Here is a 111,276-nt window from a genome sequence, read left to right on the forward strand (position 1 = left end):
CGGCGCGCCGTTGCGCGGATGCGTGGCGAACTTCTATCGCGTTGGCGAACGTCTGCCTGCGCCGGACACGCCGCAACGCGACGAAGATCCGCTTCAGAACTGCCCCGCCGAAATCGGCGAGCGTTTCCGCACGCGCGCGGCGCCGGAGACCTTCCCCGCCGCCTTCCGCGATCGCGGGATCGAGGGATGGGCCCTGGTGCGGTTCGATCTCGCGACCTGGGGCCAGGTCGGCAATGTCGAGGTCATCGACGCCCAACCCGCCGCCGCCTTCGGCGACAGTGGCCGTCGCACGGTCCAGACGGGCCGCGCCGAACCATCCAACAGTCACGGCGTCCGCTGCGTCGTTCCGGTCCGCTACGTCCTGCCCACAAATCCCGTCGATGGCGAACCGATCCAAAGCGACAGGTCGGCCGACATCGCCACCGACTGAACCCGCGCCTTCCCAAGGCCCCTATCCCCCCGTAAGTCAGGCGCATGACTATGCTGGGGAATCGCCTGCTGACCCGCCGCCGCGCCTTGATCGCGGGCGGCGCGGCCGTGGCGGCGGGGGCCGTGGGGCTTCGGGCCTGCGGGCGGGTCGAGGCGCCGGTGGACGAGCAGGGTCGCGTGCGCCTGCGTTTCGCCACCGACTGGCGCGCCCAGGCCGAACAGGGCGGCTTCTATCAGGCCCTGGCCAGCGGGGCCTATGAGAAGCGCGGGCTGAACGTCCAGATCGTCCAGGGCGGTCCCGGCGTGAACGTGCCGCAACTGCTGGCGTCCGGCGCCGTCGAACTGGGCATGGGTTCCAACAGCTTCATCCCGATGAACCTGGTCGCGGCCGGCGCCCCGGTGAAGGCCGTCGCCGCCTTCTTCCAGAAGGACCCCCAGGTCCTGATGGCCCATCCCGATCCGGCGCTTGAAACCATAGCCGACCTGACCGGCCGGCCCTTCCTGCTGGCCGACACGGCGATCAACACCTTCTGGGTCTGGCTGAAGGCCCGCTACGGCTTCACCGACGAGCAGCTGCGCCCCTTCGCCTACGACCCCGCCGCCTTCATCTCCAATACGCGGGCGGTGCAGCAGGGCTATCTGACCAGCGATCCCTACGCCATCGAACAGGCGGCCGATTTCGACCCGCGCGTCTTCCTGATGGCCGACGAGGGCTATCCCTCCTACGCCGCCATGGTGCTGGCGCCGAACGCCTTCGCCCGCGACAATGCGGCCGCCCTGCGCAGCTTCATCGCCGCCTCGGCCGAGGGGTGGCGCGACTATATCCGGGGCGACGCCTCGGCCGCCGACGCCCTGATCCGCAAGGACAACCCCGACATGACGCAAGCCGTGCTGGACCAGGCCCGCGAGAAGCTGCGCGACAACGCCATCGTCGATGGGGGCGACGCCGCCCTCTACGGCCTGGGCGCCCTGACCGAGGAGCGCTGGCAGGCCTTCTTCGACGTGACCTCCCAGGCCGGCGTCTATGAGGCGGACCTGAACTGGCGCGACGCCTTCACCGACAACTATCTGCCCGGTCGCGGCTGACACGCCTTCGTCGTCGCAACCGACCGTGGCGTTAGCGCGGGATTAAGTGGTCGAACCCTAGTGTGCGGGCTGCAATTCCTTACCGGAGAGCCGCCTTGCGCCGCGCCCTCGTCCTTTCGACCCTCCTGACCGCCGCCAGCCTCGCGGCCAGCGGCGCCGCCGCCCAGCAGGCGCCGACCAATACCGCCGGCCTGCGCTACCTGTCGTGGCCGGGCAAGCCGCCGGTCGCCGCCCGATCCGCACAGAGCCCCGCCCCGAGGCCCGCTGTCACGCAGCCAGAGGCCCCGCAACCGACCGTCGTCGCCGCCAACCGCACCATCCCCGGCGCTATCCCCTTGGCCCGCCTAGCGCCCGCGCCCTCCGCCGCCACGCCACGCAGCAACGGCCTGACGCCCGCCAGCGCCTGGATGGGCCAGCCCGCCCCCGCTCCCGTGCAGTCCGCCCCCGTGCAGTCCGCCCCTGCCCCCTACACCCCCGCGCCTCAGCCGCAGGCGCCCGAGCCTCAACCTCAACCTCAAGCCGAGGTCGCGCCCGCGCCCGCCCCGCAACAGACAGCCCAGGCGGCGCCCGAACCCCAGCCAGAACCCCAGCCGCAACCGGCCGAAGCCGCCGCCGTCGTCGATCCCATGGCCCCGCGCCGCGACGCTCCCATCTATCGCCTGCAACGGCCCCAGGCCGGCGTCCCCCTCGATGGCGCCGCCGTCGCCGCCTCGCAGCAGGCGGCCCAGGCGCCCCCTTACAGCGACCAAAGCGCCCGCTACTATTCCGTCCACCGCCAGGCCGGCCGTCACCCCGACGCCATCCAGGCCCCGCAGCAGACCTATCTGGACGCCCTGCCGGTCGAGATGACCCAGACGCCGCGCTCGAACGACCTGGCCCAGCCGGACGGTCCCCCGGCCCTGATCCGCAACGCCAACGGCTCCTTGCGCGCCGTGCCCCAGACCGAAGCCGACGACCTGCCATGAACGATCAAGTCGTGATCGAACCTGCCGTGATCCCCGGCTCGCGCCTGCCGCAGCTGATCGCCCTCGCCGGTGAGGAATCCAGCGAGAAACGCCGCCTGCTGCTGCGCGAACTGACCGACCACTTCTTCGGCGTTCCCGACCACAACGCCAACGAGACCGACCTCTACGGCTCGGTCCTGGCCAAGCTGTCCGACGAGATGGAGGTCGCGGTCCGCGCCGAACTGGCCGCCCGTTTCGCCGAGGCGCCCAACGCCCCCCACAACCTGATCCGTCGCTTCGCCGACGACGAGCTGGAGGTCGCCGAACAGGTGCTGCGCGCCTCCAGCGTCCTGACCGACGAAGACCTGATCCACGTCGTGCGCAGGCGCGGCCAGGGTCACCTGCGCGCCGTGTCGGAGCGGGCCACCGTGTCCGAGGCCGTGTCCGACATCATCGTGGAACGCGGCGACGACGACACCCTGGACGCCCTGTTGCGCAACGACGGCGCCCGCCTGTCGCGCGCGGCGTCCGAGACCGCCGTCGAACGCGCCAAGGCCAATCCGGCCCTGCACGCCGCCACGGTCGAGCGTCAGAGCCTGCCTGCCGACCTGCTGAACGAGATGTATTTCGTCGTCGAGGCCCGGCTGCGTCACCAGATTCTGGAACAGAACGCCCGCATGGATCCCGACCTGCTGGAGGCGGCCCTGGCCGCCGGCCGCACGCGGGTCGCCACCGACGACGGCGCCCTGCCCGCCGACTATGCCGAGAACCTGGCCTATGTGGACGAGTTGAAGGCCGCCGGACAGCTGACGCCCCAGGTGCTGATCCGCTTCCTGCGCTCGAACGGCCGCACGCCCTTCCTGATCGCCCTGTCGAAACTGGCCGACATCGACTTCCACACCGCGCGCGGCATCGTCGAGCGCAAGGACCTGGACGCCCTCTCGGTGGTCTGCAAGGCCGCCGATATGGACCGCGCCGTCTACCTGACCTACGCCGTCGCCGTCCTGGGCTCGGAAGACAATCCGATGGGCAAGGCCGCCGCCTACGGCCGCATGTACGGCGAACTGACCCGCGACGCCGCCCTTCGCACCCTGCGCTTCTGGCGCATGCGGCGCACGGCGCAGGCGGCCTGACGCAGCACAGACCTCTCCCTCCCCCTGCGGGGGAGGGTGGCTGAGGCGCAGCCGAAGCCGGGTGGGGACGGCAAGGCGACGTCCCACCATCCTTCTTGTTTCAGGCCAGTGCGTCCCTGCCGGGCCGCCCCCACCCGGTCGCTACGCGACCACCCTCCCCCGCAGGGGGAGGGAGAGGATCGTGCCCCCAAAGCAAAAACGCCCGCCTCCTTTCGGAAGCGGGCGTTTTCACACCGAATATATCCGGCTTATTTCTTGGCGCGCGCCGTCGTGGCGGCGCGGGCGGGCTTGCGGCCGCCCTGGCCCAGGCCCATCGACTTGGCCAGTTCCGAACGCGCCTTGGCGTAGTTCGGAGCGACCATCGGATAGTCTTTCGGCAGACCCCATTTGGCGCGGTAATCTTCGGGGCTCATGTCGTATTTGGTGCGCAGGTGACGCTTCAACGACTTGAACTTGCGGCCGTCTTCCAGACAGATCAGGAAATCGGGCGCGATCGACTTGCGGATCGGCACCGCCGGCTCCTTGGGCTCGGGCTCAGCTTCGACCGGACCATTGGAAACGCCCGACAGGGCGGCGTGAATATTGGCGATAAGCGACGGCAGAGCGTCTGCCGAGACGGAGTTGTTGCCGACATAGGCCGACACGATGTCCGCAGTCATCTCAAGCAGTTCGGGCTTATCTTCCATTATCGACATCGCTTTCATGATCTATTGAGTTCGACCGATTCTCGGCTCGAACTGTCCCTATAGCGTCATAGGGTTGTTCTCGCTCGAAAGCAAACACGCGACGAATCGCGACGACGCGCACGTGCATATACGTATCTGTAGTGGTTAAGATCAGCGGCCGAAGTCTTCGGCCAGCACCATCATCGCCGCGCGTTCGGGCGCCGAATATTCGTCGACAGCATCATCCTCGCCGTCGCGTATGGCGCGCAGCAAGGACGGCGTCAAAGCCGACGACAAAGACCAGTTCCAGTATCTCAACACCGTCTGCGCCCGGTCGACCGCCAGCATCTCATAGGTGATCTGCACCCGCTCCCAGTCGGGATGGATCTTGCCGTCCGCCAGGGTCTCGGGCCGACGCATCGAGCGCCACAGGTTCGTCAGGTCCACGCGCGACATCCCCGTCGCCTTGCACAGGATCGCCAGCGGCTCCCCGCCCGGATCGCCCAGCAGCTTGGCCCCCGTCAGCGGCTTGACCCCCGCCAGGAAGGCGATCTCGGACGCCGTCTCGCGCGTCAGCCCGTCGCGCGCGGCGACCATGACGGCCTGTTCTAGACTGTCGAAAGGGCTTTTTTCAATGGCGGCGCGGTTGCGCTGGCGACGCTCGATGAACTGCAGCGCCTTGCGCGCCACCGGATCGGCCCAGCCCTCTTCGGCGGCCAGGGGGAAGACGTCCTCGGACGCCTCCTGCATGACTTCGCGCGACACGGCGAACCGCTGCAGGATGGTGCGGCGATCCTCGGGCACGCACCACCAGAACATGACATAGGCGCCCGACGGCCTCAGCTCCGGCCGTTTCAGCAACGGGCCACACAGACCCGGCGACTGACGGCTCAGGCCCACCACCGTCTCGATCCCGACCTGGGACAGGCGCGCGGTCTTGTTGCGCAGGACCGCCTCGATCACCTCCATCTCGCCGAACGAGAACAGGGTCTCGGTCACGATCTCGGACAGGCCCCGACGCGCCGCGATCAGCAGCCGATGTTCGAAACTGGCGTCGCGCGCACAGCCGACGATGTCGGCATCGCTCAACGACGCGCACTGTTCGATCAGCAGGCCGGCGATCTCCGGCTCGTCGCGCAACAGGATGCGCGCCACGCTATTGGGCAGTTCGGCCAGCGGCGCCAGGCGCGAGGCGACCCGCCGCCGCTCCTCGCGCGACGCCAGACGCAGCATCTCGACCAGCAGATCGCCGGTGACCGCTCGCTCGAAGGCGTTGATCCGACTGGCGGGAAGCGACACGACATCGGCCAGCCGCTTCAGCAGCGCACGGCGTGCGCGCAGCGGCGTCTCCGGCGTCGCCTCTTCCCCCATCATGGCTGACAGTTCGCCCATTCGCCGACTTTAGCGAGCAGCGGTTAACCGGGCGTGAGCCGCCTAAAGTCCCTCGAACAGGGCCGTCGACAGATAGCGTTCGGCAAAGGACGGGATGATGACCACGATGGTCTTGCCCGCATTCTCGTCCAGCGCTGCAAGCCTGAAGGCGGCGGTCAGGGCCGCGCCCGAGCTGATGCCGACGGGGATGCCTTCGACGCGGGCGGCCTTGCGCGCCATGTCGAAACTATCGTCGTTCGAGACCTGTTCGACCCCATCCACCACCGACGGATCGTAGATGGCGGGCGTGAAGCCGGCGCCGATGCCCTGGATCTTGTGCGGGCCGGGCGCGCCGCCGGACAGCACCGGCGAGGCCTCCGGCTCGACCGCGATCATTTTTACAGAAGACTTGCGCGCCTTCAGCGCCTGGCCCACGCCCGAGATGGTGCCGCCGGTGCCGACGCCGGCGATGACGATGTCCACCGCCCCGTCCGTGTCGTTCCAGATTTCCTCGGCCGTCGTGGCCCGGTGGATGGCGGGGTTGGCCAGGTTCTCGAACTGCGACGGGCTGACCGAGTTCGGGGTCGTCTCCAGCAGCTCCTGAGCCCGCGCGATGGCGCCCTTCATGCCCTTTTCGGCCGGCGTCAGCTCAAGCTGGGCGCCCAGCAGGGCCAGCATCTTGCGCCGTTCGATGGACATGCTCTCGGGCATGCACAGGATCAGCTTCAGCCCCTTGGCCGCCGCCACGAAGGCCAGGGCGATGCCGGTGTTGCCGCTGGTCGGCTCGACCAGGACCGTATCCTTGTTGATCTTGCCCGCGTCCTGCAACGCCTCGACCATGGCCACGCCGATCCGGTCCTTGACCGAGGCGATGGGGTTGAAGAACTCCAGCTTGGCCAGCACCGTGGCCTTGGCCCCGTATTCCGCCGACAGACGCGGCAGCCGCACGATGGGCGTGTCGCCGATGGTGTCGATGATCGAGTCATAGACCTTGCCCCGGCCCTTCTTCAGGTGGCGGGACGCGTCGTAGCTGAAGTCGGTCATGGGGAAAGTCTCCTCGATTGCAGGCGCCCAAAAGATAAGGCCTCGCCGCACCGCGCAAGGGGGCGAACGCGATCATTTCTGCGCGAGCCTTTCAGAGCGGCTATGTAGGCCTATATGACGCCGTCGCGCGAACCGAGATTATCTCCCTTGCCCCACACCCGCCCGCCTTCCGACACCGGCCTGACGCCAGAGATCGCCGAACTGGTCGCGGAGGTGTACGCCGACACGGCCGCAGAGACCCAGATCCGCATGGACGATCCGGTCGCGCCCAAGGTCGAGGAGACCCCGGCCCCCGAGACCCGATCCACCGCCGACGAACTGCGCTATCGCCTCAAGCAGCAGTCGCTGCTGGCGCGGTTCGGCGAGGTGGCCCTGCGCGAGCGGGATCGCCAGGCCCTGCTCGACGCCGCCTGCGAGGTTTGCGCCGACGGACTTGAGACTCCGCTGTCCAAGGTGCTGATCCACAACGAGACCCGCGACCGCCTGGTCTTGGTCGCCGGCGTGGGCTGGAGCGGCGAGGTCGAGGGCCGCGCCTCGCTGGGCGTCGAGCTGGATTCCCCGGCCGGCTACGCCTTCCAGACCGGCAAGCCCCTGATCTCCAACCATCTGGACATCGAAGACCGGTTCAAAACGCCCAAACTGCTGGCCGACCACGGGGTGCGGCGCGCCATAAACGTGCTGATCCGGCCCGAACTGGACGGCGACCCCTGGGGCGTGCTTGAGGTCGACAGCCCCGACGAGGGTCAGTTCGACGCCCGCGACGCCCTGTTCCTGGACGCCTTCGCGGCCGTCGTCGGCGCCGCCATCGCCCGCCAGCAGACCGAGCAGCGGCTGCTGGCCGCCATCGAACACCAGGCCCTGCTGACTCGCGAGGTCAGCCACCGCGTCAAGAACAGCCTGTCCCTGGTCTCCAGCCTGCTGTCGATGCAGGCGCGGGGCGCCGCGTCCGACGACGTGCGCACCGCCCTGGCCACGGCCGGCGCGCGCATTCAGGCCATCAGCCAGGTACACGACCAGCTGTGGCGCGGCGCCGACGTCCAGACCGTGATCCTGTCCGACTTCCTGTGCCTGCTGTGCGCAGCCATCGACACCGGCAGCGATCGTCACGTCATCACCTGCGAGGCCTCCGATGCGCCGCTGGGCGCCGACATCGCCATTCCGCTGGGCCTGATCGTCAACGAACTGGTCACCAACGCCATCAAATACGCCTATGGCCCCGACGGCGGCGGCATCGCCGTGACCGGCCGGATCGCGGACGGTCGCCTGACCGTGACGGTGGCGGACCAGGGCAAGGGCTTCGACCTGATCGCCGCCCGCAGCGACCGCAGCCTGGGCATGCGCGTGATCGACAGCCTGGTGCGCCAGATCGGCGGGACCATCGAGAACACAACTCAAGGCGTCGGCGCCGTCCTGGTGGTCGAGGCGCCTGCGCTCTAGCGCTCCAGCACAGCGCGCGCGGGATCGAAACCGACCACCTCGCGGATCACGATCATGCTCTTGAAGCCGCGCACGCCCTTTTCGGGGATCAGTTCGCGGATGCCGAAGGCCTCGTAGTCCTGCATCGACCGCACGGCGACGGTCAGCAGATAGTCGGTCTCGCCCGTCACGTCCCAGGCGCCCTGCACCTCGGGACTGGCCTTCATGGCGCGCTGAAAGTCGTCCATTACCTTGCGGTCCTGGGTGTTCATCTCGACCTGGACATGCAGGACGATGCGCGGTTCGACCCGGGCGGGATCGATCACGGCGACGTCGGCGGCGATGACCCCTTCCGCCCGTAGACGACGCAGGCGGCGCAGCACGGCGGATTCCGACAGGCCCACCGCCTCGGCCGTCACCCGCGCCGGTTCCAGATTGTTGCGCCGGACCCGGGCCAGCAGCCGATGGTCGAAATCGTCGAGGGTGACGAAATTCGTCATTGCATGGCCTTTCGTGACGATTTCAGGCGCATTCAAGCGGAAAATCGCCGGGAAGCGCAAGCGGGATTCGGCTACTCATCGGCCATGACTTCCGTGGCCCTGAAATCGCGCCTGACCTCGCCCTTCGCGATGCGCGTCATCCCCTATCTGGCGCTGTTCGCGGGCATGGTGACTCTGGCGGGCGGCACCTCCTTCGCCAAGACCCTGTTCCCGATCATCGGGGCGGAGGGGACGTCGGCCTATCGCGTCGGGATTTCGGCCCTGGTGCTGGTCGCGGTGTTCCGGCCCTGGCGGTTCCGTCTGGCCCGCGCGGACCTGGGCGCCATCGCCCTGTACGGCGTCGTTCTGGGGGCGATGAACCTCAGCTTCTACATGTCGCTACGCACCATCCCGCTGGGCCTGGCCATCGCCATCGAGTTCATGGGGCCGCTGACCCTGGCCCTGATCCATTCGAGGAAACCCATCCATTTCGTCTGCATCGGCTTTGCCGTCGTGGGCCTGGGCCTGCTGCTGCCGCTCAAGGCCGGAGCGGGGGCGCTCGATCCGGTCGGCATGGCCTTGGCCGCCTTCGCCGGCCTGTGCTGGGCGCTGTACATCGTGTTCGGCAAGCGGCTGTCGCACATCCATGCCGGCCAGTCGGTGGCCTTGGGCATGAGCGTGGCGGCCCTGGTCGTCGTGCCGTTCGGCGTGGCCCATGCGGGCGCGGCCCTCTTGAACCCGGCGATCATCCTGGCCGGCGTGGCGGTCGCGATCTTCTCCAGCGCCCTGCCCTATTCGCTGGAGATGGTCGCCCTGCGCAGCATCCCCAAACGCACCTTCGGCGTGGTGCTCAGCGCCGAGCCGGCGGTCGGCGCCCTGGCCGGCCTGCTGATCCTGCACGAACACCTGACTGGCCAGCAATGGCTCGCCATCGCCGCCATCGTCGTGGCCTCGGTCGGCGCCATCGCGACGACACGCGAACCGAAGGTGGGGCCGGAGCCGGTTTAGGCCCGTCACTCACGCTCCTCACACCGTCATCCTAGGGCTTGTCCCTAGGATCCAGACTCCCGGTATTCCAAGGTCATGCACCCTGCGGACGCACCGGGAGTCTGGATCCTCGCCACAAGGGCGAGGATGACGGGAGTGACAGAGGCGCGGCCCCCGTCAGAACTCTTCCCAGTCCTGGGCCGGCGCCGACGCAGCCGCCCCGCCTCCGGCATAGGCGCGGATGCGGGCCCGTTCGCGGGCCAGGGGAACCGGGCCGCCCCCCTGCGACAGGTCGTGGACCCGCGTCTGCGCCGGCGCCTCGCCCGTGTCGAACCGCTCGACCAGCTGGGCCAGTTGCTCGGTCTCGGTCTTCAGGCTCATGGCGGCGGCCGTGGTTTCCTCGACCATCGCCGCATTCTGTTGCGTCACCTGATCCATCTGATTGACGGCGCTGTTGACTTGGCTCAGCCCCGTGGCCTGTTCCTGGGCCGAGGCGGCGATTTCGGAGATCAGGGCGTCCATCTCCGCCACCTTGACCGCGATGGCCGACAGGGCCGATCCCGTCTCGTTGACCAGGTTCACCCCTTGCGCCACCTCCTGACCCGAGGTGGTGATCAGGGTCTTGATCTGTTTCGCGGCCTCGGCCGACCGCTGGGCCAGCGCCCGCACCTCTGACGCGACCACCGCGAAACCGCGCCCCGCCTCGCCGGCCCGCGCCGCCTCGACCCCGGCGTTCAGGGCCAGCAGATTGGTCTGGAAGGCGATCTCGTCGATCACGCCGATGATGTCGCTGATCTGGGTCGAACTGCGTTTGATGCCGTCCATCGCCGCAATGGCCTGACGCACCACCTCGCCCGAGCGGTCGGCCTCGGCCCGTGCGCCCACGGCGGCCGATGAGGCCTGTCTGGCGCCGTCCGCGCTGCGTTTCACCGTGGCGGTGATCTGGTCCAGCGCCGCCGCCGTCTCTTCCAGGCTGGCGGCCTGCTGTTCGGTGCGGCGCGACAGGTCGTCGGACGCGCTGGAGATTTCGCTGACCCCGCCTCTCAGGCCCGCGACGGCCTGCAACGCCTGACCCAGGGTCTGACGCAGGCTTTCGACCGCCGCGTTATAGTCGTCGCGCACCCGGATGTGGGCGCCCTGCACCGGCGCATCGATCCGCGCCGTCAGGTCGCCCGCCGACAGCCGCGCCAGGGCGCCGGCCAGGGCCTCGACCAGCAGGTTCTGCGCCTGTTCCGCCGCCAGCCTTTCGGCCTCGCGTCGTGCGGTCTCCTGCTCTTCGGCGGTGATGTCCACGGCCAGTTTGATGACCTTGGTCGGGCGTCCGTCTGGGCCGAAGACCGGGTTGTAGGAGGCCTGCAGCCAGACCTCGCGCCCGCCCTTGGCCAGACGCCGGAACTTGCGCGCCAGAAACTGGCCCGCGTTCAGATCACGCCAGAAGGCCGCATAGTCAGGCGAAGCCACCCTTTCCGGGTCCACGAACAGACGGTGATGGACGCCGCGGATTTCCTCCAGGCTGTAGCCCATCGTTTCCAGGAAGTTCTGGTTGGCGCCGATGATGGTGCCGTCGAGATTGAACTCGATCACCGCCTGAGACCGGCCGATGGCCTCCATCTTCCCTTCCAGATCAGCCAGACGCCCTTCACTCGTTGCCTGCATACGACGCTTGGTGAACATCCTGGCCTCCCCTGACCTTGTGGATGATGATCGCTGAGTGTCGTGCCTAATGATTGCTAAACCGTTGCTCGCAAGGGTTGTTAAGCATAAGGTGAAATACGTATCAGAGACACTTCGGGTTGCCGATTGGGATGCGGCGATGCGGCGGCTTCACCCCCCGTTAACCATGATGGCGCATCTCTGGCCCCCTGTTCCTGGGGTCTGTTTTTGCACAATCTCGTCGCCGCCGTCGAAGCGATCGATCCGCTGGTCGTGACCGGCAAGGTCGCGGGCGTGTCGGGCCTGCTGATCGAGTCGCGCGGCGGCCTGTCGCGCCTCGCCGTCGGCGCCCGCGCCGAGATCAGCCGACGCGGCCATTCCCCCCTGCCGGCCGAGGTCGTCGGTTTCCGCGATTCCAAGGCCCTGCTGATGCCCTTCGGCCCGGTCGAGGGCGTGGCCCCCGGCGCCGACATCCGCATCATCGACCAGGCCGCCAGCGTGCGCCCCACCACCGCCTGGCTGGGCCGGATCATCGACGCCTTCGGCCAGCCCATCGACGGCAAGGGTCCGCTGCCGCAAGGCCCTGCCCCCTACCCCTTGCGCGCCCCGCCGCCGCCCGCCCATTCGCGCGGTCGCGTGGGCGAGCGTCTGGACCTGGGCGTGCGGGCCATGGACGTCTTCACCACCACCTGCCGGGGCCAGCGCCTGGGCATCTTCGCCGGGTCGGGCGTGGGCAAGTCGGTGCTGCTGTCCATGCTGGCCAAACAGGCGACCTGCGACGCCGTCGTGGTCGGCCTGATCGGCGAACGGGGCCGGGAGGTGCGCGAGTTCGTGGAAGAGACCCTGGGCGAAGAGGGGCTGAAACGCGCCGTCGTCGTGGTCGCCACCTCGGACGAGCCGGCCCTGAAACGCCGTCAGTCGGCCTATATGACCATGGCTATCGCCGAATATCTGCGCGACCAGGACCTGGAGGTGCTGTGCCTGATGGACAGCGTCACCCGCTTCGCGATGGCCCAGCGCGAGATCGGTCTCGCCGCCGGCGAACCCCCGACCACAAAGGGCTACACGCCCACCGTCTTCACCGAACTGCCCAAGCTGCTGGAGCGCGCCGGCCCTGGCCCCGTGCGTCCCGACGGCACGACAGCGGCGCCCATCACCGCCCTGTTCACCGTGCTGGTGGACGGCGGCGACCATGACGAGCCCATCGCGGACGCCGTGCGCGGTATCCTGGACGGCCACATCGTCATGGACCGCAAGATCGCCGAGCGCGGGCGCTTCCCCGCCATCGACGTGCTGAAATCCGTCAGCCGCACCATGCCCGCCTGCCAGACCCCGCCCGAGCGCGAGCTGAACAAGCGCGCCCGCCAGTGCCTGTCGGCCTATGCGAACATGGAAGAGCTGATCAAGATCGGCGCCTATCGCACCGGCGCCGACCCCATCGTGGACCGCGCCATCGCGCTGAACCCCGCGCTGGAAGATTTCCTGGGACAGGACAAGGACGACCACACCCGTCTTTCCGATTCCTTTACCCGGCTGGAGCACATCCTCAATCAAGGCATGATCAGGGAGTAATGATTTAGATGACCGCTTGGGCCCAATCCCTGATCCGCATTTCCAACTACGAGGTCGAGACGCTGCAGAAGCGCCTGGCCGAGATCACCGAACGCCGCGCCACCGCTGAAATGCGTCTCGCCGTGCTGGACGCCGAGGCTGAAGCCGAACGCGACCGCGCCCGCATGGACGCCGAGGCCGGCATGATGTTGGGCGCCTATCTGAACGGCTGGAAATCCCGCAAGTCCAAGGCCGAGGGCGACCTGACCGTGCTGGACGCCGAGGAAGCCGGCGCCCGCGACGCCCTGACCGGCGCCTTCGAAGAGCTGAAGAAGTTCGAACACGTCGCCGAGACCACCCGCCTGAACCAGCTGGTCGCCATCGCCAAACGCGAAACCGCCGCCTTCGACGAACTGGGCCTGCGGAAACGTGCGGTCTGACGACCGACATTCTCCCTCCCCCTGCGGGGGAGGGTGGTCGCGAAGCGACCGGGTGGGGGCGGCCAGGCAGGGTCGCAACTGCCTGATGCAAGACAAGTCCGTGGGATGTCGCCCTGCCCTCCCCACCCGGCTTCGGCTGCGCCTCAGCCACCCTCCCCGGAGCGGGGAGGGAGAGGCATGACGCCGACCCGCCGCACCCTCCTCGCCTCGTCTCTGGCCCTGCCCCTCGCCGCCTGCGACCGCTTCGCCTCCGCCGAAGCCACCCCGCCCAACGTTCCCCCGCTGAAATCCATCGCCCCCGCCCCCTTCGGCACGGCGATCAAGGCGATGCAGATCGACGACCCCGACTGGGTCGCCCTTGCCCGCGCCAACGTCTCCCAGCTCACGCCCGAGTGGGAAATGAAGATGGAATACATCCTCGCCAACGGCCTGGACCGCCCCAACTTCGACCGCACCGACCGCATCGCCGCCTTCGCCCAGGCTGAGGGCATGGCGATGCACGGCCACACCCTGATCTGGTATTCGCAAGGCCAGGAAGCGTTCGCCGGCATGGACGACGCCGCCTTCGACCGCGCCTTCGACGGCTATATCGCTGCGGTCGCCGGTCGCTATCGCGGCAAGGTCCGCAGCTGGGACGTGGTCAACGAACCGATCCTGGACGACGGCTCGGCCATGCGCGACTGCCACTGGTCACAGCGCTACGGCCACGACGGCTATATCCTGCGCGCCTTCGAAAAGGCCCGGATCGCCGATCCCGAGGCTGTCCTGTTCCTGAACGAATACAATCAGGAAAGCGTCCCGGCCAAGGGCGTGCAGTTCCTGAAACTGGTCGAGCGCCTGCTGAAGGCCGGCTGCCCGCTGCAGGGGCTGGGCCTGCAATCCCACCTGTGGATCGACATTCCCGAGGGCGTCATCGCCGCTTATCTGCGCGAGGTCGCCCAGTTCGGTCTGCCGATCCATGTGTCCGAGCTGGACTGCACCCTGCGCACCGAAAACCGGCTGGATATGCGCAAGGCAGCCGACCGCCTCGCCGCGCAAGCCGCGCGCGTCACTGAACTGGCCTCGGCCTTCGCCGCCTTGCCCAAGGCCCAGCAGTTCGCCTTCACCGCCTGGGGCCTGCGCGACACCGACAGCTGGTATCGCCAGGGCGAAAAGGACGATGGCCGGGACAAGCCCCTGCCCTTCGACAGCTTCGGCCGCCCCAACCCGATGGCGGCGGCCCTGGCGGCGGGGTTCCAGCGGTAGGGCCTCTCTCCCTCCCTCTGCGGGGGAGGGGCGTCGCGCAGCGACGGGGTGGGGGCGGCAGGGCGAAGTCGCACGGATCTGTCGAAGTCAGCGCTCGGTCACCCGGTCCTTCCCACCCGGGTTCGGCTCCGCCTTCGCCCCCCTCCCCATGAAGGAGAGGGAGAAACGCAAAACGCCCGCCGTTTCCGGCGGGCGTTTCGAAATCGGCGGATCGAGACCGATCAGGCGGCGACGGTGACGACGCTCTCCGACGGGTCGCGCAGCACATAGCCGCGGCCCCAGACGGTTTCGATATAGTGTTTGCCGTCGGCGGCGGTGGCCAGCTTCTTGCGCAGCTTGCAGATGAAGACGTCGATGATCTTCAGCTCGGGCTCGTCCATGCCGCCGTACAGGTGGTTCAGGAACATTTCCTTGGTCAGGGTCGTGCCCTTGCGGAGGCTCAGCAGCTCCAGCATCTGGTATTCCTTGCCCGTCAGGTGGACGCGGTGACCGTTCACCTCGACCGTCTTGGCGTCCAGGTTCACGGCGATCTCGCCGGTGTGGATGATCGCCTGGGCGTGACCCTTGGAGCGACGGACCACGGCGTGGGTGCGCGCGATCAGCTCGTCCTTGTGGAAGGGCTTGGTCATGTAGTCGTCGGCGCCGCCGCCGAAGGTCTTGACCTTGGTTTCGATCTCGTGGCTGCCCGACAGGATCATGACCGGGGTGTTGACCTTGCCGACGCGCAGCTGGCGCAGGACTTCCAGGCCGCTCATGTCCGGCAGGTTCAGGTCAAGCAGAATGAGGTCGTAGTCATAGATCTTGCCCAGATCGATGCCTTCTTCGCCCAGGTCCGTCGTATAGACGTTGAAGCCTTCCGACTTCAGCATCAGTTCGATGCTTTGGGCGGTTGCGTGATCGTCTTCAATCAACAGGACGCGCATACGTGCCCCTCCAGGCAAAAGCTTTGCGGTAACCACCCTGACGAACGTCCGGGTAACCTTGTTCGCAAGTTAAGACGTGAAAACCTTAAGAAGGGTTAACGCCATCCGATTGAGTCGAATCTAGGGTGATTTGCGAATCGCCGTCGAGGGGTTGGAGTCAACGATTCGAAATTTATTAACCATGTTGCATCGGCCGACGTCGCCCCGCCTCGCCGCTTCATCCCCTCTATCCGCCGACATCCAACATAGGATCGCCTGCACAACCCCAAGGCGGGCAAGGCGTCACGTCCGGTTTTGACGTGCAGTAGGACTTTATTCCTATCTCAAGGTCGGCGGCCCTCTATGCTGTCGTCATCGATTTCGAGAGCGGGAGGGTTTCGCCATGGAGGACTACAGGGTGCCGGTCAGCGAGGAGGACCGGGTCAAGGCGGGGCTGGCCATCCATCTGGTCGCGGCGCGCACGGGCGCGCAGCCGTCGCAGATGATCGGCGGGGGCCGGATGCACCCGCGCGCCGCCCGGCCGCGCTGGCTGGCCATGTATCTGTCGCACGTCGCCTTCGGCTGGACGCTGGAGCGGGTCAGCCACGTCTTCGGCGTCAATCGCGCCAGCGTCGGGACCGCCTGCCGCTGGGTCGAGGATGAGCGCGAGCGGCGTCCCGTCGACGACCTGCTGAACGAGTTGGAGACCTGTATCCAGGGCCTGTACCAGACCCCGCGCCTGGACCTGGTCCAATGAGCCGGCTGCTGGAACGCGCGCGTGGCCTGATGGCGCGGCCCGGCGCCTGGCTGGCGGCCGACAGCCCGGGGAGTGGGGGCGTCTATGCGCTGCGCCTGTCGGCGGATCGCCGCAGCCGCATCAGCCTGACCCTGACGGAGGTCGAGTTCCGCGCCCTGGTCGATCAGCCGGGCCTGCGCGCCCGACCGGGCGGCGGCTGGATCGCCCGAACCACGGCGGACGAAACCGCGCCCCCTCGCCCCGGCCGCCCCGGCTTCGTCGCGGGCGAGCGCGACCTGATCCAGGCCGACGGTCGGCTGGTGCGCCACCGCGCCAACCTGGGCGAAAGCCCCATCGCCTGGCTGGCGCGGCGCAAGGACGCCTCGGGCCGGCCCTGGCTGACCCCGGCCGAGGCCGCCGCGGGCGAGCGGCTGCGTCGCGAGGCCGAACAGGCGATGAAGGGGCCGTCCCTGACCATGCGCTGGGACGCCCTGCCCCACAGCGGATCGGGAACCGCCGCCCGGATGGAGCCGACCGACCGCGCCCTGTCGGCCGCCCGCCGGGTCGAGGGCGCGCTCTGCGCCGTCGGCCCGCGCCTGCGCCCCATTCTGACCCGTATCTGCATCCACGGCGACAGCCTGCAACTGGCCGAAACCGGCCTGGGCCTGCGCCGCCGCCAGGGCAAGACGGTCCTGAAACAGGCGCTGCAGGCCCTGGCCGACCATTACGGGATCGGCTGATTTGAGACAGAGTGCACAGATTGCACCCTGTTTTTATCGCGGGCTCAGGATGCCGGCGGCAAGGCCGTTAAGCCAGGGCCGCCTCGCGGATGCGGCCGACCATGCTGTTCAAACCATTGGCGCGTTGACGTGTCAGGGCCGACGGCAGGCCCAGCCGGTCCAGCGCCGCGCGGGCGTCGAAGGCCAGGATCTCGGCCGGGGTGCGGCCGGAATAGAGCTTCAGCAGCAGGGCGACATTGCCCTTGGACAGGGCGCTGTCGCTGTCGGCGGCGAACCACAGTCGCCCGTCCGCCGACGTCGTCGCCAGCCAGACCTGGGCCGCGCAGCCCGGCACCTTGTTGGCTTCCAGCCGGTCGGCCTCGTCCAGCGGCGCCAGCCCCTTGCCCAGTTCGATGACATATTCGATCCGCTGTTCCCAATCGCCCAGCAGGTCGAAATCCTCGGCCAGTTCGGCCAGGGTCTGGTCAATGCTGTCGGTCGGAGGGGTGCGCGCGCTCATGGCCCGCCAGATAGGCCGCCGGGCCGTTAACGACAACCGGCCGTTTTGTCCCCCGATATTCATGGTGAACGCCGCCATGGGGTTCGCCTTACGGGGGAGCGGCCTCGCTCCGACTCAAGGCGGAGACTAGTCTGGACGCAGACAGAACAACGGCCCGACCGCTTGAAAACCGACGCCCACGCCAGATTACAGGACGACCGACGCCCCCACGATCAAGGTGGCGCGCCGCTGGTCGCCCTGTGGCACGCGATCTGGGCCGTGGCGGTCGCACTGACCGCCCTGGCGGCCCAGATGCTGGACGGGTTGAAGGACGCGCCGCTAGCAGCCCTGCTGATCATGACCTTCCCCGGCATCTTCGGCGTGGTGCTGATGGTGCGCGACACAGCGGGCCTGCGGTTCGCGACCATGGCCGGCTGGCTGCTGGCCGCGACAGCGTCAGCGGGGCTGACGGGCGGCGTCACCGGGGCCTTGCCGGGGCTGATCCTGATGCCCCTGGCCGCCGGCATCGCCCTGGATCATGGCAGGACAGGCGCCGACCGACTGACGCGGCTGGGCGCCTTCGCCGTCGCCTTGCCGCTGCTGTCGGGCCTGATCTCGACCTGGCTGAACGGGCCGGAGGCGCAAGGCCCGCTGCTGGCCGCCGTCTCGGGCCTCTTGGCCATGGGCGCGATCATCGCCGCCATGCGCCTGACCTGGAGCGAGCGTCAAAGCCGCCTGGCCGACGCGGAAGGACAGGCCGCCCGCATCGCCGCCCTGCTGGAAGACCAGCCGGCCCTGACCCTGCTGCTCGATCCGTCCGGTCGCGCCGTGGCGACCTGGGGCAATCCGCCGCCCGCCCTGTCGGTGCTGGCGCTCAGCGAGCAGGGGCTGATCTCGGCCGTCCATGCGCCGGACCGCCCGGCCGTGTCCGCGGCGCTGGCCCGCGCCCTGTCGGGCCAGCAGGTCGAGGTCCAGTTCACCCCGCGCATCGCCCTGGATCGCCGTGTCGTCATGATCCTGGGGCCGTTCCACAACGACGGCGACCACCCCCGCCTGATCGCCCAGGCCTTCGACGGCACGGCCCAGTTCGCCCGCGAACTCGGCCTTGAGACCGCCCGCGTCGAGGCCGAGGCCCAGTCCGCCGGCAAGACCCGCTTCCTGGCGAACATGAGCCACGAGCTGCGCACCCCCCTGAACGCCGTCATCGGCTTTGCGGACATCATGCGCCAGAAGCTGTTCGGCCCCCTGCCCGACCGCTACGCCGGATACGCCGACGCCATCCACCAGGCGGGCGGCCACCTGCTCGACCTGATCAACGACGTGCTGGACCTGTCCAAGATCGAGGCCGAACGCTACCAGCTGGTCATGGAGGCCTTCGACGCCCGCGACGCCGTGTCCGCCGCCGTCGCCCTGGTCCGGCTCCAGGCCGACGACAAGGGCGTGGACTTGGCCGCCGTCCTGCCGTCCGAGCCGGTGAAGGTGCGCGCCGACGCCCGCGCCCTGAAGCAGATGGCGCTGAACCTGCTGTCCAATGCGGTCAAGTTCACCCCCGCCGGCGGCTCGGTCACCATCACCCTGGACGCGGACGGCCCGGACCTGGACCTCGCCGTATCCGACACCGGCGTCGGCATCGCGCCGCAAGACCTCAAACGCCTGGGCCGCCCCTTCGAACAGGCCGGCGGCGCGGATCAAAAGGCGCAAGGGACGGGCCTGGGGCTGTCCCTGGTCCGCTCCCTGACCGAACTGCACGGCGGCCGCATGACCATCGACAGCACCCTGGGCGAAGGCGCGGCGGTGATGATCCGGTTGCCGGTGATGGTGGTGGAGGAGGTGAGCGAGACGGTCGCCGAGGCGACGCCGGTCACGGTCGAGGCTTGATGAGATTGGCCGGCTGGCCTGCTAACGAGGAAAGCCGTCGTTGACCCCATCCATGATCTGTCAGATCATGGAACATGGTTCGACTTTCGCCCCTGCTCGCGCTGCTGTGCATTGGTTGCGTGGCCGACCAGCCCGAAAGCTTGCAGACGGTGGCCGCTTTCGAGGTTCCGCTACCAACGGCAACCGATAAGTCCGACTTTCTGGCGTTGATGCGCAAGGAAGCTGAGGCGCAGGGCTATCACCTCGATGCTGCATCCGACGACCAACTGAGAGCCATGTCGCGCGTGTCACCGCTGACTCTCAACGCCTCGATCTGGCGCGGAAACGATGAAGAAAACATGGTCTCTGCAATGGACGGAGCTGACCATATCGGGCGCGTTTGGATCAGCTTTTCGAAGGGTGAGAATCTCCAACGCTCATCAGAGTTACAAAGCGCATTGATCCCAAAGATACGACAGCGCTGGCCCGACACGGCGGCGCTACCGATCATGCCTAGCGGAGTCATACCGCTGGCCAGAGATCTCGTCCGAACGCCACTTGGATACGAAGTGAAGGCTTCGGAAGCATCGAAATATCAGGCTGAACGGCAGCGGTGATTGACCGCGGCGGGAGATAAACCGACCGCCTAAACCTGCCCCATCGCCAGGAATGCCCGACCCGCCGCAAAATCACCGGCCTCGAAGGTCGAACGGGCGATGCTGCCATCGCGGAACAGGAATTCCACGGTGAAGACCTCGCGCGGGTCCAGCGCCGACAGGGCGTCGGCGGCGGCGGCGGGGAACAGCCAGGCCTGACCGGCCGGGCGGCCTTCGGACAGCAGCATGGCGTCGGCGCTGGTCACGCCGGCGGCCCAGAAGGCGCGGCGCTGGGCGACCGGCGGCAGGTCGTGCGCCAGCCACGGACGCGGCGCCACCGTGTGGTCGCGCATCACCACCCGCACCCCGGTCGGACGCGACCGCCCCTGCCACGACACCACGGCCGCCAGTTGATCGGGCCGGTCCATGCCGCCCACGACCCCGAACCGCACCGGCGAGGCGCCGGTCACGGTCGCCTGCATCAGCCGCCAGGTCGGGCGGGCGTAGGCGGCGCGGTCGGCGCTCCAGCCCCTGCGGTCGCCGGGAAACTCCATCTTGGTCACGCGCGACCAGCCGGAAAAGGCGGTCTGGACCCGGCCGCTGACCGTCTTCAGATCAGCGGAGCCGCAGGGCGTCGATCCCGCCCGCGCCCGCGCCCGCTGCGCCGTCTCGGCCAGCTGGCGATCATTGGCGCCCGCCCGCAGGGCCGCGCCCCGCGCCTGATAGGCGGCGGCGGTCAGGGCGGCGGTCAGTTGCGGCTCGAACAGGCCGCAGCGGTCGTTGGCGGCCAGCACGAAGCTGCGCTCATAGAAGCGGTCCTGCGGCGCGGCGAACGCGGCGACGGGCGTCGCGGCGATAAGCAGCGCCGATATCAGGGCTTGGGTCCGCCGGGGGGAAAGGCCTATCCTCATATCCCGACCCTAGCCCGCCAGGGTTGGGGTTCCGTGTTCGAGCAGGGTTAGCGAATTGCTTCTTTCCAGCGACCTGTGGGTCAGCGCCCTGATCCGCCGCGCCCAGATCGAGGGCGCCTACGCCACCGTGGTCAAGAAGGGCGACGACCGCGCCGGCTCGGTCATCGTCAAGGCCTATGATGCGTCGACCCGCACCGCCCGGCTCTACACCGAGGCCTTCGGAACCGACGGCGACCGCCTGTGGATCCAGCCGGTGACCTCCGACAGCGAAAGCGAGCTGGACGCCTACATCGCCCGCCAGCGCGGCTACGACCCCGACCTGTGGGTGGTCGAGATCGAGGACAAGCAGGGCCGGCACTTCATCACGGAGAAGGTGCAGGACTGAGGACCGGCCCAAACTGTCCGAAAATTCACGTGCCAATCGACAGTCGTCGCCCCAACATCCTGACGGGGAGCCTCGGGAGGACGACATGGGACAACAACACAGGATCGGAGCGGCCCTGTTGGCGTCATCGCTCCTGGGCGGCGCGACCATCGCCCAGACGGCGGCGCCCATCGTCGCCCGCGACGTGATCGGCGACTGGTCGCTTCGGATGACGCCTATCGAAGGGCAGGGTCGCAACGTCACCTTCAAGTCACGGGACGGCGGCCCGCTCGTCCAGCCGCTGACGATCACGGCGCAATCGGGCGGGCGTTTGGGCTGCGTCGTCGATGAGGTCCCTGCCCAATGCCGCATAAGAAACGGCGCGCTGAACGTCGTTTCGGCCTCTGACGGCATGAGGATGATCTTCACCCTGACGGACCGGACGCGCCAGGGGTTCGCGGGCAAGGTCGACTTGAGGGTGCGATTTCTGCCCCTCGGCGGCCCCATCGGAACGGTCGATATGGTGCGCCGTTAGCCGCCTTTAGGCGAACGTCGGCAGTCGGTTCTTTTTGCGCCTCACGGCCACAACAGACCGGCGCGCCTCTCGGACCTAACGAAGCCCAGAAGCACGATAAGGGCCGTCGTGCGCGCCTTTTCAGGCAGCTGAGCATCTGTGATCTCGTCGGCGATCCAGAAAGACAGGCAACCGCGAAAGGCGATCGCCAGCTGTTCGGGCACACGCTCGACGGCCGCCTTGGCCAAGGCGGGATCGACGCCGTCGCCGTCGCCGAATGCAGCGGCCCACAAGGCGCGGGACTGAGCGCTGACTTCGCTCGGGCTGGCGCCAGGGAAGCCCAGCGACCGGATGATCGCCCGGTTGATCTGGGGCTCCTCAAGCATGACGGCGACAGCGATCGAGACGGCGGCGAGCACACGGTCGATCATATCGCCGGAAGGCGCAGTCGCTAGAAAGCGCTCGCTCATCAGATCGATGCGGCGCGCCGACAGCGCCTGCGCGATGGCCGCCTTGCTTCCGAAATGATTGAAAGGCGTGGCGAAGCTCACGCCCGCCTCGGCCGCCAGATCGCGCATTGAGAACGAAGCGTCGCCATCGGCGCGAAGGAGGCGTTCGGCTGCGTCAAGCACCCCCTCGCGCGTGATTGTTCGCTTCTGCTCTCGGAGGGACATCTCGACCATGAGGACCAAGGTGATCCAGACCGCTTCTTGCGTCAACAATCTATATCATGATATAATTTATTCATCCCATCCGACGATTTCGAGAACCGCAATGACCGCATCGACAAAGACGTTTCTGATCACCGGGGTCAGCTCCGGTCTGGGGCAGGCCTTCGCCACTGCAGCCTTGCAGGCCGGTCACGTGGTGATCGGCACCGTGCGCAACGCACAGGCCGCGTCGGCGCATGAGGCGCTGGCGCCGGGCCGGGCTCACGCGCTGATGCTCGATGTCACCGATTTCGACGCCGTGGCTGCTCAAGTCCCTGACGCCGAGCGTCGGTTCGGCGCGGTCGATGTTCTCGTCAACAACGCCGGCTACGGCCAGGAAGGCGTGGTGGAGGAGTCGTCGATCGACGATCTGCGCCGCCAGTTCGACGCCAATGTCTTCGGCGCAGTGGCGATGATCAAAGCCGTGCTGCCCGGCATGCGCGAGCGTGGCTCCGGCCGCATCATCAACGTCACCTCAATGGGCGGCTTCATCACCATGCCCGGCATCGCCTACTATTGCGGAAGCAAGTTTGCGCTGGAGGGGATTTCCGAGGCCTTGGGCAAGGAGGTCAAGCCGCTCGGCATCCATGTGACCGCCTTGGCGCCCGGGCAATTCCGCACCGACTGGGCCGGACGTTCGATGGACCGTGCGCCGCGCAGCATCCCCGCCTACGACGCCATCATGGACCCGATCCGCGCTGCGCGACAGGCCAAGAGCGGCCACCAGCCGGGCGACCCAACCAAGGCCGCCCAGGCGTTGCTGAAGCTCGTCGATTCCGACGCGCCGCCCACGCGGCTCTTCCTTGGCGAGGACGCGCTGGCTGTGGTCGAGCAGAAGCTGGACCAGATGCGATCAGAGATCGCCACTTGGGAAGCGCTCTCCAAATCCACGAACTTCGACTAGGCGCAAATTACCAAGTTCGGGCGGCGCGACCGGCCGCCCCTACCCCTTGTTTTCATCGAACGCCGCCCTTGCGGCCTCGATGCGGTCGATGTTCTTCTCGGCCCAGGTCCAGACGCCGCAGAAGGCTTCGGCCAGGGTGACGCCCAGGTCGGTCAGGCGGTATTCGACCCTGGGCGGGATGACCGGGTGGACGGTGCGGATCACCAGGCCGTCGCGCTCCATCTGACGCAGGGTCTGGGTCAGCATCTTCTGGCTGATGCCGCCGACCAGGTCGCCGACGCGGGTGAAGCGCTGCTCGCCGTGTTCGGCCAGGACCTCCAGGATCAGCATGGTCCACTTGTCCGCCACCCGGCCGATCACGTCGTTGACCAGGGCCTCGACGCGCGGGTCGGCGGTCTCGCCGGTTTCGGGATGAGAAATTTTTGCGGGCGGAACGGCCGTCATGTCCAAATCTTTCGCCTGGGTAAGTATGGCAGTTCCTGGTGCCTACTTTCTAATGGAGAGCGTAAGCCATAGTTCATCGCCATCGCTAACGCACCCCTGAAAGGCGCCCGAATGAACATCACCGGCAACACCATTCTGATCACCGGCGGCGGCACCGGCATCGGCCGGGCCCTGGCCGAAACCCTGCATGCGCGCGGCAATCAAATCATCATCACCGGCCGCCGCGAGGCCGTGCTGAAGGAAACGGCCGCCGCCAATCCCGGCATGGCCTGGGCGACGCTGGATGTGGATGACGCCGCCGCCATCGCCGCCTTCGGCGTCCAGGTGGTCAAGGATCACCCCGGCCTGAACGCCGTCATCCTGAACGCCGGCATCATGAAGCTGGAGGACATAAAGGCCCAGCCCTTCGACCTGGCGACCGCCGAGGCGACCATCACCACCAACCTGCTGGGGCCGATCCGCCTGACCGCCGCGCTTCTGCCGCACCTGACGAAGCAAGCCGAGGCGACGATCATGACGGTGACCTCGGGCCTGGCCTTCATCCCGCTGACGGCGACACCGACCTACAATGCGACCAAGGCGGCGATCCATTCCTGGACCCAGTCGCTGCGTCACCAGTTGCGCGACACCGGCGTCGAGGTGCTGGAACTGGCGCCGCCCGGCGTGGCCACCGACCTGATGCCGGGCCATGCCGACAACCCCGCCTACATGCCCCTCGCCGAGTTCACCGCCGAGGTGATCGGCCTGATCGAACGCGGCGAGACCCCGCGCGGCGAGATCCTGGTCGAACGGGTCAAGCCCCTGCGCTTCGCCGAGGCGAACGGCTATGAGGCCGTGTTCGAGCAGTTGAACGGCGCGCACTGACGGCGGCGCATACTCTAATTCTCCCTCCCCCTGCGGGGGAGGGAGAGGATTGTCGCTAGACGATCAATCGTCGTCCATCTTCAGCGCGGCGATGAAGGCTTCCTGCGGGATTTCGACCTTGCCGAACTGACGCATCTTCTTCTTGCCGGCCTTCTGCTTCTCCAGCAGCTTCTTCTTGCGCGTGGCGTCGCCGCCGTAGCATTTCGAGGTCACGTCCTTGCGGAGCGCGCGCACCGTCTCGCGGGCGATGATCTTGCCGCCGATGGCCGCCTGGATCGGGATGACGAACAGGTGGGGCGGGATCAGTTCCTTCATCTTCTCGACCATGCCCCGGCCGCGCGTCTCGGCGCGGGCGCGGTGGACCAGCATGGACAGGGCGTCCACCGGTTCGGCGTTGACCAGGATGTTCATCTTCACCAGGTCGCCGACCTTGTATTCGGTGATCTCGTAGTCGAACGAGGCGTAGCCCTTAGAGATCGACTTCAGCCGGTCGTAGAAGTCGAACACCACCTCGTTCAGCGGCAATTCGTAGACCACCATGGCGCGAGCGCCGACGTAGGACAGTTCGATCTGCTGGCCGCGGCGGTCCTGGCACAGCTTGATCACGCTGCCGAGGTATTCGTCGGGCGTCAGGATGGTGGCCTTGATCCACGGCTCGCTGATCGTCTCGATCTGCATCACGTCGGGCAGGTCGGCCGGGTTGTGCAGATCGATCTCGGAGCCGTCGCGCAGGCCGATCTTGTAGACCACCGACGGCGCCGTCGCGATCAGGTCGAGATTGAACTCGCGGCTGAGACGCTCCTGAATGATCTCAAGGTGCAGCAAACCGAGGAAGCCGCAGCGGAAGCCGAAGCCAAGCGCGGCGCTGGATTCCATCTCGTAGGTGAAGGAGGCGTCGTTCAGGCGCAGCTTGCCGATGGCGGCGCGCAGGTCCTCGAAATCGGCGGCGTCCACCGGGAACAGTCCGCAGAAGACCACCGACTGGACCTCCTTGAACCCCTTCAGCGGTTCGGCGGTTGGCTTCTTCTCGTCGGTGATGGTGTCGCCGACGGCGGCGTGGGCCACTTCCTTGATCTGGGCGGTGATGAAGCCGACCTCGCCGGGGCCCAACTGGTCCACCGGGGTGTTCTTGGGCAAGAAGACGCCGACGCGGTCGATCAGGTGGGTCGAGCCGTTGCGCATCATCTTGACCCGCATGCCGGTCTTCAGCACGCCGTCGAAGACGCGGACCAGCACGACGACGCCCAGATAGGGGTCGTACCAGGCGTCCACCAGCATGGCCTTCAGCGGCGCATTCGGGTCGCCCTTGGGCGCCGGAAGCTTGGTGACGATGGCTTCCAGCACGTCCTCGATGCCGATGCCGGACTTGGCGCTGCACAGGACGGCTTCGGAGGCGTCGATGCCGATGACGTCCTCGATCTGGGCCCGGACCCGCTCGGGCTCGGCCGCCGGCAGATCGACCTTGTTCAGGACGGGGACGATCTCGTGATTGTTGTCGATGGCCTGATAGACGTTGGCCAGGGTCTGGGCCTCGACCCCTTGCGAGGCGTCCACGACCAGCAGCGAACCCTCGCACGCCGCCAGCGAGCGGCTGACCTCATAGGCGAAGTCCACGTGGCCCGGCGTGTCCATCAGGTTCAGGACATAGTCCTGGCCGTCCTTGGCCTTGTAGTTCAGACGCACGGTCTGCGCCTTGATGGTGATGCCCCGTTCCTTCTCGATGTCCATGTTGTCGAGCACCTGCTCGGACATCTCGCGCGCGGTCAGGCCGCCGGTGTACTGGATCAGTCGGTCGGACAGGGTCGACTTGCCGTGGTCGATGTGCGCGACCACGCTGAAGTTGCGAATGTTCGAGATAGGGGGAGTCGTCATCCGCGCGCCCCTATCACGCGTAGAGGGCGGGGACCAGCCGCACGGCCGATCCCGCCCGCGCCGGCGTCACATTAAGCCTTCGCAATAAACGCCTTCGCCGTTTGAGAAGGTTTCGCGGACGCGGTATGGGACAGACCTCCCGATAACCGGCGCGAGCCGGCGATCCGCTTCGCCTGCAACCGAGGATTTCCCCCGTGTCCAAGACGACCCGCACCGTTCTCAACGTCGGCGCCATGGCCCTGTCGGCCTTCCTGCTGGCGAGCTGCGGCGGACATGGCGAGGAGAAGAAGGAAGAGAAGGCCGCAGGCGGCTCGCGCCAGACCGTCAGCGCCGCGACCGTCGCCCAGACCAGCCTGAACCGCACCGTCACCGCATCGGGCACCGTCTCGGCCTGGGAAGAGGTGCCGGTGGCGGCCGAGACCGGCGGCCTGACCGCCGTCGCCGTCTATGTGGACGAAGGCTCCTACGTCCGCCAGGGCCAGGCCCTGGTGCAGATGAACGACGTCCTGCTGCGCGCCCAACTTCAGCAGCAGCAGGCCCAGGTCCAGCTGGCCCAGGCCAATGTGGCGCGCGACGACGCCGCCCTGGACCGCGCCCAGCAGCTGAAGGAACGCGGCTTCCTCAGCCAGGCGTCGCTGGACACGGCCCTGGCCAACCAGCGCGCCTCAAACGCCAATCTGGCGGCGGCCCGCGCGACCCTGGCCCAGACCCAGACGCAACTGTCTCAGGCGACCATCCGCGCGCCCGTCGGCGGCCTGATCATCAGCCGCAGCGTGACCAAAGGCCAGATCATCGCCGCCGGGACCGAACTGTTCCGCATGGTCCGCGACGGCCGGCTTGAGCTGGACGCCCAAGTGCCCGAGACCGAGCTGGGCCTGATCCGCGCCGGCCAGTCGGCGACCGTGACCTCCAGCGAGGCGGGTCAGACCACCGGATCGGTCCGCATCGTCACGCCCGAGGTCAACGCCACCACCCGCCTGGGCCTGGCGCGCATCTCGCTGTCGCCCGGCGCCCAGCTGCGTCCCGGCATGTTCGCCCGCGCCGACATCGCCGTCGGCGACCAGCCCGCGACCACCGTGCCGACCGGCGCGGTGTTGTATCGCGAGAACAAGCCGGGCGTCTTCGTCGTGAACGGCGACAGCACGGTCCACTTCCAGCCGGTGACCATCCTGTCGCGCACCGACGCCCAGACGGCGGTCAGCGGCGTCAACGTCGGCGTCCGCGTCGCCGTGGACGGGGCCGGCTTCCTGAACGAAGGCGACCGCGTCAACGTCGCCCAGGCCGTGGGCGCGGCTCCGGCCGCACCTGCCGCCCAGCCGGCGGCCCCGGCGGCCAAGAAGTAGGACCGACGACCATGAATCAGATGTCGTCCTGGGCGATCAAGAACCCGATCCCGATCATCCTGCTGTTCCTGCTGCTGACGCTCGGCGGCGTGGTCGGCTTCATGGGGATGCGGATCAATCAGAACCCCGACATCGACTTCCCCCTGGTCGCCGTCACGGCCGCCCGCCCCGGCTCGGCCCCGGCGGAAATGGAAGTCCAGGTCACGCGCCTGATCGAGGATTCGCTGGCCGGCCTGTCGGGCGTGCGCCACATCACGTCCAACATCACCGACGGCGTGTCCTCCACGACGATCGAGTTCGAGCTGGGCACCGACACCGACCGCGCGACCAACGACGTGCGCAACGCCATGACGGGCCTGCGCGCGTCCTTGCCACAGGACATGCAGGAACCGGCGGTTCAGCGCATCGACATCACCGGCGACGCGCTGATCACCTATGTGGTCCGCTCGCCGACCATGACGCCGGAAGAGATCAGTTGGTTCATCGACAACGAAGTCAGCCGCGGCCTGCTGGCCCTGGGCGGCGTGGGCGAGGTCAACCGCTCGGGCGGGGTGGATCGCGAAATCCGCGTCGAACTGGATCCGCAACGGCTGGCCGCATACGGCGTCACCGCCGCCGAGGTCAGCCAGGCGCTGAACAACGTCAACAACAACCTGCCGGGCGGTCGCGTCACCATCGCCGGGTCCGAGCGCGCCGTGCGCACCCTGGGCGCCGCGACCTCGGTCGAGCAACTCAGCGGCACCCTGATCCCGCTTGGCGACGGCAAGACGGTGCGTCTGGATAATCTGGGCAAGGTCGAGGACAAGTGGAGCGAACCGCGTCGCCTGGCCCGCTACAACGGCCAGGAGGCCGTCACCTTCAACTTCCTGCGCTCGCGCACCGCCTCCGAGGTCAAGGTCGCCGAACGGGTCCGCGAAGAGGTCAAGAAACTCGACGAGGCCCATCCCGAACTGACGATCAGCCAGGTCACGGCCAGCGTCGAGGAGATCGAGGAAAGCTACCTCGCTTCGCTGGAGGCCCTGCTGCTGGGCGCCGTGCTGGCGGTCATCATCGTCTTCATCTTCCTGCGCGACTGGCGGGCCACCTTCATCGCAGCCATGGCCATGCCGATGTCGCTGATCCCGACCTTCGCCATCCTGGGCCCGCTGGATCAGTCGCTGAACGTGGTCACCCTGCTGGCCCTGTCGCTGACCATCGGCATCCTGGTCGACGACGCCATCGTGGAGATCGAGAACATCGTCCGCCACATGCGCGACGGCAAACCGCCCTACGACGCCTCGCTGGAGGCCGCCGACGAGATCGGCCTGGCGGTCGTGGCGACCACGGCCACCATCATCGCCGTCTTCGCGCCCGTCGGCTTCATGCCGGGCATCATCGGCCAGTTCTTCAAGGCCTTTGCGCTCGCGGCCTGCGTCTCCGTGGCCTTCTCGCTGCTGGTCGCGCGGACCCTGACGCCGCTGATGGCGGCCTTCATCCTCAAGCACAGCCATCACGAGGACAAGGATCCGTTCTGGATGGGCGGCTATCTGAAGGCGCTGCGCTGGTCGCTGGGCAACCGGTGGAAGGTGTTGATCCTCGGCATCCTGTTCCTGGTCGGCTCCGTCGCCACGGCCGTCGTGGCCAAGATGTCGTTCGAGTTCATGTCGCCCGGCGACACCGCCCGCGCCGCCTTCCAGGTCGAGCTGCCGCCGGGCTCGACCCTGCGCCAGACCGACGCCGTGGTTCAGCAGGTCACCAGGCGGCTGGAGGCCCGGCCCGAGGTCACTTCCGTCTATGCCGCCGTCGGCGGTCAGGACGTGACCCAGGCCAATATCTATGCCGACATGGTGCCCAAGGGCGACCGCGACCTGAGCCAGCAGGCCTTCGCGCGGGTCATGGTGGACGAGCTGAAACAGATCCCCGGCGCCCGCATCCGCGCCGGCATCGCCCAGCAGGGCGGCGGTCCCGGCGACGGCACCAGCTACACCTTCTCGATCCTGAGCGATAATCCCGACGCCCTGAACGCCGCGGCGCGCAAGGTCGAACAGGAAATGCGCGGCGTCCCCGGCCTGGCCAACGTCGTCAACTCGGCCGCCATCGCGCGCCCTGAAATCCTGGTCACGCCGCGCCCCGACGAGGCGGCCCTGGCAGGCGTGTCGGCCGGCGCCATCTCCCAGGCCGTGCGGGTCGCCACCATCGGCGACGTGGACCAGAACCTGCCCAAATATAACCTGGGCGACCGCCAGATCCCGATCCGCCTGCAACTGACCGAGGAAGCCCGCGAGGATCTGAGCGTGCTGGAGAACCTGCGCGTGCCGGGCAACAACGGCGCCTCGGTGCCGTTGAGCGCCGTCGCCGACATCCAGTTCGGGGCCGGCCCCGCCACCGTCACCCGCCAGGACCGGTCGCGGATCGCCTCGATCAGCGCCGAGCTGGACGGCATCGCCACCGGCGCGGCAGGCGCCGCGGTCAACCGCCTGCCCTCGGTCCAGAACCTGCCCGCCGGCGTGCGCCAAGTGCCGGCCGGCGACGCCGAGTTCATCCAGGAAATGCTGACCGGCTTCGCCATCGCCTTCGCCTCGGGCATCCTGCTGATGTATGCGGTTCTGACGCTGCTGTTCAAAAGCTTCGCCTATCCGATCACCATCATGGCGGCCCTTCCCCTGGCCATCGGCGGCGCCTTCATCGCCCTGGCCATCGGGGGCGCCAACTTCTCCATGTCGGCCCTGATCGGGGTGCTGATGCTGATGGGGATCGCGGCCAAGAACTCCATCCTGCTGGTCGACTACGTCATCATGGCCGAGCGGGACGGCATGCCGCGCCACGAGGCCATCATGGACGCGGCGCACAAGCGCGCCCGCCCCATCCTGATGACCACCTTCGCCATGGGGGCGGGCATGGTGCCCATCGCCATGGGGGTCGGCGCCGACGTCCAGTTCCGCTCGCCCATGGCCATCGCCGTGCTGGGCGGCCTGATCTCCTCGACCTTCCTGTCCCTGCTCTACATCCCAGCCATCTTCACCATCGTCGACGACATCGCCGGCTGGGGCCGCGGCATCCTGAGCCGCTCAACGGCGGGACAGCGCGAGCTGGCCAAGCCGAGGCCGGGGACGGTGGTGGAGTGAGGACGACCCACCCTATCCGTCATCCTCGCCCTTGTGGCGAGGATCCAGACTCCCGGTCTTTCGGCAGAGTGCGCCGCCGTTGGACACCGGGAGTCTGGATCCTGGGCACAAGGCCCAGGATGACGAAATGAAGGAGAAGGCGGCGGATAGCCTTCACCCAACAAAAAAGGGCCGGCCGGTTGCCTGGTCGGCCCTTCGTCGTTCAGTCTTGGGGACTGACGATCAGTATCTGACCTTCAGCGTCACGCCGTAGGTGCGGGGGGCGCCGAGGTACGCGTTGTAGGTCGCCGTGTCGGTGGCGATGTTGTAGAAGGTGCCGTCCGCCTGGGGCGTCGTGGTGTTGGCGAAGGCCGTGCCTTGCAGAGGCGCGGCGAAGCCGACCTGGGTGTATTCTTCTTCCAGAAGGTTCTGGCCCCAGACCTCCAGCGTCCAGCGCTCATCGGCCGAACCGATCGAGACCCGGCCGTTGACGACCGTGAAGGCGTCCTGGTTCTTGTAGGGCAGCAGGTCCGAGCCCGTGTTGTATTCGGTCGAATATTTGGCCGACAGGTTGAACCCGCCGCGCAGGCCGCCGCCCAGTTCGCGGTCGAAGGCCAGGGCGCCGGTGACCGACCATTCCGGAGCGAACGAGGCGCGCGCGCCCGGCAGCAGCGACAGCTGCGGGAAGCGGCCGGGGCTGGACAGGTCGCCCGCGCCGAACTCGCCGTATTTGGCGTCGGTGTAGGTCACGCCGCCCTGGAACGACAGGCCCTCGACCGGGGTGAACCAGACCATGTCGGCGTCGACGCCGCGCGAGGTCAGCTCGGGGATGGATTCCACCACGAAGGCGGTGCCCAGGAAGGTGTTGAGCTGGAAGTTCTCGAACTTCTGATCGAAGTAGGTCAGGTTCAGCAGCATGGTGCGGTTGAACAGGGTCGTCTTGATACCCGCCTCATAGCTGTCGACCGTCTCGGCGGCGAAGAACAGCGAGGCGTCCGGCGTCACGCCCGTCTGCACCCGATCCATGTTGTAGCCCGCGCCCTTGTAGCCGCGTGCATACGAACCATAGACCATGATCGACGGGTTGAACCGGTAGGACGCCTTGATGGTGCCCGACAGGTCGGTGTCGCTGAACTTCTCCTGAATCCGGCGATTGTCGTAGAGCGGGTTGGACCAGGGCAGGCACAGCAGGCCCAGAGCTGCGGCCGGGGTGGCGATGTTGGCCGTGCCGGGGATCGGCGAGACCGTGCGATTGGCGGGGTTCTGGTTGGCCAGGGCGCCGCCGCAGGCCGCGCCGTTGGAGCCCAGATTATCCTGAACGCCCAGCAGGCGCTTGCTGTCGTAGGTGTAGCGCAGGCCCAGGTTGATATCGAAGGCCTCGGTCACCCGGTAGGTGTTGTTGGTGAACAGGGCCACCGATTCCGAGCGCTGCGAATAGTGGTCCTGATATGCCTTGCCGGCCGAGAAGGTCGGGGCGGCGGCGCTGGGCGGCACAGCGCCGATGACGCACAGCGGCTGGCCCGCACCCGCGCCCGCCGTGCCGACCAGGAAGCCGTTCGGGTTGGTGAAGCAGCCCAGGCGCGACGGGCTGGGACCACCGACGGCGGCCGGCAAGGACGCCGTCAGCAGGAAGGAGGCGAAGGCGTTGTAGTCGGAACCATAGACGTAGCTGTCGTCGCGATAGACGCCTTCCTTGGTGGCGAACAGGCCGACCAGCCAGTCGAACTTGTCCGTCGTGCCCGCCAGGCGGAACTCTTGCGTCAGATTGTCGACGCCATAGCCGTTGGAGCCGTCGTTGGCGCGGTACAGGATGTCGGCGCCGGTGTAGTCCAGGTCCATCCCCTGCTGGAACGACCAGTCACGCCACGAGGTCTGGGACGTCAGGGTGGCGTTGATGCTGGGGAAGTCGATGACAGCTTCCGCCGACAGACCCATGTCCTCGATTTCTTGCGGGGTCTCGCGGTTGGAATAGGCCAGGCGCGAGAAGGGCACCGTGCCGAAGCCGGCGACCGGCGGCCGCTGGCCGGGGCCGTTGGGCGCCGTCAGGGCGGCGATGAAGGCCTGGGACGGGCCAACGCGCGTCTGCACGGCGGAGCAGCAGAACTCGTCGCGCTTGGTGTAGTCGGCGATCAGGCGGACCGACACGTCGTCGCTGGGCAGGATCAGCAGCTGACCGCGGCCGGTCCAGTAGTTCTGGGTGTTGTCTTCGGTCTTGCTGTTGGGGCCGTCGCCGACATTGACGTCATAGAAGCCGTCACGCTCGCGGTGGGCGACGAACAGGCGACCGGCGATCTGGTCGGTCAGGCCGCCCGTGACGGAGACCGAACCGCCGATGGCGCCGAAGTTGCCGCCGGTCAGTTCCGCCGAGATCGACGGATCGAACGACGGGCGCTCGGTGATGATGTTGATGACGCCGGCCGAGGTGTTCTTGCCGAACAGGGTGCCCTGCGGTCCCTTCAGGACCTCGATGCGGCTCAGTTCGCCCAGGTCGCCGAAGCCGACCGAGTTGCGCGAGCGATAGACGCCGTCGATGACCACGCCGACCGAGCTTTCCAGGCCGGGGTTGTCACCCACGGTGCCGGCGCCGCGGATGCGGACGGTGGTCGAGGCTTCGGACTGGGTCGAGGTGACGGTCAGGCCGGGCGTGAGGATCTGCAGATCCTTGATGTCGCGCACGCCGGCGCCGTCCAGCAGTTCCTGCGACAGGGTCGTGACCACGATCGGCACGTCCTGCAGGCTCTGTTCGCGCTTCTGGGCGGTGACGATGATGTCGTCCACGGTCGCCGGGGCGTCCTGCGCGGCGGCGACGCCGGCGAAGCCAAAGACGACGGCGCCCACGACAGCGGCGGACACGGTGGTTCTGAGTTGAAGATTGCGGCGCATAGGCGTCCTCCCGGCTGAAGCTGTGACCGCACCAGGCGATCACGGCGTTTCCTGTCCCAATCGACGTCCCCTTCTTGGGGGATCGTTCGTTATCGCTAGGCTAAGCGCGCTTCGGCCCCACGGACAAGCGAGCGTTGTTACCCGCGACGATTTTTCGCCGCGGATTGGCCTTTGTGTGTCAGGGAAGAGACATAAAACGCTGACGTTAGGTCAGTTTTTGCCCGCTTTTCGGCCCCAGAGGCTCGACTTCAGGCTGCAAGGCGACCGGATCGGGCTGGCGGCGACGACCGGCGAAACCCAGCACGAGAGCCGCCGCGATCGCCGACAGGATCGAGCCGCCGATGACGCCCAGCTTGACCTCGACTTGCTCGGGCGAATCGACCGCGCCGGGGAAGGCCAGCACGCCGATAAACAGGCTCATGGTGAAGCCCACGCCGCACAGCAGCGAGACGCCATAGACCTGAAGCCAGCTGGCGCCCGTCGGCCGCGCCCCGATCTTCAGCGCCGAGGCCAGCCAGGCCATGCCCATGACCCCGATCTGCTTGCCGAAGAACAGGCCAAGCGCGATGGCGATGACGAGGGGGGCGAACGCCTGCTCCATCGACAGACCGGCGAAGGAGACCCCCGCCTTGGCGAAGGCGAACAGCGGCAGGACCAAAAAGGCGTTCCACGGATGCAGGTCGTGGATGGCCTCCTTGAGCGGGCTCTGGCGGTCTTCCTTCCTGGCCTTGATCGGCACGATCATGGCGAAGGCTACGGCGGTCAGCGATGTGCTGAGCCCCGACAGGACCGTCAGGTACCAGACGGCTGCAAAGCCGACGACCCAGAAGGGCGAGGCCAGACGTACCCGGCTGGCCAGGACGCCGCCGATGGCGATCAGACCCAGGGCCCAGAACAGCGGCGTCCAGTTCGCCCCCTCGCTGAACAAAACCGCGATCAGGGCGATGGCCCCAAGGTCATCGACGATGGCCAGGGTCAGCAGGAAGACCCGCAGCGACGACGGCAGTCCCTTGCCGACGAAGCCGAAGATGGCCAGCGCAAAGGCGATGTCGGTGGCCAGCGGAATGGGCCAGCCCGCATGCGGCGCCCCCATGGTCGCCGACAGCAGCAGATAGACCGCCGCCGGTCCCGCCATGCCGCCAAGCGCCGCCAGCACCGGCGTCGCCAGCTTACGCGGATCGCTGAGCTCGCCACGCACGATCTCGTATTTGATCTCCAGCCCCACCACGAGGAAGAAGATCGCCATCAGACCTTCCTTGATCCAGTCGGAGATCGTCTCCTCCAGCCGGATCGGGCCGATCTGGAGCACATGATAGCTCTTCAGCCAGGTGAAATAGTCCCCCGCCCACGGCGAGTTGGCCACAAACACGGCGGCGATGGCGGCGAGCGCCAGGGCCGAGCCGGATGCGGCCTCGGTCTTGAGGAAATCGAGAGTGAATTTGCGCGCCACGGCGGCCTCCTAACGGAATACTGAAGCTGTCGTGACGCCAGGTTATCGACGGGCGTCGGACCGGATTCGTCGCCCCTTACGGAGCGCGCCGGCCTGGCCGCGCGGAGCGACCTGATGGCTGAAGCCAGAATAGAGGATGCGGCCCGCCAAGCCAACCGCTGTCCAGACGAAGAAGAGAGGTTGCGCTCCTCCCTTCGGACACGCACCTAGCCTCCCATGCCCGTCTCCCCCGCCTACCGCCCCGAACCGCGCTTCTTCCACCTGGGCGCCGACTATGCCGATGCGGTTCAGGCCGCCGATTTTCCGCAGACGATCTTGCGGTTCCGCAACGACCGCGCCGCCGCCGAGGTCGGGCTGGAGGGGTTGAGCGAGGCGGAATGGATCGCCGCCTTCGGCCGGTTCGAGCCCCTGCCCGGCCAGCCCGGCCCCATCGCCATGCGCTATCACGGTCATCAGTTCCGCCACTACAATCCCGACCTGGGCGACGGGCGCGGCTTCCTGGCGGCGCAAATGCGCGAAACGCCGCGCGCTCAAGCAACGAGCGACCGCGTCGCGAGTGGTAGCGCCCCAGGTCGACTTCTCGACCTGGGAACGAAAGGCTCTGGCACGACGCCCTGGTCGCGCAGCGGCGACGGGCGGCTGACGTTGAAGGGCGGGATGCGCGAGGTGCTGGCGGCGGCGATGCTGGAGGCGCAGGGCGTCCCCACCAGCCGGGCCTTCTCCCTGATCGAGACCGGCGAGGCGCTGGAGCGCGGGGACGAGCCGTCGCCGACGCGGTCCGCCGTCCTGGTGCGGCTGTCGCACAGCCATGTGCGGTTCGGCACCTTCCAGCGCGCCGCCTATCTGGGGCGGGTCGATCAGATCGAGGCGCTGATCGAACATGTCCGCACCCTGTATCACCCGACGGTCGCCGCCGGGGATGCGCCCGGCCTGCTGACCGCCATCGTCGAGGCCTCGGCGAAACTGACGGCGCGCTGGATCGCGGCGGGCTTTGTCCACGGCGTGCTGAACACCGACAATCTGAACGTCACGGGCGAGAGCTTCGACTATGGCCCCTGGCGGTTCCTGCCCGAATACGATCCGGCCCTTACTGCCGCCTATTTCGACCAGACCGGCCTCTACGCCTTCGCGCGTCAGCCCGAGGCGGTTTTCTGGAACCTGACGCAGTTGGCGGGCTGTCTGAAGCTGGTCGCCGATGTCGAACCGCTGACGCAGGCGTTGAACGGCTTCGGGCCGGCCTATATCCGCGAACTGCGCGCCGCCTTCCTGATGCGGCTGGGCGTATTGAGCCTGGGCCAGGCGGCGGATCAGCGGCTGGTCGATGCGACCCTGGCCCTGTTGCGGGAAGGCGGCGCGGCGATGCGGTGGGAGCCGCTGTTCTTCGACTGGTTCGGCGGCTTCGCCTCCTCGGCCCGCGCCCTGTCGGGACCGCGCGCGAAACTCTATCAGGGCGAGGCCTTCGACGCCTTCCGCTTCGCCTTGATGGAACATGAGCCCGACCGGATCGAACGGCTGGAACACCCGATGTTCGCCGCCCGCGAGCCCGAGGAGATGCTGATAGACGAGGTCGAGGCGATCTGGACCGCCATCGCGACCGACGACGACTGGACGCCGTTCCAGGCCAAGCTGGCCCGGCTGGAGGCCGCCCGCGTCGCCTGGGGCTTCAGCGCCTGACGCCGAACCTTACGAAAGCTTCATCTCGTTTATCGATAATGTTCTTGCCCGTTTATCGATAAATCCATATCGATAGTCACCAAGGCGGTCGCGGAGGGCGACCCGATTGGAGTGACGAAAAAATGAAAATGATCGGTAAGCGATCCATCGCGAGCGCCGTGCGGCTGGTCCTGGGTTTTGCAAACGTCTTCGTGATGATCGGCGCGATCGCGGTCGGGGGCGCCTTGGTCCTCAGCCTGATCTTTCCAAGCTTCGGCGCAGGGCTGATGGACGGGTTGAAAGGCGTCGATGTCGATCCCCATACCAGTTTCGAAATGACGGGTAGGCTGACCCTGCTGGGCGCCTTCCTCGCCTGCGGCTTCACCTGGTGGATCATCAACCGGCTGCGGCGCATTCTGCTGTCGGTCAATCAGGGCGACGCCTTCGAGTTCGCCAACGTCAAACGGCTTCAGGCCGTGGGCTTTGGCCTGATCGGGATCCAGCTGACGGCGCTTCTGCTGGTCTTCGTGGCGCCGCAGAGCATCGGGCAGTCGCCGTCCGATTATGACTTCGACCTAGGGTCCTGGCTGGGCATCCTGGTGGTCTTCATCCTGGCCGAGGTGTTCCGGCAGGGGTCGGCCATGCGCGACGAACAGATGACCACGGTCTGAGAGGAGCGCGCCATGATCATGATCCAGCTGGACCGCCTGCTGCTCGAACGCCGCATGTCCCTGACCGAACTGTCCGACCGCGTCGGCGTCACCCTGGCCAATCTGTCGATCCTCAAGACCGGCAAGGCCCGCGCCGTCCGCTTCTCCACCCTGGACGCCCTGTGCCGTGAACTGGACTGCCAGCCCGGCGACCTAATCGTCCAGACCCCGGGGGTGCATCCCGACACCTGAAAATAGCAAGCGTCATTGTCTCGATGTAAATGACGCTTGACTTACCATTGATGCACACCGTAAAGCTCCCTTGTCACAACGACAGGGGAGCTTGTCATGAAACATCTCGAACACACCGAACACACCCACGACCAGAAGACCGTCATTTCCATCGCCGCGGCCCTGGCCGCCGTCAGCCTGACCGCCAAGGTCGATACGCCCTTGTGGCCCAGCAGCCTCGGCGCCCCGCCCCCGCTGGGCCTGGTCGTCCTGCTGATCGGCCTGACGCTGGCGATGATCCATTATAATGGCGTCTGGTGGCGCGGGCTGGACGAGACGACGCGCCACGCGCACCGCAAGGCCTGGTGGACGGGCGGCAATCTGGGCGTCGTCGCCAGCGCCGTCGCACTGGGCGCCCTGCTGAGCAAAGGCGTGACCCTGATGGAACCGCTGTTGCACGGCCCCGCCGCATGGGCCGCGACCGGCTTTCTCTGCCTGCTGGGGGGACAGGCGGTTGGCTATGGTCTGGCCCTGCTGCTGAACCGGCGGGCCGGATGAGCCGGGTCGCCAACCGCGTGCGCGACCTGCGCAACCAGCAGCAGATGTCGCTGGGCCAGCTCAGCCGAAGGCTCGGCGTCTCTCGCCTGACCCTGCGCGCCATCGAAACCGGCCTCTATGCGCCGTCCCTGAGCCTGGCGGTCCGTCTGGCCCGCACCCTGAACCATCCGGTCGAAGACCTCTTCGCCGTCTGACCCGGCGGCGGCGCATCCCGCGCCGCGCCGCACTCAAACCTGAAACCAAGGATACGACCATGAATCTCCAGATCGCTCTGGGGCGTGCGGCCTCGCGCGTCCAATCCATCGGCGCCGGCATGGCGCTGGGCCTCGCCGCCTGGGCCGCCATCTTCGCCGGCGAAGCCTATGCCGAGACGCCCGTCGCCCCTAACCCCGTCGCCTTGGCCCCCATCGCCCGCGCCGCCGGCGACGGCCCGCCTCTGTGGGTCGTCCGGGACGCGGACTCCACCGTCTATCTGTTCGGCACGGTGCATCTGCTGAAGCCCGGCACGGCCTGGGGGTCGGACAAGGTGGACGCCGCCTTCGACAGCGCCTCGGACGTCTGGTTCGAGGTCGCCAACCCGGATGACCAGGCCGCGCTCGTGCCGGTGTTTCAGCAACATGGGTTGTCGCCGGATCGCCCCCTGTCCAGTTGGCTGACGCCCGACGAACAGGCGACCCTGGTCAAGGCCGCTCCGGCCGCCGGCCTGACCGCGCAACAGATCGATCCTTTCCGCCCGTGGTTCGCCGCCCTGATGGTTGCGACCGGTCCGCTGACGGCCGCCGGCTACGATCCGGCCCTGGGCGTCGAGATCAACCTGCGCGCCCGAGCCCTGGCGGCCGGCAAGCCGATCCATGGGCTGGAGACCATCGACCAGCAAATCGGCGCCCTGGCCCGGATGAGCGACGCGGGCCAGATGGCCTATCTGCGGCATTACCTGAAGACCTACGGCACGGCCGCCGCCGAACTGGACCACGCCGTCGCCGGCTGGATCGCAAGCGACCAGGCCGCCCTGTCGAAGTATGCGCACGAGAACGGACGCGCCATTTCCGAAGAGACGCACCAGATCTTCATGGCCCGCCGCAACGCCGACTGGGCCGACCAGATCGAGACCCTGCTGAAGGGGGCTGGCACGACCTTCATCGCCGTCGGCGTCGGCCATCTCACCGGGGACGACAGCTTGCCGGACCTGCTGGCGGCTCGCGGAATATCGGTGATCCAGCAATAGGTCGCCGAACGTATCGGGGTTGTGGGGCGTCGGGAATCGGACCAGACGCCCCGGCCCGTAACACAAAGTCATCGACTGATGTCATCAGTTGATGTCATCGCCTGATGACAAATATCGAAAGCGCCGCTATATCCCCTCTTGCGAACGGCGACCCCTAATCCGATATCGCGACTGTTACGAAATCAGGTTCCTCCCCCGATGACCACCTCCACCTTCACCAACGCCCCCTCGCGCAGCCGCGCCGCCTACGCCAACATCGCCCTTTGGACGCTGCAGGGCTGGATCGCGATGTTCTTCATCGCCGCCGGCTACGCCAAGCTGACCGAGCCGATGACCAACCTCATCAATCTGATGGGCTGGCCGGCGGTGGCGCCCGAGAACATGGTGCGCGGCCTGGGCGTGGTCGAGATCGTGCTGGCGATCGGCGTGCTCAGCCCGCTGATCTCGTGGCGCATCGGACGCCCGCTGCTGATGACGGCGGCGACCGGCCTGATCGTGCTGGAATCGACCATGCTGGTCATTCACGCCCTGAGCCAGGACGTCGGCCTGGCGGTGGTCAACGCCATCCTGCTGGCCTTCACCGTCCCGGTCCTGCTGGGTCGTCGCAAGGCCTTCTGAAAGAGATCGAACGTCGGACCCCTCTCCCCCTGCTGTCCGGCGTTTGCGCCCGGAACCTCCCCCCAGGTTCCGGGCTTTTTCATGCCTGAAGACCGGCGTCGCAAAAAGCTTACCCTTACGTGCGCGTAAAGCGCTTCCCTTTACGCGCACGTCAAGTTATGTTGGGTCATGGCCACCGCCGACGACCACCGCACCTATTCCATCCGCCAGCTCTGCCGCGAGTTCGGGGCCACGGCGCGCGCCCTTCGATTCTATGAGGACAAGGGCCTGCTGACCCCTGCGCGCAAGGGACAGACGCGCGTCTATGACGCCCGCGACCGCGCCCGGCTGAAACTGATCCTGAGGGGCCGCCGCATCGGCTTCACCCTTCAGGAGATCCAGGACATGATGGATCTCTATGATCAGAAGGACCACAACGTCCATCAGATGGCGGTGGCCCTGGTGCGGCACCGCGCCCAGATCGCGGCGCTGAAGCAGCAGCTGGAAGACATCGAAGGCGCCATCGAGACGGCCGAACAGGCCTGCAACTGGATGGAGTCCAAGCTTTCCGAACACCGCCCCGACCTGCTGCCGGGCGCCGAAGACTATGAGAAGCTGCTGCGCGCGCGTCTCAACCACGACCATCACCACCCCTTCAAAGCAAGAGCGTAATCCATGGCCTACAAGGCGCCCGTCCGCGACTTCACCTTCATCCTGAATGAAGTGCTGGAGATCGACCGCTACACCAACCAGCCGGGCTTCCAGGACGTCTCTTCGGATCTGGTCAGCCAGATCCTGGAAGAGGGCGCCAAGTTCGCCGACGAGGTCATCGCCCCGATCAACAATCCGGGCGACAAGGAAGGCTGCCACTGGTCCGAGGGCGGCGTGGTGACCGGTCCCAAGGGCTGGAAGGAAGCCTATAAGGCGATGTCCGAAGCCGGCTGGATGGCGCTGGCCGCCGACCCGGCCTACGGCGGCCAGGGCATGCCCAGCGTCGTGGCCTCGGCCTTCGGCCAGATGACGGCCGGCGCATCCGCCGCCTTCTCGATGTATCCGGGCCTGACGGCCGGCGCCTATGCCGGCATCCACGCCAACGCCTCGGACGAGCTGAAGGCGAAATACCTGCCCAAGATGGCGACCGGCGAATGGTCGGGCACGATGAACCTGACCGAGCCGCAATGCGGCACGGACCTGGGCATGGTGCGCACCAAGGCCACGCCCAACGGCGACGGTTCCTATTCGATTACCGGCCAGAAAATCTGGATCTCGGCCGGCGAGCACGACTTCGCCGACAACATCATCCACACGGTGCTGGCCCGCGTCGAGGGCGCGGTTCCGGGCATCAAGGGCCTGTCCCTGTTCGTCGTGCCCAAGTTCCTGGTCAACGAGGACGGGTCGCTGGGCGAGCGCAACAGCCTCGAATGCGCCGGGCTTGAGCACAAGATGGGCATCCACGGCAACGCCACCGCCGTGATGCAATACGACGGTGCCAAGGGCTGGCTGATCGGCGAAGAAGGCCGCGGCATGAACAACATGTTCGTGGTGATGAACGAGGCCCGCCTGGGCACCGGCCTGCAAGGTCTGGCCATCGGCAACGCCGCCTATCAGGCCGCCGTCGAGTTCGCCAAGGACCGCCTGCAGGGCCGCAGCCTGACCGGCCCCAAGAACCCGGAAGGCCCCGCCGACAGCATCATGGTCCACCCCGACGTGCGCCGCATGCTGCTGGAGGCCCGAGCCTTCGTCGAAGGCGGCCAGGCCTTCATCCTGTGGACCGCCCTGCACGCCGATCTGGAGAAGTCCGAAGACGAGGCCGTGGCGACCAAGGCCAAGGATTACATGGGCCTGCTGACGCCCGTGCTGAAGGCCTATCTGACCGACAAGGGCTTCCACGTCGCCTCGCTGGGCATGCAGGTTCACGGCGGTTCGGGCTACACCGAACACTTCCCCGCCTCGCAGTATCTGCGCGATGCCCGCATCACCATGATCTACGAAGGCACCAACGGCATCCAGGCGCTCGACCTGGTCGGGCGCAAGCTGCCGGCGGCCGGCGGTCGGGCCATCATGACCTGGTTCGGCGAGATCGACGCCTTCGTCGCCGAGAACGGCGGCAATGAAGCCATCAGGCCCTTCGTCGACGGCCTGGCCGACACCAAGGCCAAGCTGCAGGACGGCACCATGTGGCTGATGCAGAACGGCATGGCCAACCCGGACAACGCCGGCGCCGCCTCCACCGACTATCTGAACCTCTTCGGCCTGACGGCGATGGCCTATATGTGGGCGCAGATGGCCAGGGTGGCGCAAGCCCAGGTCGAGGCCGGTTCGACCGACCCGTATTACGCCACCAAGCTCCAGACCGGCCGCTACTTCGTCGAGCGCATCCTGCCCGACGCCGGCGCCCACCTGGCCAAGATGAAGACCGGCGCCGACGTGCTGATGGCCATGCCGGCCGAGGCGTTCTGAGGATAATCCGTCTCCTCCCCGCTTTGCGGGGAGGTGGCGCGGCGCCTCTTCGGCGCCGTGACGGAGGGGCTCTTTCCGTCGCTCGTTCCTGAAACACAGCGGTGGCCAGAGCCCCTCCACCGCTTCGCGGTCCCCCTCCCCACGGAGTGGGGAGGAGACATGACAATGAACGTGCTGGGCAGCCCCGACCCCGATTTCATGCGCGAAGAAGAGATCACCCTCTTCTCCGACAGCGTCGGCAAATGGATCGACGAGCACGCGCCGCCGGAGAAGATCCAGTCCTGGATCGCAAACTCCAGCGTGCCGCGCGACCTGTGGACCCAGGCCGGGACCGACGGTCTCTTGGGCCTGTCCATGCCCGAGGAAGATGGCGGCATGGGCGGCGATTACCGGCACGAGGTCGTGCTGATGCGCCAGCTGGGCTGGAAGGGCGCGGACCATTTCGGCATCTCGCTGCACAACGCCATCGTCGCCCCCTACATCTGGCACTACGGCACCGAAGAGCAGAAGGCGCGCTGGCTGCCGCGGCTCCAGTCCGGCGAACTGGTCGGCGCCATCGCCATGACCGAGCCGGGCGCGGGCTCCGACCTGCAAGGGGTCAAGACCACGGCGGTCAAGTCCGGCAACGGCTATGTCGTCAACGGCTCCAAGACCTTCATCACCAACGGCCAGCTGGCGAACTTCATCATCGTCGTGGCCAAGACCGACCCGGCCGAGGGCGCCAAGGGCACCAGCCTCATCGTGGTCGAGACGGACGGGGCCGAAGGCTTCGAACGCGGCCGCAACCTGCACAAGATCGGCATGGAGGGGAACGACACCTCCGAGCTGTTCTTCAATGACGTGAAAGTCCCCGGCGACAACATCATCGGCGGCGGCGAGGGCCAGGGCTTCGTCCAGCTGATGCAGCAACTGCCCCAGGAACGGCTGAACATCGCCGTCCAGGGCGTCGCCGCCGCCGAACGCGGGCTTGAGGCGACGCTGGCCTACGTCAAGGAGCGCAAGGCGTTCGGCAAGCGCGTCATCGACTTCCAGAACACCCAGTTCAAGCTGGCCGAGGTCAAGACCAAGCTGACCGTCGCCAAGGTCTTCACCGACCACTGCATCGGTCTGCATCTGCAGGGCAAACTCGACGCCGCCACCGCCTCCATGGCCAAATACTGGGTCACCGACATCCAGGGCGAGACCATCGACGAGATGCTGCAGCTGCACGGCGGCTATGGCTACATGAACGAATATCCGATCGCCCAGCTGTACAAGGACGCCCGCGTCCAGCGCATCTACGGCGGCACCAACGAGATCATGAAGCTGCTGATCGCGCGGACGCTGTAAGGAAATCGATCCGTCCCTTGTGATCCAGGCCTTCGACTTCGCTGCGGCCGGGATGACAAGCGGTTTGCGTCAAGTCATGTAGGGGCATGATCCGCCTTTACGTCACATCGCCGCTCGCCGCCGCCGCTCCGGTTGCGCCCACGCTGGACCAATCGCGCTATCTGACCCAGGTCATGCGGCTGAAAGCCGGGGATGATCTGCTGGCGTTCAACGGGCGCGATGGGGAGTGGCGCTGTACGGTCGCGGAAGTGCTGAAGAAGGGCGTGATCCTGCACGCCGAGGAACAGGTGCGACCCCAGACCTTCGGTCCTGATCTGGAACTGATCGTGGCGGTGGTGAAGAAGGCGCGGGTCGAGACCATCGTGGAGAAGGCCGCCGAACTGGGCGCGCGCCGGGTGCGGTTGGTCCTGACGAAACGCACCAACGCCGACCGCATCCGCCTGGACCGTTTGGACGCCATCGCCGAGGAAGCCGCCGAGCAGACCGGGCGGATGGACGTGCCTGTGGTGGACGATCCGATTAAGCTGGACGCCCTGCTGGACGGCTGGAAGACCGGACGCCGACTGATGTTCTGCGACGAAACCGGCGGGGCGCCCGCCGTGTCGTCCCTGCGAGACGCAGGCGAAGGCCCCTGGTCCATCCTGATCGGGCCGGAGGGCGGGTTTTCGCCGGAAGAGGGCGAGCGGCTGCGGTCCCTGCCCTTCACCACCGCCGTGTCGCTGGGCCCGCGCATCCTGCGCGCCGACACCGCCGCCATCGCCGCCATGACCCTGTGGCAGGCCGCCGTCGGCGATTGGGAACGATAAGTGCGCCCCTCAAGCAGCGAGCCGCCGCGAGGCGAGCGTCAGGGAAAGAGCAAAGCCCTCTTGAGCCTTGCCGCAATCTTGCCCATCTAGCCGCGACACACGGTCGCTTACGATGCGCCCGAAGGGACTGACGCATGACCGACAACGCGCCGCTGACCCGGACCGCCCTCATCGAGGCCATGTCCAAGGGGGCCAAGCCCAAGGACCAGTGGCGCATTGGCGCCGAGCACGAGAAGTTCGGCTTCGACAAGACCACCCTGGCGCGCCCCGGCTACGAAGGTCCGAACGGCATCAAGGCCATGCTGGAGGGTCTGCAGCGGTTCGGCTGGGCGCCGGTCGAAGAGAACGGCGTCCTGATCGGGCTTGAGCGTCGCAACGCCGAGGGCTTCATCGCCTCGGTCAGCCTGGAGCCTGGCGGACAGTTCGAACTGTCCGGCGCCCCGCTCCTGACTATCCACGACATCTGCAACGAGACCGGCCAGCATCTGATGGAGGTCAAGCAGGTGGCCGACCAGCTGGGCGTCGGCTTCCTGGGCGCCGGCTTCGACCCGCTGTGGACACGCGAACAGGTGCCAGTCATGCCCAAGGGCCGGTACGACATCATGCGCGCCTATATGCCCAAGGTCGGGACCCTGGGTCTGGACATGATGCTGCGCACCTGCACCATCCAGGCGAACCTCGACTTTGACTCCGAAGCCGACATGGTCGCCAAGTTCCGCACCTCGCTGGCGCTGCAGCCGATCGCCACCGCCCTGTTCGCCTGTTCGCCCTTCACCGAGGGCCGTCCCAACGGCTTCCTGTCGGCGCGCGCCAACGTCTGGACCGACACCGACGCCGATCGCACCGGCATGCTGGGCTTCGTGTTCGAGGACGGTTTCGGCTTCGAGCGCTACGCCGACTACGCGCTGGACACCCCGATGTATTTCGCCAAGCGCGACGGCCATTACGTCGACGCCTCGGGCCAGTCGTTCCGCGATTTCCAGGCCGGCAAACTGCCCGCCCTGCCAGGCCAGTATCCGACCATCAAGGACTGGAACGACCACCTGACCACCCTCTTCCCCGAGGTGCGGCTGAAAGCCTATCTGGAGATGCGCGGCGCCGACGGCGGCCCGTGGAGCCGGATCTGCGCCCTGCCCGCCCTGTGGGCTGGGGTTCTGTACGACGCGCCGTCGCTGGCCGCCGCCTGGGACCTGGTCAAGGACTGGGACATCGCCGACCACGAACGCCTGCGCCGCGACGTGACCCGTCTGGGCCTGAAGGCTGAGGTGGCGGGCCGCAGCGTGCGCGACATCGCCGTCGATCTGGTCAACATCGCCAAACAGGGCCTGAAGAACCGCGCCAAATTCTCGGGCGGCATGGTCGACGAGCGCGGCTATCTGTCGGAACTGGAAGACATCGCCGACAGCGGGATCACCCCGGCCGAACGCCTGCTGGACCTGTATCACGGCGCCTGGCAGGGCGATGTGAAGCGCATCTACGCCGACTTCGCCTATTAGGGCACGGTATAGTCCGAGCAATCCGGCAGCGCGCTATCCGGGCGGTATTCGCCTGCCGCCGCGTCGAAGGTGAAGCGGCGGCTGTAGCTGCATTTCGGATCGTTCGCGATCACCAGGTCGGCGGACGTCAGCGGCGGCTTTTCAAGCGAATCCTCGGATCGCGATACGCCGCGCGGAAATGCGGTCGCAGTCGTGACGTAATCCAGAACCGGCAGGGCGCCCGCCTCGCCTGTCGCCGTCAACTGAGCCTCGAACCCATATTCGTCGTGGCAGGCCCCTGCGCGCTGCTTCATGTCCGCCTCGCTGAAACAGGCGCGGATCGTCAGCTCCGCGCCGATCGGCACCGTCAGCACAGGCGACGGGCCAGCATCGCCTTGCGCGTTCAGCCGATAAAGCCGCAGCTCCGTCGCCTGTCCCCCGCCGCCGGAATACATGCTGCTGGTCTCGACCTGCACTCCGGCCAGGACGCCGCCGTCGGCCAACCGCACCAGGCGGCTCCACGGCTTGAAATACGCGACGGCGTCATCCCCACCGCCCGCTTGCGACGGCAAGGCGTCGGGGGTCCGCAGGATAGGCCGCACAACCTGTTCGCCATCGCGCATCTCCTTCACCAGGCCGACGCACCAGGCCCCGTCGCTCGTGCAAGCGCGGTCCGCGGTGAAGGTCAGGGTCTCCAGCCGATCGGCGACGGCCGTGGATTGAAGGGCGGCGATCAGGGCGAGGGCGGAAATCATGGCCGCATCCTATCCAAAGCCGCATAGTGCGCCACCCGCGTTTCCCTCTTTGAAAAGGCTAGCTTAACGCATACCGCCTAACGCTGATCTGAGTTGGAGGGAGCGCGCCATGTCCTGTTCGTCAGTTACGGCCCTGGCCTTCCCCGCAGACGACGTGGACCTGGACACCTTCTTCGACGTGTCCCTGGATCTGCTTGTGGTGCGCGAACTGGACGGACGGGTCGTCAAGGCCAGCGCCTCGTGGTTCACCACGCTCGGCTATCGCCCGGAAGAGCTCGAAGGCCGCGATCTGCCGCGCCTCATCCATCCCGACGACCTGCCGGCCACGCGCCAGAGCATCGTCGAGGTGGAGACCCGTCGTCCGGGCGATCCCGTCCTGGGCCAGGTCAACCGTTATCGTCACAAGGACGGCCACTACGTCTCGCTGGAATGGCGCGCGCACAGGTTGGGCAATCGTGTCTACGGCATCGCCCGCGACGTGACTGAAAAGGTGGCCGCCGAGCAGGCCCTGCGCGAGGCCACGGCCGCCGCCGAGGCCGCAAACGCCGCCAAGTCCGACTTCCTGGCCAATATGAGCCACGAGATCCGCACGCCCCTGAACGGCGTGATCGGCATCGTCGACGCCCTGTCGCGCACCGACCTGACCCCCGAACAGGCCGAGATGGTCTCGCTGATCGCCAGCTCGGGCGTGACGCTGGAACGGCTGGTGTCCGACATTCTGGACGTGTCCAAGATCGAGGCCGGCCATCTGGATCTGGAAAGCCGCCCCTTCGATCTGGACGAGGCCCTGGCCGCGCCGCTGGACGTCATGCGCCTGCGGGCCGAGGCCAAGGGCCTGAGCTTCGACGTCCGCCGCGACGCCGATGCGCGCGGCCTGTTCGTCGGCGACAGCACCCGCATTCGCCAGGTGCTGGAAAACCTGTTGTCCAATGCGATCAAGTTCACGCATCAGGGCTCGGTCGCCGTCGCCATCGCCATGGACGAGGATTCCGACGGCCTGACCCAGCTGACGCTGCGGGTCGAGGACACCGGCGTCGGCTTCTCGCCCGATCACGCCGCGCGCCTGTTCGACCGGTTCAGCCAGGCCGATGCGACCATCACCCGGCGGTTCGGCGGCACGGGCCTGGGCCTGTCGATCTGCCGGTCTCTGGTCGAGCTGATGGGCGGACGGATTTCCGCCGCCTCGACGCTGGGCGTCGGCAGCTGCTTCACCGTCGAGATCCCGCTGGTGCGCGCCGCCTCCCTGACGGACCACGATGCGCGACAGCGCGCTCGCGCGACCGAGGCCGAACGGCCCATCGGCGCTCTGCGCGTGCTGCTGGCCGAGGATCACCCCGTCAACCAGCGCGTGGTCCAGTTGATCCTGGCGGCTCACGCCATGACGGTCGTCACCGTCGGCGACGGCGAACAGGCTTTAGCCGCCTTCCAGGCCGAGACCTTCGACCTGGTGCTGATGGACATGCAGATGCCGGGCATGGACGGCCTGACCGCGACCCGCGCCATCCGCCGGATGGAGGCCGAACGCCCCGCCCAGGCCCGCACCCCCGTCGTCATGCTCAGCGCCAACGCCATGGTCGAACACCGCGACCAGGCCCAGGCCGCCGGCGCCGACCTCCACGTCCCCAAACCCATCACCGCCGCCAGCCTGCTGGCGGGAATTCAGGCGGTGTTCGGAGGCTGACAGACCGGCGAGGCCGATGGGCGAAACCCCCTACCCGGCCGTACATACTCCGTACACTACGCATCACTATGCTGAGGGCGAGTATCCTTGGATCGCGCGTAAAATCATGAAGTACGATATTCGCAGTCGCGTCTGGGATCTTGACGGACGGAGCGTCCACTACACGTCCATCGCTCAGGGCGAATACAGCGTCAGCGACGATCCCGACGCCGTGATCACCACCGTGCTTGGATCCTGCGTCGCGGCCTGCATCCGCGATCCGCAGGCGGGCGTGGGCGGCATGAACCATTTCGTCCTGCCGGAGCAGCCGCAGGGCGCAACCGGCCCCTACGACAAGACGCGCTATGGCTCCTATCTGATGCAGCGTCTGGTCGACGATCTGCTGGAGCGCGGAGCGAACCCGCGCCGTCTGGAAGCCCAGATCTTCGGCGGCGCCAGCCCGGGCAGCTCCTACTACAATATCGGCGAGCGCAACGTCGCCTTCGCCCTGAAATTCCTCGCGGACCGGGGCATCGCGACACGCGACGCCAGCCGGGTCGGGCAATCGGGCTGCAAACTCGAATACTGGCCCGTGTCCGGCAAGACGGTCCACAGCCCCCTGGCGATGCCGCCAAAGCCCAAGCCGCCGCTGATCAAGCTGCGCCGCATCATGCCCCTGGTCCTGCCGCCCGTCGCGGCCTGACAAAGATTGACAAACCTTGCTAAGGGTCCATCCTTCCACTGAAGGAGACCCTCCCATGGCGACAATGAACATCTCCCTGCCCGACCCGATGAAGGCGTGGGTCGAGGAACAGGCGAAATCCGGCCGCTACGCCAACACGTCCGACGTGGTGCGCGACCTGATCCGCCGCGAACAGGTCAAGGCGGACAAGATCGCCAACATGCAGAGGCTGATCGACGAAGCGTATGCATCAGGCATCAGCGACCAAACGCCACGAGAAGTTTTCGAAGAAATTCGCGCCGAATATCTGGCCGAAACGACTCGCAAGGCAGGCTGACTTGGCCAAGGTGCGGGTATCCAAGGCCGCGCGAACCGATATGCGCGCGATCTTTCGCCAGAGCGTCGAGATGTTTGGATTGAGGCAGGCTGACGCCTACGTCGCCTCTCTTCACCACGCGCTTGATCTCATCGCGACCTATCCCAAGTCGAACCGGGAAAGAGCAGAGACCGCGCCGCCTGTGCGAGTTCATCCTTACAAGGCGCACGTCATAGTCTATGCCATCGACGATCAGGGCGTTCTGGTGCTCCGCATTCGACATACGCGAGAAGACTGGATGGCCGATCCAATCCGAGACCGCGAAGTCGGAGACGAACCATGACCCACCCCATCCATATCGGCGTCGGCGGCTGGACGTTCGAGCCGTGGCGGGGGGTCTTCTATCCCGAGGGTCTGGTTCAGAAGCGCGAGCTGGAATATGCGGCGTCGAAACTGACCTCGATCGAGATCAACGGCACCTATTATTCGACCTTCAAGCCCGACAGCTGGCGCAAATGGCGCGACGAGACGCCGGAAGGGTTCGTGTTCTCGGTCAAGGCCAGCCGCTACTGCACCAATCGCAAGGTGCTGTCCGAAGGCGGCCAGAGCTTCGAAAAATTTCTGTCCCAGGGCCTGACGGAACTGGGCGACAAGCTGGGGCCGATCAACTGGCAGTTCATGGGCACGAAGACGTTCGACGCCGAGGACTTCGAGGGCTTCCTGAAGCTGTTGCGTATTGAGATGGATGGGACACGACTCCGACACGCCGTCGAGGTCCGTCATCCGTCCTTCGATTGCGACCAGTTTCGGGACCTCGTGGCCAAGTATAACGTGGCCATTGTCTATGCTGAGGATGACGAAGAACCGACCTGGCCCCGCATCGATGCTCCGACAGCGGACTTTACGTATGCCCGGCTAATGTCGAGCCGAGCAGATGAGCCCACGGGTATGACCTCATCGGAGCTCGACACGGTTGCTGACCGTTGCCGGACGTGGGCCAAGCGTGGGGATGTCTTCGCCTATTTCATAGCAGGCGCTAAAGTGAAAAATCCGGCGGCAGCGCAGGGGTTGATCAGAAAGCTAGGTTGATCACGATGTCCGTATTCCGGATCGGCAATGAGGTGGTGGACTATGAGATTCACCTTCTGGAGCGCCACCTTCGCCTTCTCGACACAGAGTTGGCCGCGATCCACACAGCCATTGCTCTGTCGGCCGATCCTGACACGGACGGGCTTTTCGACGCTGGCGAGTACTTCATCGGCAGCGGCTTTGTGGCGATCCAAAGATACATAACGTCAGTCCGATGCTCAGAAAAAGTCGCACAGGACGTCGCTCTGAAAATCCCGCCCGTACTGTCCAATGGCATGCCATTCGCCCAGGCGCTCCACGTAGGAGCAAACTACTGGAAGCACGTAGAAGAGTGGTTTGAACCTGCATTCAAAGGTAGCGCCCTTAATGGCCTTGCGGCCAAGACACTTGACACGCTGGAGAAATCCACCCCCTGGGCCGAATATACTTGTTCTAATCTGCTCGCGCAGTTGGGGGATCCAAACCAACTCTTGCTAACCCCGCTCATCCCGAAAATCATGCACTGGCGAAACGCTATGATGAAGCTAAGCCCTTGATTTAGCGATAGTCTATTTCTGCTGCTGAGATAACAACTAGGTTGTCCAAGGAGAAGGACGGGGTGCGGCTGCGCCATGCGCTGGAGGTTCGCAACCCGACCTTCGCAACCGAGCAGTTCTACGACCTGGCCCGCCAATACGGCTCGGCCATCGTCTATGCCGTCGATGACGAGGAGCCGACATGGCCCCAGATCGACGAGGCCACCGCCGACTTCACCTATGCCCGGCTGATGTCCAGCCGCGAGGACGAACCGACTGGCATGACGGCGGCCGAGCTGGACGCGGTGGCGGAGCAGGCCAGGGCCTGGGCGAAACGCGGCGAGGTCTTCGCCTATTTCATCTCGGGTGCGAAGGTGCGGAACCCGGCGGCGGCCCAAGCGCTGATCGGCAAGCTGAAATAGCCGTCCGCGCGCTTGCGGACTTGCGCCCGCCGCCTCATCTGAGGGCGGCTCACTGCAAAGCCTGAAGGACTTCCCCATGCCGATCGCCACACGCGCCTTCGCCGCGACCGCCGCCGACAAGCCCCTGACGCCCTATAGTTTCGACCGCCGCGATCCCGGCCCGGACGACGTGCTGATCGACATCAAATACTGCGGCGTCTGCCACTCCGACCTGCACGCCGCGCGTGGCGAGACGGGTGGCACGGCCTTCCCCCTGGTGCCCGGCCACGAAATCGCCGGCCTGGTGAAAGCTGTGGGCGCCAACGTCACCCGTTTCAAGGAAGGCGACCGCGTCGGCGTCGGCTGCATGGTCGACAGCTGTCGCGAATGCGCCTCGTGCCAGGAAGGCGTCGAGCAGTACTGCGTCCCCGGCTTCACCGGCACCTATGGCGGCAAGGACAAGAAGGGCGGCACGAACGAAACCATCACCCAAGGCGGCTATTCCGACCACATCACGGTCGATCAGCATTTCGTCCTGTCCATCCCCGACAGCCTGGCGCTGGATGTCGCCGCGCCGCTGCTGTGCGCCGGCATCACCACCTATTCACCGCTGAAGGAATGGGGCGTCGGACCGGGCTCGAAGGTGGCCGTGATCGGTCTGGGCGGCCTGGGTCACATGGCGGTCAAGCTGGCGGCGGCCATGGGGGCTGAGGTCACCGTCCTGTCCACCTCGGACCGCAAGAAGGCGGACGCCGAGCGGATGGGCGCCAAACACTTCCTGATCAACTCCGACAAGGACGCGATGAAGGCGGCGGCCGAGAAGTTCGACCTGATCATCAACACCGTCTCGGCCACGCACGAGATCGCCAGCCACGTCCAGTTGCTGGCGCGCGACGGCACCATGATCATGCTGGGCCTGACGACCGAGGGCCTGCCGGTCTTCGCCCTGCCGCTGCTGTGGCGTCGTCGCCGCATCGCCGGCTCGCTGATCGGCGGCATCAAGGAGACGCAGGAAATGCTCGACTTCTGCGCCGAGCACGGCATCGCCTGCGACATCGAGACCATCGCCCCGGACCAGATCAACGACGCCTATGAGCGGATGCTGAAGTCCGACGTGCGCTATCGTTTCGTCATCGACATGGAAAAGCTGGCCGCCTGATCGCGTTCTGCGCGACGGAAGCATGAAACTTCCGTCGCGTCAGATTCACGCCTTGCGCCTGCCACGTCCGACGTTAATCCTGAGACCCGACAAGGCCTTCCAAGGGCCGGCATAGGGACAGGAGACGATATGACGCGCGTAGCTTTCGTGACGGGCGGGACCCGCGGCATCGGCAAGGCCATCGTTCAACGCCTCTCGGAAGACGGCTTCAAGGTCGCTGCGGGCTATTCCGGCAATGACGAGGCGGCCCAGGCCACGGCCAAGGCGCTGGGCGTCATGGTGGTCAAGGGCAACGTCGGCAGCTTCGACGACTGCGCCCGCGCGGTGAAGGACGTCGAGACCGAACTGGGTCCGATCGACATCCTGGTCAACAACGCCGGCATCACCCGCGACGGCTTCTTCCACAAGATGAGCCACGACCAGTGGTCCGACGTGATCCGCGTCAACATGGACAGCGTCTTCAACATGACGCGCCAGGTCATCAACGGCATGCGCGAACGGGGCCACGGCCGCATCGTCAACATCTCCTCGATCAACGGTCAGAAGGGCCAGATCGGCCAGACCAACTATTCCGCCGCCAAGGCCGGGATGATCGGCTTCACCAAGGCGCTGGCGCTGGAGAATGCGCGCAAGGGCGTGACCGTGAACTGCATCGCGCCCGGCTATATCGACACCGAAATGGTCGGCGCCATGGACCCCAAGGTGCTGGAAGGCATCATCAGCCACATCCCCGTCGGCCGCCTTGGCAAGGGCGAGGAAATCGCCGACATGGTGTCCTGGCTGGTGGGCGAGCGTGCCGGATATGTCACAGGCTGCACACTCTCGTTGAACGGCGGTCAATACCTGGTGGGTTGAGGCGGTCTTCGCCCAAAATCCGCCGCGCGCGGGTTTCATCAAAACAGTCATGAAGTTGTTGGGATCGGTCACGGCGAAAAAATCGCCACGCGTGACTGCGATGGCCGTCGCCGCCATCGCAGTCATCGGCGTGAGCGTCGTCACGCCTGTGGTCATCCCCACCGAAAGCCACGCCCAGTCGCGCCGCACGGTCCCACCCACCGCCCGTTATGTGTCCAGCACGGGTCAGGGCTTCGTGCTGGACACCTCGGGGTCGCGCGCCCTGATGCGGCTGGAACGCTCGACCGAGGTCTGGGTGCTGCGCCCCACGCCGGCGCCGCGCGGCGACATCATCTATCGCAACGACAATGGCGATCAGGTGCTGCGCGTCACGCCGGATGGCGGCGTGACGCTCTACACGACCGCCGCGCCGCAAGGGTCGCCCGCCTCGCGCGTCGGCGACGCCCAGAGCCTGGCGCGCGCTGGCATGACCGGCGCTCAGCTGGTCGATTATTTCATGCGCCAGAGCTATCGCGCCAGCCAGGCCATGGGACGGCTGATCGTCATCGACGTGGACATCCAGCCGGGTTCGGAACAGATCGCCGCCGACGCCGTCTCGGCCGCCAGCGACGCCATCGTCCGCATGGCTCGCTCGTCCAACCTGCGCAGCCAGGTCGAGCGGGTGCGCCGCGTCGTCGTGTCCGATCAGGGCCGTCCGTCGGTCACCCTGGTCCAGGGCACCTTGCGGATCGTCATCGACGCCGACGCCGGCATCGCCGGTCGCCCGTCCTCCGCCCGGATCGTGCGGGTCGTGGGCGGCGAGGCTCTGAACCGCTAAGACCTAGAAGGCGTCCTTGGCCGCCCGGCGCGCGGCGAACTGATCCGCATCCGTCGCGGTCATGAACGGATTGAACCGCTTTTCCACGCCCAGCGTCGTCGGCACGGTCGGTTCGCCCCGATCCCGCGCCGCGAATATCGCCTTGGCATGGGCGGCGGTCTCGGGCCGGTCGTCCAGGCTCAGGGTGAAGCGGGCGTTCGACGCCGTATATTCGTGCGCGCACCAGATCACCGTCTGATCGGGCCAGGCCTTCAGCCTTTGCAGGCTGTCAAACATCTGTTCCGGCGTGCCTTCGAACAACCGGCCGCAGCCCAGGGCGAACAGGGTGTCGCCGGTGAAGGCCAGCGCATCCGCCGGTGCGTGGAACACCACATGGCCCAGGGTGTGGCCCGGTGTCGCCGTGACCTCGAACCGCGTCTGGCCCACCATCACCACGTCGCCGTCGGCGACCACCCGGTCCAGCGGCGCGACCTTGCGCACCTCCTCCGTCCCCACGATCTCGCAAGCCCACTCGGCCTTCAGCCGTTCGTTGCCCTCGGTGTGATCGGGGTGCCAGTGGGTGTTCAGGATCAGGTCCAGCCGTCCCCAGCCCAGACCCTCCAGCTCTTCCAGAATCCGCGCGGCGTCCGGCGTATCGACCGCCGCGACCACGCCCGTCGCGGCGTCGCGGATCAGGAAGCCGTAGTTGTCGCTGCGGCAGGGGAACAGATGAACGTCCAAGGTCATTCGCCCATCCTAGCAGCAGGGCCGCCGACAGGCCTATAGTGCGCCCATGCGGCGCAGCATCGACGAGCTTCGAACCTTTTACGGCGAGCCGACCGGGGCGCTTGCGCGACGGCTGGTGGCGCGACGGCTGGACGACGCCTGGGGCGAGGCGGCCGATTGCGACGTCCTGGGCATCGGCTATGCGACGCCGTGGCTGGACGCCTTCGTCGGCGCACGGCGCGTGGTCGCGGCCATGCCGGGCGGGCAAGGCGTCGAACACTGGCCGACCGTCGGGCGCAACCGCACCCTGCTGGTGGACGACCGCCGCCTGCCCTTCCCCGCCGGATCGTTCGACCGCATCCTGCTGGTCCATGCGCTGGAGGAGGCGGACGATCCGGCCGCCCTGTTGCTGGAGGCTGTGCGGGCGCTGTCGCCGACGGGGCGGATCATCCTGGCGGCGGCGGCGCGCGGCGGCCTGTGGGCGCGGGCCGACAACACCCCCTTCGGTCATGGCCGACCCTTCACCCGGCGTCAGTTGGAACGGCTGGTGCGCGACGTGGGGCTGGAGCCGATGGCCTGGTCCCAGACCCTGTATGCGCCGCCCTGGGCGCCGATGCTGAGGCTGGCCGACGGGTTCGAACAGGTGGGCCGCCACGTCTTTCCCGGAACCGCCGGCCTTATCCTGCTGGAGGCCTCGCGCCAGAACTATGCCCGCATCCGGCCCAGCGGCCATGCCCAGCGTGTCGCGGCCCAGGTCCTGTCGCCCCAACCGGCGACCCTGTCGTCGCGACGAAAGCCACACAGCTGACGCGGAGTTGACCCCCGCGCCATCTGGTCGGCGAGGCGAAACCGCCTTATGGCGAAGATCATGCACCGACTGATCCTAATGCGGCACGCCCAGGCCGAAACCTCCGCCCCGTCCGGCGGCGGCGACGAGGCCCGCCCCCTGTCCGCCGCCGGCCGCGCCGAGGCCGTGCTGATGGGCCGCGCCCTGGCCGAGCGGGGGCTGAAGCCGGACCTGGCCCTGGTCTCCGGCGCCGTGCGCACCCGCCAGACCTGGGAGCAGATGCACGACGCCTTCGGCGATGTCGAAGTGCGCGACGAGGCCGCCCTGTACAACGCCCCCTCCGACGTGATCCGCCGCTTCGTCGAGAACAGCGAGGACGAGGCCGGCTGCCTGCTGATCCTGGCCCACAATCCGGGCGTCCATGTGCTGGCGGCCGAATATCTGATCGAGAGCGCCGCCTCTCCGGCCGTGGTGGACAAGCTGTCGGGCGGTTTCCCGACCGGCGCCGCCGCCCTGTTCACCGTCGATGTCGCGGGCCGCTGCACCTACGAAGGCTTCCTGACGCCGCGGTCGCTTGGCGCGCCGTCCGCATGACGGACATCGCCTACAAGATCGTCGACGCCGCCGAATGGCGCACGGCCGTCGCCGAGGGCCGCTACGACGGCGCGCCGGTCGATATAGCCGACGGCTACATCCACATGTCGACCGAGGCGCAACTGGCCGAGACCGCACGTCGCCATTTCGCCGGGCGCAGCGACCTGCTGCTGCTGACGGTGGACGTGAGCAAGTTTGACGACGACCTGGTGTGGGAGCCGTCGCGCGGCGGCGAGCTGTTCCCCCATCTCTATGCGCCTTTGCCCGTCGCCGCCGTCACGGCGTCGCGCGCCTTCTCGGTCACGGCCGACGGCGAGATGGCGTTCGAGGACGACCAATGAGCCTGACCGATCTGGGCGCCGCCCTGCTGCGACGGCTGGACCCGGAACAGGCGCATCAGTTGGCGATCAAGGGGCTGGCGCTCGCCCCCCTGCCGTCGCCCCCCGCCGACGATCCTGTCCTGCACACGCGCCTGGCGGGTCTGGACCTGCCCAATCCGGTCGGTCTGGCGGCGGGTCTGGACAAGAACGGCGAGGCCTTGCGCGGCCTTTCGCGCCTGGGCTTCGGCTTCGTCGAATGCGGCTCGGTCACCCCGCGCGCCCAGGCCGGCAATCCCAAACCGCGCCTGTTCCGCCTCAGCGAGGACCGGGCCATCATCAACCGGATGGGCTTCAACAACGCCGGACTGGACGCCTTCGCCGCGCGGCTGGATCACCGCCCCTCGGGCGTGATCGTCGGCGCCAATCTGGGGGCCAACAAGGATACCGAGGACAAGGCGGCGGACTATGTGGCGGGTCTGGAGCGACTGGCCGGTCGCGCCGCCTATTTCACCGTCAACATCTCCTCGCCCAATACGCCCGGCCTGCGCGCGCTTCAGGGCCGTGAGCAGCTGGACGACCTGTTGGGCCGCATCGACGCCGCCCGACCCGCCGCCGCCCCCGACCGCGTACCGGTCTTCCTGAAGATCGCGCCCGACCTGATCGCCGACGAGATCGGCATGATCGTCGAGGCGTCTCTGGCGCACCGGATCGACGGCCTGATCGTGTCCAACACCACGCTGGAACGGCCCGACACCCTGCGCTCGCCCGACGCCCGCGAGACCGGCGGCCTGTCCGGCGCGCCCATCCGTCCGTTCGCGGAAAAGGCCCTGCGCGCAGCGGCCGAGGCGGCGGGCGGTCGCCTGCCCCTGATCGCGGTCGGCGGCATCGACAGCGGGGCCGAGGCCTATGCCCGCATCCGCCTGGGCGCGACGGCGGTCCAGATCTATTCCGCCCTGATCTACGAAGGCCCCGGACTGGTCGCCCGCATCAAGCGCGACCTGGCCGCCCGGCTGCGCGCCGACGGCTTTTCCACAGTGGCCGAGGCGGTCGGCGCGGGCCGTTGACAGAGCGTTAGGCTCGATCGACGTAGTCTCGCCCCTAAGAGCGAGCATCGTTCGTCATTAGAGGGCCTGCATGACATCGACCGTCGTCGATACTGCTGCCAGCGGCTGGACCGCCGCCGTGCGCCAGCGTCGCGGCGCGCTGTTGCAACGCCTTGGTTCGACCGGCGCCGTCGCCTTGGTCGTTACTCCCATGGTCGGGGTGTGGTTCAGCCTGGGCTGGGTCGTGCTCTATCTGGCTATTCAGGGGCTGGAGCTGATGGTCTTCGCCCCCGTCACGCGCGGCGACAAGGGCGAGATGTCGACGGCCCGCAAGGTCGCCGGCTGCATCGTTCTGGCGATCAGCGCCACGGTCTTCGGCGGCTTGTCGGTTGTGATGTGGAACGCTGGCGGCGCGCTGGGCGGGGTCTGCGCGGCCCTGATGCTGCCGGCGATCATGCTGGCGTCGATGATGAACGCGGCGCGTTGCCAGCCGATCATGATCGCCAACCAGGCGCCGCCGATGGCCTATCTGCTGGCCACCCCCTTCTTCGCCCATTCCTTCGGCGCATCGCCGCCCCTGGTGATGACCTCGGCGGCGACGGTCGTGCTCTACGCCTTCTATGTCGTCATCACCTGGCAGCGGATGAGCGAGACGACCGACAACCTGATCCGCGCCCACGCCCAGGCCGAAGACCTGCGCGCAAAGGCCGAGCGCAGCCTGGCGGACCACACGGCCTTCCTGGCCGCCATCGGCCACGACCTGCGCACCCCCATCGGGGCCATCCTGGCCGGCGCCGCCGAGCTGCGCGCGCCCGATCCCCAGTCCCGCGCCGGCGCCCATCTGATCACTGACGCCGGCCTGATGATGAAGGCCCTGCTGGACGATCTGTTGGACCACTCGCGCATCGGCGCGGGCCGGATGACGGTCGAGGCCAACGACTTCGACCTGCGCCAGATGCTGGCCCAGACGCTCCAGCTGTGGCGCGGCCTGGCCGACGCCAAGGGGCTGAAGCTGCGCGTCGAGGGCGCCGGTCGCGTCCCGCGTCACGTCAAGGGCGACGTCATGCGTATCCGTCAGGTGTTGAACAACCTGATGTCGAACGCGATGAAATTCACCGACGAGGGCGACATCACCCTGCGTATCCAGTCCTGGCCCGAAGAGCCGTCGGGCTATGCCCTGCTGTTCGAGATCATCGACACCGGCCCCGGCATGACGGCGGACCAAATGAGCCGTCTGTTCACTCCCTTCGACCAGACCGCCGAGGGCGTCACCGCCCGCTATGGCGGCTCGGGCCTGGGCTTGGCGATCAGCCGCAATCTGGTTGAACTGATGGGCGGTCGCCTGACCGTGCGCAGCAAGCCCGGCCAGGGCGCGCACTTCACCGTCTCCCTGGTCCTGCCCAGGGGCGACGACACTGGGACGGTCGTTCCGGTCGTGGACGAAAGCCGCCTCGACATCGCCCGCGCCCTGGCCCCCTTCACCCCCGCCGCGCCCCCGGCGCCGCAGCCCGTCGAACAGGTTACCCCCCCGCCTCCAGCCGCACCGGTTGAAGCGGCGGCCGAGCCTGACGACGCCGACGGCCCGCCCCTGCGCCTGCTGGTCGTGGACGATCACGACATCAACCGCCGCGCGGTGCAGTTGATCCTTCAGCCGCTGGGCTGCGAGATCACCACCGCCGCCGACGGCCTGATCGCGCTGGAACGCTGCGAGGAGGCGGTGTTCGACGTCATCTTCATGGATGTGCGAATGCCCGAGCTGGACGGCCGCGAGACCACACGCCGCCTGCGCTCGGGGACCGGACCGAACGCCCGCACCCCGGTGGTCGCCGTCACGGCCGACACCGCGCCCGAGGATGTGGCGGCGTGTCAGGCCGCCGGCATGGCCTATTTCGTCTCCAAGCCACTGACCCCCACGGCCCTGATCGGCGCCCTCCAGCATGTGCTGGACGACACCGCGGCCCAGGCTCAGACCCGGGCCGCCTGACCCCTAACGGCCGCGATCAGCCCCTCGGCGAAATCGGAGCGGCGCATGTCGCACTCCCACACCGTCACCACGCGCCAACCCGACGCCTCCAGCGCCTGAACGGCGGCGGCGTCGCGGGCGCGATTGCGGTCGATCTTGGCGAGCCAGTAGTCGGCGTTGGCCTTGGGCCGGCGTGCGCCGCGCCTGCAGTCATGGCCGTGCCAGAAACAGCCGTGGACGAACAGGGCGACCCTGCGCCCCTTCATCGTCACATCCGGCCGACCGGGCAGACCCATGCCGCCCAGCCGATACCCGATCCCGGCCGCGCGCAGGATCCCGCGCACGGCCAGTTCCGGCGATGTATCTTTGCCCTTCACGCGACGCATCACGGCGCTGCGTTTCTCGGGGCTGAAGACGTCAGTGGTCATCTCACGATCAATCCACGCTCAAGTAGCGAAGCGATAGCGTGGATTGATCCAGCTTAAAGCTGCGCGAGCAGATGCTCGGCCGAGGAGACCTTGAACTCGCCGCCCTGTTCGATGTTCAGCTGGGTCACCGTGCCGTCCTTGACCAGCATCGAATAGCGCTGCGAACGCTCGCCCAGGCCAAAGCCCGAACCGTCCAGCACCAGGCCCAGGGCCTTGGTCAGTTCGCCGTTGCCATCGGCCAGCATGACGATGCTGTCGTCGGTGATATCCTGGCTGTCGGCCCAGGCCTTCATGACGAAGGCGTCGTTGACCGAGATGCAGGCGACCGCATCGACGCCCTTGGCTTTGATTTCGGCCAGATGATCCTTGAAGCCCGGCAGATGGCGCGCCGAGCAGGTCGGGGTGAAGGCGCCGGGCACGGCGAACAGGGCCACGGTCTTGCCCGCGAAGATGTCGGCGGTGCTGACGGGCTTGGGCCCTTCGGCGGTCGCCTGGGCGAGGGTCGCGTTCGGGATGCGATCGCCGATCTGGATGGTCATGATTGTCTCGCTGAGGTTGGGGCTGACGGGTTAGGAAACACCGCCTGCGACACATAGAGAGCGCCGCCGTGACCGCAAGCGTCCACTCGACTTGCATGCGCCGCTTTCGCGACCGATGATCGGATCATGAGCCAAGCCTCCACCCTGACCGGCCGACTGCTGGTCGCCATGCCCGGCATCGACGACCCCCGGTTCGAACACGCCGTCATCCTGATCTGCGCCCACGGCCCCGACCATGCCATGGGGCTGCGGCTGGACCGCCCGGCGCCCGGCGTGGATCTGAAGACGGTCTTGGACAAGCTGGACGCCCCGGCGCCGGATCAGTCGATCGGCCGCGCGGTCCTGATGGGCGGGCCGGTCGAGCGCGAGCGCGGCTTCGTGCTGCACACCGACGACTGGATGATCGGGGACGACAGTCTGCCGTTCGGCGACGGCCTGGCCATGACCGGCACGCGCGAAGCCCTGGCCGCCATGACCGACGAGGTCTCGGGGCCGAGCCGTTCCGCCCTGCTGCTGGGCTATGCCGGCTGGGGCGAGGGTCAGTTGGAAGGGGAGTTGGCCGAGAACGTCTGGCTGACCGCCGACGCGGATCTCGATCTGATCTTCGACGGCGAACACACGTCGAAATGGACGCGCGCCCTCGCCCAGATGGGCGTGGACGCGGCCATGCTGTCCAGCCAGGGCGGCCGGGCCTAGAGCCTGATCGGTTGAGATGGAATCGCTTCGCGATTTCATCGAGGCCGTGAATCAGGCTCCAGATCAAAACGAGAGCATGCCTTCATGCTCTCGTCCGGCCGCCTATTCTGAGGCCTAGAAGCGGTAGTTCATACCGATGCGGAACATGTGGGTTCCGAACTTGCCGTTGCTGCGGATCATGTCGGTGCCCGTCGTGTTCGGGGCCGAGATGAACGGGTTGGCGGCCGGAGTTGTGCCGGTGTTGCCGACGCGGATCACCGGGCTTTCGACGTCCAGCGAGGTATACAGGTATTCGCCGTTGACGGTCAGGCCGCGACCCAGGGCGTATTCCACGCCGCCGCCGGCCTGCCAGCCGTCGCCGTCATCGCTTTCGTTGGTTTCGGTGAAGCTGTTGGCCTGGTTCGAGGTGCGGAACTTGTTCTCGAACTTGCCATAGGCGTAACCGCCGGTGCCGTAGATCAGGGCGGGGCCATAGGCGTAGCCCAGCTTCAGACGGGCGGCCGCTGTGCTCTCCAGCTCGCGCGTGAAGGTGTAGAAGGCCGGGGTGGTCGAGAAGCCGGTCACCGAGTCCTGAACGTTGTTGACGCTGTATTCGGCCAGGGCGCCGACGACGATGTTGCCGAACTGCATGTCGTAGCCCGCGCGCACGCCGGCCTCGACGCCGTCGTTGTCGTCACGGCAGCCGGTGCCGGGTGCGGTGCTGGTCGAGGTGCCGCCGCAGAAGCCGGGGCTGAAGGCGTCGGCGCCCGTGCCGGTCGAGACCTGGTCGCCGTAGGCGCCGTCCAGATTGCGGTCGAAGCCGAGGTTTTCGTCACCGTCGTCGTTCGACTGGTTGTAACCGCCGAAGATGCCGACGTAGGGGCCGGACCAGTCGGGGGCCACGGACTGGGCCAGGGCGGGGGTGGAGACCATGGCGAGAGCCAGGGCGCTGGAAGCGAGGGTCTTGATCATGGGGAGGCTTTCGTGCCGAAAGTGCGGGCGCGACGTCCCCGCTCGCCGTCACAAAAGCCGAATGCGGCGACAGGTTCCCGCCGCTCGCGCCGCTAAATGCCGCACATCCAAAGCCGTGGTTTGGACGTATGGGGGCCTAACGCGTCGTCATCGAAACCAGCAATGCGATCAGAAGAAGCAGGCTGACCCCCTGCCAGAATCGCACCGGATCGCGTTCGATCAGGGACAGTTGGCGGGGCGGCGGGGCGGCGACGGCGCTGCCGGTTTCCAACACATGGATCAGCTCCGCCACATCCTCGAACCGCTCGTTCGGATCTATGGCGACGGCGCGCATGATGGCCGCCTCCAGCCAGGCGGGCATGTCCGGCCGATGCCGCGTCGGAGGGACGGACGCCCGGTCGAAGCGCGGCGCATCGGTCGGATCGACCTCGCCCCACGGATAGGCGCCAGTGAACAGGCGATAAAGGGTCACCCCCAGGGCGAACTGGTCGGTGGCGGCGTCGCCGCTCTCGCCCGCATACATTTCGGGCGCCTTGTAACCGGCGGTGCCGGGCGCCTCGGCCTCGGCGAACTCCTCGGCCTGCCGCAGACGCGCCACCCCCAGATCGACCAGCTTCAGGCCGCCGGTCGTCTCCAGGATCACATTGTCCGGCTTGATGTCGCGGTGCGTCACCCCCGCCCGGTGCAGGGCCGAGACGGCGCGCGACAGGCGCAAGGCCACGCCGATCCCTTCAGCGATCTCGAACGGCCCCTCCTCAGCCAGCCGCGCATGCAGGGTCTGGCCGGCATGGAAGGGCTGGGCGATATACAGGCGGCTCTGGCGGCCGGCGTCCAGGCTCAGCACCTTGCCGACGAACGGGCTGTCGATGCGCCGGCCGATGAAGGCCTCGCGCAGGAAGGCGGTGCGCGCGCCGCGCTCGGACACCACGGCGGGTTTGGGGAACTTCAGCACCACCGCCTCGGACCCGTCGCCCAAGGTGTCCTTCGCCAGGAACAGCCGCGTATAGCGCCCGTCCGCGATCAGCCGCTGCAAGGCGAAGCCGTCGACATTGTCGCCGACGGCGGGCGGCGGCAGGATGGCCAGCCCTTCCGCCTCGGCCGTGATCGCCTCCCAGTCGGGCGCGCCGGTGCGGACCACGTCGATGACGATGGCGGTGGCGTTGTCGCGCGCCCCCGCCGCCTCGACCTCGGCCAGGATCGCGTGTGCGTCAGCATCGGGCGAACTGCGCCGCCCCAGCAGGCCGGCGATCACCGCATCGGCCAGCACCCCATGCACGCCGTCGGTGGTCAGCAGCAGCCGGTCGTGCGGCTCCAGCCGGACCTGACGCACGTCCAGCTTCACGTCCGCCTCGATGCCCACGGCGCGGTACAGCACATGGCTGAGCCCCTGCTGGGCTCGCGTATGATCCTCGGTCAGGCGGGTCAGCACCCCGTCGCGGAAATGCCAGGCGCGGCTGTCGCCCACATGCAGGGCCGTCGCCTCGCGCCCGCGCAGGATCACCGCCGTGAAGGTGGTCGCCGCCCCCTCCATCGCCGGATCGATCTTGCCGCGCGAATGGAGCCAGCGGTTGAAGCCCCGCAGCGCCTTGATCCCATTGGCGGCGATGCCGTTCAGCGGATTCTGATCCAGATAGCCGTCGATGAAGCTGCGCGTCGTCAGCTCCGCCGCCATCCGCCCGGCCTTGGACCCCGACACCCCGTCGGCGATCACCGCCACGACCCCATGCTCGCGCTGCTCGGCCGCCGTGCCGATATGGACGCCGCCGAAATCCTGATTGTCCGCCTTGGGCCCCTGCAAGGTCGCAAAGCCGGCGGCGATCTCCAGTCTGGCGTCGGTCACATCCACCCCACCCGTCATCCTAGGCCTTGTGCCTAGGATCCATACACCCGGTGTCGGCCGGGACTCTCCGTCCTCGACGGAGTCCATTGATCCTAGGCACAAGGCCTAGGATGACGAAATGGAGAAATCTTGCTGCGGTTTTCTGAACGTGGAACCTTAGTCAGGATCGGAGAGCGAGACGAACAGCAGCAGGCACTTGTTCAGCGACCTGACCATGGTTTGCTTTCTTCTCTACGTCTTCAACGGCGGTTGGCTGGCGACCCTATTGGGGTTGGGGTTTTACATCATCGGCTGGCGGGCACGCGCACGCTGGCTCAGCTTGGTCATCGGCATCGCCTGCCTTGCTCCAGTCGGTTATATTTTCATGCTCAGCCTGACGGCCGCTCACACGTTCGTCGCCACCTCGGACCCGGCCTCGATCATCGGCATCGCAGGTTTCGCGATGAGCGTATTGGCCGCGCCGATCGCGGCCTTCATCACATTGAGACGAGGCGCTCGCCCCAGACGCTCGCCCCAGACGCTCGCCGAGCGTCGCCTGACCGCCTGGGGCGTCCGCCACTAGCCTGGCTTACGCCGACCGCTGCTTCAGCGGCGCCGTGCCGTCCGCCAGGCTCTCGGCTAAATAGACCTCCGCCTCCTGCGCCGGGAGCGCGGGGGCGTAGCCGAAGCCCTGGCCGTAGTGGCACTGGGCCTCCAGCAGCAGGGCGGCCAGTTCGGCGTTCTCGACCCCTTCGGCGACGACCTCCAGCTCCAGGTCGCGGCCCAGGTTGACCACCGACTTGACGATCTTGGCCGAGCCCTCGTCCTTGTTCATCGTCAGCACGAAATAGCGGTCGATCTTCAGCGTATCGAACGGCAGGCGCGCCAGATAGGACAGGGACGAGAAGCCGGTGCCGAAATCGTCCAGCGCCAGCGACGCCCCGACGTCCTTCAGCGACTGCAGCACCTCGGCGGCGCGCGCGGTGTCGCGCATGATGTCGCCCTCGGTGACTTCCAGCTTCAGCGCGCCCCTGGGCAGGCCGCTCTCCTTGATGATGCGCGCCACGTCCTCGCACAGGTGCGGGCGTTCGATCTCGCCGACCGACAGATTGACGCTGCAGAACATCTTGCCCGCCAGCGGATGGCGTTCGATCCATTCCGCCAGCTGCCGCGCCGACTGGGTCATCATCAGCAGGCCCAGGTCGTTCATCATGCCCAGGTCGGCGGTCAGGCCCAGGAACTCGTCCGGCGGCACCAGGCCGCGCCGCGGGTGACGCCAGCGCGCAAGGGCCTCGAAGCCCGCCACGGCCCCGGTGTTCAGGTTCACGATCGGCTGGAAGAAGGGCACGATCTCGCCGCGCACGAAGGCGTTCCTCAGATCCGCCTCCAGCGCCAGGCGGCTGAGACTGTCGCTTTCCAGCGCCCGGCCATAGGCGGCCGATCCGCCGCGCCCGGCGCCCTTGGCCGATTCCACCGCCAACTCGACACGGCGCAACAGTTCGGCGGCGTCGGGCGCGTCCGGCCCGCCCTCCACCATCACCGCCCCGATGGAGACGGTCGGATAGATGTCGAAGCCCGCGACCCGCAGCGGCTGCTCCAGCGCGTCGCGGACGCGGTAGCTGGTGTGAGAGGCGGTCCGGGGCACGATGATGGCGAACTCGTCCTCGCCGATCCGCGCCGCCGAGGCGTCCTTGTTGAAGGCGGCGGCCAGGCGCGAGCCCAGGGCTGACAGCACCAGGTCGGTGCGCTCATGCCCCAGCGCCTCGTTCAGGCGCCGCAGACGGTCCACGTCGCCGACCACGATCTCGTATTCGCCCGGTTGGGTCAGCACCTCGCCCACGCGCGCGATGAAGGCGCGACGGTCCAGCAGGCCTGTCAGGGTATCGCGATCCGATCCGGCGAACTTGGTCTCAAGCGCCACGACGCCGGCGGCGCGCAGCCCGTCCTCCAGCCAGACGCCGCGCCACAGGCAGGTCTCGGACCCGCGCATCCGCAAACGCACGGCGACCTCGGCCCCCTCGTCCTGCGGCTTCAGCATGCGTTCGGCCAGGCTGCGATCCTGGGGCATGGCCAGGGCGACGAAGCCGGCGGCCGTGCATTCCGGCGCCAGCGGTCCCAGGCCCAGCGACCGCGTCGCGCCGGTGAAGCGCAGCTCGTCCGTCGCCGGCGTCCAGACCCACAGGGCCGTGTCGGCAGCCGCCAAAGCCTCGATGGCGGTCGTGGCGTCCCAGGCCAGCGATCGGGATCGTGGTGTCACGCGTCTCGCCCTTCCAGACGGCCCCCGGCCGTCAACGCTCGTCCTCGACCAGGCCGAACAGCAGATGATCTGCCCACTCGCCGTTAATTTTCAAATAAGCGCGAGCCCGACCTTCGTTGCGAAAGCCCGATTTTTCCAGAACCCGGCGCGATCCGTGGTTGGTGGGCAGGCAGGCCGCCTCCAGCCGGTGCAGCTTCAGCTTGTCGAAGGCGTATCCGACCACCGCCTGCACCGCCGCCGTCGCCACGCCCTGGCCGGAATGAGGCTGGCCGATCCAGTAGCCCAGCGTCCCGGTCTCGGCGACGCCGCGCCGCACGTTCGACAGGGTCACCGCCCCAGCCAGGGTCTTGCCCCCATCCACCAGCACGAAGAAGGGCCAGGCGTGGCCCAGCTCCATCTCGCGCGCATAGATGGACAACCGACGCCGGAACGCCGCCTTGGTCAGGTCATCCTCGGGCCAGGCCGGCTCCCAGGGTTGCAGATAGTCGCGCGACCCGTCGCGCAGCGTGGACCATGCGGCGTAGTCGCCCGCGCGCGGCGGCCGCAGCAGCACCCCGTCCCCCCGGACCACCGGCCCGGCCACATCGCTCATCCAGTCCAGCAGGGCCATGACGCCTCATACAACAGGACGACTGTGGCCTGAACTCACGGTTCCGCCAAGACGGTCGCCGTCAACTTCAACGCCAGCTCGCGCCCCAGGCCCTCGGGCGCGCCCAGCATCGGCGTCAGGATGTCGCCGATCAGCCCCTCGGCGAAGGCCATATAGGCCGCCGTCATGACCAGCGATCGCGCCCGGTCGGCCGCCCTGGGATCGTCGGGCGCCATGGCCGCCAGCCGGTCGGCCAAGTCCCGCACCACCCCGCCGAAGCTTTCCGCCCGCCCCTGCTCGCGCGCCAGGGCCAGCCAGGCCGCCATCTGCGACGCCCCGCCCTTGCCGAAAGCGTCGAAGACGACGGTCATCAACCGATCCGGCTCCACCCCCTCGCGCCCTTCGCCCGATCCTTCGTTCAGGCCCGCTTCGATCCGTTCGGCCAGATCGCGCACCATCGCGTCCATCAGCGCGCCCTGAAGCCCTGCCGCCGAGCCGAAATGGTGGATCAGGTTGGCGTGGCCCACCCCCATCCGCTCGCCCACGGCCTTCAGCGTCACCGCCGCCGGGCCGCCGGACAGCAGCAGGTCGCGCGCCGCCTCCAGGGCCTCTTCACGCGCCACCGCCCCGCGTCGCCGTTTCACCGGACCATTAGTTGACATTGATGTCAGTTAACTCCATCTTGCCGGTGAAATCGAGGAGCAGATCCATGGCGAAATCCGCCACCCCCGCCGACCTCCAGATCAAGCCGCGCGACCTGCATATCGACCGCGAGGCCCCGACGCCACGCTGGTGGCTGAACGGCGACCCGTTCGGCACGGCCGTGATGAACGCCCTCAGCCTGACCTTCCCCGACGGCGAGCGGTTCTTCATCCAGTCGGTCAAGCGGTTCGCCAAGGATACGCCCGCCAACCTGGCCGCCGACATCCGGGCCTTCACCGTTCAGGAGGGCGCCCATACGCGCGAACACATGGCCTTCAACGCCATCACCGCCCGCGCCGGCTACGAGACCGCCGAGATCGAGGCCTATGTCACGGCCCGCCTCGATCTCGCCCGCGCCCGCCCGGCCATCGCCCAGCTGGCGGCCACCATGGCGCTGGAGCATTTCACCGCCGCCTTCGCCCATCGGCTTCTGGCTGACCCGGACCTGCTGAAGGGGTCGCCGCACGACCTGGCCCGCCTGTGGCGCTGGCACTCCATCGAGGAGATCGAGCACAAGGGCGTGGCCTATGACGTCTTCCTGCACGCCACCCGCGACCTCAGCCCTCTGAAACGCTGGCGGCTGCGGCGCTGGGCCATGTTCCTGACGACCCTGCTGTTCACCAGGACGGTGCGCGAGACGACCCTGATGCTGCTGAAACAGGACGGCATCGTCGGCTGGAAGGCCCGGCTGGGCCTGTTCCGCTGGCTATGGCTGAAGCCGGGCCTCTATCGCCGCATGATCGGGGACTATGTCGCCTTCTACAAACCCGACTTCCACCCGTGGCAGGTGGACGACCGCGACCTGATCGCCGACGCCGAGGCAGGCCTGGCCCAGCCGGCCTGATACGGGCAGCCTGACCCAGCCCGCCTGACCCTTTGATCCGATCTCGCGACGGAGTTTTCGCACCGGCTGCGTTACACTCTGCGGGGACGGACGAGGAGAAGGCCATGGCTTCATCACCGACCGACGCCGCCATCGCCCTGACCCGCCTGGGTCTCGGCGCCAGACCCGGCGAGATCGAACGCGTCGCCGCCGATCCGCGCGGCTGGGCCACGGCCCAGATCCGGCCCCAGGGCGCGCCCCAGCCGTCCGGCGCCTTCTCCGACACCGCCCAGCGCGTCGCCCAGTATGTCGACTATCAGAGCGACGCCGGTCAGGTCCGTCGCGATCGACGCACCGCGCCACAGGTCGGCGCCGCGTCCACGCCAATGGCGCAGACCGCACCCGCCCCCGATACCGGTCCAGACGCCGTCGCCCGGCGCGAGGCCCGCCAGGCCGCGCGTCGAGAGATCACCCAGGATACGGCGCAGGAGTTCCTGGCCCGCGCTCAGTTAGGCGCGACCACAGACGACGGGTTCGCCGAGCGGTGGACGCTGTTCTGGGCCAACGCCGTCACCGTCTCGGCCGTCAAGTTCGCCAGCGGCGCCTTCGTCGGCCAGTACGAGCGTGAGGCCATCCGCCCCCACGTCTTCGGCCGGTTCGAGGATCTGGTCCTGGCCGCCGAACAGCATCCCGCCATGCTTCTGTATCTGGATCAGGCCCGCTCGGTCGGTCCCGACAGCCTGGCCGGCGCCCGCCGCAACGCCGGGCTGAATGAAAACCTGGCCCGCGAGATGATGGAGTTGCACACCGTCGGCGCCGACGCAGGCTACACCCAGGCCGACGTGACCGAACTGGCCCGCGCCCTGACCGGCTGGTCGATCCCCACAGCGCGCGATCAACGTCAGGCCGCCCGCCCTCGCCGCGCCAGAATGGCGGCCGCGCAGGCCCAGCCGGAGGCGAACGGCTTCGTCTTCCGCCCCAATGTCCACGAACCGGGCGACCGCACGGTGATGGGCAAGACCTATCCCGCCGCCGGCCTGGCCCAGGGTCAGGCCATACTGCGCGACCTGGCCCGACATCCGGCGACCGCCAAACGCCTGTCACGCCGCCTCGCCGCCCATTTCGTCGCCGACGACCCGCCACCGGCCCTGGTCGCCCGGCTGGAAGAGGCCTGGACCCGTTCGGGCGGCGACCTGGCCCAGGTCGCCCGCGCCCTGGTCGAGGCGCCCGAGACCTGGACGCCCCAGCCCGCCAAGATCAAGACGCCCTACGACTTCGTCGTCTCCACCCACCGCGCCCTGGGAACCCGACCCCAGCGGATCCAGCCCCTGCGCCAGGCCTTGCTGGATATGGGCCAGCCGCTCTTCGCCGCCCCCTCGCCCGAGGGCTGGCCCGACGCGGCCGCCGACTGGGCCGGTCCCGACGCCCTGGTCAAGCGGCTGAACTGGTCGCGCACCGCCGCCGACATGGCACAGGCGGCGGACCCCAGCGCCGTCGCCGCCGCCGCTCTCGGGCCCCGCCTGAGCGAACGCACGCGCCTCGCCGTCGCCCGCGCCGAAAGCCGGCCCGAGGCCCTCACCCTTCTCTTCATGTCGCCGGAGTTCCAACGCCGATGACCGCCCTCAATATGAACCGCCGCCATCTGCTGGCCGCCGCCTCGGCCGGGGTCGGCCTGGCCTTCGCCGGACGGGTCGCCGCCCAGACCAACGGCCCGGCCAACAAGCTGGTCGTCGTCATAGCGCGCGGCGCCATGGACGGCCTGTCCGTCACCGTCCCCTATGGCGACCCCAACTACGTCCCTCTGCGCGGCGGCCTGGCCATCGCAGCCCCCGGCGAGGCGAACGGCGCCCTGGCCTTGAGCGAGGACTTCGGCCTGCATCCGGCGCTAAGCGGCCTGCACGGTCTCTATGGTCAGGGCCAGATGCGTTTCGCCCCGGCCGTGGCCCTGCCGGTGCGCATCCGCTCGCATTTCGACGCCCAGGACGTGCTGGAGAACGGCGGCGAAGGTCTGCGTCAACAGACCGACGGCTGGTTGAACCGCGCCATCGTCGCGGCGGGCGGCGCGTCGCTGAAGGGCCTGTCGATCGGCGCCCAGACGCCGTTGATCCTGCGCGGCGACGCCCCCGTCTCAAGCTGGGCGCCCGGCGGTCAGGTGCGCGGCGGCGACCGCATCGCCTCCCTGCTTCAGGATCTCTATGTCGAGGATCCGATGCTGGGCCAGAACCTGGCGCGCGGCCTGGCGACCGAGGAACTGGTCGGCCAGGAGCAGAAAATGGACGGCGACGCGGCGCGCGTGCGCCGCAACGACGTCCTGGGCCTGGGTCGCGCCGTCGCCCGGCTGATGTCCGGCGCCGAGGGGGCGGACATCGTCGCCGTCTCGCTGGACGGCTGGGACACCCATGCGGGCCAGCGCGCGCAGCTTCAGACGCGGCTGACCGGCCTGGATCAACTGGTCACGGGCCTGAAGGACGGGCTGGGCGAAACGTGGTCTCGCACGGTGGTCGTCGTCGCCACCGAGTTCGGCCGCACCGCCCGCGCCAACGGCACCCAAGGCACCGATCACGGCACCGGCTCGTCGCTGTTGCTGGCGGGCGGGGCAATCAAGCGCGGCGGCCCCATCGGCGACTGGCCGACCCTGGCCGACAACCGTCTGTTCGAGGACCGCGACCTGGCGCCGACTCTGGACATCCGTTCGGTGTTCAAGGGCGTGCTGCGCGATCATATGGGCGTCGACCGGGCCGCCCTGGACGCCCGCGTCTTCCCTGGCAGCGTTGCCGAGGCGCCGGTGATGGACGGCCTGGTCTAGGCCAAACCCCGCCGCGACACTTGCTTTTTGCGGCGCAACATCGCATCAGGACGCCATCACCTTGGACCCGGCCCTGTTCGCAGGCGACGGGTGGCTATCCCCGCCGCCGATCCGCTGGGAAACCGAGCCCCGAAACCGAAGCATCGGTACGGCTCATCCAGATGAAATCCTGAAATGTCCATCATCGCCTCCGCGCGCCAGCAATGGCTCGCCAATCCTCGCCGCGACCTGCTGGCGGGGACCGTCGTGGCCCTGGCCCTGATTCCCGAAGCCATCGCCTTTTCCATCATCGCCGGGGTCGATCCCGCCGTCGGCCTCTACGCCAGTTTCGTCATCGCCGTGACCATCGCCTTCGTCGGCGGGCGTCCGGCCATGATCTCGGCCGCCACCGGGGCCATGGCCCTGCTGATGGTCACGCTCGTGCGGGACCACGGCCTGGAGTATCTGTTCGCCGCATCCATCCTGTGCGGCGTGTTCCAGATCGTCATCGGTCTTCTGAAACTGGGCCGCTACATCAAGTTCGTCAGCCGCAGCGTCATGACGGGCTTCGTCAACTCCCTGGCGATCCTGATCTTCCTGGCCCAGATGCCAGAACTGATCGGCGCCAACTGGCAGACCTTCGCCCTGGTCGGGGCGGCACTGGTCGTCATCTACGGCTTCCCGCGCCTGACCAAGGCCGTGCCGTCGCCCCTGGTCGCCATCGTCCTGATCAGCGTCTTCGTCATGATGACCGGGCTGGACGTGCGCACCGTCGGCGACATGGGCCAGATGCCCACGACCCTGCCGGTCTTCCACCTGCCCGGCGTGCCCCTGACCTGGGAAACCTTCGTCATCATCGCCCCGATCTCGGCGACCCTGGCCTTCGTGGGTTTGCTGGAAAGCCTGCTGACCGCCAATCTGCTCGACGACATGACCGACACCCCGTCCGACAAGGACCGCGAGACGCGCGGCCAGGGCATCGCCAACATTCTGTCGCCCCTGTTCGGCGGCATGGCCGGCTGCGCCATGATCGGTCAGTCGATCATCAACGTCACGTCCGGCGCGCGCGGGCGGCTGTCCACCCTGTGGGCCGGCCTGTTCCTGCTGTTCCTGATCCTGGTTCTGCGTGACTGGGTGGCCCAGATCCCGATGGCGGCCCTGGTCGCGGTCATGATCATGGTTTCCATCGGCACCTTCGACTGGGGCTCGGTGCTGAAGCTGCGCTCGACCCCGTTCCAGTCCTCGGTCGTCATGATCGCCACCACCGTCACCGTGGTCGCCACCCATGACCTGTCTAAGGGGGTGATCCTGGGCGTGCTGCTGTCGGCGGTCTTCTTCATGCGCAAGGTGGGCAAGACCGTCAGGGTCACCGAGGTCGAGACGCCAGAAGAGGGTGTGCTGCGCTACCGCGTATCAGGCCAGCTGTTCTTCGCCTCGGCCGACCTGTTCGCCGCCAGCTTCGAGCATCACGGCCATCCCAAACGCGTCGAAATCGATCTCAGCGACGCCCATCTGTGGGATCTGACCGGCGTCGCCGCCGTGGACAAGGTCGTCTTCCGCTATCGCCGCCAGGGCGCCCAGGTCGAAGTGGTTGGCATGAACGACGCCGCCCGCACCCTGGTCACGCGAGTGGGGCGGTTCGAGAAAATGCACCTGCCGGACGGGGCCGGCGCGCACTGAGCAGGGGTCAGGCGGCGTCTGAAGCCTGCTCCGCGTCGGCGTCGGCGTCGGCGTCGGCGTTGGCGACAGCGTCCGGCTTGGGCATCTTGCAGATGCGGTTCAGGTCGGCGCGGATCGAACTGCCCTGGAAATGCGAGATTTCGGCGCCGGAATAGCCCTCGCCGGACAAGGCCTTGACGACGTCGCCGGTGTTCAGACAATCGGGCGAACGAGCGAGCTGGTAGGCGCGCTCCACGACGTGGGTGCGGTTCATGATGGGAGCCTTTCGTGATCCTTAACAACGCTCGCCAAGCTAAACCGTTCCGACCGTTGAATTTCCTTCACATGAGTCACTCTTGCATCCACCGCGAATATCTGCGCACATATCGCTCGTCGATCTCTCTGCGTAACGCCCACTCTCTCTGCGAACGCACGAGTCAAGGCCGCTCCCATTCAGACCCGACAGGCCGAACGGACGTTCCCTCGGTCAATTTCTAACGGAGGTCTCAAAATGGCTACCGGCACTGTTAAATGGTTCAACCCCACCAAGGGTTATGGCTTCATCCAACCCGACGACGGCGGCAAGGACGTTTTCGTCCACATCTCGGCCGTTGAAGGCGCTGGCCTGCGCGGCCTGGATGAAAACCAAAAGGTTTCCTACGAGCTGGAGCGCGACAAGCGTTCGGGCAAGGAATCCGCTGGCCAGCTGCAAACCATCGGCTGATTTCAGCTTCACGGCTGATATGGCGACGGCGGCTCCTCACGGAGCCGCCGTTTTCAATTCCGGGTCTAGGCGGCCTTTAACTCGGGCCCGTCTGCAAACGTCTGGTCGACAGGCCCCGTGGTGCAATCCTCTGCCCAAATCTCCTTGGGAGCGACAGTTTGGGCCGGGCGGGCGTCAGCGCTGCGTTTCATATGCGCGCCCAGACTTGCGAGCAACGATGAGAGGAAGCCGCCGAGTTCTAGAACCTGATGGTCGAAGTGATGCTCATCTTGATAGAGAGGCACATGGGTTCGCGTCCAATAACGCTGTTCACAGTATCAGCGTTATTGGAGATATTTTGTTCCATTTTCCTAATATTTGATCGAATTTATTCTTCTTTTTTATTTGATTTTGTCGATTATTTTACTGATCGGCATCAGAATATCGAAAATATTCGCGCGACAATCACGTTGGATTTCAAGGCGGTTTCAGTCGAATGACTTTAAACGCCGACGCCGACGTCCGACAAAGGTGATCACGCCTTCGTCTTGTCGATCCACTTGGCGAACGCGTCCGTGAAGCTCTTCAGGAACGCCCTCGTATCGTCCTTCTTCAGCTTGCCGTCGTTGTCCAGCAGATCGGCGACATTGCCGATATAGGCCTCGGGCTGCTGCATCGTGGGCATGTTCAGGAAGACCAGCGGCTGACGCAGGTGATGGTTGGCGCCGAAGGCTCCGATGGCGCCTGGCGAGACGCTGACGATGGCGGCGGGTTTGCCCTGCCAGATGCTGTGGCCATAGGGGCGTGAACCGACGTCCAGGGCGTTCTTCAGCGCGCCGGGGATGGAGCGGTTGTATTCCGGCGTCACGAACAGCACGGCCTCGGTGGTCGCCACCTCCTCGCGGAACCGGACCCAGGGCGCCGGCGGGGCGTCCGTCTCCAGATCGGGATCATAGAGCGGCAGGTCGCCGATCTCGATCAGTTCCAGCTCAAGCCCCGGCGCGGCGATGGTCTTCATCTCCAGGCCGATGGCGCGGGAATAGGATCCCTCACGCAGGCTGCCGACGATCAGGGCGACGCGGACGGGCATGGGAAGTCTCCGGGGTGAACGGGTTCAAGCCCAGCTTAACCGATCACGGTGGTCGGATGTTCCGCTTATCCCCCGAACAGGGCCGCCGCGAACGCCTCGCCCGCCGGCCCCGCCGACTTCGGCCCCAGCACGGCGCTGGCCGCCTGGCCGGACGCCAGCAACCGCCCGCCGACCGCCCGCACGTCCGCGACCGTCTGGGCTTCCAGCTGTTCGGTCATCGACAGGCTGGAGCGCGGGGCGCCGAAGATCAGGGTCTGGGCGGCGTTGCGGCCGGCCCGGCTCATCGGGTTCTCGTCCGACATCCACAGACCCGCCTTCATCACCGCCTTGGCCCGCGACAGTTCCTTTTCGGTCGGGCCGGCCTCGGCCATGGCCCGCACCTCGGCCGCCGCCACCTCGGCCAGTTCCTTCGCCCGATCCGCCGCCGCGCCCGCATAGATGCCCAGCACGCCCGTGTCCTCGTACGGCTCCTGATAGGCGTCGATGGCGTAGGCCAGGCCCCGCTCCTCGCGTGCACTCTGGAACAGGCGCGAGGCCATGCCCCCGCCCAGGATCTCGCCGAACAACCGCATGGCCGACAGGGCCGGATCGGTCGCCGAAAGCGCCGGAAGCTGGAACACCAGATTGGCTTGTTCGATCTTGCGCGTCAGCTTGGCGTGACCGCCCACGAAGGCAGCCGGCGCCGGCGCCTCGACAGGGGTCGCGACGGCGTCGCCGAACCAGCGCTCGGCTAACGCCAGCAGCTCGGTCTCGTCCACCGCGCCCGAGACCGACACCACCATCCGGTCGGGCGAATACAGCCGCGCGCGCCACGCCTCGACGCTGGCCTTGTCCGCCGGCTTCAGGCTGGCGATGGAGCCCAGGATCGGCCGACCCAGCGGCTGGCCGGTGAAGGCGCGGGTCTGGACCATCTCGAACACATGGTCGTCGGGCGTGTCGAAGGCCTCGGCGATCTCCTGGGCCACCACGTCCTTTTCACGCTCGATCTCGGCGGGGTCCAGGGTGGGGCGGAACACCAGGTCCGACAGCACCTGCATGGCAAGCGGCAGCGAGCCGTCCAGGCCGCGCACCTCGAAACTGGTCCGCTCATAGCCGGTGGAGGCGTTGATCGTGCCGCCCTCGGCCTCAATACGCTCGACGATCTCGCGCGCGGCCATGTCGCCGGCGCCCTTGAACACCAGATGTTCCAGCAGGTGCGACCAGCCGGAGCGATCCTCCGCCTCCCACCGCGCCCCGCCCTTGACGGTGACGACGACGGCTAAAGTCTTGAGCCCCGGCATGGGGTCGCAGATGACGCGGACGCCGTTGGACAGCGTGTGAAGGGAAGTCAGGACTTTATTCTTTCCTATCGCCTCGCACGCGGTGCGAGGCTGCTTGAGGAGCGTCTTTCTTGGTTCGACGTCGAAGCAGGGCCACATAGAAACCCACAAGCGCGATCGCCAGTCCGAACCATGTCATCGCATAGCCCAGATGGTTGTTCGAAAACGCTGCGGGCGGCGCGGACGGCCGAAGCGCCGCGAACTCGGGATTGACGGCGGTGACGGCGAACACGGCTTCGGGTCGCACCGGCCCCGTGACGTTCAGCGCCTTGGCCATGGCGGCGGTGTCGCGGGCGTAGAAGCGGCCGTCCCTCGGGGCGGGGCTCATAGCGCCCGGCTTGTCGAAGGTGCGGAACTCTCCGACCATCACCAGCGGCAGGGTGGTCTCCACCACGCGCGGCCGCGCGGTCACGCCGTCGCCGACGAAGCCCCGGTCGATCAGCAGGCTGAAATCCGCCCCCGCCGGTTTGCACGCCGAGATCAGCCGCACCCCCGCCTCGCCGTCATGGATGCTCTGCAGTTCGATGAAGGGCGCGCTGGCCAGGCCCGGACAGACCATCAGCGCCTTGCGGAACTCCAGATCGCCTTCCGTCAACACCTGATCCAGCGGCGCGGGCGGTTTCGCCGCCGCCACATCGGCCGCCGCGATCAGGCCTTCCTTCCACTTCAGCCGCTCGACCTGCCATACGCCCAGGCCGATCAGCAGGATCAGGGCCAGGACCGTCAGCACGGTCAGTATCCAGGGAAAACGCTTCATCGCTGATTCCGGTATTGCAGCCCGATCATCAGCCCCCGTCCCGGCCGCATCAAGGCCAGCGACAGGGCGACCACCAAGGGCAGCCAGACGATCAGATGCAGCCACATGGGCGGATGATATTTGATCTCGACGAACAGGGCCGAGAACCCGACGATAAAGCCGGCGATCTGCATGATGAAGCTGGCGGGGCCGTCGCCTGTCTGGATGGTCGAATAGTCCAGGCCGCACGCCTCGCAGGCCGGTCGCACCTTCAGAAAGCCCGCGAACAGCGCGCCCTGCCCGCATCGGGGACAGCGCCCGCGCAGGGCCGCGCGAACCGGCGTATCGGAAACGACGACGGCGCGGGACGATCCCTCGTCCCGCGCCGTCTTGAGGTCTTCAGGACCGTCTTGGATCAACCGAAGACGACATAGACGAAGGCGAACAGGAACAGCCAGACCACGTCCACGAAGTGCCAGTACCAGGCCGCCGCCTCGAAGCCGAAATGCTTCTGCGGGGTGAAGTCGCCGGCCAGCAGGCGGATCAGGCAGACCGCCAGGAAGATGGTGCCGATCAGGACGTGGAAGCCGTGGAAGCCGGTCGCCATGAAGAAGATCGAACCATACAGGCCCGAGTTGATCGCCTCTTCGTTGAAGAACAGGTGCTCGTGCAGGATGTGGTGATACTCATAGGCTTGGACGCAGGTGAAGATCACGCCCAGCGCCACGGTGATGCCCAGGGCGATCTTGGCGCCCTTGCGGTCGCCGACCTGGATCGCGTGGTGCGCCCAGGTGACGGTGCAGCCGCTCAGCAGCAGGGTCACGGTGTTCAGAAGCGGCAGCTGCCAGGGGCTCAGGACCTCGACGCCCTGGGGCGGCCAGGTCGACCAGGCCTTGGCGGTGTCGGCCCAGGTCCCGACTTCCGGCGTCAGCGCCCGCGATTCATGGAACAGGGCCATGTCGAAGAACATCCAGAAGAAGGCGACGAAGAACATCACCTCCGACGCGATGAACAGGATCATGCCGTAACGCAGGCCGATGGACACGACCGGCGTATGGTCGCCCGCCTTGGATTCCTTGATCACGTCGGCCCACCAGCCGAAGGCCGAGATCAGCACGCCCGCCAGACCGGCGAAGAAGACGCCCGACTTGCCCTCGGCCAGGAAGTTGGCGGCGATCGGACCGTTCTCGGCCGGGGCCAGACCCTTCATCCAGATCACCGCGCCGATGAACATGATGGTCGCCGCAACGGACGATAGCAGCGGCCAGGGGCTGGGCGGCACCAGATGGTAGTCGTGCTGCGGAGTGGCGTGGGCGTCAGCCATGTATCGCGTCTCTTCGTCGGCCAGAGTCGGTTGTTATAGCGGCTATAGCGTCCCCATTTGTCCGACGCCAGAGCCACGCCGTGTTTCGGCCTTGTTCGAAACCGCGAACGTCTCTCAAGCTCCCCGCGCGGGCGGATTGGCGGGATCGTCGGAAGCCGAACCCACGCCGCCGCCCATGCCCATTCCTCCGCCCATACCGCCCCCCATACCGCCGCCGCCGCCTCCCCCGCCGCCAGTCCCGCCGCCCCGGCCTCCGCTCGACGACGGCCGTGTCGGTCCTTGCAGCGGAATGTCCGCCCCGGTCGGAACCGGCGCCAGGTCCAGCGCCTGGCGAATGAAGTCACGCAACGACACCACCAGCTCATGTGTTCGCACCGGCCGCCCGGCGACCAGCTCGCGCGCCGCCTGTTGCGCCAGCCGCACCTGATCCTCCGTCCCCAGCAGGATGATGTCAGCCAGCGACGCCTCCACCGCGTCGCGGATGCGCCGGGTGCGGTCGGATCCCGCCGCCGTTTCGGCGCTCAGATCCAGCCCCGCCTCGCCGTCCGACGCATTGCGGCGGCTCAGATCGCGCTTGTGCGTCGGATCGACGGTCAGGTCGCCGGTGAACGACCCGCCCAGAACCTTGTAGGCCGCGATCAGCGTCTTGAGCCGTTCGTTGATCTGGCGGTTCATCCGCTCACGCCGCTGCTGGATGGTGAACATCATCACCAGCCGTATGCCCATGCCGATCAGGGTGACCAGCGCCAGCCCCAGCAGGGTGAGCAGCAGGCTGTGCCAGTTGGTGAAGTCCAGACCGCGCAAATCCCGTCTCCGTCAGTTCGCCGTGCAGGCTGCACGCTGGAACGGAACGCGCGCCGACGCAAACAGCCCATCCCTCATTCCGTCACCCTCGGGCTCGTCCCGAGGGCCCACGGCGGGTGCAGTCTCTGACATGGAGGGTTGCCCACAGGCGGCGGCCCAGCGGCGATATGGAGCCTCGTCAACGGTGGGCCCTCGGGACAAGCCCGAGGGTGACGGCGGTGACTATTGCGCCTTCAACGCTGCGAACGCCTTGGCCGAAAACGCCGACAGCGGTTGGGGCAGGTCGTCGAGGTCGAACCAGCCGATCTCCGACAGCTTGTCCGGTTCGGTCAGCGTCGCCTCGCCGGTGAAGTCGCGCGTGACATAGATCAGCGACACCCAGTGCTGGCCGTCGGCGGGGATGACCTCTTCGGCCACGCACAGGAAGTCGACGGCGCCGATCTTGAGCCCGCTCTCCTCCTCGGCCTCGCGGCGCGCGGCGATGTCGGAGGTTTCCATCAGGTCGATCTTGCCGCCGACGATGTTCCAGAACCCGGCCTCGGGCGCCTTCAGCCGCTTGCACAGCAGCACCCGCCCGTCGGCCCGCTGGATCACCAGCCCGCAGCCGACGCCCGGAAAGTCCACGCCGGGCTTGCTCACGCCTTGGGTGCATCCACGGACGGATAGAAGGTGTAGCTCAGGGTGATGTCGCGCGCGCCCTTGGCCTCGCGGTCGGTGGCCAGTTCGGGGGCGATGAAATACTGCATCGGGAACTGACGCGTCTCGCCGGCCGCCAGCGTCTGATCGGTGAAGCAGAAGCATTGCAGCTTCTGGAAATATGGCCCCGTCTGTTCGGGCGAGACGTTGTAGCTGGCCCGCACCTGGATCGGCTTGTCCGAGGTGTTGGTCACGTCGAAATAGGCCAGGCCCGTCTCGCCGATTCGCACGCGCTGCGTCGACTGTTCGGCCTTGAAGGTCATCGGCAGGCCGCGGACATTGGTGTCGAACCGCACCAGCACCGTCTCGTCCAGCACGATGTCCGAGGCCTTGTCGGCCTTCATCGTCGTGCCGCCGAAGCCGGTGACCTGGCAGAACATCCGGTACAGCGGCACCGCCGCGAACGCCGCCCCCGTCATCCCCATCACGCCGAAGACGCAGACGATGGCGATCAGATTCTTGCGGTTCGCGTTCATTGCGCCGTGGTCCCCGTCGCCGCCTCCAGCAGCGCCCGCTCGCTCGCCTGGTTCTGCTGCAGCCGCAGAACGGTGGTGGTGAAGACCAGGACGATGAAGGCGACCAGAGCCGCCGCGATCCAGGCGTTGCGACGCTTGCGCGCGCGAAGTTCCTCAGGCGTCAGACGCATGGTTTTACGCTCCCAGACCGGACAAGGCCTCGACCAGAAGGGCCGAGAACAGGGCCATCAGATAGAGGATGGAAAAGGCGAACAGGTCTCGCGCCGGTTTGGCCTGGGCGCGCACATCATACAATGCGGCCTCGCGTCCCACGGCCTCGGCCTTGTCGGGTTCGTCGCCCGCGCGCGAACGATACAGGCGCAGCGCCAGCCCCAGGAAGCCCAGGCCGCCGGCCACCGACACGACCAGATAGATCAGCCCGCCCAGACCCACGAAGGCGGGCGCAATGGCGACCGGCACGAAGACCAGGGTGTAGAGCAGTATCTGCAACCGCGTGGACTTCGCACCCTTCGCCACCGGCATCATCGGAATGCCCGCCTTGGCGTAGTCGCCGGCCGAATACAGCGCCAGCGCCCAGCTGTGCGGCGGGGTCCACAGGAAGATGATGGCGAACAAGAGCCAGGCCTGCCACGGCGCCTGGCCCGTCGCCGCCGCCCAGCCGATCACCGGCGGAAAGGCGCCCGCCGCCCCGCCGATGACGATGTTCTGGGGCGTCCTGCGCTTCAGCAGCAGGGTGTAGAAGCCGGCGTAATAGACGATGGTCATGGCCAGCAGACCGGCCGCCAGCCAGTTCGCATTCATCCCCAGCAGCATGACCGAGAACAGGCTCAGGATGACGCCGAACGCCATGGCGTCGTTCTTCTTGACCCGCCCCGCCGCCACCGGCCGCCCGCGCGTGCGCCGCATCAGGGCGTCGGTCTCGCCTTCCAGCGCCATGTTCAGGGCGCCCGCCGCGCCCGCGCCCACGGCGATGCACAGCACGGCGATGGCCGCGACCAGCGGATTGATCGACCCCGGCGCCACCACCAGGCCCGTCGCGGCGGTGAACACCACCAGCGACATGACGCGTGGCTTGAGCAGCTGGAAGAAATCCTCCGGCTGGGCGGTCGAGATGGTGGGTGTGTTGAGGTCTGTCGGGGTCACGATGGTCATCTTCTACACCGTCACCCTCGGGCTTGTCCCGAGGGTCTAGAGCGAAATCGGTTGAGTTGGACGAAGTCGAGCTCGGCTCAGATTTCGCTTCAGCATAAATCTGGAGCCTGATTCACGGCATCTGCGGAATCGCGAAGCGATTCCACCTCAGCCGATCAGGCTCTAGGTCTCCGAGATACGAAAAGGGCCTCGAACATTCCGCCCGAGGCCCTTCGCAGTCTTTTGAATCCGCTTCCGCCGTGGGCCCTCGGGACAAGCCCGAGGGTGACGGGAGGGGTTTTTAGTGTTCGTCGCCCTTGACCACCGGCAGCTCGTTGAACTGGTGCGTCGGGGGCGGCGAGGACAGGGTCCACTCCAGGGTCGTGGCGCCTTCGCCCCACGGGTTGGCGACGCCCGGACGACGACGGATCGCCGCCTCGGCCAGCATGATCAGGAAGATCAGCACGCCGAAGGCCGTGATCGCATAGCCGATCGACGACACCTGGTTCCACAGGGTGTAGGCGTCCGGATAGTCGATGTAGCGACGCGGCATACCCTGCAGACCCAGGAAGTGCTGCGGGAAGAACACCAGGTTCACGCCCACGAACATGATCCAGAAGTGGGTCGCGCCCAGGAACTCGTTGTACTTCACGCCGAACATCTTCTCGAACCAGTAGTAGAAGCCCGCAAAGATCGCGAAGACGGCGCCCAGCGACAGGACGTAGTGGAAGTGGGCCACCACGTAATAGGTGTCGTGCAGGCTGTAATCGATGCCGGCGTTGGACAGGACCACGCCGGTCACGCCGCCGACGGTGAACAGGAAGATGAAGCCGATCGCCCACAGCATGGGCGTCTTGAAGCTGATGGACCCGCCCCACATGGTGGCGATCCAGCTGAAGATCTTCACGCCCGTCGGCACCGCGATGATCATGGTGGCGGCGATGAAATAGGCGCGCAGATTGATGCTCATGCCGACCGTGTACATGTGGTGCGCCCACACGATGAAGCCGACGAAGCCAATGGCCACCATGGCGTAGGCCATGGCCAGATAGCCGAACACGGGCTTGCGGCTGAAGGTCGAGACGATGTGGCTGATGATGCCGAAGCCCGGCAGGATCAGGATGTACACTTCCGGGTGGCCGAAGAACCAGAACAGGTGCTGGTACATGACCGGATCGCCGCCGCCGGCGGGATCGAAGAAGTGGGTGCCGAAGTTGCGGTCCGTCAGCAGCATGGTGATGGCGCCGGCCAGAACGGGCAGGCTCAGCAGCAGCAGGAAGGCGGTGATCAGCACCGACCAGGCGAACAGCGGCATCCGGTGGATCGTCATGCCCGGCGCGCGCATGTTCAGGATGGTGGTGATGAAGTTGATCGCGCCCAGGATCGAGCTGGCGCCCGCGACGTGCAGGGCGAAGATGGCCAGGTCGAAGGCCGGCCCGACGTGGCCCGTGGTCGACAGCGGCGGATAGGCCGTCCAGCCCCCGCCGAAGCCCTTGCCCGGTCCCCCGTCGACGAACATCGACAGGACCAGCAGGCACCATGCGGCCACCAGCAGCCAGAACGAGATGTTGTTCATGCGCGGGAAGGCCATGTCCGGCGCGCCGATCATGATCGGCACGAACCAGTTGCCGAAGCCGCCGATCATGGCGGGCATGACCATGAAGAAGATCATGATCAGGGCGTGGGCCGTTACGGTGACATTGTAGCCGTGCTTGGACTGCTCCACGAGACCCAGCAGCTGGATCGACGAGCCTTCCCGGAACAGCTGGATGCCCGGCTCGGCCAGTTCCCAACGGATCAGGCCCGACAGGGCGCCGCCCACGATGCCCGCCATGATGGCGAACATCAGATACAGGGTGCCGATGTCCTTGTGGTTGGTGGACAGGAACCAGCGGGTGAAGAAGCCCACCTTGTGGTCGTCGTGGTGATGGTGGTCGTGAGCGTGACCGAGGTCGGTCGCGTCGCGGGTTACGATAGCGTCAGCCATATGTCTGTTCGCCTCTTACTGGGCGGCCGGCGCGGCGGGCGCCGCGGCGGGAACGGGTTGGTCAGCGGTGGCGCCGACGGGTGCGGCGGCCGGAGCGGCCTCGGCGGCTTCACCGGCGGCGGGCGCCCCGACGGCCGGAGTGACTGCCGGAGCGGCGGCCGGCGCGGGCTCTGCGACCTTCGGGGTCATCGAGCCGCCCTTGGAGGCGATCCACTGTTCGAACTGGGCCTGGGTCACGACCCGGATTTCCAGCGGCATGAAGGCGTGATCGACACCGCACAGTTCCGAGCACTGGCCATAGAAGACGCCGGTGCGCTCGGCCTTGAACCAAGTGGTGTTGATCCGGCCGGGAACGGCGTCGGTCTTCAGGCCGAACGCCGGCAGGGCGACGGCGTGAATGACGTCGGAAGCGGTGATGACCAGTTGCACGGTCTTGCCGACCGGCACGACCATCGGCTCGGTCGCGGCTAAGCGATACGGCACGCCCTTGGCCTTGGCTTCCTCTTCCGGGAGCATGTTGGAGATGTATTCGGCGACGCCCTGGTCCGGGTACTCATAGGCCCAGTTCCACTGGTTGCCGGTCACCTTCACCGTCACGTCCGGCGTCGGCATGTCGTGATAGGCGAACAGCAGGCGGAACGAGAACAGGGAGATGAAGACCAGGATCACCACCGGCAGCACGGTCCAGATGATCTCGACCGTGGTGTTGTGGCTCCAGCGCGCAGGCGTCGGATTGGACTTCTTGTTGTAGCGGAACACGATCCACGCCAGCAGGCCCAGCACCAGCAAGGTGATGGCCGTGATGATCGGCATCAGGATCACGTCGTGGAAGAAGTGCGCATCATGCTTCAGCGGCGACGCGGCCGGCTGCAAGCCGATGCCGCCCGGCGTCGGCTGGCCCATCAGGTCCTGCGCCCACGTCGGCGACGCGGCGAACATCGCCAGTCCGGCGCCCAGAACGATCGAAGACGCAGAAGCCGAAGCTCCTTTGAGCGTCCCTAGGGCTCGCTTGCCCATCCCCATACGAGACTTCCCCATAAAACCGTTTTGCAGCAGATACTTGCGAATGGCTCGCAAGAGATCACGCTGGCGCGATTCCCACGCCCGGCGATGTCGGTCACCTATCGGATCGCTTTCCGCTTGCCAAGCGATCAACGCCACAGAGGCCGCAAAGCCGCCGTCAACAGGCCTCGATTAAATCGCTGTCATGTTTCGCCAGCTACCTTGCATCAACAGATACCTTGCCGTAGTCAATGGTCATCAACAGGAGAGCCGAGGTGCCTGAAACCATCGAGATACAGCTGAAGAAGGGAGTGCTTGGGCTTTGCGTCCTGGCGCTTCTGAACCGGGCGGACAGCTACGCCTACGAGATCGCCAGCCGCCTGTCGGACGCGATCGATATGGGGGAAGGAACCATCTACCCCCTGATGCGCCGCATGCAGTCCGACGGACAGGTGGAGACCTATCTGGTCGAATCCTCCGCCGGGCCTTCACGCAAATACTATCGACTGACCGAAGCGGGCCGGGGGGCCCTCGCCGCCCAGACTGCCGAATGGTCCGCCTTCACCAAGGCCGTCGACGCCGTCGTGGCGAACGACGCCGATCAGGGAGCCGCACAATGACGCGCGCCGAGTTCATCGATCGTCTGAAGGAAGGCCTCGTCGGCCTGCCGACCGCGACCGCCAACGACATCATCGCCGACTATCAAACCCATTTCGACGACGGCATCGCCGCCGGCCGGACCGAGGCCGAAGTCGCGACCGCGCTAGGTGATCCGATCCGCCTGGCCCGCGAGCTGAAGGCCGAGGCCGGCATCCAGCGCTGGCATCAGGAGAAGAATCCCTCCGCCGCCGCCGCCGCCGTCTTCGCGGTCCTGGGTCTGGGGGCGCTCGACATCCTGATCCTGCTGCCCCTGCTGATGGGCGTGGTCGGGACCGTGTTCGGCTTCTTCATCGCCGCCATCGCCCTGTTCATCTGCGGCGGCGTGATCATGGTCGCCGGACCCTTCGCCGGCTTCCCCGGCGGACCGTTCGCGGCGATTCTGATGGGTCTGGGCCTGATGGCCGGCTCCGTCTTCATCGGCGCCCTGCTGGCCATCTTCACCATCTGGCTGGTCAACGGCGTCGTCTGGTTCGCCCGCCTGCACTATCGCCTGCTGAAGCCGGCGCTGGAGTCTTCGCCCACTCAATCCACGCCTGTTTCGGGAGTTTCGGCATGATCCGCACCCTGTTCATCATCGCCGGCGCCGCCCTGGTGCTGTGCCTGGTCACCGTCGGCGGCGCCCTCGCCATCGGCGGCCACGACCTCCAGCGCCACGGCTGGGCCTGGACCTTCAAGGACGACAATGGCGAGAGCGTCCGCTTCGAGCGGGTCAAGGGCGGTGGGACCGACGACCTCGGTCCCCTCACCACCCGCACCATTCCCTGGACCGGCGGCGAGAGCCTGACCGTCGATTCCAGCATCGACGTCGAATACATCCAGGGCGATGCGAACACCGTCGTCATCACCGGGCCCAAGGGTCTGACCGACCGGGTCCGCCTGGTCGATGGCCGGCTTGACCTGGGCGACGGCGACGAGCGGGTCGTGTTCGGCTGGAGCAGCGGCAACTTCACCGCACGCTCCGAGCGCGACGAGCTGAAGGTCGTGATCACCGCCCCGAAGGTGAACCGCTTCAACGCCAACGGTTCGGGCGATCTGCTGATCAACGCCTATGACCAGCCGTCGCTGGCGTTGGACATCGCCGGCTCGGCCGAGGTCACGGCCTCGGGCCGCACCGACGACCTGAAGGTGGACATCGCCGGGTCGGGCGACGCCTCCCTGGGCGACCTGACCACCCGCGACGCCTCGGTGGACATCGCCGGCTCAGGCGACGCCCGCATCGCCCCGTCGGGCCAGGTCAAGGTCGTCATCGCCGGCTCCGGCGACGTCGCCCTGGCCACCCGCGCCGCCAATGTGAACAGCACCATCACCGGCTCGGGCGAGGTGTATCAGGACTGATCGGCTTCAAGCCGTCGAACCGATAAGGGGGCTGGTCGAACCAGCCCCCTTTTTGTTTGGTCATTCTTGTCCTTTGAGGAAAGCTGTTCGCGAAGGCGTCTGGCCCGATTTTCTACGACTTTAGTCGATTGGCCTTGTCCCGCATTGTGGTGCAAACCAAGGGCGAGGGCCGCAGCCAGCCGGCCGGGAGAGGGATCTGTCGTGGGCAAACTCAGCACACCCATAATTTTCGGCGCCATCGCCATTCTGGGGGCCGTGTCCCTCGGTGTCATCGCCCTGCATCAGGGCGAGAGCATCAGTGCGGTCTGGATGGTGGTCGCCGCCGTCTGCACCTACGCCATCGCCTATCGGTTCTACGCCCGCTTCCTGGCCAACAAGGTGCTGAAGCTGGAGCCTGCGCGCCTGACGCCGGCCATGCGCCGCAACGACGGGCTGGACTATGTGCCGACGCCCCGCAACGTCCTGTTCGGTCACCACTTCGCCGCCATCGCCGGCGCGGGGCCGCTGGTCGGGCCGGTGCTGGCCGCCCAGATGGGCTATCTGCCCGGCGTGCTGTGGATCCTGGTCGGCGTGGTTCTGGCGGGCGCGGTGCAGGACATGATCGTCCTGTTCATGTCCACGCGTCGCGACGGCAAATCCCTCGGAGATATGATCCGCACCGAGATGGGCACCATCCCCGGCATCATCGCCCAAGTCGGCGTCCTGATGATCATGGTCATCATCCTGGCCGTTCTGGCCCTGGTCGTGGTCAAGGCCCTGGCCGAGAGCCCCTGGGGCACCTTCACCGTCGCCGCCACCATCCCCATCGCCATCTTCATGGGCCTGTACACCCGCTATCTACGGCCCGGCCGCGTGGGCGAGATTTCGGTCATCGGCGTCGTCCTGCTGATCCTGGCCATCATCGGCGGCGGCCATGTCGCGGCCGACCCGTTCTGGGGTCCGGCCTTCACCCTGACCGGCCCGACCCTGGCCATCCTGATGATGGTCTATGGCTTCATCGCCTCGGTCATTCCGGTCTGGCTGCTGCTGGCGCCGCGCGACTATCTGTCGACCTTCCTGAAGATCGGCGCCATCGTGGCCCTGGCCATCGGCATCCTGATCGTGCGTCCGCACCTGCAGATGCCGGCCGTCACCCCCTTCATCGACGGCACCGGCCCGGTCTTCGCGGGTGCCCTGTTCCCCTTCCTGTTCATCACCATTGCTTGCGGAGCGGTCTCAGGCTTCCACGCCCTGATCTCGTCGGGCACCACGCCCAAGCTGCTGGAGAACGAGAACCAGATCCCGCTGATCGGCTATGGCGCCATGCTGTGCGAAAGCTTCGTCGCCGTCATGGCCCTGATCGCCGCCACGGTCCTGGACCCGGCGGTCTATTTCGCCATGAACAGCCCGGTCGCCCTCATCGGCAACGATGCGGTCTCGGCCGCCGCCGCGGTCGCCCAGTGGGGCTTCCACATCACGCCCGGAGAGCTTGAGCAACTGGCCCGAGACGTGGGCGAGAACTCGATCCTGTCACGCGCGGGCGGCGCCCCGACCCTGGCGGTCGGCATGGCCCACATCCTGTCCAGCGTCATCGGCGGCCAGGCCATGATGGCCTTCTGGTATCACTTCGCCATCCTGTTCGAGGCCCTGTTCATCCTGACCACGGTCGACGCCGGCACCCGCGTCTGCCGCTTCATGATCCAGGACCTGCTGGGCGTCGCCGTGCCCAAGATGCGCGAGACCAAGTCGTGGAGCGCCAACGTCGTCGCCACGGCCCTGACGGTCGGTCTGTGGGGCTACTTCCTCTACACCGGCGTTGTCGATCCGCTGGGCGGCATCAACAGCCTGTGGCCCCTGTTCGGCATCGCCAACCAGATGCTGGCCGCCGTCGCCCTGATCCTCGGCACCGTCGTCCTGTTCAAGATGAAGCGCGAGAGATACGCCTGGGTCACCATGGTTCCGGCGACCTGGCTGTTGATCTGCACCCTGACGGCCGGCTTGCAGAAGCTGTTCCACCCCGAGGTCCGCATCGGCTTCCTGGCCCACGCCCGCAGGTATCAGGAGGCCTTGGGCGCCGGCGAGCTGATCGCCCCGGCCAAGAGCGTCGGCGACATGCACCGCATCATCGTCAACGACTACGTCAACTCGACGCTGACGGCGGGCTTCCTGTTCGTGGTCGTCACCATGGTGATCTACGGCGTGCTGGCGTGCCGCAAGGCCTACCGCAACAACCGGCCGACCGTGCGCGAATATCCCGAAGCGCACGACCTGACGCCGGCCGACGAAGCCGCGGACATCGCCCGTGCCTAACCCCTCGAACGAGGACCTGCTCTGCCTGTGCCGCGACACCGCCCTGCGGTGGGGTCGCGGCGTCAGGCGCACGGCGGGCGCCATGATCGGCCAGCCGGATTATGACGCCTACGTCGCCCATGCGACCGCGACCCACGCCGACCAGCCGCCGCTGGACAAGACGGCCTTCTTCCGTCTGCACGAACAGCGCCGTTTTGGCGGGGCCGGCGGCTTCAAATGCTGCTGATCTAGATGCCGCTGGCGGCGGTGTCCGTCCGAGCCCGATCCTCCGCCTGAAGCGCCGCGATGGCGGCCTCCAGCGCGGGGTCGTCGCCGGCGCGGCGCTGGGCCACGCTGCGGGGCGCGGCGATGTCGGGCGTGACGCCCCGCTTTTCCAGCCGCATGCCGCCCGAGGTCACGAAATCGGCTCGGCTGAGCGTCAGTTTCCCACCGTCGGGCAGATTGGTCTCCTGCGCGATCAGCACAGATCCCCCCGTCTTCTCGCCCACCACGATCCCGCGACGCGCCTCCTGCAAGGCGGCAGGCGTCAGTTCCGCCGCGCTTCGGCTGCCCTGGTCCACCAGCACCGCGACGTCATTGGCCAGGGGATCGCGCCGGTCGCCGCAGTCGCCCGCCGCCCTCAGCACCACCGCCCGGCCGCTGCGCCCCCTCCGCGTGGCCCAGGCCTGATTGGCGGGCAGGAAACAGGTCAGGACGGCCTCCGCCTCCATCAAACGCCCCCCCGGATTGCCGCGCAGGTCCAGCACCACATCGACATCGGCCGGCAAACCTTCCAGCTCGCTGCCCATCCAGGCGCCCAGCCCCTTGTCGAACTGCTCGACCCGCAGCACCAGCACGCCCGGCCGCGACTTGTCCGCCGTGAACGGCTCGACCGCGTCCATTACGCGCGGCGTCAGGGCGGTCTCGTGCCGCTGACCCGTCTCGTCCGTCAGGACCAGCTGCACCGGCTGTCCTTCGTGCGTCTCGACATCCGGCCCCCAGGGCCGACCGTCGACCGAGTTCAGCGACCAGCCCAGTTGCACCCCCGCCTCCTCGGCCGGCGAACCGGGCCGGATGCGTTCGATGGTCCAGTCGTCGGGCGTCTCGCCCCGCATCAGGGTCAGCCCCATCACGGCCCGCCGCGCGAACTGAGCCTCCTGGCGGCGCACGGCGGCCGGGGGGCTGGCGGCCGCATGGCCGTCGTCCAGCAGGTCCAGCATCTCGTTGATGACCCGGTACAGCCCCCGCTCGTCGGTCGCCACCAGGGCCTGGGGCCGGAACTGCGCCCGCGCCGCGTTCCAGTCCACGCCGTGCAGGGTCGGGTCGTAATAGCCGCGCCGGACCTCGCTCCACACCCGGTCGAACACCCGCTGGTTCAGACGGACGCGGTCTCGCGTCTGGGGCGCCGATACGGACTGGATCGACAGGGCCGAGCCGGCCGGCTGGGCCATCGCCGGGCCGTTCAACGGCAGGCCGAGCAACAAGAGGCTGAAAAGCCGGGCGGAAACTCTGACGCGCATGGACGGCATCTGAGGCCAGACGCCCCTTTGGCTCAAGTCACGACTGCGCGTTATTGGCGCGTCATTCCGGCACCCGCGCCCCGTCCCAGGCGAAGACCCCGCCGCTGTCGGCCGGCGTCAGGCCCGACAGAACCGCCAGCAGCCGCTCGGCGGAATGGTCGGCGGTGAACAGCCGCCCCTCGGCCACCCCCTTCTGGAACGGCGCGCTCAGCCCCGTATCCACCGTGCCGGGATGCAGGCCGGCGATCACCGCCTTCGGGTGGCTGCGCCCCATCTCGACAGCCAGATTGCGCAGGATCATGTTCAGCGCCGCCTTGGATGCGCGATAGGCGTGCCAGCCGCCCAGCCGGTTGTCGCCTATCGACCCCACCCGCGCCGACAGGGCCGCGAACACCGCCCGCCGATCCCGCGGCATCAGCGGCAGCAGGTGTTTGGCCGCCAGCGCCGGCCCGACCGCATTGATTCGGTAGTCCCGCAGCATGTGATCGGCATCGAGCTGGCGTAAGGACCGCTCCGGCTGAAACCCGTCGTGCAGCACGCCGGTCGCCAGCACGATCAAGGTCGGCGCCGGCCCCTGGCCGATCCGTTCGGCGGCGCGGACCAGACCGGCCTCGTCCTCCAGATCGGCCGCCAGGCCTTGCGCGCCCGCCACATCAGCGCCCGACCGCGACACGGCCCAGACCGTCTCGAACGCGCCGCTCGCCAAAATCTGCTCGACCATCGCCCGGCCGATGCCGCCCGTCGCACCGATCACCACAGCCGATCCGTTCATCGCGTCTCCCCTCCTGGTTCGTCCCATGATAGGGGCGCGGCATGAGCATCACCACGGTCGGCCTCGATGCCGACGACACCCTCTGGCACAACGAGACGATCTTCCGCCTGACCCATGCGCGGTTCGTCGATCTTCTGGCCGACCACGGCGACGAACCGACCATCGAGGCGCGTCTCGCCGAGACCGAACAACGCAATCTGCGTCTCTACGGTTACGGCATCAAGGGCTTCACCCTGTCGATGATCGAGACGGCGATGGAGCTGACGAACGGCGAGGCCCCGCCCCATGTCGTGCGCGAAATCCTGGGCGCCGGCCGCGAGATGCTGGCCCACCCGGTCGAGACCCTGCCCGGCGTGGACGAGGTCGTCGCCGAACTGTCCGAGAAATACCGCCTCGTCCTGATCACCAAGGGCGACCTCTTGGACCAAGAACGCAAGCTGGCCGCCTCGGGCCTGGGCGACCGTTTCAGCGCCGTCGAGATCGTCTCCGAAAAGGACCGCACGACCTACGACCGCATCTTCACCCGCCACGGCACCGGCGCCGTCGAGGCCGTCATGGCCGGCAACTCCATGAAGTCCGACGTCCTGCCCGCCATCGCCGCCGGCGCCTTCGGCGTCCACATCCCCTACCACGTCACCTGGGCCCACGAACTGGCCGACGCACCCGTGAACGAGCCCCGCTACGTCTTCCTGGCCCGCATCGGCGAACTGCCCGACTGGATCGCGGCGATCGCGGATCAGACGTAGCCGAGCAGCGCCCGCAGACCCGGCGCGTGAAAGTCCACGAGAGCCTTTTGCGTCGGTGAAAGCTCCGCAGGGAAGGTGATGGCTTTGGCCGGCTTGAGGTTTTCCCGGGCCGTGCGGCTATAGCGCCGGTCTGCGCCAATGACGGCCCTCTCGCGCCAGTCGTCGGGTCGCTCGATCCCGCAAGCCTTGAACAGCTCGGCGAACAAGATGTCAGCCTGCGGCGAGTCGATGGACTGAATGGCGCCCAGCAGATCCTCGTACCGGATGAGATGCACGCCCGTACCCAGCCAGGCGGCCGCATTGTGCATGAAGATATCGATCAGGCCAGGCGACTTCTGATGGATGCCGAAGATCATCATGTTGATCAGGGCGTCGGCTGAGAACACGCCGGATTTCAGGTGTGCGATATTGTCCTGCTGAAACTCCTCGGACACGAAGAAGCGCGCCCGCGCCAGCACCCAGTCGTAGGGATCGCGCACCATCAGAACGTGCCGCGCCGTCCGCACATTGGCGTAGGATTGGTCGCTGAACAGCAGGTGTGCTGCACTTATCATCGGCGCATGCGGATTGAAGGCGTCCAGGTGCAGATGCATGTTCGGCACCTGAACGAAGTCGGCCTTGTAGTGCTGTTCGACGGGGACGAACATCCGCATGATGTTGCGCAACAGATGCGTGCCGCCCTTGGGCACGCTGTTGAGCATGACCGGCTGTTTCAACGGCTGCTGCGAAAACCGGACGACCTGTTCGTCGAGGGTGTCGGGGATACCGCCGATACGGGCCATGTCCAGATCTCTTACGTTGTCGCACATGAGAACGGGGCGGCGGATCGCTCCGCCGCCCCGTGACGTCTTTGCCGGATTGCGACCTTAGAAGGTCTTGCTCACCCGAAGGAAGCCCCGACGACCATAGAAGGCTTCGGTGTACTGCGATCCGAAGACCGAGTTGCCCTGAACGGTCGTGGCGAACGAACTCGCCGCCGGCGGCAGTTCGTCGAACACGTTCGACACCCCGCCGCTGACCCGCCAGCCGTTGTCGCTGTCGTAGCTCAACGAGACGCTGTGGAAGCTGGTGAACTCAGCCACGGCCTTCACCTCGACCCGACGACCGTCGATGGTTTCGAACAGGTCGCCGTTGTCGTCGATGTAGTCGAAGCGGCTGTCCTGGTTTCCGATCCAGTCAAAGCCCCAGAACGCGGTCCACGGACCATGCGCCAGGCTGGCGTTGATGTTGCCGACCAGTTCCGGATTGCCGATGCGGCCCAGCGGATTGACCGGTGCATCCTCGAACAACGCGGTCCGATCTTCCAGGGTCCAGGTCGTCTGGCTGTCCAGAGTCAGTTCGCCCCACGGCGTGTCGGTGATGTAGCGAACAGTGAAGTCCAGTCCGCGGTTGGTTTGTTCGGCGACGTTCAGATACGAATCGCGCACCTGAATGATGCCGCTGGAGTTCACGTCGCGATCGAACTGGTTGCAGATCGGATCGGTCGGGAAGTTGTCGGAGGTGTAGCAGGCATTGAGAATGCCCGCCGCGCCAAGGTTACGAACCTCGTCCTTGATCTCGATTTCGAAGTAATCCACCGCCAGGCTCAGACCGCTGTTGGGCGGCGTGAGGACCACACCCAGAACCGTGGCCTTGGAGGTTTCAGGCTCCAGAACGCCCAGACCGCCGCCGGTCACAATTGTCGCCGAAGACGGCGCGCCTGCGTAAGCCCCATCGACCCCGCCGCCCGGCCCCGCGGCGCTGGTGCAATTGTTATAGACCTGCTGCGAGACGGAACCGTCCGCGAGCCTGTTGTCCAGGTTCAAGCAGGGGTCGATGGAGCGTTGCGCCAGGAAGCTAGTCTGATCGGCCAGATAAAGTTCGAACAGCGCAGGCGCGCGGAACGAGGTGCCGTGCGATGCGCGGAACCTGATGCCGTCCATCAGCTCCCAGTTCAGCCCGACCTTGTAGGTGGTGGCGCTGCCCGACGTCTTGGTGTCGGTGTAGCGGCTTGAGAGAGACAGATCGAGTTCACGCGCAAACGGCACATTCTTCAGAAGCGGCACCGCCAATTCGGCATAGACTTCGCGGGTCTCGTCCGAGCCTGCGGTGATGCCCGAGCCGGAAAGGCCCCAGCTGTTGTCCGCCAGTGTGACTGCGCCCGGCGTGTCGTTGATCTCGTCACGACGAATATGGAAGCCCAGCGCGAGGCCGAGAGGACCCGCAGGCAGTTCCATCAGGTCACCCCCGATGAAGCCTTCGACATAAGTCTGTTCGTAAAGGGTGTTGCCCGTCTCAGTGTCGAACAGGAAGGCGCGCTCTTCGTCCGTCAGGCGACCTGCCAGGAAGTCTGGATCGGTGAAATCGACGTCGATGCATGGACGCCCGCTGATCGGCAAATTCGACCCGACACAGCTCGATGTCTTGAAGCTGGTCGAGTCCACTGCATCCTGAAGGATGACGTCGGAGGTGTAATCACCGTCCGAGCGGCTGTACTGGACGAACACATCCCACTTCCAGTTCTTGAGCGGCCCAACGCTGAGGTCGCCACGAATACCGGCGACACCACGCATATAGTCAACGCGCTGCGATTGGTCGAAGTGGTCGGTGATCGGCGTAGCGCTGAGAAGATTCGGGCCGGTAAAGCCCGTTACGGGGTCGCCGCCCGATCCCGGACCGTAAATGTAGTCGAAGAAATCAGCGGTGTAAGTGTAGTTCCAGAACTGGCGGAACCCGTCGGTACGGCTCTCGCGACGGTTCAGAAGGAACTCCCCATAGATTTCGGCGCTGCCGAGTTCATACGCCCCTTCGATAAAGGCGGTGTAACGATCGACCTCAGGAATGATGGACGCTTCTCTGGCGAAGTCCGGCAGGTTGTTCGTCACCGCCCGCGATGGCGTGTCGTAGTTGACCAGATAGAATCCGGCCGGTGCATTGGCGTACTGAGCCGAAACGGCGGGATCCGTCGGTCTCGTCGGGATATACTGACCAAGGTCGCCGTCGTAGTCGAACTGGAAGCGGCCGGCGCGACCGGAGAAGTCGTCGCCATAGACGTAAACCTGGCCCCACGGCGTGTCCGTGCATTGCGGCTGGCCGGTGCGTGGATCGATACGGTCAGCCCGGTTGCGCGTGCCCGGCTCGAATACATATTGGTTGGTGCAGATCAGATAATCACGGTCCCCAGCGCGCAGCGCTTCCTGGCGATAATAGTCCGCCGAAAAGTTGACGTGGCCACGATCGAACTTTTTGCCGAAGGATCCAGAGATATTGAACTGCTCGCCACCGCCCTCGAACGGCGCTGTCGCGAAGACGGACATCTCGCCGCCATCACGGTTCTGGTCGGTGATCAGGTTGACCACGCCGGCGACGGCGTCGGAGCCGTAGATCGATGAGGCGCCGTCCTTGAGGATGTCGATGCGGTTGATGGCGGACTGAGGGATGACGTTCAGATCGAACGAAGAAACGCCGCCACGGGTGCCTGCTGGGCCCGCACGACGACCATTCAACAGAACCAGGGTGCGGTTAGCGCCTAGGCCACGCAGCGAGATCGTGGCCGCGCCCGGTCCGCCGTCGGTGACGAAGGCGCTTGAGATGGCCGAGTTCACCTGGGGCGAGCCCGCCGCCAGGGTGGACGACTGAAGGAACTGAGCGGTGTCGCTGATGCCGCGCTGCTCGGCGCGCTCGGACGTCAGAACCTGAACCGGCGATGCGCTGGTGAACTCGTTGCGGGGAATGCGCGAACCCGTCACCACGATTTCGCCGACTTCCGTGGCCGCCTCTGCGCCCTGCTCGCCTTCGGCGGTGGGGGGCGTCTGCTGCGCCATGGCCGGTAGAGCCACCATCAGACCAACGGCTGAGAACATGCTGCCAGCCAGCAAACGAGAACGACGGTATGTCAAATTCAGACCCCTCGAAGTTATTAAGCGGCGCCGTTGAGCAGACCGCCGCATTAATACTCACGTATTGGAACGCGAGTTTGGATGCAGCACCCTAAGGCCTTTGCATGGCCCCATCCAAGCCCTGAATGTGACCATCGCGCAACATAATGGCCACAAATGACCATACATTATGGAGATTACATGAGGCGCGTCCTGCTTCGTGGCGTCTTTGTGTCCACATCACGCGCAAACCCGGACGATATGGCGCCGCTTGATGTTTCGGGTTGCCCCCTCGCCCCTCCCTCTCTAAACGGGCCGCTTAACCGACAAGCAGACGTGAGCGTCGCAGGGCCAGGCTCTGCGGGGACTTCTCGCGCGCGTAGAGAACGAAGGACGACGCAGCCCCTTGGACGCCTCGGACATCAGTCATGACGAACGCGACGCCATGGTGCGCGCGGCGCTGGCCGAACAGGGCGACAGCGGCGTGACCCCGCGTCACACGCGATTCTATTTTTATGGCGAAGGCGACCACGGCGACCTGAACGAGGTCGCGCGTCGCGCCGGCTTCCTGACCGGCGGCGCCGACGATTCCACCACACTTGAGACCACCATGGCGGTGGACGAGGCGTCGTTCGCCGCGACCTCCGCCATGATGCAGACCTGGGCCGCAGCGTTTCAGCTGGACTATGACGGCTGGGACTGCGCGATCGTGACCCATTAGCGTTCAATAAGAAGAAGAGCTGGCGATGCCCAAGCGCACAGACATAAAGTCCATCCTCATCATCGGCGCCGGCCCGATCGTCATCGGCCAGGCGTGCGAGTTCGACTATTCCGGCGTCCAGGCCTGCAAGGCGCTGAAGGCGGAGGGGTACCGGGTCATTCTGGTCAACTCGAACCCCGCCACCATCATGACGGACCCCGAGGTGGCCGACGCCACCTATATCGAGCCGATCACGCCCGAGATGGTCGAGAAGATCATCGCCAAGGAACGCCCCGACGCGCTTCTGCCCACCATGGGCGGCCAGACCGCGCTGAACACCGCCCTGGCCTTGGACGCCTCGGGCGCGCTGAAGAAGTACGGCGTCGAGATGATCGGCGCGAAAGCCGAGGTCATCGACAAGGCCGAGGATCGCCAGAAATTCCGCGACGCCATGGACAAGCTGGGTCTGGAATCGCCCCGCTCCAAGGCCGCCCATTCGATGGAAGAGGCGCTGGACGGGCTGGAGTTCGTCGGCCTGCCCGCCGTCGTCCGTCCGTCCTTCACCCTGGCCGGCACCGGCGGCGGCATCGCCTTCAACCGCGAGGAGTTCGAGGAGATCGTCCTGCGCGGTCTCGACCTGTCGCCAACGACCGAGGTCCTGATCGAGGAATCGGTGCTGGGCTGGAAGGAATACGAGATGGAGGTCGTCCGCGACACGGCGGACAACTGCATCATCATCTGCTCGATCGAGAACATCGACCCGATGGGCGTCCACACCGGCGACAGCATCACCGTCGCCCCTGCGCTCACGCTGACCGACAAGGAATATCAGCGGATGCGGACCGGCTCGATCAACGTCCTGCGCGAGATCGGCGTCGAGACCGGCGGATCGAACGTCCAGTGGGCCATCAATCCGGCTGACGGCCGCATGGTGGTGATCGAGATGAACCCGCGCGTGTCGCGCTCGTCGGCGCTTGCGTCCAAGGCCACCGGCTTCCCCATCGCCAAGGTCGCCGCGCGTCTGGCCGTCGGCTACACCCTGGACGAACTGACCAACGACATCACCCAGGTCACGCCGGCCTCATTCGAGCCCAGCATCGACTATGTCGTCACCAAGATTCCCCGCTTCGCCTTCGAGAAATACCCCGGTTCGGAGCCCCTGCTGGGCACCTCGATGAAGTCGGTGGGCGAGGTCATGGCCATCGGCCGCACCTTCCAGGAATCGATGCAGAAAGCTCTTCGCGGGCTTGAGACCGGCCTGTCGGGCTTCGATGAGATCGAGATCGACGGCGTGGAGGGGGCCGACGGCGACACCGCGCGCAACGCCGTGATCCGCGCCCTGGGCATCCCGACGCCCGACCGTATCCGCGTCATCGCCCAGGCCTTCCGTCACGGCCTGACGGTGGAAGAGGTCAACGCCGCCTGTTCCTACGAGCCCTGGTTCCTGCGCCAGATCGCCGACATCGTGCGCGAGGAAGGCCACATCCGGGTCAAGGGCCTGCCTGGCCAGAAGAGCCCCTCCGTCTCTCCGCTTCGCTCCGAGCCACCTCCCCCCGCTTCGCGCGGGGAGGAGACAGACATCGCCGCCTCGTCTCCTCTCCACGTCAGTGGGGAGGGGGACCGCGAAGCGGTGGAGGGGCTCTCGGAGGCCGCCATCGAATTCCGCCGCCTGAAGGCCAAGGGCTTCTCCGACGCACGCCTGGCGCAGCTGACAGGACAGACGGAAAAGCAGGTCCGCGCCCTGCGCCGGTCCCTGAACGTCCGCCCCGTCTTCAAGCGCATCGACACCTGCGCGGCCGAGTTCGCCAGCGCCACCGCCTATATGTATTCGACCTATGAGACCGGCGCCCTGGGCCAGATCCCCGAGTGCGAATCCGAGCCGACGAACAGGAAGAAGGCCATCATCCTGGGCGGCGGTCCGAACCGGATCGGCCAGGGGATCGAGTTCGACTATTGCTGCTGCCACGCGGCGTTTGCCTTCGCCGACATCGGCGTCGAGTCGATCATGGTCAACTGCAACCCCGAGACTGTCTCGACCGACTACGACACCTCCGACCGCCTGTATTTTGAGCCGCTGACGGCCGAGGACGTGCTAGAGCTGATCGAGGTCGAACGCTCGAACGGCGACCTCATCGGCTGCGTCGTCCAGTTCGGCGGCCAGACCCCGCTGAAGCTGGCCCACGCCCTTCAGGAAGATGGCATCCCGGTGCTGGGCACGTCCGTCGACTCCATCGACCTGGCCGAGGACCGCGAGCGGTTCCAGCAGATGCTGGAAGGCATCGGCCTGCGCCAGCCGCCCAACGGCCTGGCCCGTTCGGCCGAGGAAGCCGCCCAGAAGGCCGAAGAGGTCGGCTATCCCGTCGTGCTACGGCCCTCCTACGTCCTGGGCGGACGCGGCATGATGATCGTCCACGACCGCGAACAGCTGGACCGCTACGTCCACGAGGCGATGCGCGTCTCGGGCTCGGACCCCGTCCTGATCGACCACTATCTGAACCGCGCTACCGAGGTGGACGTGGACGCCCTGTGCGACGACGAGACGGTCTTCGTCGCCGGCGTGCTGGAACATATCGAGGAAGCCGGCGTCCACTCGGGCGACAGCGCCTGCTCCATGCCGCCCTGGTCCCTGTCGGCCGAAACGGTGGCCGAGCTGAAGCGCCAGACCACCGAAATGGCCAAGGCCCTGAAGGTGCGCGGCCTGATGAACGTGCAGTTCGCCATCGAAGAGCCGCACAGCGAGAACCCGCGCATCTTCGTGCTGGAGGTGAACCCGCGCGCGTCCCGCACCGCGCCCTTCGTGGCCAAGACCATCGGCCAGCCGATCGCCTCGATCGCGGCCAAGGTCATGGCCGGCGTGCCGCTGAAATCCTTCGGCCTGACCGACAAGCCCTACGACCATATCGCGGTCAAGGAAGCCGTCTTCCCCTTCGCCCGCTTCGCCGGGGTGGACACCATCCTGGGCCCGGAAATGCGCTCGACCGGCGAGGTCATGGGCCTGGACTGGAAGCGTGAGGGCGAGGCCGACATGGCCCCCGCCTTCGCCCGCGCCTTCGCCAAGTCCCAGATCGGCGGCGGCGTCACCCTGCCCACCTCGGGCTGCGCCTTCATCTCGGTCAAGGACGAGGACAAGGCCTTCATCGTCGATGCAGCCAGGACGCTTCTGGCCGAGGGCTTCACCCTGATCGCCACCGGCGGCACCCACAGCTACCTGGTCGAACAGGGGCTGGAGGTCGGCCTGGTCAAGAAGGTGCTGGAAGGCCGCCCGCACATCGTGGACGCCATGAAGAACGGCGAGGTCCACCTGGTCTTCAACACCACCTCGGGCAAACAGTCGCTGCAGGACAGCTTCTCCCTGCGCCGCACCGCCCTGATGATGAAGATCCCCTACTACACCACCACCGCCGGCGCCCTCGCAGCGGCCCAGGCCATCGGCGCCATCAAGGCCGGCGACCTGGACGTGAAGGCGATCCAGGAATACAGCTAAGGTTCAACCTCAAGGAGAACCTTATGGGCCTCGCCGCTATCGTAGCCGCCGTAAGTTTCATGGCGGCGACGCCGTCGCTTGCTCTCGACCTGAATGACGCCACCACGCCGATCAGTGCTGCGGGCGAGGCAGAGGTCGCCCGTCTGACCGAGCCGTTCTTCAGAAGCCTGAAGGCGGCCGACGCCACCAAGGCCTACGCCGACCTGTTCAAGGGAACCCTTCTGGAAAGCAAGACCGTCGAGGTGGCGCAGTTGGCGACGCAGACCAACTTCGTCCTGCAGACCTATGGGGCAGTATCCAGCTGGGAACTGGCCTCGTCGGAGTGCATGACCGACTACATCTGCAAGCTGGTCTACGTCGTCCGCCTGGACAAGGGACCGGTGGCCTTCTGGATCTACGCCTACCGCCAACCGACCGGCGTTTGGCAACCGACCTATGTGCTGCTGGGCGACTCGCCGCAGTTCTTCTTCAAATAGGCGTCTTGGGTCAGGCGGCTGATGTCCCATCTCGATCTCGCGCTGATTGCGATCCTGATCGCTGAGATCGCGGGCTTCCTGACCTTCGCCTCGGACAAGCAAAGGGCCAAGGCCGGCCTGTGGCGCACGCCGGAGGCGACCCTGTTGCTGTTCGGCCTGATCGGCGGTCTCGGCGCCTGGATGGGTCAGCATTTGCTCCGCCACAAGACGCGAAAGGAGCCGTTCAGGACGCAGTTCGGCCTCGTCGTCGCCCTGCATTTGATCCTGCTGGCGGCCGGCGCGGCCTGGATCATCCTGTAACGGGATAGTCCTCTTCCTCCCCGTCCTCCCCCGCCACGATCCGGGTCGCGGCCAGGTCGGCGGTGACGTTGCCGACGGTGCGGAAGATGTCGGGGATGACCTCGACCGCCAGCAGTAGGGGCAACACGCCCAGCGGCAGGCCCATGGCCAGGCAGATGGGGCCGATGGCGGCGAAGAAGCTGACCTGGCCCGGCAGGCCGACCGAGGCGATGGACACGGCGATGGCCGTCAGCCCCCCCGCGATCAGCACGCCCAGGCTCAGCTCGACCCCGTGCAGCTGCGCCACATAGAGGCAGACCGCCAGGTTGGCGACCGGGCTGGTGATGCGGAACACCGCCACGGCCAGCGGCAGGACCAGACCGGCCGAGGTCTGGGGCACGCCCAGCCAGTCGCGCGCCCGCTCGATCATGACCGGCAGGCTGGCCAGCGACGACTGGGTCGAGACGGCGACGACCTGGGCCGGGGCGACGGCGCGGGCGAACCGGGCCAGCGAGATCCGTCCCCAGACGACGGCGACGACATAGATGATCAGGATCAGGCCGATCTGGCTGAGGCAGACGATGGCGACATAGTGGGCCAGCGTCCCCGCCACCCCCAGCCCGGCCCGTAAGCCCACGCCCAGCGCCAGGGCGAACACGCCGAACGGCGCGGCCAGCAGCACCCAGTGGACGATCACCACCATCGTCTCGGCCACCGCCTCGAAGAAGCCCGCCAGCGGCCGGCGCAACTCCGTCTTGATCCGGGTCGCGGCGAAACCGAAGGCGACGGCGAAGACCACGACCGCCAACACCCCGTCGTCCGCCGCCGCCTTGATCACATTCGCCGGCGCCAAACTGGCCAGGAAGGCGCGCAGGCCGTCCGTCCGCGCCGCCTCGCCCACGGTCGCCAGCGAATCGGTCGTCACCCCGGCCAGCAGCCCCCGGCCCGCCTCCGGATCGATGGGCCAGACCGCCAGCAGGCCCAGCCCCGCCAGGATCGCATAGACGGTCGCCCCGACCAGCAGAACGCCGAACACCACCAGCGACCGCACGGCGATCCGCCCCGTCGCGGCGGCGTCGGCGATGGAGACGATGCCGGTCACCAGCAGGCTGAACACTAGGGGAATGACCGTCATGCGCAGCGCATTCAGCCAGACCTGGCCCAGGCTTTCGACCACCCCCAGCGATCCGGTCAGCCACGACGCCTGCGTCCCCTGCGCCAGGGCCCCGACCACCACGCCCGCGACCAGGGCGGCGATGACGAAAAAGCTCAACGAGGTGAAGAAGGCGGCGATGCGAGATTGGCTCATAGGCCAGAGCTAGCACCGCTTTTCGCGGCGCGCGCGCCAAACCTTCTGTCGGCCATCTTCAGTTCATGTCGTCGCAGGGCGAACCGCGACGCCTGACGGCGCGTTAAGTCGCCAAAGGAGATCAACCATGTCCCGTCTGCACAAACTCGTTCCCATGCTCGGCGGCCTGCTGCTGTCCAGGGGCGGTCGCCGCGTCGCCGGTCGCCATGCCGGCAAGCTGGCCCTGGCCACCCTGGCCTATGAGGTCTGGCGCAACCGCCGCGAAGGCGCCAAGCCCCAGGTCACGCCCAAGCCTGCGCCCGAGCCGCGTGCGCGGTGGAGCGGTCGTCGGCCGCGCTAGGACCGGATTCCCCGCTCGACTTCCCTCGCGGCAATGCGAATAGTCTCGCCTCGCCGCCTGGAGCCCACCCATGATCAAAGTCCATCACCTGAACGACAGCCGTTCGCAGCGCGTCCTGTGGCTGCTGGAAGAGCTGGGCCTGGACTATGAGGTCGTCCGCTATGAGCGCAACGCCGGCAACCGTCTGGCCCCGCCCGAACTGCTGGCTATCCACCCCCTGGGCAAGTCGCCGGTGATCGAGGACGGCGGGGTCAAGGTCGCCGAGACCGGGGCCATCGTCGAATATCTGCTGGATGCCTACGGCCAGGGTCGGCTGCGGCCGGCGGCGGGGACCGAGGACGGTCGTCGCTTCACCTACTGGCTGCACTATGCCGAGGGTTCGGCCATGCCGCCCCTGCTGCTGAAACTGGTGTTCGGCATGCTGCCGCGCCGCGCACCGGCCCTGCTGAAGCCCCTGGTCAAGAGCATCGCGAACAAGGCCCTGACCAGCTTCGTCGATCCCCAGCTCAAGACCCACGTCGGCTTCTGGGAGGATGAACTCGGCCGGTCCGAATGGTTCGCAGGCGATCAGTTCACGGCCGCCGACATCATGATGAGCTTCCCCGTCGAGGCCGGTGCCGACCGCGCATTCGACGCCGCGACGAAACCCCGCCTGAAAGCCTTCCTGTCCCGCATCCACGCCCGCCCCGCCTATCAGCGCGCCCTGGAGCGCGGCGGCCCCTACAGTTACGCGTGATCGGATCGTGATCGGGGCGACGCAACCCGGCGTCGCCCAGCACGTTGATAGGCCATGCGCCTTCAAACCATTCAGATCGTGGCCGGACTTGCAGCGGCCGTCGCCTTCATCCTGGCCTTCATGGCTGCCGGAGCCGCCCTCGTATCGGGCCTGTTCATGCTGGCCGGCCTCGCCGCCGTCGCCTGGCTGGCCTACAGCCTGATCAAGGGCGTCCTGCGCCGCGATCCCAAGTCCGAACCGCCCGCGCGAGCCTGATGTTTTCATCGGCTCGGGGTCCCGCTCTTGAAATCTTGAGCGGGAAACCCTAGTATTGATGCCCGGCCGCGCCCGCCCCGCGGCCTTTTGTATGCTTACTTCGCGTCTTTCCAGTCTCCGGGCGAACCAGAAAAATCACGACACCAATGGAAAAAGTGCCGATGACGGGCGAGGGCTACCGTGTCCTCGACGATCAACTGAAGCAATTGAAGTCGGTCGAAAGGCCGAGCGTCATCGCGGCCATCTCCGAGGCCCGCGAACATGGCGACCTGTCTGAAAACGCCGAATACCACGCCGCCAAGGAGCGGCAGGGTTGGATCGAAGGCCAGATCGCGGACATCGAGGACAAGATCAGCCGCGCCCAGGTCATCGACGTGTCGAAACTGTCGGGCAGCCAAGTCAAGTTCGGCGCCACGGTCACCGTGGTCGATGAGGACACCGAGGACGAGGCCCGCTATCAGATCGTCGGCGAACACGAAGCCGACGTGAAGAAGGGCAAGGTCTCCATCGCCTCGCCCATCGCCCGCGCCATGATCTCCAAGGAGGTCGGCGACGTCGTCGAGGTCAACACCCCCGGCGGCGTGAAGGCCTACGAAATCCTCAAGGTCGAGTGGAAGTAAGCCAAACCTCGCACGACCTTCTCCCTCCCCGTTCCGGGGAGGGTCGTCGCGCAGCGGCGGGGTGGGGGCGGCCCGGCGGGGACGCACTGTCTGAAACACGTAAGGTCCGTGGGGTTTCGCTCTGCCCTCCCCACCCGACCTCGCTACGCTCGGCCACCCTCCCCCGCAGGGGGAGGGAGAGCAGATGACTCCACCCCTCTCCATCTGGGTCGTTTCAGACGGCCGCGCCGGCATCGAGAACCAGGCGCTGGGCCTCGCCGAGGCCGTTCAGCGCCTGACCCCGGCCGAGATCGCGATCAAACACATCCGCTGGCGGCCGCTGTTCGACCGCCTGCCTTCGGTGTTGAAGACCCCGGCCATGCTGGCCTCCGCGCCTCTGACAGCCCCGTGGCCCGATCTGTGGATCGCCACCGGCCGAGCCACTCTTCCCCTCTCGACCCGCATCAAGGCCTGGAGCGGCGGCAAGACCTTCGTCGTCCAGACTCAGGATCCGCGCTGGGCCAATGATCGCTACGACCTGATCGTGGCCCCCGCCCATGACGAACTGTCGGGCGACAATGTCTTCGAGATCACCGGCTCGCCCCACCGCATCACGCCCCAGCGGATCGCCGAGGCCGCGCCCGCCTTCGCCGACCGGATCGCCTCCCTGCCCCATCCGCGCGTCGCCGTGCTGATCGGCGGCAAGTCCAGGGCCTTCGACCTGCCCGAGGCCCATGCGGCGGATCTGGCGGACCAGATCGCGGACGCCGTGCGGGCGTCGGGCGGCTCGTTGATGCTGACCTTCTCGCGCCGGACGCCGGACGCGGCCAAGGCGGCGATGACCGCGCGCCTGTCGGACCTGCCCGGCTGGATCTGGGACGGGACCGGCGACAACCCCCTGTTCGGCTTCCTGCATTTCGCCGACCATGTGCTGGTCACCGAGGACAGCGCCAACATGGCCGCCGAGGCCTCCTCGACCGGCAAGCCGGTCCACATCCTGCCGATGATCCCGCTGAAATCCGGCGACAAGTTCGCCCGCCTGCACGACGACCTGCAATCACGCGGCGCGACGCAGCCCTTCGACGGCACGCTGGACAGCTGGACCTACGCCCCTCTGGCCGAGACCGACCGCGCGGCGCGCGCGGTTCTGGAAGCGATGCGGGCGCGCTGACGACGTCCGATCCTGACGCAGGCGTGACCTAGGGTCGATCCACGGCCAGGGAGGCGCTTTAAGAATCGCTCGCAAAAATCTGCACTAAAGTGCACTCAAAAAAATTGCAGTGGCGTTTAATCGCCCCCACCGCCGCCATCCCCGCCGCCGTCCGAGCCTCCGTCGTGGCCGCCTTGATGATGCGTGTCCGAGGACGGGATCACCGCGCCGCCGCCGTCCGACCCGTCGCCTTTCCTGGCGGGCTTGGCCTTGGCGTTGACCGCGCCCATCAGCGCAACGCCCAGGCCCGATCCGATGGCCGTGCCCAGGGCGAGACCCAGGCCGATGTTGTCCATCGCGGCGCCCAGCGCCACCCCGATCGACACCCCCACGCCGATCCCGATCGGCAAAAAGGCTGCACCCTTGTTGGTCATCCCCATCTCCCCTTCTCGTCAGACGAGACTAGCATCGCGCAAACGGGAATCAGCCCCTAGATAGGGGCCATGACCCAAGCTCGTACCGTCCGCGTCGCCATCATCGGTTCCGGCCCCGCCGGCTGGACCGCCGCCATCTACGCCGCCCGCGCCTCGCTGAACCCCGTCGTCATCGCCGGCATCCAGCCCGGCGGCCAGCTGACCATCACCACCGATGTCGAGAACTATCCTGGCTTCGCCGACACCATCCAGGGCCCGTGGCTGATGGAGCAGATGCAGGCCCAGGCCCTGCACGTCGGGACCGAGGTCATCCATGACATCGTCGTTTCCGCCGACCTGTCGCAACGTCCGTTCCGGCTGAAGCTGGACGGCGGGGACGAGATCCTGGCAGAGACCATCATCATCTCCACCGGCGCCCAGGCCAAATGGCTGGGGCTGGAGAGCGAGGCCGCCTATCAGGGCTTCGGCGTCTCGGCCTGCGCCACCTGCGACGGCTTCTTCTATCGCGGCAAGGAGGTCGTGGTGGTCGGCGGCGGCAACACCGCCGTCGAAGAGGCGCTGTTCCTGACCAACTTCGCCTCCAAGGTCACCGTCATCCACCGCAAGGACGAGTTCCGCGCCGAGAAGATCCTGCAGGATCGCCTGTTCGCCCACCCCAAGATCGAGGTGATCTGGAACGTGGCCATCGAGGAGATCGTCGGCGTCGTCGACGGCATGGCCAAGAACGTCACGGGCGTCCGGCTGAAGAACGTCCAGGACGGATCGACCCAGGACATCCCCGCTGACGGCGTCTTCATCGCCATCGGCCACGCCCCGTCGTCGGAGCTGTTCAAGGGTCAGCTGGAGACCAACTCGGGCGGCTATCTACGGGTCAAGCCCGGCACGGCCTCGACCGAGATCGAGGGCGTCTGGGCCGCCGGCGACGTGACCGACGACGTCTATCGCCAGGCCGTCACCGCCGCCGGCATGGGCTGCATGGCCGCCCTGGAAGTCAGCCGCTTCCTCGCCGAAGAAGACCACGCCAAGGCCCACAACCCCATCAGCCACGCCGAGGCGGAGAAGATCGGGGTCTGGTAGGCCTTCTATTTTAGAACCCCGTCATCCTAGGCCTTGTGCCTAGGATCCAGAGACTCCGTCGAAGACGGTGCGCACGCTTTCGACACCGGGCGTATGGATCCTCGGGACAAGCCCGAGGATGACGGGATTGAATGGGCAGGGGCCTGATCAGGAAGCCGACGCCTCCGTCAGCTCCGCCACATCCTCGTCCGAAAGCGTCAGGATCGCCGCCTTCAGCGTGTCGGCCAGTTGCTCGGTCGTCGTCGCGCTGACGATGGGCGCAGTCACCCCCGGCTGGGCCAGCAGCCAGGCCAGGGCGACCTGGGCGGAGGTGGCCTCGTTCTTTTGAGCCACGGCGTCCAGCACGGCCAGGATGCGCACGCCGCGCTCGTCGAACTTGTCCTTCAGCATCCCCTCGCGCTTGGTCCCGGCGATCTGGTCGACGCTCTTGTACTTACCGGTCAGGAAGCCGCTCTCCAGGCTGAAGTAGGTGATGACGCCCAGCCCCTTCTCGACCGCCAGGTCCTGCAATCCGCCCTCGAAGGCAGCCCGGCTGTAGAGGTTGTAGTGCGGCTGGATCGTCGCATAGGCGGCCAGGCCTTCGCGGTCGGAGATCGCCAGCGCCTCGCCTACCTGTTCGGCCGAATGGTTCGACGTGCCGATAGCCCGGACCTTGCCCGCCTTCAACAGCTTGTCGAGCGTGCGCAGCGTCTCTTCCTGCGGCGTCTTCGGGTCGGGCCAGTGGGTCTGGTACAGGTCGATATAGTCGGTCTGGAGCCGGCGCAGCGACGCCTCGACCGCCGTCTCGATCCAGGCCGGCGACAGGTCGTTGTGGCCCTGACCCATGTCCGATCCGACCTTGGTCAGGATCTTGACGTCGTCACGTCGCACGCGCGCCTTCAGCCATTTGCCGATGATGACCTCGCTCTCGCCGCCCGAATGGCCCGGAACCCAGCGGGAATAGGCGTCGGCGGTGTCGATGGCGTCGAACCCGGCCTCGACGAACCCATCCAACAGGGCGAACGACGTCGCCTCGTCGGCCGTCCAGCCGAAGACGTTGCCGCCGAACACCAGGGGAGCGATGTCCAGGCCGCTGGAGCCGAGCTTGCGTTTGGTCAGGGTCGTCATGGGGGAGGTCTCCTTGTGGGGAGCCCTCGACATATGCCGCATCGCGGCGACCGCAACCGCTTCAGGAGCGGTCAGGCGAAGAGTTGAAGACCGGGCGGCGCGTATTCGACCGGACCGCCCTGACGGCGACGCATCGCGTAATCAACGGCTTTCTGAACCGCATGTTCGTCCGTGGGCTTCGACAGGACGCCGATGGTGCCGGCGACGCCGTCGCGCACCATGCCGGGGTTGGCTGTCATGAACAGGACGGACACACCCATGTCCTGGCCCAACTCGCGACCCAGGTTGATGCCGGTGGGGCCATCGGACAGGTGGATATCGACCAGAGCCAGGTCCACGTCGTTCTCGCGCACCAGGTCGAGCGCGGCCTTTGCGGTCGCGGCGACACCCAAGACTTCATGTCCCAGATCTTCCAGAACGAAGCGCAGCTCCATGGCGACCAGAGCTTCGTCTTCGATGATGAGGATACGCGCAGTCATATGGATAAGTGCTTATGCTCGGGAGCGTACACAACGCAACCTTGCTCAATAGGTTTCAACATAACGCTAATTTCTGACATCGCCTGCGGCCCTGCGGCGCGACAGCGCCGTCGCCGGTAGATCGACGATGACCTTCAAACCTTCCGGTCGCCATTCGCGTTCCAGCCGTCCGCCTAATTGTCCCTGGACCGACAATGTCGCCAGCGAAGAGCCGAAACCGGTGCGCGAGGGCTCTCCCTGCACGGTCGGGCCGCCGCTTTCGGTCCAGGTCAGGACGAACCGATCCTCGTCGCGCGCGGTAGACAGGGCGACCATGCCGCCCTTTTCGGACAGGGCCCCGTATTTGGCGGCGTTTGTCGCCAGTTCGTGGAACAGCAGGGCGACCGAGGTCGCGGCCTGATCATCGAACACGGCGTCGTCTCCGGTGATCCTGACGCGCGGCGTTCCCGTCTCGTCGGCATAGGCCTTGAACAGATCCGACAGGAAGGAATGCAGGGTCGTGGCGCCGACCGTCGGCTTGGACGTCTCGGTGTGCGGCCGCACGAACTCATGCGCCCGGGCCAGGGCGGCGATGCGGGTGCGCAAGGAGGCGGAGAAGGCCTTGGCCTCGGGATACTGACGCGCCGACAGGGCCACCAACGCCGTGATCACCGCGAAGATGTTCTTGATCCGGTGGCTCAGCTCCTGGCTGACCAGTTCGCGGCCCTGTTCCAGCTTCTTCAGTTCGTCGATGTCGGTCAGGGTGCCGAACCAGCGGGTGATCTCGCCCTGCTCGTCACGGACGGCGACCGCTCGGCCCAGGGTCCAGCGATAGACGCCGCTGTGGTGTTTCAGCCGGTATTCGATCTCATAGGGTTCGCCGGTCTCCAGCGAATGCCGCCAGACCGCCCAGGCCCGTTCCTGATCGTCGGCATGGAACATGTCGTTCCAGCCCTCGCCGTCCGTCGAACCGGCCGGGACGCCCGTGAACTCGTACCAGCGGGCGTTGTAGTAGTCGTGAAACCCGTCCGGCAGGGTCGACCAGACCATCTGCGGCATGGCGTCGGCCAGGACGCGGAACCGGGTCTCGCTCTCGCTCAACGCCCGCGCGGTCTCGGCGAGATCGGTCTCGATCTGTTTGCGTTCGGTGATGTCCACGGCGATGCCGGGCAGACGAATGGCCTCTCCCGAACGGTCGAAATAGGCCTGCCCCCTGGCCAGCACCCAGCGCACGGCGCCGTTGGCCGACAGTCGATATTCGCTGAGGAAAACGCCGTCGCCTGCCTTGGCGCGCTCGATCTCCTCGCCGACACGAACCGCATCGTCGGGATGAACGCTGGCGGTGAAGACCTCGATGGGCACGCCGTCGCGCGCGGCGGCGGCGTCCACGCCATACATCCGGGCGAAACGCTCGTCAGCGACGACGCGGTTCTGGGCGATGTCCCAGTCCCAGGCGCCGACATAGGCCGAGGCCTCCATCGCCAGCCGCGCGATGTCCTGACTGCGGTCCCGCTCCAGCAGGGCGCGGCGCAGTTCCAGCTGGGTCATGACCTGATCGGCCAGGGTCTTCAGCGCCATGGTCTGAAGTTCGGTCAGGCCTTCGGGGCGCGGCGTCTCGTCGAGAACGCACAGCGCCCCCAAAGATATGCCGTCCGGCGTCTTCAGCGGATGGCCGGCGTAGAAGCGGATGTGGGGCGGACCCGTGACAAGGGCGTTGTCGGCGAAGCGCGGATCCTGCCGTGCGTCCTTCACCACCATGGCGGCGTCGGCGAGCATGGCATGGGCGCAGAAGGACAGGGGACGGGGCGTCTCGCGCACCCCCAGGCCGACCTCGGCCTTGAACCACTGGCGCTCGGCGTCGACCAGGCTGACGGCGGCCATGGCCGTTCCGCAGATGCGCGCGGCCAGATTGGCGATGTCGTCGAACGACGCCTCGGGCGTCGTATCCAGCACGCCGTATTGTTTGAGCGCTCTCAGACGGTCGGCCTCGTCCCACCTAGGACATTCGACTTCGGGGTGGGTCAAGCAGCGTCCTCGTCGGGCAGGAAATGTCCGGGCTCGTGCATCAATGCCCAGATCGGTCATAGCGTTGCAATGCGGGATTTCAGTTCGTGGGGCGGCCGACTTCTTCGACGTCCATGGTCGCCACGCCCTCAGGCACGGGGGCGGCCGGCCTGGGCGTCGTTGCGGGCCGTTCCAGCGCGGTCAGGCGGGCGTTGATGGCGGCGACCTCGTCACGGGTCGGCAGGCGACGACCGCCCAGGCTGACCACGCCGACGACGCGCTGCTGACCATCGACCTCGACGGTGCGCAGGGGCGCGTCCTTGGCCGGGGCGTCCGGGTCGGGGCCGCCGGTCGCGGCGCCGGCGGCGATGGTCATGCGGGGACGCGAGAAGCGCGCCTCGTCGATGACCGGCTCGCGGCCGTTGTAGACTTTGCGGAAGGCGGCGGTTTCGCCATAGACGCCCTTCCAGCGATAGAAGATGTGCGCGCCGATCTGCGTCACCTTGGCCACCGTCGGCGCCCACCAGGGATGCACATAGTCGGCGTGATAGTGGGTGGCGGTGCCGACCTGCTGGGCGACCTCGCCGTTCAGCGCCTTTTCCGCGACCTTGCGCGCCCGGTCCCAGGCCCAGCCCACCGGCGCCTGGGCCAGAGAGCCGTCGCAGGTAAAGCTGAACTGGCAGCCCGTCGTCCGCTCGGCGCCCTCGAACACCACGCCGCAGACGGTGTTGGCGTAGTTGGGATCGCGCACCCGGTTCAGCACCACCTGGGCCACGCCGGCCTGGCCGCTGTCCGGCTCAAGCGCCGCCTCGAAATAGACGGCCTGGGTCAGGCAGCGCAAAGCCCGACGACGATCGTCGGCGCTGCCCTTGAACACGAACGGCACGGCGGGACGCAGCGCGCCGGATGCGGGCGCAAGGGCGGCGTTCAGACGCTGGGCCTCCAGCCCGCTCTTGCCCGGCTCAAGGCCCGGCTTTCCCGCCAGGGTCAGGCTTTCCCAGCCCGGCGTCAGTCCATACAGGGCCGGCTGCAGCAGGTTGGGATCGTGACGCATGGCCATGGCCAGTTGCGACGGGGTCAGGCGGCCCTTGATCGCGTTCAGCCCGCCCTCGCCCAGATCGCCGCCGGTGATGCGCGACACGGCCTCGGCGGTGCGGTCCACGTCCGGGCGCACGGTGGAGCCAGCCGCCATCGCGACACCCAGCACCGCGCCGGCCGCGGGCAGGGCCGCCGCCGAACGCCGCAGCGCCGTCCACATCGTCTTCCAGGGCAACAGGGTCATTCACCGTCCAAAACCAGCGATCGGCTGAACGGCCGCGCCTCGACAGTTGTCGCGTTTAGCGGGACTTATAGGCCATTTTCCGGCAGCCCGACGACCCACGTTATCGCGCGGCGTCATCTGCCAGCGTACAGTAGGGTGGTGGCCACGAACGCAAAATGGCACACCATGTCGCA

General features: G+C 67.0%; 113 protein-coding genes, 1 pseudogene and 1 other annotated feature (1 of these 115 running past the window's edge). Of the genes and pseudogenes, 69 read left to right on the forward strand and 45 right to left on the reverse strand.

The window, feature by feature from the left end; genetic code table 11:
* The 4 genes from ACP69V_RS10980 to ACP69V_RS10995 all read left to right on the forward strand — a co-directional run.
* Positions 1-430, forward strand: the 3' portion of a protein-coding gene (locus tag ACP69V_RS10980) for a TonB family protein (RefSeq protein ID WP_426023856.1). The gene continues 758 nt to the left of window position 1, outside the view; the window shows 430 of its 1,188 coding nt (coding positions 759-1,188); its start codon lies off the left edge, out of view; the stop codon is at positions 428-430.
* A gap of 44 nt (positions 431-474) precedes the next feature.
* Entirely contained in the window at positions 475-1,515 is a 1,041-nt protein-coding gene (locus tag ACP69V_RS10985; protein ID WP_426023857.1) for an ABC transporter substrate-binding protein, read from the forward strand.
* 95 nt (positions 1,516-1,610) lie between these two features.
* Positions 1,611-2,480 (forward strand): hypothetical protein, encoded by an 870-nt coding sequence (locus tag ACP69V_RS10990; protein WP_426023858.1) that lies wholly within the window; start codon positions 1,611-1,613, stop codon positions 2,478-2,480.
* Complete coding sequence (locus tag ACP69V_RS10995) at positions 2,477-3,592, forward strand: DUF2336 domain-containing protein (RefSeq protein ID WP_426023859.1); 1,116 nt, start codon at positions 2,477-2,479, stop codon at positions 3,590-3,592. The genes ACP69V_RS10990 and ACP69V_RS10995 overlap by 4 nt, the downstream gene beginning before the upstream one ends.
* Positions 3,593-3,840: 248 nt before the next feature.
* Here the strand turns inward: ACP69V_RS10995 and ACP69V_RS11000 are convergent, their stop codons facing one another.
* From ACP69V_RS11000 to cysK, 3 genes are all read right to left on the reverse strand, one after another.
* Entirely contained in the window at positions 3,841-4,278 is a 438-nt protein-coding gene (locus ACP69V_RS11000; RefSeq protein WP_426023861.1) for a MucR family transcriptional regulator, read from the reverse strand.
* Between the two features lie 150 nt (positions 4,279-4,428).
* Positions 4,429-5,649, reverse strand: a complete 1,221-nt coding sequence (locus ACP69V_RS11005; RefSeq protein ID WP_426023862.1) for a DUF2336 domain-containing protein — start codon at positions 5,647-5,649, stop codon at positions 4,429-4,431.
* A 42-nt stretch (positions 5,650-5,691) separates the two neighbouring features.
* Complete coding sequence (cysK, locus tag ACP69V_RS11010; protein ID WP_426023863.1) at positions 5,692-6,672, reverse strand: cysteine synthase A; 981 nt, start codon at positions 6,670-6,672, stop codon at positions 5,692-5,694.
* 147 nt (positions 6,673-6,819) lie between these two features.
* Between cysK and ACP69V_RS11015 the strand changes: the two genes are divergently transcribed.
* Positions 6,820-8,109: a sensor histidine kinase gene (locus ACP69V_RS11015; protein WP_426023864.1), complete on the forward strand. Its 1,290-nt coding sequence runs from the start codon at positions 6,820-6,822 to the stop codon at positions 8,107-8,109.
* On the opposite strand, the gene ACP69V_RS11020 is transcribed toward ACP69V_RS11015, so the two are convergent.
* Complete coding sequence (locus ACP69V_RS11020) at positions 8,106-8,588, reverse strand: Lrp/AsnC family transcriptional regulator (RefSeq protein WP_425985732.1); 483 nt, start codon at positions 8,586-8,588, stop codon at positions 8,106-8,108. The two genes, ACP69V_RS11015 and ACP69V_RS11020, sit on opposite strands and share 4 nt — an antisense overlap.
* Before the next feature lie 84 nt (positions 8,589-8,672).
* Between ACP69V_RS11020 and ACP69V_RS11025 the strand changes: the two genes are divergently transcribed.
* The gene (locus ACP69V_RS11025; protein WP_426023865.1) at positions 8,673-9,575 is read left to right on the forward strand and encodes an EamA family transporter; all 903 of its coding nucleotides are present in this window, start codon (positions 8,673-8,675) and stop codon (positions 9,573-9,575) included.
* A gap of 156 nt (positions 9,576-9,731) precedes the next feature.
* Here ACP69V_RS11025 and ACP69V_RS11030 read toward each other — a convergent pair whose 3' ends face one another.
* A complete protein-coding gene (locus tag ACP69V_RS11030) occupies positions 9,732-11,228 on the reverse strand; it encodes a methyl-accepting chemotaxis protein (protein WP_426023866.1) in 1,497 nt (498 codons plus the stop codon).
* A gap of 207 nt (positions 11,229-11,435) precedes the next feature.
* On the opposite strand from ACP69V_RS11030, the gene fliI reads away from it, so the two are divergent.
* The 3 genes from fliI (at position 11,436) to ACP69V_RS11045 (ending at position 14,443) form a co-directional block, all read left to right on the forward strand.
* Positions 11,436-12,779, forward strand: coding sequence for a flagellar protein export ATPase FliI (gene fliI, locus ACP69V_RS11035; RefSeq protein ID WP_346494917.1), 1,344 nt, complete (start codon positions 11,436-11,438; stop codon positions 12,777-12,779).
* An 8-nt stretch (positions 12,780-12,787) separates the two neighbouring features.
* Positions 12,788-13,198 carry a flagellar export protein FliJ gene (locus ACP69V_RS11040; protein ID WP_426023868.1) on the forward strand — a complete coding sequence of 137 codons (411 nt, stop codon included), beginning with the start codon at positions 12,788-12,790 and terminating at the stop codon, positions 13,196-13,198.
* A gap of 177 nt (positions 13,199-13,375) precedes the next feature.
* Complete coding sequence (locus tag ACP69V_RS11045) at positions 13,376-14,443, forward strand: endo-1,4-beta-xylanase (protein ID WP_426023870.1); 1,068 nt, start codon at positions 13,376-13,378, stop codon at positions 14,441-14,443.
* A 221-nt stretch (positions 14,444-14,664) separates the two neighbouring features.
* Here the strand turns inward: ACP69V_RS11045 and ctrA are convergent, their stop codons facing one another.
* Positions 14,665-15,366, reverse strand: a complete 702-nt coding sequence (gene ctrA, locus ACP69V_RS11050) for a response regulator transcription factor CtrA (protein ID WP_135193504.1) — start codon at positions 15,364-15,366, stop codon at positions 14,665-14,667.
* A gap of 382 nt (positions 15,367-15,748) precedes the next feature.
* Here ctrA and ACP69V_RS11055 point away from each other — a divergent pair, with 382 nt between their 5' ends.
* Positions 15,749-16,102, forward strand: a complete 354-nt coding sequence (locus ACP69V_RS11055; RefSeq protein ID WP_425985744.1) for a chromosomal replication initiator DnaA — start codon at positions 15,749-15,751, stop codon at positions 16,100-16,102.
* Positions 16,099-16,821, forward strand: a complete 723-nt coding sequence (locus ACP69V_RS11060; protein WP_426023871.1) for a DUF6456 domain-containing protein — start codon at positions 16,099-16,101, stop codon at positions 16,819-16,821. Before ACP69V_RS11055 ends, ACP69V_RS11060 begins: the two co-directional genes overlap by 4 nt.
* 67 nt (positions 16,822-16,888) lie before the next feature.
* On the opposite strand, the gene ACP69V_RS11065 is transcribed toward ACP69V_RS11060, so the two are convergent.
* On the reverse strand, positions 16,889-17,320 hold the full coding sequence (locus ACP69V_RS11065; RefSeq protein WP_426023873.1) for a SufE family protein: 432 nt from the start codon (positions 17,318-17,320) through the stop codon (positions 16,889-16,891).
* A 162-nt stretch (positions 17,321-17,482) separates the two neighbouring features.
* Between ACP69V_RS11065 and ACP69V_RS11070 the strand changes: the two genes are divergently transcribed.
* Together ACP69V_RS11070 and ACP69V_RS11075 are read left to right on the forward strand one after the other, a co-directional pair.
* A complete protein-coding gene (locus tag ACP69V_RS11070; RefSeq protein WP_426023874.1) occupies positions 17,483-19,177 on the forward strand; it encodes a sensor histidine kinase in 1,695 nt (564 codons plus the stop codon).
* Positions 19,178-19,251: 74 nt separating this feature from the next.
* Positions 19,252-19,773 carry a hypothetical protein gene (locus tag ACP69V_RS11075; protein WP_426023875.1) on the forward strand — a complete coding sequence of 174 codons (522 nt, stop codon included), beginning with the start codon at positions 19,252-19,254 and terminating at the stop codon, positions 19,771-19,773.
* A gap of 29 nt (positions 19,774-19,802) precedes the next feature.
* On the opposite strand, the gene ACP69V_RS11080 is transcribed toward ACP69V_RS11075, so the two are convergent.
* Positions 19,803-20,663 carry a hypothetical protein gene (locus ACP69V_RS11080; RefSeq protein ID WP_426023876.1) on the reverse strand — a complete coding sequence of 287 codons (861 nt, stop codon included), beginning with the start codon at positions 20,661-20,663 and terminating at the stop codon, positions 19,803-19,805.
* Positions 20,664-20,718: 55 nt separating this feature from the next.
* On the opposite strand from ACP69V_RS11080, the gene ACP69V_RS11085 reads away from it, so the two are divergent.
* Both ACP69V_RS11085 and ACP69V_RS11090 read left to right on the forward strand, forming a co-directional pair.
* Positions 20,719-21,048 carry a DUF1491 family protein gene (locus tag ACP69V_RS11085; RefSeq protein ID WP_426023877.1) on the forward strand — a complete coding sequence of 110 codons (330 nt, stop codon included), beginning with the start codon at positions 20,719-20,721 and terminating at the stop codon, positions 21,046-21,048.
* Positions 21,049-21,166: 118 nt separating this feature from the next.
* A complete protein-coding gene (locus ACP69V_RS11090; protein WP_426023878.1) occupies positions 21,167-21,562 on the forward strand; it encodes a hypothetical protein in 396 nt (131 codons plus the stop codon).
* A 41-nt stretch (positions 21,563-21,603) separates the two neighbouring features.
* On the opposite strand, the gene ACP69V_RS11095 is transcribed toward ACP69V_RS11090, so the two are convergent.
* Entirely contained in the window at positions 21,604-22,263 is a 660-nt protein-coding gene (locus tag ACP69V_RS11095) for a TetR/AcrR family transcriptional regulator (protein WP_426023880.1), read from the reverse strand.
* Positions 22,264-22,315: 52 nt separating this feature from the next.
* On the opposite strand from ACP69V_RS11095, the gene ACP69V_RS11100 reads away from it, so the two are divergent.
* Positions 22,316-23,155 (forward strand): oxidoreductase, encoded by an 840-nt coding sequence (locus ACP69V_RS11100; RefSeq protein WP_426023881.1) that lies wholly within the window; start codon positions 22,316-22,318, stop codon positions 23,153-23,155.
* Between the two features lie 39 nt (positions 23,156-23,194).
* Here ACP69V_RS11100 and ACP69V_RS11105 read toward each other — a convergent pair whose 3' ends face one another.
* Entirely contained in the window at positions 23,195-23,599 is a 405-nt protein-coding gene (locus ACP69V_RS11105) for a winged helix-turn-helix transcriptional regulator (protein ID WP_426023882.1), read from the reverse strand.
* 111 nt (positions 23,600-23,710) lie between these two features.
* Here ACP69V_RS11105 and ACP69V_RS11110 point away from each other — a divergent pair, with 111 nt between their 5' ends.
* Positions 23,711-24,463 (forward strand): SDR family oxidoreductase, encoded by a 753-nt coding sequence (locus ACP69V_RS11110; RefSeq protein WP_426023884.1) that lies wholly within the window; start codon positions 23,711-23,713, stop codon positions 24,461-24,463.
* A 63-nt stretch (positions 24,464-24,526) separates the two neighbouring features.
* Here the strand turns inward: ACP69V_RS11110 and lepA are convergent, their stop codons facing one another.
* Positions 24,527-26,335, reverse strand: coding sequence for a translation elongation factor 4 (gene lepA / locus ACP69V_RS11115; RefSeq protein ID WP_426023885.1), 1,809 nt, complete (start codon positions 26,333-26,335; stop codon positions 24,527-24,529).
* Between the two features lie 194 nt (positions 26,336-26,529).
* Here lepA and ACP69V_RS11120 point away from each other — a divergent pair, with 194 nt between their 5' ends.
* The gene (locus ACP69V_RS11120) at positions 26,530-27,678 is read left to right on the forward strand and encodes an efflux RND transporter periplasmic adaptor subunit (RefSeq protein ID WP_426023886.1); all 1,149 of its coding nucleotides are present in this window, start codon (positions 26,530-26,532) and stop codon (positions 27,676-27,678) included.
* Positions 27,679-27,689: 11 nt separating this feature from the next.
* Positions 27,690-30,782, forward strand: a complete 3,093-nt coding sequence (locus ACP69V_RS11125; RefSeq protein WP_426023887.1) for an efflux RND transporter permease subunit — start codon at positions 27,690-27,692, stop codon at positions 30,780-30,782.
* 222 nt (positions 30,783-31,004) lie between these two features.
* Here the strand turns inward: ACP69V_RS11125 and ACP69V_RS11130 are convergent, their stop codons facing one another.
* Both ACP69V_RS11130 and nhaA read right to left on the reverse strand, forming a co-directional pair.
* On the reverse strand, positions 31,005-33,644 hold the full coding sequence (locus ACP69V_RS11130; protein WP_426023888.1) for a TonB-dependent receptor: 2,640 nt from the start codon (positions 33,642-33,644) through the stop codon (positions 31,005-31,007).
* 205 nt (positions 33,645-33,849) lie between these two features.
* The gene (nhaA, locus tag ACP69V_RS11135) at positions 33,850-35,094 is read right to left on the reverse strand and encodes a Na+/H+ antiporter NhaA (RefSeq protein ID WP_426023889.1); all 1,245 of its coding nucleotides are present in this window, start codon (positions 35,092-35,094) and stop codon (positions 33,850-33,852) included.
* A 216-nt stretch (positions 35,095-35,310) separates the two neighbouring features.
* On the opposite strand from nhaA, the gene ACP69V_RS11140 reads away from it, so the two are divergent.
* From ACP69V_RS11140 to ACP69V_RS11195, 12 genes are all read left to right on the forward strand, one after another.
* Positions 35,311-36,768 (forward strand): protein adenylyltransferase SelO, encoded by a 1,458-nt coding sequence (locus ACP69V_RS11140; RefSeq protein ID WP_426023890.1) that lies wholly within the window; start codon positions 35,311-35,313, stop codon positions 36,766-36,768.
* A 122-nt stretch (positions 36,769-36,890) separates the two neighbouring features.
* Complete coding sequence (locus ACP69V_RS11145; protein ID WP_426023891.1) at positions 36,891-37,418, forward strand: DUF2975 domain-containing protein; 528 nt, start codon at positions 36,891-36,893, stop codon at positions 37,416-37,418.
* Between the two features lie 12 nt (positions 37,419-37,430).
* Positions 37,431-37,649: a helix-turn-helix domain-containing protein gene (locus tag ACP69V_RS11150; RefSeq protein WP_409719844.1), complete on the forward strand. Its 219-nt coding sequence runs from the start codon at positions 37,431-37,433 to the stop codon at positions 37,647-37,649.
* Positions 37,650-37,745: 96 nt separating this feature from the next.
* The gene (locus tag ACP69V_RS11155) at positions 37,746-38,186 is read left to right on the forward strand and encodes a hypothetical protein (protein ID WP_426023892.1); all 441 of its coding nucleotides are present in this window, start codon (positions 37,746-37,748) and stop codon (positions 38,184-38,186) included.
* Entirely contained in the window at positions 38,183-38,380 is a 198-nt protein-coding gene (locus ACP69V_RS11160) for a helix-turn-helix transcriptional regulator (protein ID WP_426023893.1), read from the forward strand. The genes ACP69V_RS11155 and ACP69V_RS11160 overlap by 4 nt, the downstream gene beginning before the upstream one ends.
* 59 nt (positions 38,381-38,439) lie before the next feature.
* The gene (locus ACP69V_RS11165; RefSeq protein WP_426023894.1) at positions 38,440-39,411 is read left to right on the forward strand and encodes a TraB/GumN family protein; all 972 of its coding nucleotides are present in this window, start codon (positions 38,440-38,442) and stop codon (positions 39,409-39,411) included.
* Positions 39,412-39,609: 198 nt separating this feature from the next.
* Positions 39,610-40,029, forward strand: a complete 420-nt coding sequence (locus tag ACP69V_RS11170) for a DoxX family protein (protein ID WP_426023895.1) — start codon at positions 39,610-39,612, stop codon at positions 40,027-40,029.
* A 168-nt stretch (positions 40,030-40,197) separates the two neighbouring features.
* A complete protein-coding gene (locus ACP69V_RS11175) occupies positions 40,198-40,680 on the forward strand; it encodes a MerR family transcriptional regulator (protein ID WP_135193530.1) in 483 nt (160 codons plus the stop codon).
* A 3-nt stretch (positions 40,681-40,683) separates the two neighbouring features.
* Positions 40,684-42,468 (forward strand): acyl-CoA dehydrogenase C-terminal domain-containing protein, encoded by a 1,785-nt coding sequence (locus ACP69V_RS11180; RefSeq protein WP_426023897.1) that lies wholly within the window; start codon positions 40,684-40,686, stop codon positions 42,466-42,468.
* Between the two features lie 165 nt (positions 42,469-42,633).
* Positions 42,634-43,797: an acyl-CoA dehydrogenase family protein gene (locus ACP69V_RS11185; protein ID WP_426024059.1), complete on the forward strand. Its 1,164-nt coding sequence runs from the start codon at positions 42,634-42,636 to the stop codon at positions 43,795-43,797.
* An 86-nt stretch (positions 43,798-43,883) separates the two neighbouring features.
* The gene (locus tag ACP69V_RS11190) at positions 43,884-44,603 is read left to right on the forward strand and encodes a 16S rRNA (uracil(1498)-N(3))-methyltransferase (protein WP_426023898.1); all 720 of its coding nucleotides are present in this window, start codon (positions 43,884-43,886) and stop codon (positions 44,601-44,603) included.
* Positions 44,604-44,737: 134 nt separating this feature from the next.
* Positions 44,738-46,099: a glutamate--cysteine ligase gene (locus ACP69V_RS11195; protein WP_426023900.1), complete on the forward strand. Its 1,362-nt coding sequence runs from the start codon at positions 44,738-44,740 to the stop codon at positions 46,097-46,099.
* Here ACP69V_RS11195 and ACP69V_RS11200 read toward each other — a convergent pair.
* Positions 46,096-46,833: a hypothetical protein gene (locus ACP69V_RS11200; protein ID WP_426023901.1), complete on the reverse strand. Its 738-nt coding sequence runs from the start codon at positions 46,831-46,833 to the stop codon at positions 46,096-46,098. The genes ACP69V_RS11195 and ACP69V_RS11200 overlap by 4 nt on opposite strands.
* A 109-nt stretch (positions 46,834-46,942) precedes the next feature.
* Between ACP69V_RS11200 and ACP69V_RS11205 the strand changes: the two genes are divergently transcribed.
* The 10 genes and pseudogenes from ACP69V_RS11205 to ACP69V_RS11250 all read left to right on the forward strand — a co-directional run bounded on the left by ACP69V_RS11205 (position 46,943) and on the right by ACP69V_RS11250 (position 54,327).
* Entirely contained in the window at positions 46,943-48,514 is a 1,572-nt protein-coding gene (locus ACP69V_RS11205; protein ID WP_426023903.1) for an ATP-binding protein, read from the forward strand.
* A 106-nt stretch (positions 48,515-48,620) separates the two neighbouring features.
* Positions 48,621-49,196: a chemotaxis protein CheD gene (locus ACP69V_RS11210; protein ID WP_426023904.1), complete on the forward strand. Its 576-nt coding sequence runs from the start codon at positions 48,621-48,623 to the stop codon at positions 49,194-49,196.
* A 55-nt stretch (positions 49,197-49,251) separates the two neighbouring features.
* Positions 49,252-49,512 carry a type II toxin-antitoxin system ParD family antitoxin gene (locus ACP69V_RS11215; RefSeq protein WP_346494882.1) on the forward strand — a complete coding sequence of 87 codons (261 nt, stop codon included), beginning with the start codon at positions 49,252-49,254 and terminating at the stop codon, positions 49,510-49,512.
* Between the two features lie 10 nt (positions 49,513-49,522).
* Positions 49,523-49,834 (forward strand): type II toxin-antitoxin system RelE/ParE family toxin, encoded by a 312-nt coding sequence (locus ACP69V_RS11220; RefSeq protein ID WP_426024060.1) that lies wholly within the window; start codon positions 49,523-49,525, stop codon positions 49,832-49,834.
* Positions 49,831-50,580, forward strand: coding sequence for a DUF72 domain-containing protein (locus ACP69V_RS11225; protein WP_426023906.1), 750 nt, complete (start codon positions 49,831-49,833; stop codon positions 50,578-50,580). Before ACP69V_RS11220 ends, ACP69V_RS11225 begins: the two co-directional genes overlap by 4 nt.
* Positions 50,577-51,116, forward strand: coding sequence for a hypothetical protein (locus tag ACP69V_RS11230; RefSeq protein WP_426023908.1), 540 nt, complete (start codon positions 50,577-50,579; stop codon positions 51,114-51,116). The genes ACP69V_RS11225 and ACP69V_RS11230 overlap by 4 nt, the downstream gene beginning before the upstream one ends.
* Before the next feature lie 41 nt (positions 51,117-51,157).
* Positions 51,158-51,517, forward strand: a pseudogene (locus tag ACP69V_RS11235) (DUF72 domain-containing protein); the annotation flags it as partial.
* A 76-nt stretch (positions 51,518-51,593) separates the two neighbouring features.
* On the forward strand, positions 51,594-52,655 hold the full coding sequence (locus ACP69V_RS11240; protein ID WP_426023910.1) for an NAD(P)-dependent alcohol dehydrogenase: 1,062 nt from the start codon (positions 51,594-51,596) through the stop codon (positions 52,653-52,655).
* Positions 52,656-52,784: 129 nt separating this feature from the next.
* The gene (gene phbB, locus ACP69V_RS11245; protein ID WP_135193544.1) at positions 52,785-53,510 is read left to right on the forward strand and encodes an acetoacetyl-CoA reductase; all 726 of its coding nucleotides are present in this window, start codon (positions 52,785-52,787) and stop codon (positions 53,508-53,510) included.
* Positions 53,511-53,610: 100 nt separating this feature from the next.
* Positions 53,611-54,327: a DUF4908 domain-containing protein gene (locus tag ACP69V_RS11250; protein WP_426024061.1), complete on the forward strand. Its 717-nt coding sequence runs from the start codon at positions 53,611-53,613 to the stop codon at positions 54,325-54,327.
* Between the two features lie 3 nt (positions 54,328-54,330).
* Here the strand turns inward: ACP69V_RS11250 and gloB are convergent, their stop codons facing one another.
* Entirely contained in the window at positions 54,331-55,053 is a 723-nt protein-coding gene (gene gloB, locus ACP69V_RS11255) for a hydroxyacylglutathione hydrolase (protein WP_426023911.1), read from the reverse strand.
* 46 nt (positions 55,054-55,099) lie between these two features.
* Here gloB and ACP69V_RS11260 point away from each other — a divergent pair, with 46 nt between their 5' ends.
* The 5 genes from ACP69V_RS11260 to ACP69V_RS11280 all read left to right on the forward strand — a co-directional run bounded on the left by ACP69V_RS11260 (position 55,100) and on the right by ACP69V_RS11280 (position 59,760).
* Positions 55,100-55,840 carry a methyltransferase domain-containing protein gene (locus tag ACP69V_RS11260; protein ID WP_426023913.1) on the forward strand — a complete coding sequence of 247 codons (741 nt, stop codon included), beginning with the start codon at positions 55,100-55,102 and terminating at the stop codon, positions 55,838-55,840.
* Positions 55,841-55,900: 60 nt separating this feature from the next.
* The gene (locus ACP69V_RS11265; protein WP_426023915.1) at positions 55,901-56,413 is read left to right on the forward strand and encodes a SixA phosphatase family protein; all 513 of its coding nucleotides are present in this window, start codon (positions 55,901-55,903) and stop codon (positions 56,411-56,413) included.
* A complete protein-coding gene (locus ACP69V_RS11270; RefSeq protein WP_426023916.1) occupies positions 56,410-56,754 on the forward strand; it encodes a DUF952 domain-containing protein in 345 nt (114 codons plus the stop codon). Before ACP69V_RS11265 ends, ACP69V_RS11270 begins: the two co-directional genes overlap by 4 nt.
* Entirely contained in the window at positions 56,751-57,797 is a 1,047-nt protein-coding gene (locus ACP69V_RS11275) for a quinone-dependent dihydroorotate dehydrogenase (RefSeq protein ID WP_426023917.1), read from the forward strand. Before ACP69V_RS11270 ends, ACP69V_RS11275 begins: the two co-directional genes overlap by 4 nt.
* 70 nt (positions 57,798-57,867) lie before the next feature.
* Positions 57,868-59,760: an ATP-binding protein gene (locus ACP69V_RS11280; RefSeq protein ID WP_426023918.1), complete on the forward strand. Its 1,893-nt coding sequence runs from the start codon at positions 57,868-57,870 to the stop codon at positions 59,758-59,760.
* Here the strand turns inward: ACP69V_RS11280 and ACP69V_RS11285 are convergent.
* Positions 59,742-60,167 (reverse strand): very short patch repair endonuclease, encoded by a 426-nt coding sequence (locus tag ACP69V_RS11285; protein WP_426023919.1) that lies wholly within the window; start codon positions 60,165-60,167, stop codon positions 59,742-59,744. The two genes, ACP69V_RS11280 and ACP69V_RS11285, sit on opposite strands and share 19 nt — an antisense overlap.
* 53 nt (positions 60,168-60,220) lie before the next feature.
* Positions 60,221-60,706: a peroxiredoxin gene (locus ACP69V_RS11290; RefSeq protein ID WP_426023920.1), complete on the reverse strand. Its 486-nt coding sequence runs from the start codon at positions 60,704-60,706 to the stop codon at positions 60,221-60,223.
* A 126-nt stretch (positions 60,707-60,832) separates the two neighbouring features.
* Here ACP69V_RS11290 and ACP69V_RS11295 point away from each other — a divergent pair, with 126 nt between their 5' ends.
* On the forward strand, positions 60,833-61,402 hold the full coding sequence (locus tag ACP69V_RS11295; RefSeq protein WP_426023921.1) for a YqgE/AlgH family protein: 570 nt from the start codon (positions 60,833-60,835) through the stop codon (positions 61,400-61,402).
* Positions 61,403-61,516: 114 nt separating this feature from the next.
* Here ACP69V_RS11295 and ACP69V_RS11300 read toward each other — a convergent pair whose 3' ends face one another.
* Complete coding sequence (locus ACP69V_RS11300; protein ID WP_426023922.1) at positions 61,517-62,353, reverse strand: outer membrane protein; 837 nt, start codon at positions 62,351-62,353, stop codon at positions 61,517-61,519.
* Positions 62,354-62,489: 136 nt separating this feature from the next.
* Positions 62,490-64,193 carry a bifunctional protein-serine/threonine kinase/phosphatase gene (locus ACP69V_RS11305; RefSeq protein WP_426023923.1) on the reverse strand — a complete coding sequence of 568 codons (1,704 nt, stop codon included), beginning with the start codon at positions 64,191-64,193 and terminating at the stop codon, positions 62,490-62,492.
* Positions 64,194-64,389: 196 nt separating this feature from the next.
* Between ACP69V_RS11305 and ACP69V_RS11310 the strand changes: the two genes are divergently transcribed.
* Complete coding sequence (locus ACP69V_RS11310; RefSeq protein ID WP_426023924.1) at positions 64,390-64,755, forward strand: hypothetical protein; 366 nt, start codon at positions 64,390-64,392, stop codon at positions 64,753-64,755.
* Positions 64,756-64,761: 6 nt separating this feature from the next.
* Here ACP69V_RS11310 and ACP69V_RS11315 read toward each other — a convergent pair whose 3' ends face one another.
* The 3 genes from ACP69V_RS11315 to ACP69V_RS11325 are packed head-to-tail and all read right to left on the reverse strand — an operon-like array spanning position 64,762 to position 67,680.
* Positions 64,762-66,429, reverse strand: a complete 1,668-nt coding sequence (locus ACP69V_RS11315; RefSeq protein WP_135193559.1) for a putative bifunctional diguanylate cyclase/phosphodiesterase — start codon at positions 66,427-66,429, stop codon at positions 64,762-64,764.
* Positions 66,430-66,460: 31 nt separating this feature from the next.
* Positions 66,461-67,039: a GNAT family N-acetyltransferase gene (locus ACP69V_RS11320; protein WP_135193560.1), complete on the reverse strand. Its 579-nt coding sequence runs from the start codon at positions 67,037-67,039 to the stop codon at positions 66,461-66,463.
* Between the two features lie 35 nt (positions 67,040-67,074).
* Complete coding sequence (locus ACP69V_RS11325) at positions 67,075-67,680, reverse strand: TetR/AcrR family transcriptional regulator (protein ID WP_426023925.1); 606 nt, start codon at positions 67,678-67,680, stop codon at positions 67,075-67,077.
* 47 nt (positions 67,681-67,727) lie between these two features.
* Between ACP69V_RS11325 and ACP69V_RS11330 the strand changes: the two genes are divergently transcribed.
* The 4 genes from ACP69V_RS11330 (at position 67,728) to ACP69V_RS11345 (ending at position 73,008) form a co-directional block, all read left to right on the forward strand.
* Positions 67,728-68,564 (forward strand): metal-dependent hydrolase, encoded by an 837-nt coding sequence (locus ACP69V_RS11330; RefSeq protein WP_426023926.1) that lies wholly within the window; start codon positions 67,728-67,730, stop codon positions 68,562-68,564.
* Between the two features lie 104 nt (positions 68,565-68,668).
* Positions 68,669-70,159 carry a DUF1800 domain-containing protein gene (locus ACP69V_RS11335; RefSeq protein WP_426023927.1) on the forward strand — a complete coding sequence of 497 codons (1,491 nt, stop codon included), beginning with the start codon at positions 68,669-68,671 and terminating at the stop codon, positions 70,157-70,159.
* Positions 70,156-71,349, forward strand: coding sequence for a DUF1501 domain-containing protein (locus ACP69V_RS11340; RefSeq protein WP_426023928.1), 1,194 nt, complete (start codon positions 70,156-70,158; stop codon positions 71,347-71,349). Before ACP69V_RS11335 ends, ACP69V_RS11340 begins: the two co-directional genes overlap by 4 nt.
* Positions 71,350-71,409: 60 nt before the next feature.
* Positions 71,410-71,473 (forward strand) — a sequence feature (sul1 is cis-regulatory element that is thought to sense ions involved in sulfur or methionine metabolism; They are found in Alphaproteobacteria).
* Positions 71,474-71,523: 50 nt separating this feature from the next.
* Positions 71,524-73,008, forward strand: a complete 1,485-nt coding sequence (locus ACP69V_RS11345) for a SulP family inorganic anion transporter (RefSeq protein ID WP_426023929.1) — start codon at positions 71,524-71,526, stop codon at positions 73,006-73,008.
* 7 nt (positions 73,009-73,015) lie between these two features.
* Here ACP69V_RS11345 and ACP69V_RS11350 read toward each other — a convergent pair whose 3' ends face one another.
* Complete coding sequence (locus ACP69V_RS11350; protein ID WP_426023930.1) at positions 73,016-73,261, reverse strand: hypothetical protein; 246 nt, start codon at positions 73,259-73,261, stop codon at positions 73,016-73,018.
* 237 nt (positions 73,262-73,498) lie between these two features.
* On the opposite strand from ACP69V_RS11350, the gene ACP69V_RS11355 reads away from it, so the two are divergent.
* On the forward strand, positions 73,499-73,711 hold the full coding sequence (locus tag ACP69V_RS11355; protein ID WP_008260410.1) for a cold-shock protein: 213 nt from the start codon (positions 73,499-73,501) through the stop codon (positions 73,709-73,711).
* 514 nt (positions 73,712-74,225) lie between these two features.
* Here the strand turns inward: ACP69V_RS11355 and ACP69V_RS11360 are convergent.
* The 12 genes from ACP69V_RS11360 to coxB all read right to left on the reverse strand — a co-directional run bounded on the left by ACP69V_RS11360 (position 74,226) and on the right by coxB (position 84,276).
* The gene (locus ACP69V_RS11360; RefSeq protein WP_426023931.1) at positions 74,226-74,780 is read right to left on the reverse strand and encodes an NADPH-dependent FMN reductase; all 555 of its coding nucleotides are present in this window, start codon (positions 74,778-74,780) and stop codon (positions 74,226-74,228) included.
* A 65-nt stretch (positions 74,781-74,845) separates the two neighbouring features.
* On the reverse strand, positions 74,846-76,060 hold the full coding sequence (locus ACP69V_RS11365; protein WP_426023932.1) for a M16 family metallopeptidase: 1,215 nt from the start codon (positions 76,058-76,060) through the stop codon (positions 74,846-74,848).
* 55 nt (positions 76,061-76,115) lie between these two features.
* Positions 76,116-76,856 (reverse strand): SURF1 family protein, encoded by a 741-nt coding sequence (locus tag ACP69V_RS11370; RefSeq protein ID WP_426023933.1) that lies wholly within the window; start codon positions 76,854-76,856, stop codon positions 76,116-76,118.
* Complete coding sequence (locus tag ACP69V_RS11375; RefSeq protein ID WP_426023934.1) at positions 76,853-77,254, reverse strand: DUF983 domain-containing protein; 402 nt, start codon at positions 77,252-77,254, stop codon at positions 76,853-76,855. Before ACP69V_RS11375 ends, ACP69V_RS11370 begins: the two co-directional genes overlap by 4 nt.
* The gene (locus ACP69V_RS11380; protein ID WP_426023935.1) at positions 77,251-78,159 is read right to left on the reverse strand and encodes a cytochrome c oxidase subunit 3; all 909 of its coding nucleotides are present in this window, start codon (positions 78,157-78,159) and stop codon (positions 77,251-77,253) included. Before ACP69V_RS11380 ends, ACP69V_RS11375 begins: the two co-directional genes overlap by 4 nt.
* Before the next feature lie 114 nt (positions 78,160-78,273).
* A complete protein-coding gene (locus ACP69V_RS11385; RefSeq protein WP_426023936.1) occupies positions 78,274-78,963 on the reverse strand; it encodes a hypothetical protein in 690 nt (229 codons plus the stop codon).
* 222 nt (positions 78,964-79,185) lie between these two features.
* Positions 79,186-79,602 carry an NUDIX domain-containing protein gene (locus ACP69V_RS11390; RefSeq protein WP_426023937.1) on the reverse strand — a complete coding sequence of 139 codons (417 nt, stop codon included), beginning with the start codon at positions 79,600-79,602 and terminating at the stop codon, positions 79,186-79,188.
* Positions 79,599-80,135, reverse strand: coding sequence for a cytochrome c oxidase assembly protein (locus tag ACP69V_RS11395; RefSeq protein WP_135194795.1), 537 nt, complete (start codon positions 80,133-80,135; stop codon positions 79,599-79,601). Before ACP69V_RS11395 ends, ACP69V_RS11390 begins: the two co-directional genes overlap by 4 nt.
* A complete protein-coding gene (locus tag ACP69V_RS11400) occupies positions 80,132-80,305 on the reverse strand; it encodes a hypothetical protein (RefSeq protein WP_426023938.1) in 174 nt (57 codons plus the stop codon). Before ACP69V_RS11400 ends, ACP69V_RS11395 begins: the two co-directional genes overlap by 4 nt.
* Before the next feature lie 4 nt (positions 80,306-80,309).
* Positions 80,310-81,287 carry a heme o synthase gene (gene cyoE, locus ACP69V_RS11405; RefSeq protein WP_426023939.1) on the reverse strand — a complete coding sequence of 326 codons (978 nt, stop codon included), beginning with the start codon at positions 81,285-81,287 and terminating at the stop codon, positions 80,310-80,312.
* 280 nt (positions 81,288-81,567) lie between these two features.
* Positions 81,568-83,253: a cytochrome c oxidase subunit I gene (ctaD, locus tag ACP69V_RS11410; RefSeq protein WP_426023940.1), complete on the reverse strand. Its 1,686-nt coding sequence runs from the start codon at positions 83,251-83,253 to the stop codon at positions 81,568-81,570.
* Between the two features lie 15 nt (positions 83,254-83,268).
* Entirely contained in the window at positions 83,269-84,276 is a 1,008-nt protein-coding gene (gene coxB, locus ACP69V_RS11415) for a cytochrome c oxidase subunit II (RefSeq protein ID WP_426023941.1), read from the reverse strand.
* A gap of 254 nt (positions 84,277-84,530) precedes the next feature.
* On the opposite strand from coxB, the gene ACP69V_RS11420 reads away from it, so the two are divergent.
* The 5 genes from ACP69V_RS11420 to ACP69V_RS11440 all read left to right on the forward strand — a co-directional run bounded on the left by ACP69V_RS11420 (position 84,531) and on the right by ACP69V_RS11440 (position 88,765).
* The gene (locus ACP69V_RS11420) at positions 84,531-84,875 is read left to right on the forward strand and encodes a PadR family transcriptional regulator (protein WP_409718184.1); all 345 of its coding nucleotides are present in this window, start codon (positions 84,531-84,533) and stop codon (positions 84,873-84,875) included.
* On the forward strand, positions 84,872-85,471 hold the full coding sequence (locus ACP69V_RS11425; protein ID WP_426023942.1) for a DUF1700 domain-containing protein: 600 nt from the start codon (positions 84,872-84,874) through the stop codon (positions 85,469-85,471). Before ACP69V_RS11420 ends, ACP69V_RS11425 begins: the two co-directional genes overlap by 4 nt.
* Entirely contained in the window at positions 85,468-86,250 is a 783-nt protein-coding gene (locus ACP69V_RS11430) for a GIN domain-containing protein (protein ID WP_426023943.1), read from the forward strand. Before ACP69V_RS11425 ends, ACP69V_RS11430 begins: the two co-directional genes overlap by 4 nt.
* A gap of 201 nt (positions 86,251-86,451) precedes the next feature.
* A complete protein-coding gene (locus ACP69V_RS11435) occupies positions 86,452-88,539 on the forward strand; it encodes a carbon starvation CstA family protein (protein ID WP_426023944.1) in 2,088 nt (695 codons plus the stop codon).
* Entirely contained in the window at positions 88,532-88,765 is a 234-nt protein-coding gene (locus ACP69V_RS11440; protein ID WP_426023945.1) for a YbdD/YjiX family protein, read from the forward strand. The genes ACP69V_RS11435 and ACP69V_RS11440 overlap by 8 nt, the downstream gene beginning before the upstream one ends.
* 1 nt (position 88,766) lies before the next feature.
* Here the strand turns inward: ACP69V_RS11440 and ACP69V_RS11445 are convergent, their stop codons facing one another.
* Together ACP69V_RS11445 and ACP69V_RS11450 are read right to left on the reverse strand one after the other, a co-directional pair.
* Positions 88,767-90,038 carry a S41 family peptidase gene (locus tag ACP69V_RS11445; RefSeq protein WP_426023946.1) on the reverse strand — a complete coding sequence of 424 codons (1,272 nt, stop codon included), beginning with the start codon at positions 90,036-90,038 and terminating at the stop codon, positions 88,767-88,769.
* 61 nt (positions 90,039-90,099) lie between these two features.
* Positions 90,100-90,810, reverse strand: coding sequence for an SDR family NAD(P)-dependent oxidoreductase (locus ACP69V_RS11450; RefSeq protein WP_426023947.1), 711 nt, complete (start codon positions 90,808-90,810; stop codon positions 90,100-90,102).
* Between the two features lie 41 nt (positions 90,811-90,851).
* On the opposite strand from ACP69V_RS11450, the gene ACP69V_RS11455 reads away from it, so the two are divergent.
* The gene (locus ACP69V_RS11455) at positions 90,852-91,556 is read left to right on the forward strand and encodes an HAD family hydrolase (protein ID WP_426023948.1); all 705 of its coding nucleotides are present in this window, start codon (positions 90,852-90,854) and stop codon (positions 91,554-91,556) included.
* On the opposite strand, the gene ACP69V_RS11460 is transcribed toward ACP69V_RS11455, so the two are convergent.
* Together ACP69V_RS11460 and ACP69V_RS11465 are read right to left on the reverse strand one after the other, a co-directional pair.
* Positions 91,547-92,338 (reverse strand): hypothetical protein, encoded by a 792-nt coding sequence (locus ACP69V_RS11460; protein WP_426023949.1) that lies wholly within the window; start codon positions 92,336-92,338, stop codon positions 91,547-91,549. The genes ACP69V_RS11455 and ACP69V_RS11460 overlap by 10 nt on opposite strands.
* Before the next feature lie 84 nt (positions 92,339-92,422).
* Positions 92,423-95,398, reverse strand: coding sequence for a TonB-dependent receptor domain-containing protein (locus ACP69V_RS11465; protein WP_426023950.1), 2,976 nt, complete (start codon positions 95,396-95,398; stop codon positions 92,423-92,425).
* Positions 95,399-95,819: 421 nt separating this feature from the next.
* Here ACP69V_RS11465 and ACP69V_RS11470 point away from each other — a divergent pair, with 421 nt between their 5' ends.
* From ACP69V_RS11470 to ACP69V_RS11485, 4 genes are read left to right on the forward strand one after another with little or no spacing between them, the layout of a single operon-like run.
* Positions 95,820-96,134: a hypothetical protein gene (locus tag ACP69V_RS11470; protein ID WP_426023951.1), complete on the forward strand. Its 315-nt coding sequence runs from the start codon at positions 95,820-95,822 to the stop codon at positions 96,132-96,134.
* Between the two features lie 25 nt (positions 96,135-96,159).
* The gene (gene carB / locus ACP69V_RS11475; RefSeq protein WP_426023952.1) at positions 96,160-99,597 is read left to right on the forward strand and encodes a carbamoyl-phosphate synthase large subunit; all 3,438 of its coding nucleotides are present in this window, start codon (positions 96,160-96,162) and stop codon (positions 99,595-99,597) included.
* A gap of 23 nt (positions 99,598-99,620) precedes the next feature.
* Positions 99,621-100,073, forward strand: a complete 453-nt coding sequence (locus ACP69V_RS11480; RefSeq protein WP_426023953.1) for a hypothetical protein — start codon at positions 99,621-99,623, stop codon at positions 100,071-100,073.
* Between the two features lie 21 nt (positions 100,074-100,094).
* Positions 100,095-100,373: a DUF1294 domain-containing protein gene (locus tag ACP69V_RS11485; protein ID WP_426023954.1), complete on the forward strand. Its 279-nt coding sequence runs from the start codon at positions 100,095-100,097 to the stop codon at positions 100,371-100,373.
* Here the strand turns inward: ACP69V_RS11485 and ACP69V_RS11490 are convergent.
* Complete coding sequence (locus tag ACP69V_RS11490; protein ID WP_426023955.1) at positions 100,363-101,661, reverse strand: dicarboxylate/amino acid:cation symporter; 1,299 nt, start codon at positions 101,659-101,661, stop codon at positions 100,363-100,365. The genes ACP69V_RS11485 and ACP69V_RS11490 overlap by 11 nt on opposite strands.
* 127 nt (positions 101,662-101,788) lie before the next feature.
* Between ACP69V_RS11490 and ACP69V_RS11495 the strand changes: the two genes are divergently transcribed.
* The 5 genes from ACP69V_RS11495 (at position 101,789) to ACP69V_RS11515 (ending at position 104,762) form a co-directional block, all read left to right on the forward strand.
* Positions 101,789-102,001: a cysteine protease gene (locus ACP69V_RS11495; RefSeq protein WP_346494836.1), complete on the forward strand. Its 213-nt coding sequence runs from the start codon at positions 101,789-101,791 to the stop codon at positions 101,999-102,001.
* 70 nt (positions 102,002-102,071) lie between these two features.
* The gene (locus ACP69V_RS11500; RefSeq protein ID WP_426023956.1) at positions 102,072-102,737 is read left to right on the forward strand and encodes a glutathione S-transferase family protein; all 666 of its coding nucleotides are present in this window, start codon (positions 102,072-102,074) and stop codon (positions 102,735-102,737) included.
* A gap of 54 nt (positions 102,738-102,791) precedes the next feature.
* Positions 102,792-102,992, forward strand: a complete 201-nt coding sequence (locus ACP69V_RS11505; protein WP_346494834.1) for a hypothetical protein — start codon at positions 102,792-102,794, stop codon at positions 102,990-102,992.
* 146 nt (positions 102,993-103,138) lie between these two features.
* Positions 103,139-103,612, forward strand: a complete 474-nt coding sequence (greA, locus tag ACP69V_RS11510; RefSeq protein WP_346494833.1) for a transcription elongation factor GreA — start codon at positions 103,139-103,141, stop codon at positions 103,610-103,612.
* 184 nt (positions 103,613-103,796) lie between these two features.
* Complete coding sequence (locus ACP69V_RS11515; RefSeq protein WP_426023957.1) at positions 103,797-104,762, forward strand: mitochondrial fission ELM1 family protein; 966 nt, start codon at positions 103,797-103,799, stop codon at positions 104,760-104,762.
* Positions 104,763-104,878: 116 nt separating this feature from the next.
* On the opposite strand, the gene ACP69V_RS11520 is transcribed toward ACP69V_RS11515, so the two are convergent.
* Positions 104,879-105,175, reverse strand: coding sequence for a hypothetical protein (locus ACP69V_RS11520; RefSeq protein WP_426023958.1), 297 nt, complete (start codon positions 105,173-105,175; stop codon positions 104,879-104,881).
* Positions 105,176-105,244: 69 nt separating this feature from the next.
* Between ACP69V_RS11520 and trxB the strand changes: the two genes are divergently transcribed.
* Positions 105,245-106,252, forward strand: a complete 1,008-nt coding sequence (gene trxB / locus ACP69V_RS11525) for a thioredoxin-disulfide reductase (protein WP_426023959.1) — start codon at positions 105,245-105,247, stop codon at positions 106,250-106,252.
* 147 nt (positions 106,253-106,399) lie between these two features.
* On the opposite strand, the gene ACP69V_RS11530 is transcribed toward trxB, so the two are convergent.
* From ACP69V_RS11530 to ACP69V_RS11545, 4 genes are all read right to left on the reverse strand, one after another.
* Positions 106,400-107,359: an aldo/keto reductase gene (locus tag ACP69V_RS11530; protein ID WP_426023960.1), complete on the reverse strand. Its 960-nt coding sequence runs from the start codon at positions 107,357-107,359 to the stop codon at positions 106,400-106,402.
* A 71-nt stretch (positions 107,360-107,430) separates the two neighbouring features.
* Complete coding sequence (locus ACP69V_RS11535; protein WP_426023961.1) at positions 107,431-107,838, reverse strand: response regulator; 408 nt, start codon at positions 107,836-107,838, stop codon at positions 107,431-107,433.
* Positions 107,839-107,904: 66 nt separating this feature from the next.
* Positions 107,905-109,842 (reverse strand): PAS domain-containing protein, encoded by a 1,938-nt coding sequence (locus tag ACP69V_RS11540; protein WP_426023962.1) that lies wholly within the window; start codon positions 109,840-109,842, stop codon positions 107,905-107,907.
* A 79-nt stretch (positions 109,843-109,921) separates the two neighbouring features.
* Positions 109,922-111,103, reverse strand: coding sequence for a cell wall hydrolase (locus ACP69V_RS11545; RefSeq protein WP_426023963.1), 1,182 nt, complete (start codon positions 111,101-111,103; stop codon positions 109,922-109,924).
* Positions 111,104-111,276 lie beyond the last annotated feature (173 nt).

Origin of the sequence: Brevundimonas sp. PWP3-1b1 (genome assembly GCF_049896065.1) — a bacterium.
Classification (GTDB): Bacteria; Pseudomonadota; Alphaproteobacteria; order Caulobacterales; family Caulobacteraceae; genus Brevundimonas; species Brevundimonas intermedia_B.

Coding starts and splice junctions, on each gene's coding strand:
- ACP69V_RS11290 (WP_426023920.1), bottom strand. CDS start 60,706: ATGACCATCCAGATCGGCGATCGCATCCCGAACGCGACCCTCGCCCAG.
- ACP69V_RS11530 (WP_426023960.1), bottom strand. CDS start 107,359: ATGACGACCCTGACCAAACGCAAGCTCGGCTCCAGCGGCCTGGACATC.
- ACP69V_RS11250 (WP_426024061.1), top strand. CDS start 53,611: ATGGCCGTCGCCGCCATCGCAGTCATCGGCGTGAGCGTCGTCACGCCT.
- ACP69V_RS10985 (WP_426023857.1), top strand. CDS start 475: ATGACTATGCTGGGGAATCGCCTGCTGACCCGCCGCCGCGCCTTGATC.
- ACP69V_RS11485 (WP_426023954.1), top strand. CDS start 100,095: ATGTCCCATCTCGATCTCGCGCTGATTGCGATCCTGATCGCTGAGATC.
- ACP69V_RS11275 (WP_426023917.1), top strand. CDS start 56,751: ATGAGCCTGACCGATCTGGGCGCCGCCCTGCTGCGACGGCTGGACCCG.
- ACP69V_RS11425 (WP_426023942.1), top strand. CDS start 84,872: ATGACGCGCGCCGAGTTCATCGATCGTCTGAAGGAAGGCCTCGTCGGC.
- ctrA (WP_135193504.1), bottom strand. CDS start 15,366: ATGCGCGTCCTGTTGATTGAAGACGATCACGCAACCGCCCAAAGCATC.
- ACP69V_RS11000 (WP_426023861.1), bottom strand. CDS start 4,278: ATGGAAGATAAGCCCGAACTGCTTGAGATGACTGCGGACATCGTGTCG.
- ACP69V_RS11490 (WP_426023955.1), bottom strand. CDS start 101,661: ATGAGCCAATCTCGCATCGCCGCCTTCTTCACCTCGTTGAGCTTTTTC.
- ACP69V_RS11295 (WP_426023921.1), top strand. CDS start 60,833: ATGAGCCAAGCCTCCACCCTGACCGGCCGACTGCTGGTCGCCATGCCC.
- ACP69V_RS11535 (WP_426023961.1), bottom strand. CDS start 107,838: ATGACTGCGCGTATCCTCATCATCGAAGACGAAGCTCTGGTCGCCATG.
- ACP69V_RS11325 (WP_426023925.1), bottom strand. CDS start 67,680: ATGTCAACTAATGGTCCGGTGAAACGGCGACGCGGGGCGGTGGCGCGT.
- ACP69V_RS11355 (WP_008260410.1), top strand. CDS start 73,499: ATGGCTACCGGCACTGTTAAATGGTTCAACCCCACCAAGGGTTATGGC.
- ACP69V_RS11400 (WP_426023938.1), bottom strand. CDS start 80,305: ATGCGTCTGACGCCTGAGGAACTTCGCGCGCGCAAGCGTCGCAACGCC.
- ACP69V_RS11260 (WP_426023913.1), top strand. CDS start 55,100: ATGCGGCGCAGCATCGACGAGCTTCGAACCTTTTACGGCGAGCCGACC.
- ACP69V_RS11395 (WP_135194795.1), bottom strand. CDS start 80,135: ATGAACGCGAACCGCAAGAATCTGATCGCCATCGTCTGCGTCTTCGGC.
- ACP69V_RS11025 (WP_426023865.1), top strand. CDS start 8,673: ATGACTTCCGTGGCCCTGAAATCGCGCCTGACCTCGCCCTTCGCGATG.
- ACP69V_RS11505 (WP_346494834.1), top strand. CDS start 102,792: ATGCGCCTTCAAACCATTCAGATCGTGGCCGGACTTGCAGCGGCCGTC.
- ACP69V_RS11170 (WP_426023895.1), top strand. CDS start 39,610: ATGACCACCTCCACCTTCACCAACGCCCCCTCGCGCAGCCGCGCCGCC.
- ACP69V_RS11340 (WP_426023928.1), top strand. CDS start 70,156: ATGACCGCCCTCAATATGAACCGCCGCCATCTGCTGGCCGCCGCCTCG.
- ctaD (WP_426023940.1), bottom strand. CDS start 83,253: ATGGCTGACGCTATCGTAACCCGCGACGCGACCGACCTCGGTCACGCT.
- phbB (WP_135193544.1), top strand. CDS start 52,785: ATGACGCGCGTAGCTTTCGTGACGGGCGGGACCCGCGGCATCGGCAAG.
- ACP69V_RS11240 (WP_426023910.1), top strand. CDS start 51,594: ATGCCGATCGCCACACGCGCCTTCGCCGCGACCGCCGCCGACAAGCCC.
- ACP69V_RS11365 (WP_426023932.1), bottom strand. CDS start 76,060: ATGCCGGGGCTCAAGACTTTAGCCGTCGTCGTCACCGTCAAGGGCGGG.
- ACP69V_RS11480 (WP_426023953.1), top strand. CDS start 99,621: ATGGGCCTCGCCGCTATCGTAGCCGCCGTAAGTTTCATGGCGGCGACG.
- ACP69V_RS11060 (WP_426023871.1), top strand. CDS start 16,099: ATGAGCCGGCTGCTGGAACGCGCGCGTGGCCTGATGGCGCGGCCCGGC.
- ACP69V_RS11195 (WP_426023900.1), top strand. CDS start 44,738: ATGACCGACAACGCGCCGCTGACCCGGACCGCCCTCATCGAGGCCATG.
- ACP69V_RS11065 (WP_426023873.1), bottom strand. CDS start 17,320: ATGAGCGCGCGCACCCCTCCGACCGACAGCATTGACCAGACCCTGGCC.
- ACP69V_RS11145 (WP_426023891.1), top strand. CDS start 36,891: ATGAAAATGATCGGTAAGCGATCCATCGCGAGCGCCGTGCGGCTGGTC.
- ACP69V_RS11100 (WP_426023881.1), top strand. CDS start 22,316: ATGACCGCATCGACAAAGACGTTTCTGATCACCGGGGTCAGCTCCGGT.
- ACP69V_RS11285 (WP_426023919.1), bottom strand. CDS start 60,167: ATGACCACTGACGTCTTCAGCCCCGAGAAACGCAGCGCCGTGATGCGT.
- ACP69V_RS11125 (WP_426023887.1), top strand. CDS start 27,690: ATGAATCAGATGTCGTCCTGGGCGATCAAGAACCCGATCCCGATCATC.
- ACP69V_RS11455 (WP_426023948.1), top strand. CDS start 90,852: ATGAGCATCACCACGGTCGGCCTCGATGCCGACGACACCCTCTGGCAC.
- ACP69V_RS11370 (WP_426023933.1), bottom strand. CDS start 76,856: ATGAAGCGTTTTCCCTGGATACTGACCGTGCTGACGGTCCTGGCCCTG.
- ACP69V_RS11040 (WP_426023868.1), top strand. CDS start 12,788: ATGACCGCTTGGGCCCAATCCCTGATCCGCATTTCCAACTACGAGGTC.
- ACP69V_RS11045 (WP_426023870.1), top strand. CDS start 13,376: ATGACGCCGACCCGCCGCACCCTCCTCGCCTCGTCTCTGGCCCTGCCC.
- ACP69V_RS11380 (WP_426023935.1), bottom strand. CDS start 78,159: ATGGCTGACGCCCACGCCACTCCGCAGCACGACTACCATCTGGTGCCG.
- ACP69V_RS11140 (WP_426023890.1), top strand. CDS start 35,311: ATGCCCGTCTCCCCCGCCTACCGCCCCGAACCGCGCTTCTTCCACCTG.
- ACP69V_RS11360 (WP_426023931.1), bottom strand. CDS start 74,780: ATGCCCGTCCGCGTCGCCCTGATCGTCGGCAGCCTGCGTGAGGGATCC.
- gloB (WP_426023911.1), bottom strand. CDS start 55,053: ATGACCTTGGACGTTCATCTGTTCCCCTGCCGCAGCGACAACTACGGC.
- ACP69V_RS11215 (WP_346494882.1), top strand. CDS start 49,252: ATGGCGACAATGAACATCTCCCTGCCCGACCCGATGAAGGCGTGGGTC.
- ACP69V_RS11155 (WP_426023892.1), top strand. CDS start 37,746: ATGAAACATCTCGAACACACCGAACACACCCACGACCAGAAGACCGTC.
- ACP69V_RS11545 (WP_426023963.1), bottom strand. CDS start 111,103: ATGACCCTGTTGCCCTGGAAGACGATGTGGACGGCGCTGCGGCGTTCG.
- ACP69V_RS10995 (WP_426023859.1), top strand. CDS start 2,477: ATGAACGATCAAGTCGTGATCGAACCTGCCGTGATCCCCGGCTCGCGC.
- lepA (WP_426023885.1), bottom strand. CDS start 26,335: ATGACGACTCCCCCTATCTCGAACATTCGCAACTTCAGCGTGGTCGCG.
- ACP69V_RS11350 (WP_426023930.1), bottom strand. CDS start 73,261: ATGAACCGCACCCACGTCGTGGAGCGCGCCTACCAGCTCGCTCGTTCG.
- ACP69V_RS11080 (WP_426023876.1), bottom strand. CDS start 20,663: ATGAGGATAGGCCTTTCCCCCCGGCGGACCCAAGCCCTGATATCGGCG.
- ACP69V_RS11460 (WP_426023949.1), bottom strand. CDS start 92,338: ATGGCCCGTATCGGCGGTATCCCCGACACCCTCGACGAACAGGTCGTC.
- ACP69V_RS11450 (WP_426023947.1), bottom strand. CDS start 90,810: ATGAACGGATCGGCTGTGGTGATCGGTGCGACGGGCGGCATCGGCCGG.
- carB (WP_426023952.1), top strand. CDS start 96,160: ATGCCCAAGCGCACAGACATAAAGTCCATCCTCATCATCGGCGCCGGC.
- ACP69V_RS11270 (WP_426023916.1), top strand. CDS start 56,410: ATGACGGACATCGCCTACAAGATCGTCGACGCCGCCGAATGGCGCACG.
- ACP69V_RS11265 (WP_426023915.1), top strand. CDS start 55,901: ATGCACCGACTGATCCTAATGCGGCACGCCCAGGCCGAAACCTCCGCC.
- ACP69V_RS11005 (WP_426023862.1), bottom strand. CDS start 5,649: ATGGGCGAACTGTCAGCCATGATGGGGGAAGAGGCGACGCCGGAGACG.
- ACP69V_RS11335 (WP_426023927.1), top strand. CDS start 68,669: ATGGCTTCATCACCGACCGACGCCGCCATCGCCCTGACCCGCCTGGGT.
- ACP69V_RS11515 (WP_426023957.1), top strand. CDS start 103,797: ATGACTCCACCCCTCTCCATCTGGGTCGTTTCAGACGGCCGCGCCGGC.
- ACP69V_RS11190 (WP_426023898.1), top strand. CDS start 43,884: ATGATCCGCCTTTACGTCACATCGCCGCTCGCCGCCGCCGCTCCGGTT.
- ACP69V_RS11300 (WP_426023922.1), bottom strand. CDS start 62,353: ATGATCAAGACCCTCGCTTCCAGCGCCCTGGCTCTCGCCATGGTCTCC.
- ACP69V_RS11075 (WP_426023875.1), top strand. CDS start 19,252: ATGGTTCGACTTTCGCCCCTGCTCGCGCTGCTGTGCATTGGTTGCGTG.
- ACP69V_RS11205 (WP_426023903.1), top strand. CDS start 46,943: ATGTCCTGTTCGTCAGTTACGGCCCTGGCCTTCCCCGCAGACGACGTG.
- ACP69V_RS11280 (WP_426023918.1), top strand. CDS start 57,868: ATGACATCGACCGTCGTCGATACTGCTGCCAGCGGCTGGACCGCCGCC.
- ACP69V_RS11330 (WP_426023926.1), top strand. CDS start 67,728: ATGGCGAAATCCGCCACCCCCGCCGACCTCCAGATCAAGCCGCGCGAC.
- ACP69V_RS11320 (WP_135193560.1), bottom strand. CDS start 67,039: ATGGCCCTGCTGGACTGGATGAGCGATGTGGCCGGGCCGGTGGTCCGG.
- ACP69V_RS11110 (WP_426023884.1), top strand. CDS start 23,711: ATGAACATCACCGGCAACACCATTCTGATCACCGGCGGCGGCACCGGC.
- ACP69V_RS11225 (WP_426023906.1), top strand. CDS start 49,831: ATGACCCACCCCATCCATATCGGCGTCGGCGGCTGGACGTTCGAGCCG.
- ACP69V_RS11500 (WP_426023956.1), top strand. CDS start 102,072: ATGATCAAAGTCCATCACCTGAACGACAGCCGTTCGCAGCGCGTCCTG.
- ACP69V_RS11520 (WP_426023958.1), bottom strand. CDS start 105,175: ATGACCAACAAGGGTGCAGCCTTTTTGCCGATCGGGATCGGCGTGGGG.
- ACP69V_RS11185 (WP_426024059.1), top strand. CDS start 42,634: ATGAACGTGCTGGGCAGCCCCGACCCCGATTTCATGCGCGAAGAAGAG.
- ACP69V_RS11495 (WP_346494836.1), top strand. CDS start 101,789: ATGTCCCGTCTGCACAAACTCGTTCCCATGCTCGGCGGCCTGCTGCTG.
- ACP69V_RS11165 (WP_426023894.1), top strand. CDS start 38,440: ATGAATCTCCAGATCGCTCTGGGGCGTGCGGCCTCGCGCGTCCAATCC.
- ACP69V_RS11465 (WP_426023950.1), bottom strand. CDS start 95,398: ATGTTCTCAGCCGTTGGTCTGATGGTGGCTCTACCGGCCATGGCGCAG.
- coxB (WP_426023941.1), bottom strand. CDS start 84,276: ATGGGGATGGGCAAGCGAGCCCTAGGGACGCTCAAAGGAGCTTCGGCT.
- ACP69V_RS11160 (WP_426023893.1), top strand. CDS start 38,183: ATGAGCCGGGTCGCCAACCGCGTGCGCGACCTGCGCAACCAGCAGCAG.
- ACP69V_RS11105 (WP_426023882.1), bottom strand. CDS start 23,599: ATGACGGCCGTTCCGCCCGCAAAAATTTCTCATCCCGAAACCGGCGAG.
- ACP69V_RS11130 (WP_426023888.1), bottom strand. CDS start 33,644: ATGCGCCGCAATCTTCAACTCAGAACCACCGTGTCCGCCGCTGTCGTG.
- greA (WP_346494833.1), top strand. CDS start 103,139: ATGGAAAAAGTGCCGATGACGGGCGAGGGCTACCGTGTCCTCGACGAT.
- cysK (WP_426023863.1), bottom strand. CDS start 6,672: ATGACCGACTTCAGCTACGACGCGTCCCGCCACCTGAAGAAGGGCCGG.
- ACP69V_RS11020 (WP_425985732.1), bottom strand. CDS start 8,588: ATGACGAATTTCGTCACCCTCGACGATTTCGACCATCGGCTGCTGGCC.
- trxB (WP_426023959.1), top strand. CDS start 105,245: ATGACCCAAGCTCGTACCGTCCGCGTCGCCATCATCGGTTCCGGCCCC.
- ACP69V_RS11180 (WP_426023897.1), top strand. CDS start 40,684: ATGGCCTACAAGGCGCCCGTCCGCGACTTCACCTTCATCCTGAATGAA.
- ACP69V_RS11175 (WP_135193530.1), top strand. CDS start 40,198: ATGGCCACCGCCGACGACCACCGCACCTATTCCATCCGCCAGCTCTGC.
- ACP69V_RS11055 (WP_425985744.1), top strand. CDS start 15,749: ATGGAGGACTACAGGGTGCCGGTCAGCGAGGAGGACCGGGTCAAGGCG.
- ACP69V_RS11430 (WP_426023943.1), top strand. CDS start 85,468: ATGATCCGCACCCTGTTCATCATCGCCGGCGCCGCCCTGGTGCTGTGC.
- ACP69V_RS11210 (WP_426023904.1), top strand. CDS start 48,621: ATGAAGTACGATATTCGCAGTCGCGTCTGGGATCTTGACGGACGGAGC.
- ACP69V_RS11030 (WP_426023866.1), bottom strand. CDS start 11,228: ATGTTCACCAAGCGTCGTATGCAGGCAACGAGTGAAGGGCGTCTGGCT.
- ACP69V_RS11200 (WP_426023901.1), bottom strand. CDS start 46,833: ATGATTTCCGCCCTCGCCCTGATCGCCGCCCTTCAATCCACGGCCGTC.
- cyoE (WP_426023939.1), bottom strand. CDS start 81,287: ATGACCATCGTGACCCCGACAGACCTCAACACACCCACCATCTCGACC.
- ACP69V_RS11345 (WP_426023929.1), top strand. CDS start 71,524: ATGTCCATCATCGCCTCCGCGCGCCAGCAATGGCTCGCCAATCCTCGC.
- ACP69V_RS11150 (WP_409719844.1), top strand. CDS start 37,431: ATGATCATGATCCAGCTGGACCGCCTGCTGCTCGAACGCCGCATGTCC.
- ACP69V_RS11445 (WP_426023946.1), bottom strand. CDS start 90,038: ATGCGCGTCAGAGTTTCCGCCCGGCTTTTCAGCCTCTTGTTGCTCGGC.